The organism is Hungatella sp. SL.1.14, assembly GCF_024460495.1.
GTDB lineage: Bacteria > Bacillota > Clostridia > Lachnospirales > Lachnospiraceae > Hungatella > Hungatella hathewayi.
In genome coordinates this window covers 1-115343 of record NZ_JANFYJ010000016.1, presented here as the reverse complement: position 1 = coordinate 115343, position 115343 = coordinate 1, and the positions used below count along the sequence as shown (strand labels likewise).

Below are 115343 nucleotides of genomic sequence, written 5' to 3'. Positions count from 1 at the left end.
GGCGATTCCGACCAGCATGGTAACTAACATCAGGATTACCGGATTCATTTTCTTCTTATCCATGAGCCACAGCATCAGCAGTGTATACAAAAGCGGAAGAATGCCGGGAACAATGCCATCCAGTGTAGACTGAAGGCTGACCACAGTTTCGCCTGCCTTATACGTCCATGGAACGTTAATCGTTACGAATTTGTACACGAAGCCGCCGATAACAGCGTATGCGGCAATTCCCGCCAGCCTCGTCATCTTGTCGATCAGGCCTGAGCTCTGCATCGCACCGACAAATTCAACGCCCTTTTCGTAGCCTTTGAAGATACCAAAGTAGCGCAGAAGCTGTCCGACGCCAGCCATAACCAGAACAAAGAGCAGCGGTCCCACCATGCTGGTATATCCGCTGGCAATCACCATGGATACCGCCAGGCCCGCGATAATCGGACGCAGTGTTCCGTGATAGAGGGAATCGCCGATTCCCGCCAAAGGTCCCATCAAAGCAGCCTTGATGGCGTTGATGCTGACCGGATCAATGTCGTGTTCATTCGCGTTGCGTTCCTCCATCGCCGCGGTCACGCCGATGACGAAATGGGAGAGTCTGGCCTCTGTCAGGAAAAGCTCTGTATGGCGTCTGTACGCCTCTTTCTTGTCTTCCTCATTTTTGTATACTTTTTCGATTACCGGCATCATGGAAAATGCAAAGCCCGGAACTTCCTGTTTTTCATAGTTGAAGCCGCTTACAAATGCCTGGGAATAGATATACATCTTCATCAGATCTTTTTTACTGAGTTTTGTTAAATCGGTATTCTCCGCCATTATGCCACCTCCCTGTCCATCTCACGATAATAGGCCATTGCCACACATACGACTGCAATCAGCGTAATTCCAATCGGATTGATGTTCAAAAAGCTGGAGAAAAAGAATCCAATCAGGAAATAGTACCAGATATGCTTTACATTAATACACTTCAAAAGAAGCGCAAGTCCTACCGCACCGATCATTCCGCCGCCTACGGCCAGACCGTCGATAATCACCTTCGGAATCGCATTGATAATCGCCTGAACCGGTCCTGCCCCTAAGTAGATTGCAAGGAAAACAGGAACTGAGAAAAGAACGAAATTGAAGACATTGGGCAAAATCAGGCAGTTCATGGTGATGCCCCTTCTGCTTCCCCGTTCAACAGCGGCCTCCAGCCTGTGCTGGGTCCACACGCAGAGCACCATATTCCGGAAATACATTCCCATCTGCCCCAGAATTGCAAGCGGCAGTGCGGTTGCCAGCGCAACCTCCGTACTGCCGGAGATACATGCAAATGCAGTTGCAATGATGGTGCTGAACGTCTCCTCCGGCGGAAGTGCCGTCCCCACAAATACCTGTCCTAAGAACATCAGCTCGATGGTACAGCCTACCATCAGCCCCATCTTTAAATCCCCCATGATCAGTCCGATAATCGGGCCGATTACAATCGGCCTGTATGTAAAGAACTGCGTACAATACTTATCAAAAAATGTCAGCCATGTAACCAGCGCTACAAGGACAGCTTTCACTAACAAACTCATACGTTTCTCCCTTCTCCTATTTGGAAATGAGCGCAAGTCCGTCTATGGACTTATCGTTTGGCACCGCCCTCACATCAAGTCTTATATTCTTTTCCGCAATCGCCTTTAGATTCTCCACATCCTCAGGCTCCACGTAAATATAAGGCAGAAGGCGTTTTCTCCCCACTGTTGAACGGGCGTTGCTGATATTCCCCACATTGACGCTCTCAATAGTAAAGCCCCGTTCAAATAAATCTAATGCCGTTTTTGGATTTCTTACGATCAGAAGTACTTTTGTATCGGACTGGTCTTCCTTTAAAAGTTCGGCCGCTTTTTCAACTGTCACAATCGCCAGTTTAATCTTTGCAGGAACTGCCAGCTTTAACAGCATCTGCTGCGTCGGGTCCTTTGCAGCCATATCGTCAGCCACAAGGATTTCTTCTGCTTTCGAGTCCGATATCCATGCGGTTACAATCTGTCCGTGAATCAGCCGGTCATCAATTCTCATGTGTGTTACAACCATGGTGCTGCTCCTTCCTTTCCCATAACTTCTCGGCGTTCTTGTAAAATACAAGTTCCAGCTCCGATTCGCTAAGCCCTAAATGATACAATTTCTCAACCTCAATATTGGTCGGCTTATATGGCCAGTCGGTTCCGAACAGCATTCGTTCCGGCCCCAGCACCTCCACAGCCTTCCGAAGAATATCAATTTCCATGTTGGCCGACGTCTCCACCCAGAAATTGTCCAGATCACGGATCGCCTCGATGCAGCTGTACCCAAATTCCCTCCCGCAGACATGAGTAAATACAAACCTCATATCCGGTCTCCGCTTCGCATGATCGATCCAGACGAACGGCGTGCACAGAGGACTCGCTCCTCCATGAATCTGAATGTGGACGCCGTATTTTCCAATCTCATCAATAACCGGTCCCAGACTGGGGCAGTTCTCCACCGCGTAACCGTGCTTCCATGCCATGAATTTTACTCCATTCATCCTTAAATCGCCCAGCGTCCTGTGGATCTCATCAAACGCATCCGGCGCCTTGGGATCAATATCCGCATATCCTTCAACGATTCCCGGATACTGGCACATGGCTTCATAGACAAGATCATTCTGCGGCCGCATGCCGTTTCCCGATAAGGAACAGATCCCCACCTTTGTGATTCCAAATTCACCAAGCTCCCGCACCAGCTGATCCGCATTATTCGCGTCTCCGGATCTGGTCTTCCCGAGATGTGAATGGAAATCATACCTTTTCACCTGTATTTCCCTCCCCTCTTACATTGGTAATATGAATATAGTATTTGTAAGAATCTGACAAGTAGGAATTCTCAGAAAATTCTACCGGTCTTCCGTTCATATCATACGTAACCCGCTCTTTGTAGACCAGAGGCTGGCTCTCCTCCAAAAACAGCTCCCTGCGAATCTCCGAAGTCGCCATCTTGGCTTCCAGCGTCTCATCCGCGCTTCCAAGCACAATCCCATGCTGTTCCAGATACTCATACAGGGACGTCGCGGAATCAAAATCTTCACCTCTGATCGCAAAGCCAAGCCGCCCGCTGACATACGTCTCATTCAGGGCAATAATCCGCCCGTTTAACAGCCTGAGCCGTTTCAGAAAATAGACCTTTTCCCCGGTCTCCACCTGAAGCATCTCCGCAATTTTAACGCTCGCCTCCACTTCCTTGCATTGAAGAATAATAGAGCCCGGTTTGTCACCCTTGACCTTCGCATCCCCGCTGAAGCTGTTGAAAACAGACATATCGCGCTCCTTTTTCTGTGGGCATACGATGGTTCCGCGTCCTTTCCGCTTAATTAGATAGCCGTCATGCTCCAGATCTGATATGGCTCTGCGGACCGTGATCCTGCTGACTTCGAACATCTCCTGCATCTCTTTCTCTGACGGAATGGTCTCATTCTCTTTATAAAAGCCTTCTACGATCCTTTCTTTTATATAGGAATACAGCTGTTGATGGATCGGTACCTTAGAATCCTTGCCTAGCCTGATGGGTTGTTCCATATGTTCCTCCTTGTCTGTGATGTTATAATAACATGTTATAACATGTTTGTCAACATCCTTTGTTTATTTTGTATAATTTAATCTGATATTTATTTTATCATATATATAAAGTAATTACAAACGCTTATCTCGTATTTTCTAATATATAACATCTCGCCATCTTGTCATAACATATAGTGGGGCTGCATTGGCCCAGTTTTCCTGATAGAGCACCGGAGAGCTTTTTATGTAACAGGGACACTTTCCTGTCACATAAAAAACACCGGCCATCAAAAATGGCCGGTGCCCCTATGAATAAAAAGTTTCCTTATCTCTCTGCAAGAACTTCATTAATATTAGAAACCAGTGTATCACAGTCAATTCCATGAACCATGCATGCTTCTTCCAAAGACTCGCCCTGAGAAGCCGGGCAGCCAAGACAGTGCATGCCGGCGCGCATTAAAATCGGTGCAATGCAATCATCCATCTGGATCAGAGCGCCAATTAACATATCTTTACTAATCTGCATCGTGTATTCCTCCTTTAAAAATGTACATACTGTTTCTATAATATAATACTTTTCTTCCGAAATAGCAAGGGATTGTCCAGCCATTTTTGTAAAAATTTTATCATTACAGGGACTTGACGTGTATACAGTATTCAACTATAATGTATTCATACAAAAGTTGTATGAATAATAACTTTTGATGGCACTCATTCATTACTTTTACTTATAAATAAGCATTCGACGGAGGTACAACATTATGAGACCAGAGTGGAGAGATTTTAGCGGCGGCGTCTGGGAAAGAGAAATCAATGTCAGAGACTTTATACAGAAGAACTATACCCCTTATGACGGCGATGACTCCTTCCTCGCAGGTCCAACCCAGGCAACGAAAGATTTATGGGCCCAGGTTATGGATCTGTCCGCAAAAGAAAGAGAGGCCGGCGGTGTGCTGGATATGGATACGAAAGTTGTTTCCACCATCACCTCCCATGGACCGGGCTATCTCGATCAGGATAAAGAAAAAATTGTAGGTTTTCAGACAGACAAGCCCTTCAAGCGTTCCTTACAGCCTTACGGCGGCATCCGCATGGCGGAGAAGGCCTGTGCGGACAACGGCTACACCATTGATCCGGAGATTAAGGAATTCTTTACCGTTCACAGAAAGACTCACAACGCAGGTGTATTCGACGCTTACACGCCTGAGATGCGTGCCTGCCGCTCCAATCACATCATCACCGGTCTTCCGGATGCATACGGCCGCGGCCGTATCATCGGCGACTACCGCCGCGTTGCTTTATACGGCATTGACCGTCTGATTGAGAATAAGGAAGAGCAGAAAGCGACCACCCGTACCATCATGTACTCTGACGTTATCCGTGAGCGGGAAGAGCTGTCCGAGCAGCTTCGCGCACTGGGTGAATTAAAGAAGCTGGGCGCTATCTACGGCTTCGATATCTCCAGGCCGGCCACGAACGTCAAGGAGGCCATCCAGTGGACCTATCTGGGTTACCTGGCAGCCGTCAAGGAACAGAACGGTGCCGCAATGTCTCTGGGACGTACTTCCACCTTCATTGATATCTACGCACAGAGAGATTTGGCGGAGGGCACATTTACAGAGGAAGAGATTCAGGAGTTCGTCGATCACTTCATTATGAAACTGCGTCTCGTAAAATTTGCGCGTACCCCGGAATACAACGAGCTGTTCTCCGGCGACCCGACCTGGGTTACCGAGTCCATCGGCGGTGTCGGCATCGACGGACGCCACATGGTCACCAAAATGTCTTACCGTTATTTACACACCTTACAGAATTTAGGAACCGCTCCGGAGCCGAACTTAACGGTTCTCTGGTCCACCAGACTGCCGGAAAACTTTAAGAGATTCTGTGCAAAGACTTCCATCGAGTCCTCCTCCATCCAGTACGAGAACGATGACCTGATGAGAGTCACCCACGGCGACGATTACGCCATTGCCTGCTGTGTGTCTTCCATGCGTGTCGGCAAGGAGATGCAGTTCTTCGGCGCCCGCGCCAACTTAGCAAAATGCTTATTATACGCCATCAACGGCGGTATCGATGAGGTGACAAAGAAGCAGGTAGGTCCGAAGTACCGTCCGATCACCTCCGAATATCTCGATTTTGACGAGGTCATGGAGGCATACAAGGACATGATGAGATGGCTGGCCCGCGTTTATGTCAACACCTTAAACATCATTCACTATATGCATGACAAATACTCCTACGAGCGTGTGCAGATGGCACTTCACGACAAAAAGGTCACCCGCTGGTTTGCGACCGGTATCGCCGGTTTATCCGTAGTGGCCGACTCCTTATCCGCAATCAAATACGCTAAGGTAAAGACCGTGCGTGATGAAAACGGCATCGTCGTGGATTATATCGTAGAAGGGGATTTCCCGAAGTACGGCAACAATGACGACCGCGTCGACCAGCTGGCCAGCGATCTTGTCCACACCTTTATGAACTACGTAAAGGGCAACCACACTTACCGCGGAGGTATCCCGACCACCTCGATCCTGACCATCACCTCCAATGTCGTATACGGCAAGAATACCGGCGCAACACCGGATGGCAGAAAGGCAGGAGAGGCATTTGCTCCGGGCGCCAACCCGATGCACCACCGCGACAGCCACGGAGCCGTTGCTTCTCTGGCTTCCGTTGCAAAGCTTCCATTTAAAGATGCACAGGATGGTATTTCCAATACCTTCTCCATCGTGCCCGGCGCGCTCGGCAAGGAAGATCAGATCTTTACCGGCGATCTGGAAGTGGATTTAGACAACATTTAAATCGAGGAAGGAAGTGCTTTTATGGCAGCCCCTGATGAAAAAAAGATTGACGATATCGTCGCCATGCTGGATGCATTTATGTCCGGCGGCGGCGGTCATATGAATATCCGCTCGGATGAAGACGGAAATGTCAGCGCGGATACCACCACTGCAAAAACCGTTACCACCATGAATTCCCTGGACTGCGCAGCCGGGAATCTGGCCTGCAGCGTGCCCACACTGTTCGAGGGTATGGACAGCGATGAGGAAGACCCGGAAAACAGTGGAACGGATTTCTCAGACAACTATTAATTTTTACCATTACAGGAGGAAAAGAACATGGCAAATACAAACATCAGCGACTCTCAGATCGATAACCTGGTTTCCCTGTTAGACGGCTACGTACAGGAAGGCGGACACCATTTAAATGTCAACGTATTTACCCGCGAGACCTTACTGGACGCCCAGAAGCATCCGGAGAACTATCCGCAGCTGACCGTGCGCGTTTCCGGCTACGCGGTTAACTTCATTAAACTTACAAAGGAACAGCAGGACGAGGTTATCTCCCGTACGTTCCACGACGCGATCTAATCCGCGTCCTTCTTCCCACATACGTTCCATCAGAAAGGCAGGCGTTTTCCTCATGACGACAGGTCAGATACATTCGATTGAAAGCTTCGGCACCGTCGACGGGCCGGGCATCCGCATGGTGGTCTTTACCAAAGGCTGTCCCATGCGCTGCCAGTACTGTCATAACCCCGACACCTGGTCTCTCCATGGAGGAACCGCCATGACGGTTTCTGAAATTCTGGACCAGTACGAGGCTTCCCGCCCCTTCTACCGGGGCGGAGGCATCACGGTGACCGGCGGAGAACCGCTTCTCCAGATGGAATTTGTGACAGAGCTCTTCGAGGAAGCATGCCGGAGGGATATTCATACGTGTCTCGACACCTCCGGCGTCACCTTCCGCGCCTCAGATCAGGCGTATTTAGAGCAGCTGGACCGTTTACTCGCCTCCACCCGCCTTGTCATGCTGGATTTAAAGCAGATTGACGATGAAAAGCATCGCGCGCTGACCGGTCACTCGAACCGGAATATTCTGCAGTTTGCAGAGTATCTCGATCAGAAGCAGGTTCCCATGTGGATACGCCACGTGGTTGTACCGGGGCTTACGGACTCGGAAAAAGACTTATACCATCTGGGCCGTTTTATCGGAACGTTAAAATACGCAAAGGCTCTGGATGTACTTCCTTACCACGATATGGGCAAGGTAAAATATAAGAATCTCGGCATCCTCTATCCTCTGGAGGACGTGCCGCCGATGTCCAGAGAAGAGGCTGTGGGAGCAAAAAAAATAATCCTTCACGGGATTAAAGACAGAAGAGCCGGTACCCCGGATTTATTCTGCTCCTAATTTTGAACAAAAACTACATCATTTTCCACTTGAATAATTTACATTTATAGTATAGAATATAGGCAAATGTATAGAATATAAGGAGGTAATTTATTATGGCATATGTTATTAGTGATGCATGCGTAAGCTGCGGAACATGTGAAGGCGAATGTCCAGTTAGTGCAATTTCCGAGGGCGAAGGACAGTACGTAATCGACGCTGATACCTGTATCAGCTGCGGAACCTGTGCTGGTGCCTGTCCTGTAGGCGCTATTTCTGAGGAATAATCAAATACATAAAGGAGCATGGAACGATACCCGTCGGGTTGTCAGACCATGCTCCTTTTTGTTTTATAAAATTCTCTTAAACAGCCTTATTTACTAAAATGTCCTTGTATCCGGATCAGAGGCGTATCCCACGCATCCCTTCAAGTCGGCTATCAGCTGAACATCCGACGCTTCCAGCTCAAAGTCGAAGACATTGGCATTCTCCTGAATCCGAGCAGGGTTAACCGACTTGGGCAGCGGCAGATACCCTCTTTGCAGGCTCCAGCGGATACAGATCTGGGCGATGGAACGCCCGTATTTCCTGGCCAGCTCCTGCATCTCGGGCACCTGGAAGATCTGGCCGGTTCCGAGGGGGCTGTAGGCCTCCAACAGAATGTTTCTGGAGCGGCAGTAATCCGCCGCTTCCTCCTGGGTCTCCCCGGGGCAAAGCTTCATCTGGTTTACCATCGGGGGAACTGTGGCGGTTTCCATCAGAGCTTCGATGTGATGCTGCCGGAAATTGCTGATGCCGATGGCGCGGACACGGCCGGCTTTGTACAGCTCCTCAAAGGCTTTCCAGGTACCGGCGTTGGCCTCCTTCCAGTGGTCACGGAAGGCGATGGGATTCGGCCAGTGAATCAGAAATAAGTCGAGATACTTAAGTCCCAGCTTTTCCATCGTCCCCTCAAACGCCGCCATGGTCTTTTCGTAGCCGTGTTCGGTGTTGTTTAACTTCGAGGTAACGAAGAGCTCCTCCCGGCTGACACCACATTCCTTTATGGCTTTGCCCACGCTGTCTTCGTTCTCATACATTTCAGCGGTATCGATGTGGCGGTATCCCGCTGCGATAGCAGCTTTCACCGATGATACGCAGACATCCCCGTCAGGTGTCTGCCACGTGCCGAAACCGATGCAGGGAATTTCCACCCCATTGGCGAGCTTGTAGCAGTCAGTTAATGATTTCATTGTTTTTCCTCCTGTTTCGTTTCATGACAGATAATCAAATGATACTGTATGATAATCATAACTCTTAGCGTTAACGCTAAGTCAAGGCTTTTTTTCATTTGACCGTTTCATTGAACGTTTACCAGAGACAGGAGGTCCTTATATGGGATATACAATCAAACTTGCAGCAGAAAAAACACATCTCAGTCCAAACACTCTGCGATATTACGAAAAGGAGGGGCTGCTGCTCAATGTCGCGCGTACAAAAAGCGGCATCCGCAGTTACTCCGACCAGGATCTGGAGCTGCTGGGATTAATTTCGTGCCTGAAAAACACGGATATGTCTATCAGGCAGATCCGCGACTTTGTTAATTTGAGCCACCAGGGACCGGAGACGCTGAAAGAGCGGTGTGAATTGCTGATCGCACACAAGTGTGAGGTAGAAAAACGCATGGAAGAAATGCAGCAGCATCTTGAGAAGGTTGCACATAAAATCGACCACTACACAAAAGAATATGAAGAGTATCAGCTGGAAAATAAGCAATGACGAAAAAGGCCGGTACAGTCCGAAGTTACGGGCTATACCGGCATATGGGAACCTCTAAGAAATAATCGCGGCCATATTTTCAGAACTTGTTAAAACCGCCCCGCCCCGCCGTCTCCCGGAACCACCTTCCCGATTTTTTTATCGAAAGCCGGCAGTGATCCTTTATATCCACCCGGATCATGCCATAGCGGTTCTTATACGCATTCTTCCACGACCAGCAGTCAAAGGGGGCCCACAGATGGTAGCCAAAGCAGCTGCAGCCCTCCTCGATGGCCTTATGAAGCCAGATCAAGTGATCCCGTATAAATTCAATTCTGTAATCATCCTCCACGGTGCCGTCTGCACCAATAAACCGCTCCTCATCCTGCACTCCCATTCCATTCTCCGATATATACCAGGGGATGTTGCCGTAATTGTCGCGCAGATGAATGGCGATTTCATAGATGGCAGGCTCATAGATCTCCCAGCCTCTGGAAAAATTCATCTTCTGTCCCTCGTATGTGTATTCCTCGAAATACTTCTCCGGCATGAGAGGGCCTGTATATGGAGTGCTTCTTCTCGTCACCCGCCTCGGATGATAGTAATTTACGCCAAGAAAATCCACCGTATTGGTGCGGATCACCTCTAAGTCCTCTTCTCTGGCCTCCGGGCAGATTCCTTCTTCTTTCAGCAGCTCCACCAGGGCTTTGGGATACTCCCCTTTTATGGAAGGGTCCAGGAATGATTTGTTAAACAGCAGGTCGGCAGTCTCCGCACTCTTTTTGTCCGCCTCATTCTCCGGCTCTCTGCAGTAGGTAGGCGTTAAATTCAGCACAATGCCGATCTGCCCGTCCCTGCCGCTCTTTTTGAACGCCTTAACCGCCAGACTGCTGGCAAGCTGGAGATGATACGATACCAGCGCCGCCCTTTTCGCATCGCAGACAGCCGGATAATGATTCTGATAGAGATAACCGCCTTCCGTGATGACAATCGGTTCATTGAAGGTAATCCACCGCTTCACCCTGTCTCCGAACAGTGCAAAGCATTGAGCCGCATACGCTGCAAATGCCTCCACCGTTTCCCGGTTTTCGAAGCCGCCCTTCTCCACCCAGTACATGGGCAGATCAAAGTGGTGAAGACACAGGATCGGCTCGATCCCCCGGCTAAGCAGTTCATCGATCACTGCATTATAAAACGCGGCGCCTTCCGGATTTACCGTTCCTTCACAATCCTTGATGAGCCGGCTCCATTGAATGGAGGTGCGGTAGGAATTCATACCGATCTCCTTCATAAGTCCGGCATACTCTTTATATTTGTGATAGAAATCCGAGGCCACGGACGGCCCGACTCCCTCGTAAAACAGCTCCGGGGCCTGTTTAAACCAGTAATCCCATTCCATCTCCGCTTTTTGGTCCCCCGGAAAGCTTCCCTCTGACTGGGGACCGGAGCTGGCCGCCCCCCATAGAAAATCCTTACTGAACTGATAGTCCATTTTGTCCTCCTGCAATCGTGTAATCCGTTTATTTCTGCTGGTTCTTTGACTTGTTTTTGCGATGCATGTGATGCATGTATGAGCGGGCCCCGCCGTTTAACCGTTATGCATATCCGGCTGTCAGATGATGGTACAACGCCCCATACAGGTTTGCCTTATTTCCAAACCGGCAGGGGACGATCTCCGGCATCAGAAAGCCGAACTCCGTATTTTCAGCCAGCCGTTCCATCCGTTGATAGATTTCCGGGATAACGAAGGGAGCTTCACTGATCCCCCCTCCCAGTACGATCAGTTCCGTGTCAAGTGTAAACTGGATCTGGAACAGGCCGACAGCCATAGCCTCATAGAACTCCTCCACCAGACGGACGGCATCGCAGTCTCCGGCCTCCGCCAGGCGGAACAGTTCTCTGCCGTCGGCATGCCTTCCTGTCCGTTCCTCATATCTTACGGCCTGGTTCACCATGGTATAGGAACTCCACGTTCTCTTCCGGCCGCCTTCCCGGTTCACCAGATAATTGCCGAACTCGCCGGCGTTGTTGGTTCTTCCCCGGTATACCCGGCCGTCTACAACGATCGCGCCTCCGATTCCGGTTCCGCACACCACGGAAACCATATTCCGCCTGCCGGCTGCCGCCCCCTTCCACAGTTCGCCGAGAGCCGCGCAATTTCCGTCATTTTCCATGGTGACAGGAATTCCGTTCAGGCGGCGGCTCACCGCCTCTGCAAGCGGAATACCATGGATATACGGGATTGCGCTGATGCCTCCCACCATGCCCGTACGGATGTCCACCGCTCCAGGAGAGCTGATTGCAGCTCCCACAATCCGCGTTCCGCAGGAGTCACCGCCGGAAGGCGCCGCCTCTGTCACTCCCGGTCCCGTCTGCACCGCCTCATATACCCGTTCCATCTCTTCAAGCATTCTCTCCATGCCTTCCCTCGGAGTTGCAAAAGCCCCGGCCGTGTCAAACGCCCCGTCTTTATCCGAAACGGCATATTTCACCGAAGTCCCTCCCAAATCAAATATCAGATAGCGATCCATCTTATCTCTGCTCCCTCAAATAGTCACCATACCACACAACAATCTCCTGAATCCTTCCAAGCTCCGATTCCCGGCTGACACTGCGGTACAGCTCCTTATAGTGGTACAGCCACACCTCCAGCCGCTCCGCCAGCTCCCAGGAATCCGGTTTCTCACCATATTTTAAACCGTAATCCCTCTCTGCGATGATCTTCCCCAGCTCGTTAAACAGACCGATTCCTTCGGCAGCTACGACAAACGCCTTCACCGCCGGCCGGTTACGGCTGTCCATATGGGGCAGAAGTCCGTACAGTTCCCCGGTAACCTCCTCCAGACGGCGGTTCTTATCATCCACGCCCTCCAGGGCTTCCATGTGTCCCTGTATATACTGTCTGTGGTCCTCCTCATATTCCGGTGCAGCTCCTGTCTTAAGTTCCTTAAACCGGACCGCCGTCTCCCAGGTGAAGCCGTTAAGCGCCTGGGTCTTTGCCAGCACACCCACTAACCGCCCGGTGGAATCGCCGTATTCCATTTCCGAAATCTGTCTGTTGATCTCTTCAAAGTCCGGAATCTGCGTATTCCAGGAGAATGCAGCTCCGTAGATCATGCCCGGTATACTGAATTCCGGATGATTGATATGCAGAAAATCGCCCCAGTCTGTATTCAATACCCCGGCAGCCTTGTACTTCCGGGCATAAGTACACATAATTTTTATATTGCTGTAGGCATCTTCAAGCAGAGGAATCAGATAATTCCAGCCGCACACGCCGGGACAGAGATACTGGATGGCTCCGGCCCCATCGAGCGCCCGGGTCTCATCCTCCCTCTGATCTTTCGCATATCCCCAGTTTAAGCAGACGGTACCAGCCGGAAGCTCCTTTAAAAGCTCCGGCGCTCCGGTAATGACGTCGCCCCAGAACATGGGCCGCTTACCGCAGGAAATCACGAACTCACATAACTCCTTTACGTAATCAATATAAAGTCTGTGAACCCCCAGCTCCTTCTCAAGCCCGCTGCTCCTTCCCTTTCCCAGATCGAAGGTCTCATCGGCACAGATGTTGAATTGTCCGGAGGAGAACAGGGCTGCAAATTCCCGGATCTTTCCCTTAATAAAACCGGCGCTCTCCGGAGAAGACACATTGATGGTGTGGTGATGCATACGTCCTCTCAGAGAAAAAGGCATGGCCTCAGAGCCCTCCAGTTCACACAGGTGGCTGTAATGCTTCGAGCCCAGCACCTTATAAAGGTGTCCGAAGGTGGACAGTGATGGAACCAGCTCTATGCCCCGCTCCAGACAGTACCGGTCCAGTTCCAGGATCTCTTCCGCAGTCAGCGGCGTGTCATCTCTCCAGATTTCACTGAAATCACGGAACAGAAATGTGTGCTCAATATAGAGCTGCATCTGGTTCAGCTTATAAAAGGCCATCCGGTCAGCCAGCTTTTTCAGCCAGGTCAGCTTCGGTACTCTTCCTCTTGTGACATCATGGTAAAATCCGCGGTTTTCGATATCCGGCTCATCGCAGATACTCATGGCCGGAAGCACGGCCCCCTGCTGCCCCGCTATCTGCAGAAGCGTCTGCATTCCGTGCCAGAGCCCCTTCTCTCCGCCGGTGAGAACCACCTCTTCCGGCCGGATTTCCAGGGTATATCCCTGGCCCGGCGCATCGTTCTGACGCAGGATCATGTCCCCGGCTCTGCCCTTCCCTTTGGTCAGAGCCGGCCGGTAACCAATCACGCCTTCCAGAGCCTCCAGAAAAAGCCCTGCCTGCCTTGTCAGAAGCGGTCCGCAGGACTCTTCCAGCACAAGAAAGCTCCCATAGCCTATTGTAAACTCTCCCTCTCTTCTTTCAGCCTTTTTCGGCTGCGGTATTAGATTCATCTGTCTTCTCCTCTTCTTTCCGGTGTTTCCATTCGCTGCTGTACTGTTTCTCAAGAAGCGGTATCCCGTATGCCCTTCCGGTCTCCTTAAGCCGCTCCATATAAGACTCCAGACGGCCTCTGCAGTGTTCCGGACCACCTTCCCGCATCACAGTCCATAAGGGATCCTGATCCGAATCTGACTGCTTCATCATCCGGTCCGTCCAGTCTAATATCATCCGCGCCCCGCGGTCACAAAGCTCCGGCCGTTCTTTAACCAGATTATACAGCTGATGGGGATCGCTGTCCAGATCAAACACCATCTCCTCCGGCAGAAGGTGATACCCGCCGTGGATGGTACGGATGTAGAGATAATGGTCAAACCGGACGCTGCGCTGGCAGACGTGGGCACACTGGGTCAGCACCGCATAAGGCTTCCCGCCGTCTCTCCCGCCGAATAGCGCTTCCTTAAAGGAGGCTCCGTCATACCGGTAATCCCCGGACGTCTCTGTACCTAAAAGATCCTTCACCGTAGGAAGTAAATCCGTGTTGTCATACAGCCCCGAAACACGGCGTCCTCCCTCTGCTCCAGGCCATTTGATAATCAGGGGGATATGGCAGACCGGCTCATCTGCCATGCCGTGTTCCCCATAGACCCCGAATTCTCCCAGATCCTCTCCGTGGTCCGCGGTAATGATAATGGCCAGATCTTCTCCGTAAAGTCCGTGTTCCTTAAGCCACGACGTGATCAGACCAATATTGTCATCGGTAAACTTAACGCTGTCATCGTAAAGGTCAATGAAATGCTTTGCCTCGTCTTTCGTCTTTAAGCTGCCCGGGTGCTTTGGCCATCTGGAAAACGTCTCATCATTCCACATATTGATCTCATTGGCGCCGTGGGGGCCGATGTGGCGCAGATGCTCACAAAATATCTGATCTGTGATCCAGTCATCCGGCAGAGGCTCATCCTGAAACCTGCTTTTTTCTCCCTCCGGGGTACGGTACGGCGTATGCGGATCCCAGTAATGGACGTGAAGGAACCAGTCATCCTTCTCCCGGTTCCGCTCCAGCCACTCTATAACCTTCGGTGTAACCATCTCGGCGGATTCCCCTCCCCTAAGCCCCGGATTGTAATATTCATCCAGGCCCGAGAGAAACCACCAGGCCGAGTGGCGTTCCGCAAAACTGGAAAATGAAACCGTGTGAAATCCGGCCCTTTTAAACTGCATAAAGAGCCCGTTCTCCGACACCTGATCCGTAAAGCTCCGCGTCTCCCCCTGAAGGCGTAAATCCGCAGCCGTACCGCCATGACCCACGATCCCGCTATGGATTCCGTAGAGTCCGGTCACCATGGAGGCCCTGGAGGGAAGGCAGGGGGCATTGGGGCAGTAGTACCGCTCAAAGCACACCCCCTCCTTCGCAATCTGATCCATCACGGGCGTGGTATTCCTTCCGTAGCCATAGCAGCCCATATGATCGGCTCTGAGCGTATCGATATCAAACAGAATTACTTTCATCGCTTAAAACACCACCTTAAAAGTCTTAATCTCGTATGGCCTGATGGTAAATGCAAAGCCATTCTGCTCCATTCTGACACCACACGATCCGTCGTCCGGCTCTTCCAGCAGACTGCATTCCATGACCTTCGCCGGTGTACAAAAAAGGTTCACTTTCGCATTCACCCTCTGATTCCTGCTTTCATAGAGGCGCAGGATAACGCCGCTTCCGTCCTCGCTCCTCTTCACGGTCTCCAGGACAACGGAATCTCCCTCCACGCCCGCAAAGCTGTAAGTTTTCCCGGGCACGCCGCCGTTCACTGCGATAAGCGGCTGATTTAAATCCGCAGCCTCCTTCTGGGTGTCCGCTTCCTTCCACGTTCCCTGATGCGGATAGAACGAGTAGGTAAAGACGTGCTCCTCGTTATCCGTGTCAGGATTCGGTTCGATGCCCGACTTGATCAGCGTCAGTTCCAGCCGGCCTCCGCGGACGGAATGGCCGTACTTGCAGTCATTCAGCAGGCTGACGCCATATCCGCCTTCCGACACGTCCATCCATTTATGGCCGCAGCTTTCAAACCGCGCCCTGTCCCAGCTGGTGTTGGTATGAGTTTTTCTCACCACATTGCCGAACTGGATGTCAAACGCCGCCTCATCCGTGTGTACATCTGCCGGGAATCCGGCCTTTAGCAGATACTGGTGCTCCCTCCAGTCCACCCATGTGACGAAATCAATTCTGGGACTGTGGGCGTAGAAGCGAATGTCCTGCGTCATGCGGGAATGCATGAAGCTGCGCTTCACCGTAATCTGAAGGCACAGCGGCCCCACAGAGGTAACTTCAACAGACGCCGGCTCATCGAGATCCCAGTATTTTTCTGTATAGAATACGTCAATATCCCAGTTATCGTAGTAAATGGGCTTATCCTCGTATACCCGCAGGCGGTTCCCCGCTTCGTTCTCTTTCAGCACCTGACGGCCGGCTGTCAGATCGAAAAGGCTTGTAAAGCTTCCATCCGCAGCCATATCCACGTTTGCAAACGGCGTGGTGATACTGAGGCCCTCTGCAGTCTTTAATACGGAGAACGGCTCTGTCTTTCCGCTGTCCGAAACGCCATGTTCCGCCGCGCCGTACACCGCGTATCCCTTGGATGGAATCTCCCCCGTAAGGGAGTACCGCACGCCCCCGATCTCCTGGCTCGGCAGCACGTCACCCTGATTCGTCAACGCCGTCACTCCGGCCGGAAGGATCGTCAGGCTGCTGCGCGGAAATCCCAGAGTATTGAATACGGTCACACCGTCTCCTGCTCCTGCCACGGCTTCCTCCCGTGCTTTCAGCAGCGCACTTCCCTCCTCTGCGATCTGTTCATACTCTCTCTTCGTCACCTCGTAGACTTCCTTAATCGATGATCCCGGGAGAATATCGTGGAACTGGTTTAGCAGGACCATTTTCCACAGCCGTTCCAGTTCCTCCTTCGGGTAGGCCATGCCCTTTTTCTCTGCCAGCACGGACAGCAGCTCCAGATCCATGAGAAGCAGCTCGCTCTTTCTGTTGGACCGCTTGTTCCGGGCCATGGAGGTATACGTTCCCCTGTGGTATTCAAAATAGAACTCTCCGACCCACACGGGAAGCCGTCTGCTGTCCTTCACCCGATCTTCAAGCTCCGTAAAGTAGGTAAGGGAACTTTCCTGACGCACCTTCGGGACGCCGCGGATTCCCTTTTCCATCCGCCTGCCCGTCTCCAGCATCTCCCTGGTAGGGCCGCCGCCTCCGTCGCCGTAGCCGTAGGCGATTAAAATATCGTTGTTCATCTCCTTATTCTGATAGCGCTGCCAGCCGCCCATAATGGCATCCGGATGCAGGATTCCGTTATATGTGGTAAAGAAGCGTTCCACGCTCTGTCCCACACCCAGAGTAGAGATAAAATGAGTCAATACCTTTGTCCCGTCGATCCCTTCCCACAAAAGCGTGTCGTCAGGAACCTTGTTGAACTGGTTCCAGGACAGCTTCGTCGTCATGAAATAATCGATCCCGCATTTCTTCATGATCTGCGGCAGCGCACCGGAATAGCCGAATACGTCAGGCAGCCACAGGACCCGGCTGTCCACGCCGAATTCCTCCATGAAAAACCGTTTGCCGTATAAAAACTGGCGCACCAGACTCTCTCCGCTGGTTAAATTACAGTCGGCCTCCAGCCACATGCCGCCTTCCGGCTCCCACCGTCCTTCCAGAGCCCTCCTCTGAATCTCCTCATAGAGCTCCGGATACCGTTCCTTCACAAACGTGTAGAGAACCGGCTGACTGGACATAAACCGGTACTCCGGATATTCATCCATCAGCTTCAGTACCGTGGCGAAGCTGCGGGCCGCTTTTTCCCGGGACTGGGCCACGGTCCACCACCATGCCACATCGATGTGGGTGTGTCCGATGCAGGTGGCAATCACCGTATCATCGCCTGCCAGGTCCTCGTACAGCGCCTTTCCAATATAGGCCCGCGCCTCCTCCACGGAACGGTAAAAGCCGTCAGAATAGACGTCCCGCAAATCCAGAAGGCTGATGGCATCATTTAATACGGTCAGGATATCAATGGCCGTCTTCCCTTCCTGGTCCATCCGGTCCATGGCCCATAACGGAACCTGTATATCGTAGTAAAGGTCTTTCACCGGTTTCGAGATTTCCTCTATATCCGCAATCAGGCGAAATTCCGGATGGAGCGTCCCCGAATACGCCTGCAGATCAACCGTCACCGTATCTCCCGCTGTCGCCGCCCGGTCAAGGAGGACCTCCCTGTGGTTCATATCGGCTCCCTGAACCGCCTCTCCGTTGATAAATACCAGAAACTGCGGATTCTTGGCGTCGTCCCACTCCTCAATCTGAGTCCTGATCCGAAGCCATAAGCCTTTTCCGCCATACTCCTCCGGAACAGTAAATACGGTCCGAAACCAGTAATGGCGGTCCGGCCCGTACCAGTGCATCAGACGGCTGTCAAACGGTTCCCAGCTTTCCGCCGCCCGGTCGGCCTCCTCCGGCCGCAAAAAAAAGCCTTCCTTTACCTGCCAGCTGTCCAGTTCGAATTTCCGGACAACCATTAATTTCTTCAGCTTGTCGGCGATTACCTCCGCCCTCTCCCTTGCAAAAATCATATGTCAATTCCTTTCTGAGCCCCGTATTCTCATCTCGGACGGGGTGGTATGGTAATATTGATTAAATTGCTGATAAAAATAATTCATATTTGTGTAACCCACGGAGGATGCGATCACTGCTATTTTCTCATCGCTGTTCACGATCTGCTCCCTGGCCATGGAAAGCCGGTAACACATTAAGTATTCTGAAAACTTCATTCCCGTTTCCTTTATAAAGATCTGACCCAGATAGGTGGAATTCATGCGGAACTTATCGGCTATGATCTTTAATGAGATATGGCCGCCGTACTCCGCCGCCACCATCAGGACAATCTTATGGATCAGAGGCGACATGGCCTCGTACTCGATCTTTAAGATAGGGTCGCAGTTTTTCTGCTCCGCTTCCGGCAGCGTCCCGTGGAGCTGTTCCACGATCACCTTGCGGATGCACGCCTCCAGCTCCCCGGCTCCCACCGGCTTCAGCAAATAGTCCAGCGCTCCGCAGCGGAGAGCCTCTCTTACATAATGAAAATCATCGTATCCGCTCATCATGATGTAGTTGGAATGGATACCAAGGCCATTTAAGCACTCGATCAGCTCATATCCCATGTCATTGCCGATTCTGACATCCACCAGACAGATATCCGGATTCCAGTCTATGATGCGCGACATGACTTCCAGAGAGGTTTTCGCAGTCCAAATCCGCCCCACGCCTAATTTCTCCCAGTCCAGAAGACGCTTTACCCCTTCCAGGACATTGGGCTCATCATCTACAATCAGAACTGTAACCATGCGGCCTGCTCCTTTCCCGGCAGCGTTGGAAGGAAAATATCTATTTTCAGTCCGCCTGCCTCCTGATTTTCAATATTCATGGTGAAGGCCTCTCCATAAAAATAATTGAGTCTCATGTAGACATTGCGCAGCCCGATGTCAGCTCCGGGATCATCTCCGCCCTCCACCATATTTTTTCTGATTTCCAGAAGCCGGTCCTTCGGAATCCCCAGGCCGTTGTCCGACATGGTAACGAGGATTCCGCCCTCTTTCTTCACCGCCTCCAGCATCAGAAGATTGAATTCACTCTCCCGGTCCATGCCGTGGTTAAAGAAATTCTCAGCCAGAGGCTGGAGCCAGAACGCGATGGTTTCCACCTCTCCCGCCTCCTCTTCAATATCAACCCGGTATACAAAGGTATCCTTAAACCGGAGGGCCATAAGCTTTAAATACATCTCCAGAAGCCCGGCCTCTTTCTTCAGGGGTATGACCTCCGGGCAGCGGATCAGCGTCCGGTAAAGCCGGCCCAGCCCCTCGATGGCCTCGGCCGTCTCCCTGTCCTTCAAAATAAGCGCCCTGGCCCTGATGCTTTCCAGTGTATTATAGAGAAAATGCGGATTGATCTGATGGCGCAGTGCCCTCATGGCCGTCTCCTGCTGCTTCAGCTTCAGCAAATACTCCTTTCGGATGTATTCATCCAGCTTGACACTCACCTCTGACAATGCGTCGGCAATCATCGTGTACTCATTGTAATGGCCGCCCCGCTTTAAGGCCATGGTTCCCACCTCTATAAAAGAACCGTGCTCCATGGTCTTAAGCATATCCATAATATGGGAGAGGAACCGCGCCTCCCCCTGCAGATTGAAAAAGGTAATGATAACAGCTCCCGCCGCCAGCACCAGGACGGTTACCGCCAGCGTCGCGGCTCCCTCCCCGTTGGCGCGCCACAGCGAAACGATGTCCACAGCCGATATGTATTCACTGTCACCGGAGGAGTTGACGAATTCATAATAGAATACAGGCAGCCTCCCGTTCCACAGAAACCAGCCCTGAAAAGCCTCCTTTCCAGACGCAGTCAGAATCCATTCCCTCTCCCGTTCTCCCTTCACATGCTCATAAACCGTCATGTTCCCTTTCATCAGAGCCCAGTCATACGCCTGGCTGCTGCCTTTATACAGATCTTTGGAGGAGCCGTAAAAAGTCATCGTTCCGAGATTCTTCATAATGGATTCCGGATTTCTCACCTCAAAGGATTCCAGCACCGTGTCACTTTCCGGTCTGTCCAGCACCTGCCATTCTCCCTTGATCCCGTAGCTCACCCGCATATTTCCGGAAATATTGTCCAGCCATATCACCTTTAACCCCTCGGGTGACCGTATCGTGACTGCATTTACCTTTAGCTGGCTGTTTACAAACAGCTTCCGCATGTCGCCGGGCAGCCATGCGATCTGCATGCTGGAACGCGCGCTGTTTTCCTCTCTGCGGTTGGTATAATCCTGGCTGGTGATGCTTTCAAACAGAGTCTTTGTATCCTCCATCAGACTCGCCTTCGCATAGATGCCGTTCACATAATTTTCCAGCTGTTCCGCCCGGTCTCTCTTCTGCTGCTCCAGCGTCATAAAGCCGGACTGCACCTCCTGCCACCGGTTATCCGCCCATATGGTCGTAAAAAAGCAGAGTGCAAAGATCAGGCAAAACAGGGCTATAAATATAACAGAACAGACCGTGCCTGTAAAACGCCTTCTGTATACGCTGATTTTCAAGAATGAACCCGATGTCTTTTTCATAAGCTTTTCCCTCTGTCCGTTCGTACTTGTTTTCTGTCGATCTCATTTATTATACAGTCGTTATCTGCGATTCACAAGCAGATGCCTTTATCCGCATCCGGTCTGTCCTATATTGGTCATTTAGTTATAAAATTCATTAATCTGTTTCTGGGCTTCCTGAACAACCGTGTCGAAGCCTGCGGCCTTTAATTCCTGAATCACGGCCGGAACCGCGGTCTCCGGATCGGAAGCTCCGGTTAATAAGTCGTATTTATACTTCTGCCACACGGTCAGACAGTTGGACATCTCATTCTGGATATTGGTCAAATCAAGAGAGAAGCCCAGGCAGGAGGAGGAAACCGCCTCTTCATTCTGCTTCTTTACCTGATCCCACTGATCCGGGTCCGCATCCTCCGTGATGGACATGTTGAAGAAGGTTCCCTGTGTATACGCCGCCAGCGGCCATGTATCCGTCTGCTTCTTAATCACGCCGTCTCCCACATATACAAACGTCTTATCCGGCACTCCGTATGCCAGCATATCGCGCAGTTTGGAGTCTGTATTTACAAGCTGCAGGAATTTTAAGCACTCATCCTTATACTTGGAATTAATGGAAACAGCGTTCATGGAGCCCTGGATGGTATCAGTGGAATAGAGAGGACCGAATACCTTAAACGCGTCATACTTCTCCACGCCGTTTAATACCTGCCATGTCGCAACCGCGCTGGGCCAGCCCTGTGCGGAAGCAAACGGGAGCTTCTTCTGCGGCTCAGTCAGAACATTGGCATCCGGATTGATGATGCCATCCTGATACCACTGGTGAAGCAGCTTTAAGTTCTCCATAATATCCGGCTGTTCCAGCGTACAGATTACCGTTCTGGTCTGATCATCCACCTTCACTCCGAGAGGCTGCAGACCGGCGGTCAGACCGTCATACTCATTAAAGAAACCATTGAACGGACTGCCCTGTGACATCTGAAGCGGATAAAAGCCTTTACCCTCTCCCTCCTTCATGTCACGGAACGGTTTATCCAGATCCTGCATCGTCCTGATATTATTAATATCAATGTGATATTTCTGCACATACTGGTCGTCAAAATACCAGAACTGTGCCATGGAGGAATCCTTATAGGTCGGTACCGAATAGACCTTGCCTCCGATGGTCACGCCCTTCCAGAGCTGTTCAGGAATCATCTCGTAAAGCTCCGGCGCCGTGGACTGCAGCTTATCGGATATATCTTCAAACGCGCCCATTTTCACAAAACGGCTGTAATTCGTATTGTTTACAAACATCATGTCGAAATACTCGCCCGAGTTGATAATGGTATTCATCTTCTTCTCATAATCGCCCCAGCCGGCCACTTTCAAGTCCAGCTTTACGTGAATCTTTTCTGCCAGATACTCGTTGATCGCGTCCATATCCTGGTCAAAATCGCTGGGTGTGGTTCCTCCCACCGTCCAGTATACCAGAGTCGGAATGTCTCCATCTGCCGTACCGGCCGCCGTGTCCTTTGCGGCTGCCCCGTCTTTTTGTGCAGTGTCTCCCGCAGGAGCTTCCGCTTCTTTGGTATCCGTCTTCGCCGAACAGCCGGTTATTGTGCCGACTGCCAGCAGCCCGGTTAAACCGGCCGCCGCCGCTTTTTTCCATACATCTGTTTTCTTCATAAACAATCCTCTTCTTTCCTGATTATTCTATTATCAACGGGAATCCCGCCTGATAAGCAAGTTGTAAACCTCCGGCTGCAATCACCCTTTGACGGCTCCCACCGTCAGACCGGAGATAAAGTATTTCTGGAAAAACGGATACGCACATGCGATCGGCAGTACGATGATAACCACAATCGCCATGCGGGCCGCTTCCTTCGGCATATTTGCCACCATATCCGCCATACTTGCTCCCATGGTGGCGGCATTCTGCGCCAGCATGTTGATGTTGGTCATAATGGCATTCAAAAGCGCCTGCAGGGAATAGAGACGCTGGTTGTCGATATACAGCATGGACTGGTACCAGTCGTTCCAGTAGGCAAAGCACAGAAACAGTCCAATGGTTGCAATAACCGGCAGGGAGATGGGAAGCACGATCTGAAAGAATATCTTAAACTGCGTCGCCCCATCCATTTTAGCCGATTCGATCAGTTCCTCCGGTATGGTCGTCTTGAAAAACGTCCTGCATATGACCACATTAAAGGAAGATACCGACAGGGGCAGGATCAGCGCCCACAAAGTATTCTTTAAATGCAGAAACTGGGATACGATGAAGTATGTAGAAACCAGGCCTCCGTTAAATACCATAGGAATGAAAACCAGCATGGTCAGAAATCCATTCAGTTTGTAGTCCGGTCTGGATAAAACATAACCCATCAGTGTGGTGAGAAGCGTTCCAAGGACGGTTCCCACAATCGTAACAAACAGGGACACGCCCAGCGCCCTGATGATCAACGCCCCCTGCTTCAGCAGGTAGCCGTATCCATCCAGGGATATAATCTTTGGAATCAGGCGGTAGCCGTAATCGGTAATGGACTGCTCCGCGGAGAAAGAGATCGACACCACCAGCACCGCCGGTATCACGCAGATCAGGGCCAGAATCAGAAACATGATATTCAGCAGAAAATTCGCCCTTCTGGATATCCTGTTGAAATTCTGTACATCGGCTGCTTCTTTCTGTTTTTTTGACATAGTATTCCTCCTTTATCATGGCTGAGTCTTCTTGTTATACAGTCTTCCCTGCTAAATCATGGCGCTTTCCCGGTCAACCTTTCGCACAACCGCATTGGCCGCAAGAATGGTGATGCAGCCGGCAACGGACTGGACGAAGGCGGCTGCCGACGCCATTCCCGTGGTAGACGACATGAGCTGTTTGTATACAAATACATCCAGTGTATACGTCACGTTATACAGGGAATTCGAGTCTCTGGGCACCTGATAGAACAGGCCGAAATCAGAGTAGAAAATACGGCCGACAGCCATAATAAACATCATGATAATGACTGTCCGCATCAGTGGAAGCGTCACCCATTTCATCTGCTGCCACACGCTGGCCCCGTCGATGCAGGCCGCCTCATAATACGTTTTATCGATTCCGGTAATGGTGGCAAGATACACGACCATGCTGTACCCCAGATTCTTCCAGAGATACATGAAAATCAAAAAGCCAGGCCACAGCTTCGGAACCATGTACCACTGTCTGGGGTCCTGACCCAGCCCTTCCATCAGGTTATTTAACATTCCTTTGTCAAAGCTTAAAAACGCCCATACCAGCGCCGTTACGACCACCCAGGACAGAAAATACGGCAGAAACATGGCCGTTTGAAATACCTTCGCCATGCGCTGGTTGTGAAGCTGTCCGATTAACAGCGCCATGGTTACGGGAACCACAATGTTTAAGATAATGAAGGTGATATTATAGAGAATGGTGTTTCTGAGTATCATCCAGATATCCCCGGATGAAAACAGGAATTTGAAGTTGTCCAGCCCGCACCAGGCGCTGGTTAGAATGCTGTGCAGAAATCCCCCGTTAATGGTATACTTTTTAAATGCAATCACAATACCAAACATGGGCAAAAACGAGAACAGTATATACCAGACTGCGGTTGGAAATGCCAGTATGGTTAACTCCGTATCGTCCCTGTTCCACTTCCGCTTTTTCCCCGGCCTCTTTTTCATATCTGCCATAAAATATGCCTCCTTTTTCTTTTTCATTGTTCTTTGTCATATCTAAAAAACATTATAATCTATGCATTTTTACTTTTCTATCTATGATTTCTTATATAGTATCCTGTAAATCTTAGGTATTATTGAAATTTTTGGATCTCACTTTTGTGCATATTGTACATATATTTTTTATTATTTCCATCCCCTCCGTGATTTTTCATCTCATCTTTTTACCGGTATATCTAACGTTTCTGAGATAGACAATCCCCTCTGTATTTTTTATACTGAACACAGAGATAAAACGAACGCAGCACCGAAAGAGAGGAAGAAAGAATAATGGATGAACGAAGACAAATGCAGTCAGACGCACGGGACAATATTCTGCTGATCACCACGGACCAGCAGCGTTTCGATACCATAAACGCCTGGGGGAACCAGAGTATTTTTACGCCGCATATAAATTATATGGCTGCCATGGGAACCAGCTTTACCAGCTGTTACGCCTCCTGCCCCATCTGCGTGCCCTCCAGGACCACCATCATGACAGGAATTGACGGATACGAAAGCGGCGTCGTATCCAACGCGGATCACCGGGCTTTTATGGAAGCGCAGACAGCAGGACGGCTGACGCTCCCGGCTGTGCTGACCGATGCCGGATATCAGACGTGTGCAAAAGGAAAGATGCACTTTGAACCGGCCAGGGCCTGCTACGGCTTCGAGCAGATGTCCCTGCCCTTAGACTACATGCGCTCCTGCGACAAAAGGGGCGACCGCATACGTCCCAAAGTCCACGGTGTCGGCGAATGTCTCATGGAGCCCGTGATTTCCACCGTCGATGTCAGGGACAGCATGACCACCTGGATTGGGGATGAGGCTATCGATTTCATCGAGACCAGAGATCCCCTGCGCCCGTTCTTCCTGTGGACCAGCTTTACAAAGCCCCATCCGCCTTTCGATCCCTGCCGGGATTTCTGGGAACTGTACCGGCAGATTCCCATGCCGGAACCGGTATACGGTGACTGGTCCCGGACTCTGGAAGGCACTCCCCAGGGATTCCTGGCCGGTTCTTATGAAAATACGGATATGCATCTCTTCGGCCCCGAACAGATCGCCGCCAGCCGCAGGGCATACTACGCTTGCATCACACAGGTGGATTACCAGCTGGGCCGCCTGTTCGGCGCGTTAAGGGAAAACGGCCTTTTGGAAAATACCTGGATTTTATTTACCTCGGATCACGGAGAAATGCTGGGAGACCATTACATGTCCCAAAAGAATCTGTTTTTCGAGGGCTCCGCCCACGTGCCGTTCATCATCGTCCCTCCGGCCGGACGCGGGATTCCCCATAACAACCGGATCGACCGTGTGATCACACTGGCAGACGTATTTCCCACTGTACTGGCCATGGCGGGACTCCCATCTCCAGAGGAGAAACGCGGAGAAAACCTGTTGAATTGGATCGGTGGAAAAAGACAGGATGAAAGAATTTTCTACGGGGACAGCCTTCATACAAATTTCTGTGTGATGGAAAACCGGAAAAAACTGATTTACACGAGAATCGGCAGCAGCCTGCTGCTGTTTGATCTGGAGACGGATCCCATGGAACGCCATAATCTGGCGGATGATCCGGAATACGCAAAATGCAGGGAACGGCTGTGGACCTTATTAATCAGCCACGTAAAGAAAACCGCTCCCCAGGTGTTAAGGCCTGACAGCGGCACGGACACTTCCGATGCTTTTATCTCCATCCCCGCTCCCCGTTTTCCCGGAGACATGCCCGGACGATGGCTGGGATTTCATTACCATGATTATACGGTAGATACGTTTCATTAAGCAAGCGATGTGACCGTATCTTATCGATATTTTAGCACCACTCTCTGTTTGACATTTTCGCATGCAGATACTAAAATCTAAGGAGTACCAATAGAATAAGTAAGAAGAACGCGGTTCCGTCAAAGAACCGCGGGCAGATAAGAATATTGATAAAAACAAAATCAGATGAATCGAGGTATCTCCATGAAAAAACCACTGATCGGGCTTACTCCCTCACACAACACGGATAATCATGACATTCAGATGCGCCCCACCTACATCAAGGCGGTCACAGCCGCCGGCGCCATTCCCGTGGTACTTCCGCTGACCTCGTCTGAGGAAGATTTAAAGCAGCTTGTGGACACGTTAGACGGGTTTCTCTTTACCGGAGGCCCGGATGTCCACCCCTTCCTCTTCGGGGAAGAGACGCTGGATCACTGCGGCAGTGTTTCCGCGGAAAGGGATCAGATGGAGCTTGCGCTCCTTCCCCTGGTTATGGAGACAGGCAAGCCCATCCTCGGTATCTGCCGCGGCGTACAGCTGCTAAATATCGGTCTGGGCGGTACCATCTGGCAGGATATTCCCAGCCAGGTAACCAGCGACTTCCCGCTGGCGCATACACAGCCGTTCGCCTACACGCTTCCGTCCCACACCGTGACAGTCAAACCGGGCAGCCGGCTGGCAGAGATCACGGGGGCGGAGACGCTTTCGGTCAACAGTATGCATCACCAGGCCGTAAAGGACGTGGCTCCCAGCCTCACCGCCTCGGCCTTCTCCTCCGACCGCCTGGTCGAGGCGGTGGAAATGCCGGATTATCCGTTTTTCATCGGCGTCCAGTGGCATCCGGAATACTTATGGGAGAAGAATGAAGCCGCTTCCAGGCTCTTCGCCGCGTTTGCAAAGGCCGCCGGCGCACGCTAGCGCTTCTTTCCCGCTGCCGCAATCAGCACCACGCTGAACAGAATGCAGACACAGCCTGCGATCTTTCTCGTGGTAAACAGCTCTCCTAAAACCAGGACGCCCAGAATCACACTTGTGATCGGCTCCAGGGTAGAGAGGATCGCTGCCGCCACGGCACCCGTATACCGGATTCCCAGCTGGAATAAGCTGATCGCGCCCACAGAGGTACAGAGGGACACCAGAAAGGCGAAGAACCAGGCCTGGCCGGTCAGATGGAGCGTCAGCTGTCCTGTCACTCCTCCATAGATTCCCGACAGGACAGCGCCGAACAGGCAGAGATAGAAGGACAGCTTAAAGTAGTACATGTTCTTGATCCCGGATTTATCCATGACAATCATATGAACACTGTAGAACAGGCCGGACAGAAGTGCCAGAAAGATTCCTGCGCCGCTTCCCGAGCCCGCAGAAAAATTTTCCAGAAACAACAGGGTGCCGGCGGCTCCGCAGAGCAGAGCCAGCACCTTTTTTACCGTGATCCCTTCCTTAAAAATCAGGACGCAGCCCACAGTCACCAGCACAGGATACACGAAATGGAGCGTAGTCGCCATTCCCACAGGTATGTATGAATAGGACATATAAAGCGTCACCGTAGTTGCAAAAGCCCCGAACACGCCGCATACGGACACAGGCATTCTCCACGCCTTTTCCACCCTGAGCGGAATCCCTTTTATCTTCAGGATCAGGAACAGTACGGGCAGGGACAGGAAACAGCGCAGGAATGTCATCGTGATCCCGTTCGCTCCGCCGTCGTAGGAAATCCTTGCCAGAACAGGGGTAAATCCAAATATGACGGCTGATACGGCCGTGAATATGATTCCTTTATAAGTCTGATTTGCTTGTGTTAATTCCTTCATAACAATCACTCTTTTCATAGATATTATATGTTGCAGCTGCATCCGTCCCCGTATCTGCACCACACGGATCCGCAGCCCGGCTTCATCAGATGATGGAATGGAAGCATATGTTCAGGCATTCCGACTTAATATCCCCGCAGAACACATCATAGCTCTGCGATTTCAGAAAATGTTCCACCTTTTCCGGCGATGAAGCCCAATTGGAGACGATGCGGCAGAGCAGGGACAAATTCTTGTCTCCATCCCGCTTTGTCTTGATCATCACCAGTACTTTTATGATATCCTGCTCCCACAGGATAGGTGTTTTTAAGATGCAGACGTAACAGCCGGCATTCTTAAGAATCCTTCCCAGGTCCTGAATATGGGCGATCCCATTGCCCACCTCATTGGCCCGGAATGCATTTTTCCAGTCCAGCTCCGTGGCAATCAGGCCGCGGGCGGCCAGACAGCGGTATAAGTTCTCCATGACCTCTTCCCGGCTTTTCCCCTCCAGACCGAATATGCCGAATTCCGGCTTTAAATACTGTTCTATCTGTACCTGCTCCAGCTTATATTCCGCAATTGCACTGCAGACCTCACTGGTGGAATCCCCGTCCTGTATCTCATAATACGGCAGCTCTGACGGAAGACGGTAGTCACTGACGTAGATCAGATACTGGAGCTGGTTTAAATAACCGGTATTGTGGTATCTGTCCAGCCACACCAGTTCATAGCCATCCCTGGGAAGACTCTCCGAAAGCTCATTATAGTAGATCAGAGCCTCCGAGAGCCCCAAGTCACCGCAGAATCCGATCTTAAACTTCTTCCGCTTCTCATGGGTACTGATGATCATGTTGAATGCAGGCACCAGATAGGCAAACTCATTATTGTCCATCTGAACGCCAAACAGCTTTTCTATGATTCCGCTGGCCGAGTGGGCCACCTTGGTGGCAAATAAATAACGGCGCAGATTCTCAAACAGAAGCGGATTTCTGACGATCAGATGCGTTCTGAGCCTTAAGACCATAGGTTCAATGCTGGAATATAAAAAATCGAGAAACACGGGATCATTGGTAAAATCCAGTTCAAAGTTATCCTTTACCTCCCGCATGATTTCCGTCACACACTGCTTTAACGTGGCGTGCTCTCCGGAGCCCACAGGCCCGCTGTCCGGCATTTTCTTACTCAGTATATGGAGGGCAAAATACTCCCGCTCTTTCTCAGAAATCGATACGGAATAGAGTTTTTCCAGCTGATCCGCGACCTCCCCTGCCGCGTACCGCTCCCTCACATATTCCACTGTCATGGTATGGCCCGGCAGCTCCCCGATGCCGCAGCCTGCCTTCATGCGCAGCACACTGACATACATGTGACTGGCCAGATCCACGGCCAGAAACGGCGACAGCCGGATTTTATTGGCACGGCATGCCTCCCAGACGATACGGACAAGAGTGTCCCTCTGGGCATCCCAGTCATACTTCCCGCCGTCAGCCCGCCTCTGCACCATAACCTGCAGCTTATCATCGTACCGGAAGAAGTATTCTGCTATACAGAGGCGCTTATCCAGCTCATCACCGGTGACGCCGATTCCCCGGCGCAGGTTCACGTCAATTTCCAGGCGGAACTTTGCAAGAAGGGTCCGGGCGCGGTTTAAGTCCTGGGTGAGCGTCGAACGGCTGATGTAAAACGTATCCATCAGCTCCTCCGCCTTATAGTACGGCTTTCCGATCAGCAGCTTGTTGATGATATAGATCACCCTCTGAAAATTATAGCGGAACACCTCTCCCTTATGTTTCCGCAGATTGGCCCGAAGCGCCTTCGACAGCCCCTCCATGTCGGAGCCGTCTCCCACCAGCAGGCGGTAGCCGTAAGATCGTTTTGATTCGATCTCCACGCCATACTCCTTTAAGAAGCTCTGAAGCTCCTTTAAGTCATACTTTACCGTGCGCACAGAAACCCCGGCTGCTTCTGCGAGAGCAGCCGAGGTCACGTACGTTTTCCTGCCTAACATTGTTTTTATCATGATAACATATCTGGTTCTTGCCTCAACCATGAATTTCTGACCTTTCCAAACCTGCCAGGATTAAAGGATGTGAAGAAGAGAACCGATCACACCTACTGCAATAGTAATTAATAAGATTGTAGTTGATTTGCAGCCTTTTTTCAAGAGGCCAAACATCGCCAGGGTGTACAAAAGCGGAAGCAGGAGCGGGAAAATCTGATCTAAGTATCCCTGCAGTTCAAATGCCGTCTCCCCGATGGTAAAGGTAAGCGGAGTCTTCATCGCAACCATGGAGGCACTCATGGCGCCGATTACCATAAGACCGACGATTGACGCGCCCTTGGAAATCATCTTTAAGATGCCTGCGCTCTTCGTGTTGCTCATTAAGCCCGCGCCGAACTGATAGCCCAGCACGGTACCGTAGTAACGGATCAGCAGATGCGGAACGTTGAAAATAATTAAGAACAGAATCGCACCCAGAACGCTTCCCTGCTGTGCAAGGGATAAGCCGATGCCCGCGGCGATGATTCTCAGTGTGCCCCAGAAAAAGGAATCACCGATTCCGGCTAACGGTCCCATGAGGCCGACCTTTACGTTATTGATGATATCCTTGTCAAAGTCCTTGTTCTCACTGGCTTCCTTTTCCATGGCTGCTGTAACGCCGCTGATGACGGATACCATATGAGGTGTGGTGTTGAAGATCGCCATATGGCGTTTTAAGGCTTCCGCCTGTCCTTCTTTTGTTTTATAGAAACGCTTGATGGCCGGCCACATCCCCACGGAGAAGCCCAGGGCCTGCTGTCTTTCGTAGTTATAGGAGGCCTCCAGCAGGAATGAATTCCAGAACAGGCCATTGACCATTTTTTTGTCTTCAGCAGACATTTTTTGCTTACTCATCAAACAAATCCTCCTCTTCCTCTGAACTTACGGCTGCCGCCGCTGTCACATTTCCTCCCGCGCCTCTTTCATAGCAGATGACAAACGCCAGCACGACACCGATGATGGTAACCGCCATGATCGGCAGATTCAAATAGGAAATCAGAATAAATCCAAATACGAAGTAAATCGCATTGCGTTTCTCCATCATCGGAAGCAGAAGCAGTGCAAAACCGACTGCCGGAAGGAGTCCGCCCGCTACAGAGAGACCGTTTAAGATCACCTGCGGAATATTGTTTACAAATGCCTCAACCGCCGGTGAACCGAAGAGCAGAGCCACAAAGCCTACTACGAAATACATAAAGCACTGAAGCAGAAGTCCGCCGATATTTAAGGCGTGCATCTTTTTGATGTCCCCTGCCTCTGCCAGTTTCATGGCAAGATCCATAAACCAGCTTCGAATAATAAACACGATAACCTTCAATGACTGAGCCAGAATAGCGATTGGAAGCGCCAGTGCCAGAGCAATATCGGCGCCCTGTCCGGACTGGATTGCAAACGCCGTACCGAGTCCTGCGCCGACCAGTACGTCCGGCGGAACCGCGGCTCCGATCTGAATCGCGCCCATAAATACCAGTTCCAGAGTGGCCCCGACCATGACACCGGTCTGTAAATCTCCCAGCAGTGCGCCGATCACCGGCGACACCACGATCGGCCGGATCACCATAGGTGTACCGCCTAATTTTTCCAGGAACCACAATACTGCCATTGCGAGTCCAACTAAGATTGCTGCCTGCATAATTTCATTTCCCCCTTTTTAGAATTTCTTACGTAAGTCCGCATACTTTGCCATTGCCGTGGATGGCACTTCCTGAACCTCGATGGTATAGCCCGCGGCCGCGATCTCATCTAAGTTCCTTAAGTCCTCTTCATCCACATAGACGGCCTTGGAAAACAGCTTCTTACCGTCCGCCATCTGAATGCCTCCCAGATTAACTACCGGCTTCTCCTCCAGTTTCTTTAAAAGGCCGTTGGCATCGGCCGGACTACCACAGATTGCAAATACCTTCATATCTTTCAGTTTCGGGTTATTGATCAGTTTCGCCGCCTCTTCCACGCTTCTGGTGGCCAGCTTCACGCCTTCCGGGCAGCACATCTTGATCACGCCCTTCCGAAACTCATCTGCCGCAGCCGCGTCGCTGGCGATTACGATGGCGTTATAGCTGAGCGCCGATTTCCAGCTGTAAGCTACCTGGCCGTGCAGAAGTCTGTCATCAATTCTTAATTTTACTATCATATCGATATCTCCCTTATCTTAGAAATCAAAGTCATCTGAGGAATCGACGGCGTCTTCCATTTCCACAACCATAAGCTGTTCTCTGGCCAGAGCCACTGTGTTCTTCAGCTGATCCGCTGTGATCGGGGCGTCCCCATCCAGCAAAGTGACGAGTTCCAGCACCAGAGGCAGATTGGCCCCGGTGACGATCAGGCTGTTTTTCAGCCGTTTTCCCATGATTTTCTGGTTCACACTACCGAAAAATGCATCCGTGATCACCAGAACCTGGTCTTCCTCTCCAAGAGATGCCGCATAGTCGTCTATCTGTGTTTCCAGAGGTGTTTCCGTGACAAATGCGTTAATACAGGTGATGTCTTCCCGCTTTCCCATAATCAGGGACAGCGCGCTTTCCAGGCCATCCGCAAATCTTGCGTGGGCCGCGATGAGCATTCGTTTCATTTTATTTCCTCCTTTACTGCTCTGCCGTTATGTTTTTACCATTTTTCACTCTGTTTTACAATGTTTTTGTGATGTACTTGCTGACTACCGCGTTGACGCCTCTGTGTAAATCTCTTCCGCGGTCATCCGCCATTCGGTATGCCAGAACCTGGAACACGGTCACGTATTCCAGTCCGAAGAAGTAACGGCTGGCCGGACTGATGAACAGATCCCGCTCCTCCAGCGGTTCCTCGCCTACCAGGGCACAGAAGCCGATCTGTTCCTTGATGAAGCGGGCAATCGCCTTCGCCTTCTCATCATCCTCTCCCTTGTGATGTAAAATAAGGAAGAGTGTAGCATCGTCAAAAGAGTTCTGAGGGCCGTGAATAAATTCTTCCAGCTCAAAGCTCCTGGTCATCATGGGAACCATCTCCATAATCTTAATATCCCCTTCATTTACGATTGGATACAGATCTCCGGTTCCGGCCATCATCATTTTGCTTCTTCTTAACAGTGAAAATTTGTGAGCCTGATACCAGCTCTCCGTTGCCGCTTCCACGGCGGGAAGATTCTGAATCATGGCGTCAAAATCTCTTTGATATTCTGCCTCCTCTTTGGCTGTAACCGTTCCGTTATAGACACCTGCGGCAAGTCCCAGCATCATACAGACGGCCGCCGATGTGGAAAACCCGATGGTACGGTACATGAATTCTTCCTGCCCGCATCCCATGTCCAGGTGGATATCCGCCATCTTTGCAATGGAAGCCTCCTCATCTGCAGTGATCGCCATACAGGGTCTGCCTGCATTCCGGATCTTCTCCAGAGCCTGATAAACAAGCCTGGTCTCTCCTCCCTGGGAAATCACCACATATACCGTCGAATCCAGATCCTTTGCCTCACGGCTCAGTTCCGTATCGGCTTCATAATGAACGAAAATATTGGGATACTTAAATTCCGTCTCGATCCCGCACTGATTTTTAATAAACAGCTTCGCCGTATGGGCGCTGTTGTAAGAAGAACCGCTGGCAATAAAAACAAGCCGTCCAACTTTCTTTATTCCTCTCCCTGACAGATAATCCGCAATATTCTTCGTGCGCTCCGGATAACTGTCTCTGATTCCTTTCAGACTTTTAGGAATCCTTTCAATACAATCTAATACGGTTGTCATATTCTGCACCTCCCTGACAAATCACAGTATAGTCTTTTAGATAAAAGTATTCAAATTGTATTTTTGCACTATACAAAGTGCAAAAACAGGTATTGATAAAATTTAATGACAGACCGGGAAATGATCCGAGAATAAAATTACAGGAATAAATACTGCCGGACTGAACGTCCGGCAGCTAAAAATCATCTGTGTTTTTCTATCTCTTTCCCGTTGTACTCAAGCATATTATGCTCTTTTTCCTGCTTTTTCAGAAGCGTCTGGCGGATTTCGTAAATACTTCTGCTGTAATTCATAAAGTCGATATTCTGCTGCAGATTCGCCTGCTGCGGATCTGGAGGCTGCTGATCCGGCTGCGGCGGCATTCCGTTTACCTCTATTACTATATGAAGCAAATTCCCCCTCCTTATCTGACGTATTTCTCGTCCATCGTGTTACATAATCGATATTATGTGATAAGGAATCTGGCCGCCTGCAGATGGACCGGACTGATATATGGCTCATAACCCAATCATAATATAAAAAAGCACACCAAAACAGAGAGAGTCTGGGTCGTCAAACAATTCCATTGGATCCGGATTCATTTTTGTGTTTTAATATGGAAGCTTCCATACAACTTGTTATTGCAAAACGCGTTCTTTTGGTTCATAATGGATTATGTAGCAGCCTGTCAGGTATGCCTGTTATCACATAATATCGATTATGTGATATTTTTTTGCGCGTTACAGGAGCAGCTTCATCCGGGACAGGGAACGGAGACATTCTTCTTCTGTCGTGGAGGTATAAATCCTGGTTGTCTCAATATTGGCATGCCCCAGAATATCCGCAAGCCTGACGATATCTTTTTCAAGCCTGTAATACGTCAGCGCAAACAGATGGCGCAGATTATGGGGAAACACTTTCTGCGGTTCAATTCCGGCATTTTTGCACAGCGCCTTCATCTCAGCCCAGATATTGCATCGGTTCAGCGGCTTTCCGCTCTTTGTGATAAAAACGGGGCCTGTCGTTATTTTTCTCTCCTTACAGTAATGTTTCAGCTGCTTCTGCAGTTTTTTCGGCAGAAAGACCGCCCGTTCTTTTCCCTTACCGTCAATACAGATACTTCCGCTGCGAAGTGCCTCTACGGTAATACAGCGGTGTTCGCTGACCCGAATTCCGGTACTGCAAAGAGTCTGAATCAACAGGCTGAGCCTCTCGTCCTTCTTCTCTCTGGCCGCCCGGACCAGCCGCTTATATTCCTCCACACTCATCTCCCTGCTTCGTTCCCGAAATGAGACACGCTGGACCTTTAACAGCCTGACCTGGAGATCGCGCCTTCCGCAGAAGCCGAAAAAACGGTTTAATGCCACCAGCATGCTGTTCGCACTGGTTGATTTATACTGTGCCGCCAGTTTTCTCTTATATTCAAGAACCATCTCCTTTGATACCTCGGTTTTCTCCGGCAGCCAGGTGAAAAACGCCTGTACATCTCTCCTGTATTTTTCAATGGTAGCCGCTGCACGTTCCTCATCGATCAGGAACTGTTTAAATTTTTCCAATTGGATTTCCGTATCCGTCATCATGTCTGCATAGACCGTCCTTTCTCTTTTTTAATATTATAACCAGCATTGGGGGGATTCATTTTCAAAAGCATGGTTATTGATCGGAGAACGGAAGTTTTTTGATGTCATTTGCAAGGCCGCAAAAAAGCGGCCTGACCATTGAAGTCACACCGCTTTCATACGCTTATTGCAGTTATTTTATTTTTCATCTCTGTATCTTCCTTATCACAAGCTTTATCATTCTGTTCGTTACGGTTCTTTACGGTTTTATCCTGGGATTTCTGCTGCTTTAAAGCTTCTTTCCGTTTCTCCCGAATTTCTTCTTACGGTTAAAAAACGGGATCTTCGAGGCTGCAGCCTCGGCACGCCCTTTGTTATCTTTCTGATACGACCGGAGAAGCTCGTCCAGCTGTTTGAACCGCTCTTCTTCCTTTTCATCCTTCACCCGCATCAAATATTCCAGTTCTTTTACGACCTTGTCATTAACAATACTGCTGACGTCCTGGCTCAGCTGTTCATTGTTGACCTCCAGGGCTCGTCCAATGATATGGTTCATAATTTCCTGGAACTGCTCCATTTTCTCCTGTGCGATCATTACCTGCGCCGTGTTCTGTACTTCAGCAAGTCCCGTCTCTCCGTCTCCGCTGTCCGTGACCACCGCACTCTCTTTTAAGGCCCGTGTCACTGATTCCTCCAGAAGCTCGTCCGGTATCACCGGATCTTTTCCGTCTTCCATGATTTTATCAAGCGCTGTTTTGATGGCTTTTAACTGGTATCCTTTTTCCTTCAGTTCCTTGATCTGCTGGAATAAACGGATGTGTGCTTCGGTGTAATACCGGTGTCCCATCTCATTTCTTGGAATCGCAAGCTCAAGCTCGTCCTCCCAGTAGCGAAGTACGTGGGACTCTACATCCACCTTTTTAGATGCGTCCGATATTAAGTAATGTATCTCAGCCATAGCTATATCCTCTCCTTTGGTTCGTATAGTTTCATAACTTACTATTTATATCTTATGCGGAGAGGAGAAGGATTATGATTCATTCTGAAAAATATTTTTGAAGAGCTTCATAATCTTTCTCTGCTGCATACTACATTTCTTCCCGGAGAAGCTGCAGGGCAATGGCTTCATTTGACTGGTCTTCATCTGCTGCAATCATATTCATAACCTTTCTTACATAGTCAATTTCCAGTTCCAGCGCTTCGGCGGCCTGCTCCGGAGTGTTTTGCTTTTGATATTTCCTGCGGATTAGTGCAATTACTTCGGCTTTGCCTTCCGCTTTTCCTTCCGCCCTCTCCCGGTCAATAATATCACACATAATATTGATTCCCTCCTTCTTTTCTTTGAAAAGTTTTACTCGCTTTACCAGATTGGGAAATGTATCTGTTTTGTAGTTGCTGTCTGAATTCACCATATAGGACAGCAGTTCTTGCTGCTCCGCGCTGTCGGTCTTTCCGGAAAAATTCACATACAATTCGTGAACTCCGTTGTCGATTCTTTTTCCGCTTCTTTTTACGATGCGTTCTACTTCATTAATACCTCTGTTTTCCCCGATAAAATCCCGTTCTGTGATATAGATTAAATAGACTTCAGGTATGGTGTCATAACTCGTCCCTTTTTCTAAGAAACTCATATCAATGCTGCTTAAATGATAACGGACACGGCGGACGTGATCTTCATCTTCCTTAGGGTGCATTTCAATATTGACAATTCGCCCGGACTCATCTTCTGCCAGCACATCAAGGATGACGGAACGATTCTCCATGTTTCGTATGGAATATTGGGTTTTAACTTTTTTTACTGTTAACTTTTGTTCTGTCAGAATTTGTGTTACCTCCTGACAGGATTGAAGATCTTCCATTACTTTACTGAAAAATATATCACTGGTCAGATGAAAGAAACTAACCTTTTTTCGCTTTTCTTCGTAGTTGTCCAGTTTACTTTCTTTGTATATTTTGTTCTCCTGCATAAGTTTCCTCTCTTTCGTTTTCATTATGCAGGAACAGTGGTGCTCATATCCTGCATGGTTTTTAAATGGGATATTTGTAGCAAGATACGAGTGGGTGGGTGGTTAGATTGATGAATTAGAAATTACTGGGTGAGGTGGTATGATTTGATATGATTCTATTGTAGCATGGGGTGGGGGGAATTGCAATGGGGGAGAGAAGGAGATTAAGGGAGGTGGGATAAGAATGGACGGGCTGGACGGGGCGGGGCGCCCGTCGGCGCGTGGGTGGGATGGAGGGGATTCTAGCCCGCAGGAGCCAGGAATACGAAGCAGGAAGGTTCTACGAAAGCTGTATCTGATCCGATCATGTTGGAGAACCTTCCTGCTTCGTATTCCTGGGGGGCGTTCGCCCCATAGAAAAAGAGGTATGGCCCGCGCGGAAAACAAACTCATGGTGCGAGCTTGTTTTCCGCGCGGGCCATACCTCTTTTTCTATCCTGCTCATTGCTTGGCCATGTTTGCGAACTTCGTAAACTCTGGTCTCCATACCAGATTGACGGTTCCTATGGGACCGTTTCTCTGCTTGGCAATAATGACCTCAGCTATATTCGGCATATCTGTATCTTTATTATAATAATCGTCTCGATACAGGAACATAACAACGTCCGCATCCTGCTCAATCGCTCCTGACTCTCGTAAGTCTGACAACATCGGACGATGATCCTGCCTCGTCTCACACGCTCGGCTTAACTGCGATAACGCGATTACCGGCGCACTTAACTCCCTCGCCAGCGCTTTTAAGGATCTCGAGATCTCTGAGATCTCCTGCTGACGGTTGTCTCCGCCGCCTTTTCCGCTTCCGCTCATTAACTGTAAGTAGTCAATGATTACTACACTTAATCCATACTCTAATTTCATCTTACGGCACTTTGACCGCAGCTCCATAATCGAGATACCCGGCGTGTCATCTATGATCAGCTTTGAATTGCCTATGACTCCGATTCCTTCTACAACCGCATCCCAGTCGGAGTCGGACAGCGTTCCGGTTCGCAGCTTTTGTGAGTCTACGTTGGACTCCATCGCCAGCATACGGTTTACTAACTGCTCCTTCGACATCTCCAGACTGAATACCATACACGGCAGCCCTTTTTTTACTGCAATATGATCGACCAGATTCAATACGAACGCCGTCTTTCCCATGGAAGGACGGGCGGCGATCAGAACAAAGTCGGAGGGCTGTAAACCCGACGTCTTGTAATCCAGATCGATAAAGCCGGTCGGGATTCCCGTTACCGTTCCCTGGTTTTTGGAGGCCTCTTCGATCTTTTCCAGAACGTTCATCGCTACCTGCCGGATGGGGACGAAATCGCCGGAATTCCGGCTCTGCAGTAAGTCGAATACCGTCTTCTCTGTCGTGGCCAGGATCGTTTCCAGCGGCTCTTTTCCTACGTAACACGTGTTGGCTATGTCCTCGTTGATCTTGATCAGTCTCCGTAAAACGGCTTTCTCCCGCACAATGTTTGCATATGATTTTACATTGGCCGATGTGGGAACTGTCGTGATGATGTCCCGCACGAAGTCGAGACTGCTGACCTCGGGCGGGACATCCTTTTCCTTTAACCGGTTCTGGAGCGTAATTAAATCCACCGGCCTGTTCTCATTGAAAAGCTCTACCATGGATTCAAACATCACACCATACTGGTGCTGGTAGAAATCATCTGCCGTTATGATCTCGGAAGCCGATATAATTGCTTCCCTGTCCATCAGCATGGAACCGATTACCGACTGCTCCGCCTCCACACTGTGAGGAAGTACCCGTTTGATCAGGGCATCATCCATGTCTTAAGCCTCCTAGCTCTCTACTACCTTGACTGCAAGCTTCCCGGTTACTTCCTTGTGAAGCTTGATCGGGACCTCATGTACTCCAAACGTCTTAAGCGGCTCCGGAAGAACCAGCTTCTTCTTGTCGATATCCAGGGAAAGCTGGCTCGCGATCGCTGATGCAATCTCCTTTGAAGAGACGGAACCAAACGCCTTTCCGCCCTCTCCCGCTTTGATGGAAACCGTGATGGAAGACTTTTCAAGCTGAGCTGCAAGCTCCTTTGCCGCAGCCAGCTGCTCTGCTGCCAGCCTGGCCTCATTTGCCTTCTGAAGCTTTAAATCATTTAAGTTCTTCGGAGTTGCTTCGATTCCCAGTTTTTTCGGGAGAATAAAATTTCTCGCGTATCCGTCATTCACCTTGACAATCTGACCTTTTTTTCCAAGTGTTTTTACATCCTCTAATAATACTACTTCCATTATGATATATCTCCCTTCTCTAACATGTCTTTGATAACTTCCTTCACACGGTCTCTCGCTTCCTCAAGACTCATGTCCTTCAGCTGCGCTCCCGCAATGGTCCGATGGCCTCCGCCTCCCAGCTTCTCCATCATGACCTGAACATTCACCTCGTCAATGGAACGGGCGCTTAAGTAAATCGTGTTGTTGTAAAACGTCATAACAACGGATGCCTTAATTCCGGCTATATCAAGCAGCTCATTCGCCGCCTGGGCCCCAACGACCGTAGGACTTTCAATGCCCTCGGACGGACATGTGCTGATTGCAAAACAGCCCTCAAAGATCTCCGCCTCCCTGACCGCCTCCGCCTTGGCCTTGTAATCGTCAAGATCGTCGCGGAACAGCTTGCGGACACGCACGACATCGGCGCCGTTTCTCCGCAGGAATGCGGCGGCCTCGAAGGTGCGGACACCCGTCTGGTTTGTAAAATTGTTGGTGTCTATGACGATACCGGCATACATCGCGTCGGCCTCCGCCGATTTGATACGGATTCCGTCGGCAATGTACTGCAGTACCTCTGCAACCATCTCACACGCCGAAGACGCATACGGCTCTACATAGGAAAGCACCGCATTGTCAATGATCTCACTGCTCTGACGGTGATGATCGAGCACCACGATGGTCTTCACAAGTCTCAGAAGCTCCGGTGCATCGGTGATGCTGGGGCGGTTTACATCCACCACCACCAGGATGGTGTTATTGTCCACTAATTCGGCAGCCCTGGCCCCGGTCATGAAAATGTCGTCCGGATAATCACTGTTGCCGGTAAAGCGGTCCATCATCGGCTTCACCGAGGAAGTCACTTCATTAATAATAATATTAGCCTTCTTATTCATGGCTGTGGCGATCCGGTAGATACCGACCGCTGCGCCAAAGGAGTCCACATCCGTCAGACGGTGCCCCATGATCAGAAGACGGTCCTTCGTCTCCATCAGTTCCCGGAGAGCATGAGCCTTCACACGGGCCTTCACACGGGTAGTCTTCTCCACCTGCTGCGCCTTGCCGCCAAAATACTGAATCCGCTCCCCATCCTTCACCACGGCCTGGTCGCCGCCGCGGCCCAGAGCCATATCGATGGCGATACGGGCATAGTCATAGCTCTGGCTGTAGCTCTCCCCGTTCATGCCGAGACCGATACTTAAGGTTACCGCCATCTCATTGCCGATATTCACCGTCTTCACATCTTCCAGGATCGAAAAACGGTTATCCTTTAACTCCTGAATATAACACTGCTTAATCGCAATAAAATACTTATCCTTTTCCAGTTTCTTCACAATACCGTTCATCGCGGTGATGTACTTGGTGATCTTCCGGTCGATCAATGCGGTCAAAAGAGAACGGCGTACCTCCTCCACGCTCTCCAGCGCCTCGTCGTAGTTATCGAGATAGATGAGGCCGGCCACCATCTTCTGGTCGTTGACCATCTGCTTATAAGTAAGAATCTCCGTCTCATCAAACAGATAGACCGCGATCAGCTTCTGACCCGCGTCCTCCGTACCGATGGCATCTGCTATGTCCTCGATGGAATCCTTCATATAAACGGCCTTCAACTGGACCTGGTACTTGCGGTCGTCACATGTGCAGTGGAGTATCACGGAGTCTTCTTCCAAATCCAGGATTTCCCTTGTGATCTCAGGAAAAATCGATGACAGGTTTTTCCTGGTGTTTTTAAATGGTTTTTCCTCACCCAGCACTTCTGCCAGCGCAGTATTCCCCCATAACACCCGTCCGCTCTCATCTGCAATCCCGTAAGGGAGCTCCAGGTCGGTAAGCAGCTGCTTCTGCATCCAGGAATATTCCGCAGAAAACTCCACCAGGCCGTTTAAAAGCCGTTTTTTTCTGTAGGTATAGATCCACAGAGCGATCCCGATATACAGCAGCGTAAACACAGCCATAATAATCCCGGCTGTCACGCTGACCGCTCCGATTATCGCATTTGTGATAATCAGCATCGCCGACAAATACAGCGGCCACTGCATATAAGCCCTCAGCTGCCCCTTTACTTTTATTTTTTCTTTCATATCTGTCTCCTTAGAATATAGGTTCCGCAGGAAAAAGGGTTCTTTTTTCGCTATTTTAATATTATAACATAGCCACTCTGGTTCGTCTATGAGAAAGGGGCAAAAAATCAGGGACTGTCCCGCCTGACTCCTGCCTGCAATCAGTAAGAATCCGGTGCGTCAGCCCCATATTTTCTGCTGTATCCATTAATAATTACTCAAAATTGAGGCGACCTCATCCGGCTTTACACAGCCGTAAGAATCACTGTCCACCATCAGATTCGGAGCGGTCTTGCACTGCTTTAAGCATTCCTTCATCACGATTTTAAAAGCACCGGACTCTCTCGCCTCCACAGCTTTCAGAACCGCCTCAAAAACTTCCGCGGAACCCTTGTCACCACAGCGCGCCCCCGTGCAGACCGTAATACAGTGACCGTAAGGCGCCTTCTTAAAACTGGGATACAGCTTGATCAGCTGAAGGAGAAGCGTCTGTTTTACGCCTGTTGCCTCAGCCATGGCTCCGGTCTTCTCCGACGGGATATAGCCGTACAGTTCCTGTACCTCCCGCAGCATTTCCACGATATTTTCCTGGCTCCCGGCATCCCTCTGGCTGCTATAGTAGTCCACGATTTCCCGCCACTGACGCTCCTTCTTTTCTTCTTCCTCCATCTGAATTCTGAATTTATTACTGTCCATTTCATTCACCAGCCCTTTCCCGCCTGTCCGGCATTACGCTCTTATCATACCAGATTTCGTTCTATCTTTCTATCCTTTCCTGTTTCCGCCTGTCTATTCCCGGCAGACAGGTTACAGTTCACATCCTGTCCGGTGTCCCGCAGAAAGAAAGCCCAAAAACAAAACCGCCTGTAAAGAGTCCGGTAAACGCAAAAAAACGGCTGCAGAGGCTTTTTATCTCCTCTGCAGCCGCGTATCCTATTGATTGCAATTCCATTCACAAAGCCGCGAATCACTCACCACGGTCAAACTTCCGTCAGTTCCATCTGTACAGCCGGATAATCGCCCATCACCATCGGAATGGAAATCCCCGCGTTCATCAGGGCGCTGCCGCTGTAAATACGGCCATTTTCCTCCAGACGGTAGCATTTCTCCGGGGCGAGGCCGCGAAGCTTAAACCAGAGATCAGGAGCGTTGGCCCTCACATGGGTGATCACTACATGAACCAGGGTCTTCGCCTTATCACCGGATACAAACTGCCACGCGGTGAAATCAGAATCTCCCTGCGGACTGACGAGCCGGTAGTAATCTCCATTGTGAATGAGGTCATAATACTTCTTATAATCTTCCACCTGCTCCTTCACCACCTCTTTTTCATCCGGTGATAAAAGATTTAAATCCATCTCATAACCGAAGCTGCCGGCCATGGCCACCACCCCACGCGTCTTAAGGGGAGTTTTCCGCCCCGTCTGATGGTTGGGTATGGCTGAAACGTGGGATCCGACAGCCGAAATCGGATAGAAGAAGGAGGTTCCGTACTGAATCTCCAGGCGCTCAATGCCATCCGTGTCATCGCTGCACCAGATCTGCGGCGAGTAGTACAGGATCGCCGGATCAAAACGGCCCCCGCCTCCGCTGCAGCCCTCGAACAGAATATCCGGAAATGTCGATGTGAAGCGCTCCATCAGATCATAGACTCCCAGCACATAGCGGTGGTAAACTTCTCCCTGGCGCTCCTTCGGAAGAGCGGCGCTGTAGATATCACAGATACTGCGGTTCATATCCCATTTTACATACTCTACATTGGCGCTCTTTAAGACCGCGGAAATCGAATCAAAAATATAGTCTCTCACATCACTTCTGGACATATCGAGTACCAGCTGGTTCCTGCTTCTGCACGGCTTTCTGCCCGGAATCGTCAGGGCCCAGTCCGGATGCTCCCGGTAGAGACAGCTGTCCTCATTGACCATCTCCGGCTCGATCCAAATGCCGAATTTCATGCCAAGGCCGTTGATTCCGCGAACCAGGTCAGCCAGTCCTCCCTTCAGCTTATCTGTATTGACAAACCAGTCGCCCAGCCCCGCGTCATCGCTGTCGCGGCTGCCAAACCAGCCGTCATCCAGTACCAGCATCTCAATCCCCAGCTCCGAGGCCTGTCTGGCAATCGAAAGGATCTTTTCTTCATTAAAATCAAAATAGGTGGCCTCCCAGTTGTTGATGAGGATAGGCCTCCTGGCAAACCGGTATTTTCCTCTGCATAAATTGTGACGGATAATGGAATGGAAATTCGCCGACATGCGGCCCAGTCCGCTTCCACTGTAGGTCATCATGAGCTGGGGCGTATCAAAAGCTTCTCCCGGCTCCAGCAGATACTCAAAAGATTCCGGATTGATTCCGCAGACGAACCGGACCGAATTCATCTGATCCTGCTCGATCTCCGCCGTAAAATTGCCGCTGTAAATCAGGGACATGCCGTAGCAGTCTCCGTACTCCTCTGTCGTATCAGGGGAACATATAATCACACCCGGATTATGCTGATGACTGGAGGTTCCTCTCCGGCTTCCCACCTCCATCGTTCCATGCATGAGCGGAAGGCGTTCCAGCCTGCGTTCCATCGCGTGGCGCCCGTGGAAATGAATCACCTCCCATGCTCCGTTCGGCAGCTCCAGACAGGCCGACATCATCTTCTCCAGCCTGACCGCACCGTTTCCTCCGTTGGTAATTCTGGCGGAACGGGCAATGATGTCGCGTTCTGCAAACACAACGTAGTGCAGCTCCAGTTTCAGGGAAGACGCTGCATCCTCCAGGAAAACCACCAGAGTTTCTCCCTTCTCGTCCTCGTCAAACAGACAGGGCAGCCCCGGGATTTTGTGTGCTCCGTCCCGAATCTCACAGGAGACATACCGGAAATCGGCAGCCCGTGTCCCATCCGCCTGGCACACACCCACGCAAGTGTTCCGGTAATCCCCTACTCCATAAGAAGGAAACTCCTGCGGCAGCGTATCCAGCGAAAAGGTTCTGTCTTCCCCCGCATCGTAGGGATTTCCGGAAAATCCGACATCTTTTTTGTGAAGCAGGTAATCCATCGTACAGTCTTCCACCCTGGCGCCGTAATAGAGATGAAGCAGAACACCGTAATCCCCCACTTTCATCTGATAAGTGGACCGTTTCGTCTGCAGTGTAATTACCTGCTCCGCCTGATTCATAATGATAGCCATAATCTGATCTCCTTGAATTATATTATTGTTGTCCTTTACTGTCCACTCTCCGGCTGAAGAGTGTCTGAAGCGCTTGAGCCTGCTTCAGCCGTCTTAAGGTGCGGCTGAAACAGCCTCAAATAAAACCATGCATTGCCGTAAGCCGTCAGTGAAAACCCGCACATGAGCCAGATCAGAAGATAGACTGGGAAAAGCTTCGCATCCATCATGGTAAAGTACATGGGAAGGCATGTAATGGCCGCCGTGGCGATTAAGTATCCCGGCTTATGAAAAGCAAAATAAAACGCATGGCCGGCCAGCTTTCCCAGGGTATTGGAAAATGCAGCGATGACCGGAAATATATAAAGCAGCAGCACTCCCGCGATCAGCCCGATACCAATCAGGCCGTAGGAAAGGAACATGGAGGAACTGCTGCCCGACAGGAGAAGCCATCTTCCTTCTATGAAAAGAAGGGCTCCCACTGCGGCCAGCACAGCCCAGATGGCTGTCGCCTGAATGAAGTTCTGCTTAAAGCTGTGAAGAAATGATTTCCAGACCGTGACATCCTCATCCTTATGCAGCTTAAGCGCCGTGTAATACATGGCCGTGGTCGAGGCCCCGATTGTCACTATGGGAAGACTCGTCACGATCCAGAGGATATTTAACGCGATCATCTTTCCCAGGAATCCGAATACCTGACCGAAAATACTGTCTTCACTCAATCCATTCATCGTTTCACACATTCCTTTCTCTCAGCCGTTATCCTGCAGTTTTCTATCCTACAGCTTTCCGCCGGAAGTTGCAATTCCCTCAATAAACTGTTTCTGGAATATCAAATAGATCACAATCATCGGCACACAGGCCAGCAGGGAGGCCGCCATCAGCTGCGGATAATTGTTTGTATACTGCCCCTGCATCTTCGCCAGCGCGGCGGACAGCGGCATCACCGTCTTGTTGCAGATCATGGGCCACATTAAGTCCTTATAGGCAAATACCGCGGTAAAGATACCGAGTGCCACCATACCGGATCGTGTCAGGGGTGCCATAATGTACAAAAAGGTCTGGCCGATATTACAGCCGTCCAGGCGCGCCGCCTCTTCCAAATCCTTGGGAAGCCCCAGATACGCCTGCCTCAGCAAAAACGTTCCGAACGCCGTCACAAGTCCCGGGAAAATCAGCGCAAATACGGTATCCAGAAGCCCCATCTTACTCACCATCAGGTACTGCGGAATGATGAAAATCTGTCCCGGCACCATCATCTGGAACAATACCAGGGAGAACATGACGTTCTTTCCCTTAAATTCCAGCCTTGCAAACGCATACGCCGCCATCGTCGCCGTGAGAACCGCGGCCGCGACACGGCCAACGATCAGCAGGATGGTGTTGACATACAGCTGCAGGAAATTCATATTATCAATAACCGTCTTAAAATTATCCGTCTGCCACACGGCCGGGAAGATGACGAACGGATTGACAGAAGTTGCTTCTGTTGATGTCTTAAATGCGGTGAGCGCCATCCAGATAAACGGCACAAGCATTGTAATGCTTACCAGGATCAAAACAACGTGAATCGATATGGCTGCCGCTTTTTTCTTTTTTTCCATGTTTCGTCTCCCCCTCTCTAATTATAATAAACCCATTTTTTCTGTGCCTTCATCTGGAATACTGTGATCACCATTATGATTGCCAGCAGTACTACAACGATGGTGGAACCGAGGCCCTTGTTATTCTGAACAAAGGAATACTGATAGAATAAGTAGACCAGGGACTGCGTCTTGGAGAGCGCCGGATTGTTTCTGTCCATTACCATGAAGATTAAGTCAAACACCTGCAGCGCGCCGATCACTCTGGTCACTGTCACGAAGAAAATGGTGGGTGACAGAAGCGGAACGGTGATATGGAAAAACTGGTAGATACCGCTTGCGCCGTCGATATTGGACGCCTCATAGTAATCCTTCGGAATCTCCTGAAGTCCCGATAAAAACAGCACCATGTTGTAGCCGATGATGGACCACACACCGATGACGCCGATCGAATAGACGGCGATATTCGGGTTGGAGATCCAGTTTATACTGGTACCGAACACATTATTTAAAAGGCCGAACTCCGAGTTAAAGAGCCATCTCCACACCATGGCGATCGCCGCGGGGGCCGCAACCATTGGGAGGAAGAAGATCGTACGGTAAGCGGCCCGCCCCTTCATCTTCCGGTTCAGCAGCACGGCCAGAACCAGTGCGATGATGATGGAAAACGGTACTTCCACGATGGCGTATTTGAAGGTATTAAGCAGCGACTGCCATACCTCCGGGTCTGTTAAGACCCTTTGGTAATTGGCCAGGCCGATGAAAATGTTGCCTTTTCCAAAATCGCCTGTCTTGAAGAAGCTCTCATAGATCGTCTTGATAATCGGATAGATGTTCAGTACAATCAGCCCGATCATCGTCGGCAGGATAAACGCCCACCCCCATAAAAACTCGTTCTTTTCCCGGCTCGTAATCTTTCTTTTTATTTTTAAATCTGTTTCCTTCGCCACAGAAATCCCTCCTTCTCGTATGGGGCTTTACTCGTCTGCCAGCATCTGATCCATTTTTTCCGCAATCGTATTACATACCGTATCCATCTCCTGATTGCCTGACCATGCCTCTTTTAACTCGGTTGTCATCATGTTCCACCATACCAGAGTGCTTCTGGAATGCGGACGGAATACGATATCGCTGTTCATCATATCCAGATACGGCTGTAAATTGAATTTATCCGTGTTTTTTACCCAGTCATCTGAAACACCTTCGTAGGCCGCCATGGTAACGCCGAGCTGTGCCTGCTTTAACTGCATATCCTTCGTTCCCAGGAATTCGATCAGCTTCCACGCCGCTTCCGGATTTTTCGTGTTGGCGCTTGCCGCCCATCCCAGACCGTTGTATAAAGAAACACGTTTTCCCGTCTGGGCATCCTTAGGGAGAACTGCCACATCACAGTGCTGGGATATGTATTCGTTGTCCTTAAATGCAGCCACCATCCAGGAGCCCTGGGACAGCATGGCAATCTTGCCGGACCCCAGCAGTACATCGGTGCCCGTCTCTGACATAACGGCGGCCGGCGGCATTGCATTTTTTACCAGCTTATCGACGTATTCCATCGCCTTGATAGTGTTCGGGTCATCGAAACCGGATTTCTTCATATCTTCAGAGATAACATTTCCGCCCATGGAGTAGATCACGTTCATCCAGCCATCCTGCTCGTTGGAAGGGTTCATGGCGATTCCGTACTGGCTTCCGTCGTCCTTTGTCAGCTTCACCGCCGCGTCGTATAAATCATCCCAGGTCCAGGTATCATCAGGGTAGGCGATTCCGGCCTCATCAAACATATCCTTGTTGTACCATAAGGCAATGGTGTCGATATCCTTCGGTACCGCATAGGTCTTTCCGTCGTACTGGTACATTTCCTTAATGTCAGACGGGAACTTATCCATCTCCAGCTTTTCGCTGGCCGCCACCTTATCCGTGAGATCCAGAAGAATATCGTTGGACATATACTTGGTCGCCTCGTTGGAATGCATCCAGAATACGTCAGGCATGTCGCCGCCTGAGGCTCCCGCCTCTAACAGGGTCCAGTAGCTGTCCCACGTAATAACCTGTAAATCGGCCTCTATTCCGGTCTCCTTCGTGAAATCGGCAAGAATCTGATCCAGCCCCGGTTTCTGTCCATTATCCCAAATTGCTACATTTAATTTTCCGCCTGCATCGGCAGCCTGGGTTTCTCCTGCTTCCTTATTTCCGCCTGATGAAGAATTTCCGCCGCCGCACGCCGTTAAAGATACTGCCATCGTCGCTGCCATGGTAACTGCTATACCTTTTTTCCACAATCTGCTCACTTTAATTTCCTCCTTGCAATCCTGAATCATTCTGAGTTTTCGTTATTATTACCATCTTATCTTCTTCATCGGCCAATGAATTTTTCTTTTATTTGTGCACATTATGTAGTTATGTCTTCGTTTCTGTAACTATATATTAGCACATTGCCATTCTTACCGTAAATGGAAATACCCTGATACAAATATACCAAAATGCCTCCTTGTGCGAAATATCTTGAAGTCACCTCGCATTTTGGTATATAATGTTTATAATTAATTCCCAGAATTTTCTGGAGAGGAGGTGCTTTTTTGTCTAATTTTTCGTTTGCTCTGTTTACCGATAAAAATTTCGTCGATTGTACCCTGTTTCAGTACGGTTGGGAGAAATGCGATCCGCACCACTCCTTCGGACCGGCGGCGCGCAACCACTATCTGTTTCACTATATCATTTCCGGAAAGGGGCTCTTAATTTCCACCGACAGCAGCAAAAAAGATACCGAATACCATCTTCACGCCGGCCAGGGCTTCTTAATTTCGCCCGGCCAGACCAATACGTACATCGCGGATTCCCTGGATCCATGGGAGTACGCGTGGGTGGAATTCGACGGCTTAAAGGCGCCGGAGATCATCGCTCTGTCCGGCCTGTCCTTTGATCTTCCGGTCTACAACAGCAATAATCCGGCCATGGAGCAGGTCTTAAAAGACGAGATGATCTATATCGCCGGCCATACGACGGAGTCATCCTTCCATTTGATCGGCCACCTCTATCTGGCTCTCGATGCGCTGATTAAGTCCTCCAACCGCCGTATGACAGCGGTCGGCGGTCAGTTAAAAGATTTTTATGCCAGAGAAGCCGTTTCATTTGTGGAACACAACTACCAGAATGACATCACCGTAGAGGACATCGCCGCCTTCTGCAACTTAAACCGAAGCTATTTCGGCAAAATCTTCAAGGATGTTCTTTCCGTAACGCCTCAGGAATTCCTGATCCGTTTCCGGATGGCTAAAGCATGCGAATACATGGAGACGACCAATCTTCCCATCGGGGAAATCAGTGCACGTGTGGGTTATCCCAGCCAGCTGCATTTTTCCAGGGCCTTTAAAAAAACGTATGGCCAGTCTCCACGGGAATGGAGATTGGCCAATCAACATAAGTAATGCCTGTTCTATTATAATTTCGTTTTACCTGCTTCTTTTGTTAAAATTTCTCCGGTTCTGGCCCCGGCCTCTTCTCCTACCAGATTATACGCCTCCTGCTTATAATGGAAGGAGTCCTTCATCAGCCCCCGATCGCGGAATGTTCGGAACAGCCTGGAAGTCATAATCACGTCTTCCATCTCCTCCGCGATCTCTTCCTGGGCCTCCTGCATGGGAACATAACGGTCAGGGAATTCTCTGTGGTTTCCAATCTGAATCAGGAAGATCTTATCGACTCCCAGTGACTTGACCGCCTGAAAAAATGCCATTGTCTTTTCTTTATACTCAGCCTTTGCCATTCCATCGTCCGCATTCGTACAGCCCTGGCACCAGACCATTCCGGTCGAATGAACAGCGATCTGCCTGGACTGTACAAAGCTTAAGCATGCCTGGTACCTTGCGGCTGCATCTTTAAAGTAGGGAGTCTCCGGCTGCCATTCCTGGATTCTCGATCCCCCTTTGGAACACGATACCGCGATAATCGGACGCCCTGTTTTCCGGTAACACGCATTTACAAACGCGGCTGCCATGGAGCCGGTCTTCATCCCGGGTTCAAAGACTCCGCCCTCCCGGTTCTCATTCACACCAAAGGGTTCTGTAAGCGGCACCAGCGTATCCGGTTCCGTCACCGCCCTGTATTCGTAAGCCGCTCCCGGCAGTACCTCCGGTGCCAGTCTGTAATCACCGCGTCCGGCCATGTTGCTCTGCCCCATAAATAACAGAATATCTGCTTCCATTGCAAGTCTTCTCCTCTCGTCGTTTATGAAAGAACCTTTTCCGCGGCTTTCTCGCAGCGGTACCGGTTCAGCATATCCACAATCTGCCCTCTCGTATACGGCTTAATAATAAATCCGAATGCGCGGATCTTCCATGCCTCCAGGGAAAATCCCGGTATTCCTGACAGCAGCACGACCTCCGGCGGATCCGGAAGCTGATAGATCTTGGCTGCCAGCGTAATGCCGCTGATATCCGGCATCACCACATCGGAAAATACAATGTCCACCGGATTCTCTTTCACATATTGAATCGCCGCAATTGCTTCGCCAAAGCTGCCGCAAAACTCGACGTCATCCATCTCCTTTAAGATTCTGGTAATTTTCTCCAGAAGTTCCTCTGAATTGTCCACTGCTATCACCCTGATGCTCATAACCCCTCCTGCTTTTCATCTAAAAAGAAGCCCCGAAATATCGCTATTTCAACAGCCTCCGGTAATCAAATGTATTCGCTCGTTCAAAAATACGATACCACAAAACGGCAAAGAAGTCTATCTGTATCATAAATTATCTGTTCAGTACCAATAATAAGAGGAAAATAGTTTTTATAAATGGTAAAATAAAAAGACAACCAGAAAGACGGGGAGCTCTCAAAATGGAATGGAATGAGAAATTAAGAGAAATCATCGATTATGTGGAAGATCATTTACAGCGGCGGGAAGAACCCATAGACGAAAACGTGGTGGCGGAAATCGCGGGCTGTTCCTTTGGATTCTTCCAGAAGGTATTTTCCTATATGAATGGGATCAGTTTTTCCGAGTATATCCGTTCAAGAAAACTGACCCTGGCCGGGTATGACTTAAAGAGCACGGATTTGAAGGTGGTTGATATCAGCTATAAGTATGGCTACGCCTCGCCTACCTCATTTACAAAAGCCTTTCAGCACTTCCATGGCGTCACACCCAAGGAGGCGCGGGACAAAGAAACAGAATTAAAAATTGCGCCGAAAATGCAGACGTCAAACAGACAGCAGTATTCCTGGCATATCGAACAGAGAGAGGCCTTCCGGCTTGTCGGAAAAAGCAGGACTTTTTCCTGCAGAAACGGCGAACATTACGCACAGATACCGGCCTTTTGGAATGAATGTCAAAGAGCCGGTGATCTGGCGGCACTGTCTTCGCTGGATCGCGGAAAAAATAAAGGAATCTTCGGGCTGTTTACTCATTTTGACGAACAATTAAACGAGACCACCTATTCTATTATGGTGGAATGCGATCAGGAGGTACCTCCGGGCTTTGAAGAAACCGCGATCCGGAAAGCTTCATGGGCTGTCTTTGACTGCCGGGGAAGCATACCGCAGTCCATCCACAATGGCTGGAACTATCTTAACGAAGAATGGCTGATAAAATATCCCTTTAAGCACGCGCCCTGTCCTGAATTAGAATGGTACAGTGACGGTGATCAGACCAGCGATACTTATAAAGCACAGATATGGATACCGATTATAGAGGAACGATAAGAGCACAGAAAGGAACTGGATCATGGGTGAAACCTGTACGTATGATGATTTTTTAGTCACTGTCGAGAAAGACAATCAGGAATTAGTGAGAGAACTGCATGAGGAATTGACAAAGCTCGGCTGCAGGGCTGAGATCAGACAGGCCAAAAGCGGCTTTGTCGTTTCCTATCTTCAGAACAAAAAGACCATACTCAATTACGTATTCCGTAAAAAAGGGCTGATGGCCCGCATCTATCCCAACCACATGGCGGACTATATGGAGGTTTTCGACGATATCCCGGAGGGAGTGGCAAAGGCCATTCAGGATGCGCCTGTATGCAAGCGGATGCTGGATCCTGCCGCCTGCAATTCCCGGTGTCCCATGGGCTACGACTTTGTCTTAAAAGGGCAGCGCCTGCAAAAATGCCGCAGCAGCGCCTTCCTGTTTTTACTCAGCGAAGAAAACAGGGCATTCGTAAAAACGCTTCTGCTGAATGAGGCAAATATAACTGCTTAAATTTCAACCACATCCCAGAAGGAAAGGATCTGCAATTATGAAAAATATAGAACCGCCGTTTCGAATCGAGAAAAAAGGCAGCTTCCGCGTTGTCGGCTATGGAGTGCGGACGTCCAATCAAAGGGGCCAGGGGAGAACAATGATCCCCCGGCACTGGTCCAGCTTCAAAGCAGACGGGTATGAAAAAGCCTTATGGCCGCGCGCCAATAAAGAGCCCCATGGACTGTTTGGCATTAATATTTACAATACCGATACCACTGATCCGAGGATATTTGATTATCTGATAGCGGTCTCAAGCGATACTGAGGCGGATGGTGAATTTACGTCCTATGAAGTGCCGGCCAGGACCTGGGCGGTCTTCCCCTGCACGCTCGAAACAATTGGAAAAACGGAAGCTCAGGCAATCACAAAGTGGCTGCCGAAATTTCAATACAAACCGCTGAACAGGGGATATATCACAGGCCGAATGAAATCAAACGCTCCGGATATTGAATATTATGGAGAAAATGGCCTTGTAGAAGTCTGGATCGCCGTAGAGAAGAAATAGCTGCGTTTTCCGTTATCAGGCAACTACATTTCCGGCCGTCTTCTTTGACCCTGAAGCCTCTTCGTTCTCTGCTGTCTCATCCTTTCCGATCAGCTTCTTAATCCCTTCAAAAGCTACAATCACGCCCAGAATCAGGAGAAGCACCGCAAATACCAGCTGCAGCGCATTGCCGAAGACAAACTGACCGGAGAGCGCGGTTACCAGTTCCGTGATCTTTAAAGCCAGGGCTGTAAATGTAACGCCAAGCATGATCACCATCGGCCCCCAGAGCATGGCACCCTGGCGTTTCGTCTTCTTTAAGAATACGGCGCATGCGATCAGGGCCAGCGCGGAAAGAAGCTGGTTCGCGGAACCGAACAGCGGCCAGATACTGGCGTAACCGGCACGGGAAAGTGCATAGCAGAGCACCAGCGTCAGGATCGTGGCAAAGTATTTATTGGTCAGGATCTTATTGAGCATGGTCTGATTTTCCGGTGCAACACTGTCATCCGTAAAGAATTCCTGGAACGCGATGCGTCCCACACGGGCCACAGAATCGAGGCTTGTCAGCGCAAATGCGGAAATAGCCAGGGTAATCAGCGTATAGCAAACGGATTCCGGAAGTCCAATGCTTGTCAAAAAGATGGAAATGGCCTGTGCAAACAGCTGCGGCGGCGTTCCCGCCGGAAGCCCTTCCTGTGTGGCCACAAACCCGGCCGCAATCAGTGCCGTAATAGCCAGAAGACTCTCTAGCAGCATCGCCCCAAAGGATACCGGAAGCATATTTTTTTCATTCTTAATCTGTTTGGAAGCCGTTCCCGAGGCTACCAGGGAATGAAAGCCGGATACAGCGCCGCAGGCAATGGTAACGAACAGTGCCGGGAATAAATATGAGACGCTTCCGTTTGCCGCAGTCAGCTTGAAGGCTGTAAAGGACGGCAGATTCATGGATGGATTATACACGCAGATGCCCAGAACCGATCCCACAATCATGGCAATCAGCAGATAACTGTTTAAGTAATCCCGCGGCTGCAGGAGGGCCCAGACCGGAGTCACACAGGCAATAATCACATAGATAAATACGAAAATCAGCCAGGCGCTCTGCGGAACATAGACAGGAAATGCCAGACCCAGGCCAACGGCCAGAAAGAGAAGCGCAATCGCAAACAGCGTATTAAGCATCTTGGGAAATTTCGTATACTTTAAGTAGAAGCCCAGTCCCACTGCAAATGCAATGAACAGAAGCGAGGTCGTTGCGACCGCTCCGTTGGCTGATACAGTGGCGCCATTGGCGTCAAAGCCGTTGAAGGTGCCCGCTACAATGTCAGCAAACGCCGCTACAACCAGAATGGAAAACAGCCAGGTAAACAGCAGAAACAGCCGCTTGCCGAGTTTTCCAATATAGAGTTCGATAATATAGCCGATGGAACGGCCCTTATTTTTCACAGATGCATACATGGACGCAAAATCCTGTACCGCGCCAAAGAACACGCCGCCCAGCAAAATCCAGAGCATGACCGGAAGCCAGCCGAACATCGCCGCCTGAATCGGTCCGTTGATGGGTCCCGCGCCGGCAATCGACGCAAACTGGTGACCGAATACCACGTTGGTATCAGCCGGAACGTAATCCACACCGTCCTCCATCTCATAAGCGGGCGTCCTGGAATCCGGATTGATGCCCCATTTCTTTGCAAGATATCTCCCGTAGATCAGGTACGCACCGCCCAGCACTGCAACGGCAAGTATCATCATTGTTAAACCATTCATACTCTGTCTCTCCTTTTTCATCAACCAGACAGATTCTTCTGTGTCTGGCCAGAAGCTCCGGAGAAAAATCTTTACTTTTTCATCCAAACTTCCGATGAAATGGAGTTTATCACTTTACCGTATGGAAATCAATAAAAAGTTTATACTTTGTTTATATTTAATTTATATATCTTTTATAACTTCCGGTTATACAAAATAAGAGGGAGGCCATTGACCAGCCTCCCTTCACAATACACGGCAGTTTCTCAGTTAATTTAAAAACTGATCGCCATATCCATAATGTTCAACCACATAGTCGATATCCTTATCGCCTCTGCCGCTTAAACATACGAGAATCGATCCCTGTCTCATCTCCTTCGCCCGGCGCATCGCATAGGCAACCGCATGAGAGCTCTCGATTGCCGGAATAATCCCCTCATACCGGGACAGCTTAAAGAATGCCTCCATAGCCTGCTCGTCGCTGACGGTTTCGTATTTCACGCGTCCCAGGTCATGTAAAAATGCATGCTCCGGCCCTACCGACGGGTAATCCAGACCGCTGGCAATGGAATAAACCGGAGCCGGTTCCCCGTTTTCATCCTTCAGCATAATACTCTCAAATCCATGCATGACGCCCTTTTCCCCAAACTTCATGGAAGCCGCATGATCGCCTAACTTTTCCCCTCTGCCTAACGGCTCCACGCCAGTGATATCCACCGGGTCATCCAGGAACGGAATAAACATGCCGATGGAGTTGCTTCCTCCTCCGACGCAGGCGCAGACCTCGTCGGGGAACATGCCCGTCATCTCATAAAACTGGTCTCTCGCCTCGTATCCCACGACAGACTGGAAATCACGCACCATCAGCGGGAAGGGATGAGGCCCCAGAGCAGAACCGATACAGTAGATGGAGTCCTTATAATTCTTCGCATACGACTCGAAGGCGGAATCCACCGCTTCCTTTAAGGTCTTAAGACCGTGTGTCACAGGCACCACCTTAGCGCCCAGAATCTTCATTCTCGTTACATTGGGAGCCTGCTTCGCAATATCGACCTCGCCCATATGAATCTCACATTCCAGTCCAAAGAAGGCCGCCGCCGTAGCCAGAGCCACTCCGTGCTGTCCCGCTCCGGTCTCTGCAATCAGACGTTTCTTTCCCATGAACTTTGCCAGAAGCCCTTCCCCCATACAGTGGTTTAACTTGTGGGCCCCCGTGTGATTTAAATCCTCTCTCTTTAAATAAATCTGGCAGTTGCCAATACTCTTGGAGAGACGTTCACAGTGATAGACCGGCGTCGGTCTTCCCTGAAACTCCTTCCTGATTCTGCGCAGTTCGTTGATAAACTGGGAAGAATGGCAGATCGTCTGGTACGCGTCCGCAATCTCCTCAAAAGCCGGAATCAGTTCATCCGTTAAATAAGCGCCGCCATAAGGGCCAAACCGGCCGTCTTTGTCCGGGTAGTTCTTCAAATATGTCCTGTAATCCATATCCTTCTCCTTTTTCACTGTTTTTTATTAGCCGCTAAGTGTTTATAGTATATCATAAATAAGCACCGCTTAAAAGACTTGATGCATTACTATTTAAAATCCCCGTTTTTCGTTCTTAAGTTTTTTCTGTGACTTTCCCTATGATACTTCAATCATATATGAACTTGCAAACGTTTTATTTACAAACTTGTTAGACATTATGCACAATTTTATTTCATAATTTTCAAACTATTATACAAATTATGGAAATAAGGTTGAAATATCGCCCTAATCGTGCTACTATGATTTTGCAAACGTTTGCGTTATTGTAACCCACAAAAAAATATACAGAAAGTAGGTAGGTTTTATGAGGTTTGCCAAAAAAACATTGCTGGCTGCAGCACTGCTTGTCATGGCGGCGTCTGTAAATGTGCTTCCCGCTCTGGCGAGCAAGCAGGGCAGTGCACCGGAAATGGGAGAGACGGTGCCTGTCGAAGATCTGGTAATCAAATTCCTTGCTCTTCCGGAATTTGAACCAACAAGATACACGAAACAAAATGGAGGTAAGTTTGCTCCTGAAGAAATTGAAAAGGGATTATTAATCGGTGTTGATATGAAATACGGACCCGGTAATCCTGACGGCATGATGGCTCCCCTTAAGCATTCCTTTGCCGATATCACCGCAGATCTGGAATTTGATACAGCAACTGGTGAGATTGTCATTCAGTACAATGATCTCGTACTGGAAATGGAGGAGGGAAGCCAGGATGCGGTACTGACAAAGAATGGGAGCCAGGAACATCTGACCATTCCCGAAGATCTGGAACCTTATTTTCTGGAAATAGAGGGAGAGACTGATGCAGACGGTTCACCGTACACTGTGTGCTATCTTCCCGTTAAATTTACTGCCGAAGCACTGGGAGCCAATGTCACCTGGGACGAGAGTATGCACCGCCTTGTAATGGCCTTTGCTTTTTATTACTCTGATGCGGCAATACAGCCGATTATCAACAGTAAATCGCCGTACACCACCAAAATGCTCGAAACCAGTCCTACTTCCTGGTCCACCATTGCATCCATCGCCTCCAGTTCCAATGCGGCCAAAAAGAAAGAACTGATTACCGCTGCACTCAACGTGGTTAATCCGGCATATCAGAATGAAGACGGCGGCTGGGGAAAGACAAATACCGATTACGATCTGTTAGAGGACAGCTTCCCCAGATTATATGGACATGCATACTCCACCTTTGATAATGGCGCTACTCACGGCCAGATTAAATTCTTATCCAGAATTTTAAGAGCGGCCAAGGAAGATCCCAATTCATTCAAGGGCTATGAAGATGATCTTGAAACCATCGAAGCCGGATTCTGGAAATCCATGGACTATATGATTAATTCCCAGAACGAAGCCGGCGGCTGGCCTCAGTACTATCCTTACGGCGTCGGTTATTTTAAACTGATTACATTTAACGACAATGCCATGACCAGCGTCATGCAGTTAGTGTATGCATTGACTCACGAAGATGGATTGATTGACTCATCGCTGTGCGAAGATTTTTCCTGGGTACGAAAGGCCCTCACCGATGATACTCCGGATAAACATAATATCACCATTGAAAAATTGAACAACATGTGGGAGAAAGCGCTTGACTGTACGTTAAAATTTCAGATTACAGTGGACGGAGAATTAACTGCCTGGGCACAGCAGTATGACCCGGAAACCGGTGAGCCTACAATTGGACGCGCCTTTGAACTTCCTTCCATTTGTACTGCGGAAAGCCAGGCTATCATGAACCTTCTGACCAATATTGCAGAACCTTCTGAAGCGGTAAAGACGGCTATCACCTCATATGCGCACTGGACAGAAGAAATTGGCGTCGAAGGCTATGAGTCTGTTAATATCAGCGACCGCACCAGAGAACTTGGAAAAGACAGAAGATACGTCTATACAGGCACAACCAAAAAGACCTATGGCCGCTTTTACGGCCTCGATAAGGATGGAAGCAGTTACGATTCCATTGATGATGTAGACGGTTTTTATCCAATCTATTCCGGACGTGACAGTATTGCGAAGCTGGATCACAACGTAGGAGGACATGAACGCCGAAGCGGTTACTCCTTCGTACAGACCGATATTGAGAAAAAAGCCAACGATCAGTTAAAGAAATGGGAAAAAGCGCTGGAATCTTATGAGAAAAAACATTTGGAGCTGGAAAACGAAATAAAAGCAGTGAAGCCCGCAACCAGTTCCAATGCAGATAAGAACGAAGAGACAGCACCTGTCGCTACAGACTCAAATGCGGACGGAGGTAAAAACTAATGAAGAAAATGCATAAATTAGTAATGGCCGGTACAATGATTGCCGCGGTGTCTCTTACCGTAGTCGGCTACACCGCGGCTGCGGCAAAAGGAACTGCCAGTGTGGTCAGAGGGCAGTATGATTTTTCTGACATGACAGTACGCCGTGTCTGGTTCAATACCCTTGATCCCGTTTTCATGATAGACGATTATGACCGGGTATGGCTGGATTCCAGCAGTAACGTACTGGCGGAAGGCAATTACGAAGAAACCGGAAGCGATGGATCCCTTATGGCTCCCATGGCGGAAATGTTTCGGCAGCTCGGTGTTGATTACAGGGAAGACGGCAGCAAAATAACCATCATCATGAACGGTGATACACTGGTTATGGAAATTGGTAAAAAAGACGTTACCTTAAATGGTATAAAAATCAGTAATGCACTTTCCGACTCCCAGGTTCCCAAAAGAGTCAATGCAAAGGACAATGGATTAAATCCTTATTTGACGGAAGACTATTATGTCACCTATCTTCCCGTAGCTTATGTGCTTCATACATTTCAGGCAGATATCTACACTGACGGCAATGTGAAAAGTTTTTATGCCGCTGTACCGATTTTTAAAACAGAACTGACTCCGGACCTGGCCACTGTTCCAGATGATTATGGCGTCAACTACCGTTCAATTCTGAAAGGAGATGCTGAAGTCAGTGATGAAATAGCAGAAAATATTACTTCCACACAAAATGCAGACGGTGGCTTTGGACTTCTTCCAGAAGCTGCAGACATGGCACAGGAAAATCTTCAGGGAAGAAGAGGCAGTCTGATTTCGGAATCTACACTGGAAAAAGGAGCTACAATTGCTGAACTGAATTATCTTGCTGATTGCCTTGAAGAAACCCAGGATGCAGCTTGGGAATCAGCTCTGATAAAAGGGATCCGTTTCCTGTTAGAGAATCAGAGCGCCGCCGGCGGCTGGCAGATGAATCCGTCCAATCCCAAAGGATTTCGTGCAAATCTGGTCTTTACCGACCAAATCACCACGGATGTGCTCCGTCTGTTAAGAAGAGTTGACAGCAGCAGCACGTTAACAACCGTAAAAAGCACAATAGGAGCTGATAAAATCACCCAGGCGATAAAAGCCGGAGATGACTTTATTATCAACAGCCAGCTGGTATATGACGGAAAGAAAACAGGCTGGGCATCACAATACAGCGAAGATGGCAAACCCGCTATGGGACGTACCTATGAGAGAGAATCCGTGAGCGCTTTTGCCACCGCTGATATTGCTGAATATCTGATGTACTCCTGCGATCCGGAAGACACAATAAAAGAAGCGGTTAGCAGTGCAGTAGAATGGCTGGAAGAGGTAAAGATTGAAGATAAGGAAGCGGTATATATCTCCGATCTGTCCATGCAGAATGGATTCGACGTCTTTCTGCTCGACGGGACAGAACCGGGAATCCTGGACACCAGCTTTGCTGATGACGGTTTAGGCACCTGGGCCTCCAACTACATTTATAAATCCGGAACGTTTAAACCGCTGTACTCTGATGTCGATCCGAAACGGCCGGAACAGCCAAAGGTAAATGACTGGAATGCGTCATCATCAGACAACCTGATCTGGTATGCAACCCGCAGCACGATTACGTATTACGATAACGATCTGGCTGATGTACTGATTGAAGAAGAGTATCCAACATGGATTGAGACAGGAAAAGCACTCGGTACTGTTGATAAACCCGATCCTGACCCCGACAGTAAGCCGGATCCCGACCATGGCTCCTCTGATACCGGCTCCAGTTCCAGTTCATCGTATACCACAGCTGCAGATCCCAACAGCGGAACCTGGACTCAGGATGAAACCGGCTGGCGTTTTACTCTGAAGAACGGAACCCAGCCTAAGGCCCAGTGGATTTATCTGGACTGGAACGGAACAAAATCATGGTATTACTTCTCAGAAGAAGGATATATGATCACAGGCTGGTTAGAACATGAAGGAAACCGTTACTACCTGCATCCAATCTCAGACGGGACCATGGGACATATGTATGTCGGCTGGCATTTCATTGACGGTAAATGGTATTACTTCAATGAACAGTCGGATGGAACTATGGGAAGACTTCTCATAAATACCACAACACCGGACGGATATGCAGTCGGAGCAGATGGAACCTGGATACAGTAACACTTAAAATGAAAGAGAAACTCCTCTGATCATTGATACAGAGGAGTTTCTCTTTGTTATCATTTCTTATCCAGTTTCAATTTGGCAAACGCATCCGCAAATGCCGAGTTAATCGGCGCTTCCGCCTCTTTCTTCTGCTGGTTCAAATATCTCGTCACGTCCTTTTTCGACACGCCTGCGCCCTCTTTGGCCCGGCGCTCCTTGAAAGACGACAGTTTTTCCTTATAACCGCATTTGCATACAAATATCTGGCTGTCCCCTTTTCCCCTCAGTTCCATCTTCTTATGGCAGACGGGGCAGCGCGCATTGCTGGTCCTGGCTATGGTTTCCCTGTGGCCGCACTCCCTGTCCTGACACACCAGCATCTCACTGTTCTTGCCCTTAACGAGAAGCATCCGCTTACCGCAGACGGGGCATTTGGTGTTCGTTAAATTGTCGTGGCGGAACTGGCCATCTCCGCTTTTAATCTGGGAGATCAATTCATTGGAATAGGAACGGATATCCTTCATGAAGGCGGCACGTTTCAGCTTTCCATCCGCAATTTTCGACAGCCGCATCTCCCAGTCGGCAGTCAGCTCCGGTTTTCTCAAATCCTCCGGCACCAGGGTGAGAAGCTGTTTCGCCTTGGAAGTCAGGAAGATGTCTTTCCCCCGTTTTTCCAGTAAAAAGCTGGAGAATAATTTCTCGATAATATCCGCTCTGGTGGCGACGGTTCCCAGGCCGCCGGTCTCCCCCAGCGTCTTCGCCATGGCTTTATCCTTTGATTCCATATAGGCAGTGGGATTTTCCATGGCGGAAAGCAGCGTCGCCTCATTAAACGGAGCCGGCGGCTTCGTTTTTCCCTCCGTCATCGTGACGGAAAGCTTTGGAATCCTGTCACCCCGTTTTAAATCCGGGAGCTTCTGAGCACGTATATCCAGCCGCTCAGCCTCCTCCTCGTCATCCTCGTCATCGTCCTGTCCGTCATAGACCTCCCGCCATCCGGCGTTCTTAACGATCTTGCCTTTCGCAGCAAAATTTTCACCTGCCAGCTCTACCGTGAGTTCCGTCTGCTCATACTCGAAAGGCGGATAGAGTACGGCAATGAATCTCCGGACTACAAGGTCATAGATTTTGCGTTCCTCCACTGTCATGTGATCCAGCTGCACAAACTGCTCCGTCGGTATAATGGCATGATGGTCTGAGACCTTCTTATCATCCACAAAAGACGGCTTTGCCGCAATCTTCTGATTCATCAGACGTCCCGCCAGCTTCCGGTACGGACCCACGCCGCAGGCCTCCAGACGTTCCTTGATTGACGGCACAATATCCGAGCTTAAATACCTGGAATCTGTTCTCGGATACGTCAGAACCTTATGGTTCTCATAAAGCCTCTGCATGATATTCAGCGTTTCCTTCGCCGAGTAATTAAACTTGCGGTTTGCTTCCCGCTGTAGTTCTGTCAGATCATAGAGCTGCGGCGCGTACGTCTTCTTGGGAATGCGCTTCACCTCGGTGACAAGCCCCTGTCCACTGCCGGCCTCGATCTTCTTTATAATCCCTTCCACCCGTTCTTTATCAAAGGAACGGAAGCTCTTTGATTTTTCGTCGCGCCACGTCAGGGTGAGCGGCGGTGTCTGGCTCTTAGCCGCGATTCCGTAATAGGGCTTCGGCACAAAATTCCTGATCTCTTCCTCCCGGCTGGCTATGATTGCCAGAGTCGGAGTCTGGACACGGCCGCAGGACAGCTGGGCATTGTACTTGCATGTCAGCGCTCTGGTGGCGTTGATTCCCACCAGCCAGTCCGCCTCGGCCCGGCACATGGCGGCGTCATAGAGATTGTCGTATTCATGCCCGTTTTTCAGCTTCGCAAATCCATCCTTTATCGCCTTGTCAGTGACAGAGGAAATCCAGAGACGCTTGATCGGTTTCCTGCAGCCGGCCTTCTCCAAAATCAACCGGGCCACCAGTTCTCCCTCCCGGCCTGCATCTGTGGCAATAATGATTTCGCCTGTATCTTTTCTTTGAAGCTGTGCTTTTACCGCACTGAACTGCTTTCCGGTCTGTTTAATCACTTCCAGCTTAAACTGATCCGGCATCATGGGAAGGTCTTCCATCCTCCACGTCTTATACTTCGGATCGTAATCCTCCGGATCCGCCAGTGTCACAAGATGTCCCAGCCCCCAGGTCACAATATATTGATCGCCCTCCAGCGCGCCGTTTAAATTTTTTCCGCAGTGAAGGACCCTGGCAATATCGCGGGCCACCGACGGTTTTTCTGCTATTACTAAAGATTTCATTCTTATTTATTCCTCCTGACTGATTCCGGTGAACCTCTGTCCTCCTATTATAAGGAAATACGGCAAAAATTGCAATGTGAGGATGAAAAGTAACATTTCAGCCTTCATCTGACCACAATATAGTTTGATTTTTCTTTTTATAGCGCAATATCGGATAACATAAAATCTTTTATCCATGCTACAATGTGATCGTGATAAAAAGTGCGTAAACTCAAGGTTTCAAGACCTGTACACGAGCACTGCGCCTGTGCGGCATATTAAAATACGAAGGAGAAGTCTGTTATGAAAAGCATTAAAAAAACGCTCGGAATTGTCCTTACCGCTGCGGCAGTGGTAACAGCCGGAAGTATCTTTGTTTCCGTAGCCGGTAACCATTACAGCGATAAGATCCGAATCAAGATGGCTCATAACCAGTCCAAGGATTCAGAGATCGCGGACTGTATCGCCAAAGTGGCGGAATTTGCAGCGGAGGATCCTTCCATGAATATGGAAATTGACATCTACCCCAGCGGCGTACTGGGAACCGAACAGTCTGCCGTCGAGATGGTCAAGGCAGGAGTTTTGGACATGGCCAAGGTCAGCTCCAGCATGCTGGGACAGTTTAACGACTGTTACTCCATCTTTTCCCTTCCCTACCTCTTCACAAGCGAGGGGCATTATTACAACGCCATGGAGAAGAGTGAAAAGGTACGGGAGCTTTTCCGTATGAATGAGGACGAAGGGTTTTTGGTCATTGGATACTATGCCAATGGCTCCAGAAACATTTATTTAAAAGAAGATATTAAGGCCGACAGCCCCGCCGTTTTAAAGGGGAAAAAGATCCGCTCCATGACCAGCAGCACATCCATGCGAATGCTGGAGCTGATGGGCGCCTCCCCCACTCCCATGGCTGCCAGCGAGACTTATACAGCGCTTCAGCAGGGTGTGGTGGATGGCGCGGAGAATACCGAGCTGGCTCTCACCGTAGACAAACACGGTGAGGTGGCAAAGTCTTATACCTACACGGAACACCAGTACACGCCTGATGTCTATATTATCAGCACAAAAACCTGGAACAGGCTGACTGAAGAGCAGCAGAATTATCTGGTGGAATGCTTAAACAAAAGCAACGAAAACTTCAAGAACAAATACCGTCAGATGATGGAAGAAGCCATCGAAGAGGCAAAAGGGATGGGGATGACCATCTATTATGATATTGACAAGACCGCCTTTATCGAAGCCGTACAGCCCCTTCATGAGGAATATAAGGCTAAAGGCGCTTTCTATCAGGAACTTTACGACGATATTGAGCAGTATGCAGGGGAGGAGTAATCATGAAAACGTTAAATAAAATATTAGGTTATCTGATCGCCTTCCTGGTGGGTCTCATGGTCCTGGGATGCTGCTGGCAGGTCATCACCCGTTTTCTCTTAAATAACCCCAGTAAATACACAGAAGAATTCCTGCGGTATGCCCTGATCTGGATGACCATGCTGGGAGTTCCGTATGCTTACGGTCAGGAACGCCACATATCCATCAATATCATCACAAAAACATTTTCCCTGAAAGGATCTCTCTTCACGAAAATGGTAATCGAAATCATCGTTATGATTCTCTGTGTGACTGTATTCATCGCCGGCGGCATCATGGTAACCATGAACTCAGCAGGGCAGATTTCACCGGCGCTTCAGCTCCCTATGCCGCTCTACTACGTGGGGCTTCCCATCTGCGGCGTACTCACCTTAATCTACAGCGCAGACCGTTTAATCCGGTTTGCCAGACAATTAAAGGAGGCAGCATAAATGGAACTTTCTGCAGCTTTAATGCTGGTCATCGTATTCTTTCTGATGCTGGCATATTCCGTACCCGTATCCTATAGCATCATCGCATCCGCGCTGATCACCATTATTGCATTCCTGACCCCCACCTTCGGAATGTTCGTATCCGCCCAGAAAATCGTAGGCGGCATGGACAGCTTTACACTGCTGGCCGTTCCGTTCTTCATTCTGGCAGGTCTCCTGATGAGCAGCGGCGGCATCGCCAGAAGGCTTATCAACCTGGCCATGCTGGTCTTGGGCAAGGTTCCGGGATCTCTGGCGCTTACCAACATCGCAGGCAACGCCATGTTCGGTTCCATCTCCGGCTCCGGTGTGGCTGCTGCTACGGCTATGGGCGGCGTGTTAAATCCTCTGGAAAAGGAAGAAGGCTATGACCCTGGATTTGCAGCAGCGGTTAACGTCGCCACCGCACCGGTGGGACAGCTGATTCCGCCCACCACCGCGTTCATTGTCTATTCGGCGGCCAGCGGCGGTACCAGCGTGGCAGTCCTCTTCATGGCAGGATGGATTCCCGGACTCTTATGGGCCGGCCTCTGTATGCTTGTTGCCTTCCTCTACGGCAAAAAACATCATTACGTGTATCAGACAGAAAAGCTCACCGGCAAAGTCGTATTAAAGACGGTCTGGGACGCGATCCCAAGCCTGTTCTTAATTGTCATCATCATCGGCGGCATTCTGTCCGGTTACTTCACTCCTACCGAGGCATCCGGCGTAGCAGTTGCTTACGCGTTTTTCTTATCGGTGGTACTGTATAAATCCATCAAACTGAAGGACATTCCGGGAATCCTCATGGAGACAGGCCTCATGACCACGATCGTCATGCTGATTATCGGAGCTTCCTCCGTGCTCTCCTTTGTCATGTCCTTCACCGGACTTCCGGAGGCCATCAGCCACATGGTGCTCGGCATCTCCAACAATAAGTATGTCATCCTTCTTATATTAAATATTTTCCTGCTGATCGTAGGAACCTTCATGGACATGGCTCCGGCCCTGCTCATTTTTACCCCGATCTTCCTTCCGATCGTAACGGCTCTGGGCATGACTCCGGTTCAGTTTGGCGTCATGATCGTTATGAACTTATCCGTAGGAACCATCACACCGCCGGTAGGCAACGTGCTGTTCATCGGGTGCAGTGTGGCAAAGCTGGAGGTGGAAGACGTGTTAAAACGACTGCTGCCGTTCTTCGCAGCAATCTTTGCAGCACTGCTGTTTATCACCTATGTGCCGGCATTCAGCCTTTGGCTGCCCAGCATACTGGGCCTGCTGGATTAATCCGTCCGTATCGGTTCATCGCCTGCATAAACAGCTCAACGGACCGGCATTTACGTTTCTTCCGCCGGTCCGTTGGTATATGTTACCGTATTCAATGTTTTTCGATACTTTAAGGGAGACATGGTCATATATGTTTTGAATACCTTCTCAAAATACGTGATGCTCTCATATCCAAGCTTATGAGCAATCTGCAGTACGCTCATATCGGTCTCCTCCAGCAGCCGCTTTGCCGCCCTGATGCGGTGAATATTCATATACTCACTGATGCCGTAACCTGTAATCTCCTTAAAGGTGCGGCTTAAATAATATTTACTGATAAAAAACCGGTCGGCCAGCTGATCCAGCGTAATCGCTTCATCAAAATGTACCGAGATATAATCGGCCACCGCGTAGATATTCCGGTATTTGGCGGGAGCATTTACATCGGTATCTTCCATGGCCGGCGTATGATTTTCACGCATAAAACGTATGAAATACTGGATAATATCCGTTTCAATCATTGCCCGGTAATTCCGCTTCCTGCTGTCAAATTCATCCTGAAGCCGGATATAGAGATCGATAAAATCCTTCTGCTGCTTTTCATTTAACGGAAATACCCCATAGTGCTGGTGAAAAAATCTGACAAGATTCAGGTTCGGAAACAGCTGGTCGAATTCCTTCATCTTGTCCCGCTCTATATAAAGGATAATGCGGTCATGGCCAAACTCCTGTTCACTGCCAGCCATGGTCATATGAATCGAGTTTTCATCCACCAGAATCAGAGACCCGCTCTTCACCAGATAAGAACGGTTGTCAAAGAAAAAACGCCGTTCCCCTTCCAGCAGATAGAAGATCTCATACTGGTTATGAAAATGCTTTACGTGCATATTGAAACGGCCCTTGCGTATCATGCGTTCCAGTTCGATACCATCAGTCCTGGCGTAATAGATAACGGCTTCCATGCCTTGCACCTCCTGTCTGGCTGCTGTTTACGCTTCGCCTGTATCATCTGGAAACATTATATAATAAAACCCATTATTTTTCTATAAGAAAGGAGTCTCCTACTCATGCAGGAACTGAAAAAAGAAGAAATCACCCGAAAGCTGGACCTGGTCGTTAACAAACTCTTGACTCTCGGCGGCCCTGAAAATGAAAAAGAACTGGAGGATGGCGGCGAAAGCATCGGCTTCTTCCGCCGCGACTTCGGAATCAGCGAATGGGACTGGCCGCAGGGCGTCGGCCTCTACGGTCTCTACAAGATTATGATGGTTGAAAAAAAGGACGAATACCGCGAGTTCCTATGCAGCTGGTTTAAGGGCAATATGGCCGACGGACTTCCCTCACGCAACATCAACACCACCACACCGCTGTTAACACTGGTACAGTTAACCGAGCTCTGCCCCGATCCGGAATTCGAATCTCTCTGCTTAAGCTGGGCCGACTGGCTGATGAGAAACCTTCCCCGCACCGAGGAAGGCGGCTTCCAGCACGTCACCAGCGCCAACGGCGACCGCCTGGGCGTCCGTTTAAATGAAAATGAAATGTGGATCGACACCCTGTTTATGACCGTTCTCTTCTTAAACCGAATGGGCCAGAAATACAACCGCCAGGACTGGATCAGTGAATCCATCCACCAGGTTCTCTTACATATCAAATACTTATACGACAAAAAAACCGGTCTTTTCTACCATGGCTGGACCTTCAATACGCGGGATAATTTCGGAGGCGTCTTCTGGTGCCGCGGAAACAGCTGGTTTACGGTGGGAATCCTCGAGTATTTGGAAATGTTTAAGGGCAGTCTGGATGCAGGTGTCCGGGAATTTATTGTGAACACCTATAAGAGCCAGGTTCATACGTTAAAGAAGCTGCAGAGCAGCTCAGGATTGTGGCATACCGTTCTCGATGATCCGACCAGTTACGAGGAGGTGTCCGGCTCCGCTGCCATCACCGCAGGAATCTTAAAGGGAATCAAGCTTGGGATCCTCGATGATTCCTGTCTGGACTGTGCCTGGAAGGGCGTACGGGCTGTTATGAATCAGATTGACAAGGACGGGACCGTGCTGAATGTGTCAGGCGGAACCGGAATGGGGGCTGACAGAGAACATTATAAAAATATATTGATCGCGCCGATGGCTTATGGGCAGTCCCTTACGATTCTGGCGTTGATTCAGGCGTTGGATAATTTGAATTAAATCGCTTAAAGGAAGGCCTCGCCAACGCGAGGCCTTCACGCCTGTTAAAAACCGTATTTTCCTTTTAAAACCGAATCTAAAAAACCAAAAGATCCAATTGGAACACTCCATTATTTCATATGCCCCATCGCACGCTTATACTCACTCGGCGTACACCCGCAGCAAGAGCGAAAAACCTGACTGAAATAGTGTGGATTATCGCCAAAGCCAGTGGCTTCGCACAGTTCATAGACTTTGATGTCCGGCCGCTTGGCAATTAACTTTTTGGCACGGTCCATGCGTAAATCCATCACATATCTTGTGAATGCAATCCCTGTTTCTTTTTTGAAGAGTTTACCAAAATAATCCGGATGAATAAAGAGTACGGTTCCGGCTACTGCAGCGATAGAGAGTTCTTCGTCATCCAGATGGTCATGTACATACAGCATGGCTTTTCTCACGATACTGCTGAAGCTGGCCAGATTCTGTTCTGATTTACCAGTCTCCCACCGGGTTAAAAGCTGGCGAAGCATGGCCGCAAGCCCGTTAAAGTCAGTGTAGGCACTCGTCATCAGTAATTTAACAATTCCGGTTTCACGAACATGCTCGTTGGTATATTTCGCCAGGATAAGGTAGAGTCTGACGCAGTAGGTTCTTGTCTCTTCCGGAGACTTGTTTAAGAGACGCAGATCATCGATTACTTTCTCCATTTCTGTTAAAGCGGACTCTGCATTTCCCTTTTTTACAGCCTCTTCCAGCGCCTCAAAGCACGGTTCTCCTTCCGCAGATTTCATCTCTTTCTCGGATAAAATACAAAATTCATCATAGTAGAAGCGGTATGAGGATATTCTGGTCAGAAGGCTGTAGCGGTCAGACAGAATATCTCCGGGGCCAGCCAAAACCCAGGATACCGAAAATGGAAATTCGTTTTTTTCACTCCAGTCCCTGAACTCTGACAGGAGCCTGTTAAAATCCATGGTTTCCTCATTTACCGCGAATACAACGTGACCCATAAACAGTGTAACGACTGCCCCGGTATCCCTGCGGGGCCCCAGTACAATCTGCTTTATATTTTCTAACAGCAGATTAAGACCTCCCAGATTTTCTTCCTCCATGTCACAGGGAATACATTCCGCCAGAATATAACGGGATCCCAGCAAACGGTCAATCCGGTCATTTTCCCGTCCTCCCAGCAAGCCGTTTTCCAACTGCTGGGCATCGGCGTCCCGGATCGTCTGTTTTACCGTTCCCCGAAGCATCTCTTCCTGCTGCCGCGCTTCCTTCTTTTCTTCTATCCCATGAAAAATTCTGGTGATTGTGTCACTTAAGTCTAACTGTGAAATCGGTTTTAACAGATAATCCACAACTCCATAATGGATCGCTTCCTTCGCATAGGCGAAAGAGTCATAGCCCGATAAGACTACCGTCGGGATGTCCGGATACACTTTTCTCATTTGGGAGATGAATTCCAGTCCGTCCATTTCCGGCATACGGATATCAGTGATAATCAGATCAAACCGGGATTGTTCCATTAATTCCAGTGCCTGCAGGCCGGTCATGGCCGGGACAGGCTCTATATCCAGAGTAAGCCAGATCGGCAGTCTCATGATTCCATTTACTATGATGCGCTCATCGTCTACAATCAATGCCCGGTATTTCAACTGCATTCACCTCCTGGTTGACAGATACACAGTGTAATCCATGTTCCCCGTCCTTTTGCCGAATATATTTTTAACCCGCTCCCTGGTTCCCCCAGCATCTGAATCCGCTCTTCAATATTCAGAAGGCCGATTCCCGTATTGCCTGGTACCCTTCGTTCCCTGATCTGTGTCAATATTGGTTCCGGAATTCCGGGACCGTTATCCCAAACGCAAAGAATCAGACGGTTTCCCTTTTTTCTCGCCCGGATTTCAATCAGACACGGCTTCATCGTAACTTCTGCCGCATATTTCACCGAATTTTCCAGAATTGGCTGAAGCGAAAGTTTAGGTATCTTTAGATTCATACACTCCTCCGGAATGGAAAATGCCACTTCCAGCCGTTCCTCCAGCCGTATCTTCTGAATCGTTACATAACATGATAAAAGCGCCAGTTCCTCGCTCAGAGGGATTAAATACTGCTGCTGTTTCGTCGCTTCGCGGAAGAGCGTCGCCAGAGACTGTACCATGCTTGATATCTCAGGCCGTCCGCTGTCCATGGCCAGCCAGTTAATGGCATCCAGCGTATTATAAAGAAAATGAGGATTGATCTGCGCCTGAAGAACCTTAATCTGGTATTCCTTCTCCTTAATGGTTCTTAAATAATTATCTTCCACCAGACGCCCGATCTCCCCTGTCATAAGATTAAAATTAGCCGCCAGCTCCTCAAATTCCCTGATGTCCGTATCCAGCAGCTTCCTGTCAATCTGTACCGAAAAATCCCCCTGTTCCACCGCTTTCATCTTCCTGCTCAAAAATGCTATAGGCGCAGTTATATGGTGAACCACACGGGCAGTCGCCAGAAACGATACAATCAGGATAAACAAAATAGCGGTTGTAAAAAATATCATCAGTGTGTTTGTCGATGTCATCATCTCATTGTATCTTTCATATCCCAGATAAGTAATACCGGAAAATTCAGACTCTGCCTCTGCCTTAAAATACCTTCCCGAGCGCCCGCGTTTCTCTTTTCTTACAGTATCCAGCAGTTCCGGACTGCCAAAGATTCGCTTATCCCCCGCGTAAATGGGGGTCCCCTTATAAAAAATAACAATATTCCCCTTTGCAAGGCTGCCCTGACGGCTCTCCGCCATCATCTTATCCAGATTCACGCGAATCAGGATCATCCCCAGCGGATTGTGCCCTCCAAACGGAGTATCATAGATCTCCCTCCCGTAGAGCAGCTCCTGTCCATTTCCCCGTTCTATCCACACAGGCTCGGTTCGTGAGGAGCGTTCCTCCATCAGAAAACGTATTTTCTCCTGTTCTTCATCCGTCAGATTATCGTCCAGACTGCCTGTCGCATACTGGCGCCCCTCCTGATCCGTTACAATAATGGAAACAGCGTCATTGGCCACCAGGGATCCGGTAATGAGACGATAATACAAATCATCTACCAGCGGGTAACGGTCTTCCCGATCCTGGTTCACCGCCCGCAGCGCCTCCTTCACTGTTTTATCATTCATAATATTGAATGCTATATTTTCGACAAAATGCAGCGTATTCTCTATATTCGAAAAGGAGGCTTCAAATACATTAGAAGTCTCCGTTTCCATATCCTGACGGTAAATACGTTGTGACAGAATCACACCAGCCCCCGCAATCAGAAAAAATATAATGATGTCAATCCACACGAGCTGCATCATCTTATGATGCAGCCCTCTTTCCTTCTCCTTTATGACTTCCTCCTTCTGGTGTCCGCCCCGACCAGCGGTTTACACCGGCCGGGATCCATGCCGCTGTACAGCATTGCAGCCCATCTGTGCAATCTGAACCGAATGAACCGCTGAGGACCCATCAAACAAATCTTTTTTATCTTCTGGTATATCTCCTCCGTTCAACACATGAAGAAACAATTCCAGTTCCTTTCGCAGGGAGACCAGTATATACTCCGGAGGCCTTTCCTCCGGAGATCCGTATGAGATCCCTCCGTCGGTACGCGCAAAGAGCTCACAGATCGCCGCTGCACTCTTCTCATCTTCAAACAGCGGGAATACCGTTTCTCCCGCATCGCTGACCACACGTACTTCCGCATGCTTAAAATCAATCACCGCCCCCGCTTTCGTACCGTTGATACGGATAAAATGATTTCCCACCCGGAAGCCGGAACCATACTGTAGTGTTGCAAAGGCATTCCCTCCGAAGCTGGCGGTAAGAAGGAGCACATCGTCCTCATCTCCAAACTCTGCACTGCGGTGTCCCAGATTACCGCCTGCCCCGTACATTTCCGTGGGTACTCCCATAATCCACTGCATAATATCGATCTCGTGAATATGGTGAAACAGATGGCCGCCTGATTTCTCCTGCATCTTTTTCCAGCTCACATCCGGCTTTTTCTGTTCCCAGCCGGTACGCTCGATATGCATGGTAAGAATATCACCAAAAAAGCCCTCCTGAATCATAGCCTGAACCCTGGCAATTCCATGGTAGAAATGCATAATATGCCCCACCATCAGAGTAACCTTTGCTTTCCGGCATGCTTCCACCATCTCTGCGGCCTCCCCTGCGTCAAGTGCAAACGGCTTCTCACAGAAAATATGCTTTCCCGCTTCTGCCGCCGCCAGCACATGCTGATGATGGAGATAATTAGGCGTGGCAATGATTACCGCGTCAATATCTGCATTTTCCATTATTTCGTTGACAGAAGAAGACCGCGGACACCCCAGTTCACTGCTTAACCGCTCCGAACTCTTTCCTGGACTGTAAACTGCCGCCAGCTGAATCCCCTTCATTTCCTTTACTGCTCTGGCAAATTCCGCTCCAAAATAGCCACAGCCCAAAACACCAATTCGAATCATCCGCTCCATCTCTCCTTTTATAATACTACTTCCCGTCCTGTGGTGAGACTTTCACCTGCCGCCTCCAAAAAACGAACTACCTCCATCATCTCCTGATTCGTAACAGGACTCTGTCCGGTATCAAACATCTTAATAATCTGTTCCACCAGGCACTCGTAATACCCTCTCGTATCCCGTGAAACATCGACAAATACACTGCCTGATTCGTGATAAACCGTACCTCCAAAGTTACCGTTACCGCATCGGTTTCCCCGAATGTTTCCGATTCTCCCATCCTTCCAGACCCCAGTGATTATATCGTGCTGGCTGGTATGAATGACTGAAACCTTGCTGCAGCCGGTTCCCATGGTTCTGTACAGCATATCAGCCATGTGAACCCCATACCAGAAATATCCCGGCTGCGTAGGAGTAAACGGCATTGGGCCAAAAAAATCAGCTCCGACTACAGAATGCCACTCACACTGTTTCAATGCGGCTGTAAGGCTGTCTGCGAACCGCAGAGAGGAAGTGGATAAAACCGGAACCCTGTACTCTTCCGCCAGCTTAAGCATCGCTTTGCAGTCCTCTGTACTTAATGCAAACGGTTTATCCACATAGATTGGCTTTCCAAATCCGACCATCTCCCGAAACTGCGTGAGCCGCCTTCTCGCATCCACCTGCTCCAGAAAAACCGCATCGGAATTGTTCATCACTTCCTCAATGGATGAATATAATTTTACTCCCCAATCGTCTGTAACTTCTCTGGTAAAGTTCTCCATCCGGTCCCGGCTCATATCGAAATCCGACGATACTGGCCCCGGATATGCCGCGGTCACCGGATGACCGCCGATATGAAACGGTTCTTTCCTCCCATTCAGGATTCTTGAAAACTGGACCGCATGGGAAGAATCCAGTCCTATGATACCCAGATTCATTCTATCATTCCTCCAGTCTGACCGGCAGTCCTAATGCCATGGATTCTCTGGCCCCATCCAGTACCTTCACACAGTTTAATGCTGCGCTCCCGTCCAGCAGCGGCTCATATTCAGGCGCCGTATTACCAGTTCTAATGATATCATTAAAACACTTCAATTCCTTATAAAATATGGTGCTCATCCAGGACGACGTCTTCATCCCCGGCTTTCCAAACCCTTTTCCTGCATCCGCTTTATGTTTCCGGTATCCGTTCCTGCGTTCCTCGTCCTCTTCCTCATTTTCCTGCATGGAATACAGCTTCTCCCCCCGGTCATTTTCCAGTCGTACAACAGAGTTTTTAAAATCCAGCAGGATTCCCCCAGTCTTTCCCTGAAGCTTTACAAAATGATCTCCCAAATGGAATGCAGATCCTATCGTCAAAGATGCAAATCCGCCTCCGGAAAGCTCCATATTCAAAAATACCGCATCCTCCTCATCACCACATCCCGCTCCGTGATGAACGAGATTCTTCCCATTTGCATATACGGATACCGGAAGGCCTGCCAGCTGGCAGATTAAATCTGCCTCATGCATGTGGTGATACAGATGGCCTCCGGAAATATCCTTCCTCTGTTTCCAGCCTGTGAATTTCTGAGGCCCTGCCCAGTCCGTATGAACAGCTTCGATCATAAGCAGCTCTCCGACAGCTCCGGAAGCCAGCAGCGACTTCGCCGTCTGAACACCCCGAATAAAGTTTGTCGTATGGGCAGCGAAAAAATATACCCCCGCCTTCTCTGCCGTATCAATCATTTCTTTCGTATCTTCAAAACTCAGCGCCACAGGTTTTTCGCAGAACACATGCTTTCCCGCCTTTGCCGCACAGATGGCAGGTATTCTATGGCTGTTATTGGGAGTCGTGATGATTACGGCCTCCACTTCCCTGTTGCTGCACAGTTCTTCTATGGTGGAGGCAGTGTAAGCTCCCCTCTCCTGCGCAAATGCTTTCGCGCGCTCATAATCCGTATCAAACGCAGCCGCCAGCCGTGTCCCTGGCATCTTTGCCAGATTGTCGGCATGAATTCCACCTGCGTAACCGCAGCCTATGATTCCATACCCAGTCATTCTCCCATCTCCTTTCTTTTCTGTGTCCTCTATTTATCCGCCCCCGCGGTAAGTCCACCTACAATACTCTTTTGAATAATAGAGAAAAATACAATCGATGGAATAACAACCAGCACTGACGCCGCCATCATATCTCCCCACTGCAGCGTCTCCATGCCACCCTTTAAGGAGTACAGACCAACGGAAACCGTCTGCTTATCCCCACTGCTTATAATCAGAAGAGAATATAAAAATTCATTCCACGCATTAATAAATGCAAAAATAGCTGTCGCTACCAGTCCGGGCGCCACCAGAGGAAGCGCAATATGAAGAAATACTCCCGGCCTTCGCAGTCCGTCTATCATTGCCGCTTCCTCGATATCCTTTGGCACAGTCCGAAAATAACTGACCAGCAGATAGGTACAGAAGGGAACGGTAAATGACATATATGCCATTAATAATCCCGGCAGCGTATTGGCAAGCCCCAGATTCGATACCAGTATAAAATATGGGATTGCAAGCAGGATCGGCGGAAACATATAGGTCATCACAATCACTCTTGTCAGAATCTTCTGTTTTTTTCCTCCGAACCTTGTAATCGCATAGGCAGCCAGAGACGAGATCGTCATGCCAAGCACCGTAGACAGCGACGAGTAGAGAAGGCTGTTCTTCACGTAAATCAGGAAATCCGTTTTATGGAGCAGATCCTTAAACCAGTACAGTGAAAACTGTTCCGGCAGAAGGGCCGCCGTATTGCTGACAATCTCAAACTGGCCTTTAAAGGATGCAAAGATGACAATAACGAGAGGTCCTCCCGCCAGCAATACCGCGACGGTAAGAATTACATAGGCCAGTATGGTCCAGCTATTTTTATGCAGCCTGGTTCTCATCACGCCACCTCCTCTTCCCAGTGATCCAATATCTTAAAATAGATCAGACACGCTGCCGTCAGGAACAGCAGAAGCAGAATTGTAACGGCGGAAGACCTTCCCAGGGAATACAGCGTCCAGCCCATACGGTAGGCAAAGATGGGTACCGTCTCTGTCGACGTTCCCGGTCCGCCTCCTGTCAGAAGGAAAATCAGGTCAAAGCTGTTAAAGATCCAGATTGTCCGCAAAATGATGAGCAGCCCCACAACGACTCTCACAAACGGGAGCGTAATAAAACGAAATCTCTGAAACGGACTGGCTCCGTCAATCTGGGCCGCTTCGTACAAATCCCTGGAAATCGTCTGCAGGCTGGCCAGAATATTAATGGCAAACAACGGAACTCCAAACCATACGTTGATCAGGCTTACCGTCAGCATGGCAATCTTCGGATTGGCAAGGAACTGAATCGGCTGTGCAATCAGATTCCACTGAAGCAGCTTGGCATTGACGATTCCATATAAATCATTTAAAAGATAGGACCATGTAAAAGTAACGATGATCATGGGAAATGCCCAGGGAATCAGCACCAGCGTCCGGAACAGGCCTTTGAACCGGTTGATTTTGTGGAGTGATAATGCCACAATAAACCCGAAGAACAACTGTAATGACAGCGAGATTATGGTATACACAAGGGTATTCCACAGCGCATGGTAAAAATCCGGATTCTGCAGAACCGAAACGTAATTGTTAAATCCAACGAATTTAACCGCTTTTCCCAGCAGACTTTTATTGGTAAAACTGTAATATACACTGATACATATCGGATAAGCCAGCAGCAGTATGGTCACGAGAAACGCCGGAGTAATAAACACCCCACACATATGGCGGTCCACAAAATCCGCGATCCGGTCCCCGACACTCTTTCCGGCAATTTGCCGATTCCGGTGTTGCCTCATAGAAAACCTCCTGCTCTTATTCCATTAAAATCGCTATAGCCGCATTCAGCTTGTCATTGGCTTTCTGCGCGGCTTCCTCCGCGGCAGTTCCATTCAGCACAATATCCTGCAGACACTCCTCAATAATCCCCTGGCTGGTCAGTGCTGCAGCGGCAGGTGTAAGGCCATAGTCCATACCGATAAAGGTTCCCTTTTCAATGCCCTCCTGGATATACTCAATCTCTGGCTTAAACTTCTGGATTGTCTCATCGTCATAGAATTCTGCCGAGTTTGCTGCTTCCGTCGTAGCCGGCAGCTGTCCTCCGGGAATCAGATGCAGGAAGTCAATATAGCGCTCCTTTTCAAAATGGAACTTAATGAAGTCATATACCGTTTCGGGATATTTCGTCTGGTTCCAGCCCATAAGACCAATTACAAAAGTAGTCGCTCCAAGATTCTCCCCGTCCGGTCCCATAAACGGAACCGCCGCAATCTTATCCAGAAGCTCCGGAGAATTCTGTTTTACTCCATTGATATGAAATCCCGAGCCAAAGGCAAACGTCGACTTTCCCTGGAAGAATACATCATTCTGTTCGGAAAGGCCATAGTTTACAGAGCCTTCCGGAGAGCCCGCCTTATAGAGATCCGCCATCAGTTTAATTGCCTTCACTACCTTCGGATCGGTTAGATTCCCCTTGTTATCTTCTGTAATCAACGGAGCCCCCTCCGCCTTTGCGAAGCAGCTGAGAAGCTGTGCGCACATCTGATCATTTTTAGACATGGCAATGGTAAATCCATATCTGTTTGGCGGATCTGCCACCGCAGTCACTGTATTTAGCAGTTCATCCCAGTTTTTCGGAACAGACAGATTTTTTTCCTCCAGCACATCCTTGCGGTACCACATGACATAAGAATGAAGGTAATAGGGTATTCCCAGAATTGTATCCCCATCCGTAAAGTTATCCAGCGGTTTTTCAAGGAAATAATCTTCTCCCAGTGCATCGATCAGAGGATTCATGGGCAGTACTGCGCCCGCCTGATTAATTGCAAATAAGTTGTCCGGATTTACGCTGCTGACATCAGGCAGCGCCCCGGCAGCCAGCCCGGCTGTCCATTTCTGAGTGAATACATTCCAGGGATATACCTCTACATTGATCGTCACATTGGGATGTTCTTTCATATATTCGGCTACCATCTCATCAATATAATCCTTGCGGGCCCCCTCCGTAAATGTATGCCAGTATGTAATCGTCTTTTTCGTTCCATCATCGGTAATGGCCGCCATGGGATCCACAGTCTCGCTCTCCTGGCCTGCGGCCGCGGCAGTACTTTCCGCTGCCGGAGCCCCCGTCTCCTTCTGCCCGTTTCCTCCGCTGCATCCCGCCAAAGCTGACGCTGCAAGTGCAGCCGCCACAATCAGAGCTGTTCTTTTCTTCATAATCGCCTTCATCCTTTCTTTTCATTTGGGAAGCTTCCTCATCTGCTTCTATTTTAGCAGACGTACTTTCTCAAGTTAATTCAAAAATCAGACATAAATGGTAAAATTTCCGAAATATAAATCCGAAGCTTTCTTAATGAAACAAAAAAGCGGAACTCCCGTTATCTTCCGGAAATTCCACTTTTACCACATTATTCACACCATACTCAGTTATCCATTGGCGAAAGCACAGACAAAAAGCCCTGAATTGACTGGTCATACAGGCAGAACTGGTTTCTGCCATTCTTTTTTGCCGAATAGAGCGCCTGATCGGCACAGTGGAACAACACTTCGTAGTTCTCCCCGTTCTCCGGACAGCATGCCACGCCCATGCTGACGGATATCTGAAATCCCTGGAAGGAATCTGTCAGAGAACTGAAAATCCGCTCGATCTGCGGCATTACACTGCCACGGTATTCCACAAAAATCAGGAACTCATCTCCTCCAACTCTGGCCGCGATATCGTCTCTTCGGATATTCTGCCTCATCTTCTGAGAAATATATTTTAATACCTCATCCCCGAAAATGTGGCCATGCTGGTCATTGGCAGACTTGAAGTAATCCACATCGATCAGAATCACGGCATACTCTTTATTCTCGCGCTGGACGATCATATTCTCAATCATTTCCTTGGCCGCCTTATGGTTATAAAGGCCGGTGAGAGAATCCTGGGAAGCCAGGCGTTTTAAATTAGTAAGCTCCATCTGTTCCTCGTGGATATCAATGAATTTTCCGATCGTTCCCGAATATAAGGTATCCTCGTCGGAATCCCAGATCGTGCGTGCCACGACCTTGAACCACCTCGCTTTTCCATCGATGATAACCTGATAGCTTCCACTGAACACCGGCTCTCCCGGAGTTGTCGCACGAAGCTTCTTCTTTAAATCTGCGAAATCTCTCCGGTCAAATACCCGTGCAAGTTCGTCATTTTGTTCCGGATGGGCAATCAGCTCCGGTATCCTTAAGTATTTCGCTCCCCACTCAGATATTTCCAGAAGGTCTGAATGGATATTGTATTCAAACTGGACTTCCTGTGACATGGAAGCGAAGAAACGGTATTTAATCCGTTCCTGCTCTAAAAGCATAAGCGTACGATTGGATGCACGCAGTTCATTATGAGACTTCAGCTCCGAGGCGATGCCCTCCATCTCAATGTCCGACATTCCATCGAGGGAATGTAAATCAAGCTCCTTCAGAATACGGTCTCCCACTTCCACCAGACAATCCAGCAGGAGCGGATTAAACGCCCCGCATTCCCCATTTAAGATCATCTCCATAGCCTTTTCGTGGCTGTAGGCCGACTTATAGACACGCTCGCTGGTAAGCGCATCATAGACATCCGCCACCGAAACCACCTGGGCGGCAATCGGAATTTCGTCTCCCTTAAGCCCATCCGGATATCCCTTTCCATCGTACCTCTCGTGGTGCCATCGGCAGATATCATGCGCTACCTGAATCAGCTTTTCCGTCTGACGGTTCGGTGCATTTTTCAGGATCTGTGCACCTATGGCCGCATGGGTCTTCATGATCTCAAACTCCTCCGGAGTCAGGCGGCCGGGTTTATTAAGAATTTCCTCCGGGATCGATATCTTTCCGATATCGTGCAGAGCCGATGCATTGACGATCAGAGCAATATCTGACAGTGACAGCTGAATCCGATCCGTCTTCTCCACCAGCTTTTTAAGAAGCATCTCCGTAATGACACGGATGTGCAGCACATGAAGCCCGCTCTCACCGTTACGGAACTCGACGATATTGCTCAGGATTTCAACCATCAGGAAATTATTCTTTTCCTTATCTATAATCTGCTCCGTCACCATACCTTCCAGAATCTTCTGCTTCGTATAGAGCATAAGCATATTACTCACGCGGCGCAGTACCGTCTTTTCATCAAACGGGCGGCTGATATAATCGGCCGCTCCCAGATCATAAGCATGCTCAATATAGCTGGAAGACGTCTCCGCTGAAATCGTAATCACCGGTATGCTCTGAATCCACCCGTTCCTGTTCATAATCGCCAGAACTTCAAATCCGTCCATTTCCGGCATTACGATGTCCAAAAGAATCAGCGAAAGATCGGCGTGGTACTGGTTCAACAGGGAAACTGCCTCCATACCATTGGATGCTTCCATAATATCATACTCGACAGACAGGATGTCCGCCAAAAGGGAGCGGTTTATCTCCGCATCATCCACTATTAAAATTTTATTCTTCATATATCATTTTTCCTCGCGTATCTGGCGCAATTAATCGTTTTCCAGCTTTTTAATCTCCTGGACAGTCTGAGCATACTCCTCTTTCACCTGTTCGAAGAGCCGCCCTGCCTCTTCGCTCCATCTGCCGCCCCGCAGTGATTCGGTCAGCGCACTGCTGGACGCTGCAAGCCTGGTAATCGACAGGTTTAAGCAGATTCCCTTCAACGTATGGACTGCACGGAAAGCAGTCTCATAATCCCCTTCTTCCACCGCCTTAACCAGTCCGGAGAAACTGTCATCCCCCGGAAACTTCAGCAGAAAACGTTTTACTCTTTCTTCATTCGCCAGACGGCGAAGAACTTCCTGATAATCGGCACCTATCGCCTCGTAACAATCCTTTACCGTCATCCAGATAACCTCCTGATCCTCTATCCTTAAGTCTTTCTAACTGTTATGATAAAGCGCAACTCCTCATTTGTCAATGAAGGAACCTTTATTCGTGATTTATTTACTGATTTCACAAAAAACTCCCGGTAAGCATCCGCCTCCCGGGAGTTCATCCTCTTATCTGTTAATTGGAACGCCAGACACCGTCTTCGTCGATCCGGTATCCGACCGTAATCACAGTGTCTCTGGCCATGCTGCCGTCACTGTTTAAATAATACCAGTTTCCGTTCCACAGAACCCACTGGTCTGCGGCCATGACACCGCCGCTTTGCAGGAAATACCACGTTCCCCGATCCAGGATCCAGGTATAGTCCGCCATGGCTCCATCCTCGCCCAGATAATACCAGTGATTCTGATCCAATACCCAGCCGGCTGCCATGTATCCCTGTTCGTTGAAATAGTACCATTTCTCATTGATACGGGCCCAATCTGATGCCACGTATCCACCGTCTGTGGTCTCAAACCACCAGCCATTCTCATTCTGTCTCCACTTTCCCTTTACCGTATCGGGCAGCACAGTTCTGACTGCCGAACTTCCGCCGCTGCTCCCATGACTTCCATGATCACTGTTGTAATCGTCATCCTTGTCGTGATCGTCATCCTTGATATCATCGTCATCCTTGTCATCATCGTCAGGTCCGTCCTCATCCTCTTTTACCGTAAGGGTAAATTCTGCTGTTTTCCCCTGATAGAATACCGTAATTGTCTTAGTCCCGGCTGCTGTCGAATCAAACCCGGCCATCTCATACCCTGTGACCACAGTCCTTGTTCCGTCCTCGTAAACGGCGGTTACTACCAATCCTGCAGCGTCAAATGATTCATTTATCCGGTACTCCGTTTTCTTCGGCTTAGCTGTTATTTCGATTTCTGTTAAATCGTTCTCTTTCGGATTGGCAATTACAAACGTGCCGGCGCTTCTTACAAAAAAGTGAAGAAATTCGCCGCTGATTTCCGGATTTACTGCCTTAATACTGCCATCATCCAATTCGCAGTAAACGATGAGATCTTTCCTGTCGAGCCCCTCCGGAATCTTTAAGGTCAGATAAAGCGGGATATCCGGCTGGAGCTCTTCTCCATTTGCCAGAAGCTTTATTTCCATAGCCGTTGCTGCTTTTGTCTGTGGGCTGTCTTCAGGAAGCTTTGTTTTTGTAATTTGGGGAACCATCCTGACATTTCCCTGACCAAAGGGAGCATTCAGCAGTGTTCCTGTCACCTTCGCGCCTTCCGTCAGACTGGAATCGCCCTCAATCCGTACCGTAATATCAGGATACGCATTTTTAAGCAGTGCTTCAAGTTCAGCCATACGATCCGCCATGTCCTTTGTCAGGACCGTATCTTCCGCTCCCATGACATCGAGGAACACATTCTTAGCCGCATTAGCTGCAGCGTCCTTCTCCTCATCCGTCATATAAGCCACATATTCTTTATTTAATTTCTCTCCGGCCTCGGCTACAGACTGCTTTAGAACCGCGTTATTTAATACATCTTCACGATTTGTCACCGTAACCGTAACTACGGCCTTAAACGTCTGTTCGTCACCATTTTCACCTGTTCCCTCATGACGGATGGATATCTTTCTGGACCCGGTACCGGTCAGTTCAGCCGTCTCATAATCGTAATCTGTGATGGTTTCCTGATAATAATCGGCATTGCTTCCGCTGGCCTTCATGATCCTCTTTACTTCCATACCATCCGGGTCAAAGATACTTCCTGTCTCATAGACCGTCTTTTTGGGCTGTTTTGTCACTTTAATCCCCGTCTGATAGTATTCCAGTTCCTCATCATAGACGGTTACTGCCACCTGATCCTCCAAATACCGCTCCTCACCATTGCTGTCGGTCCAGCTATAGCGTATTGTTACCATCGTGTCTCCCGGCTCTGTAAAATCATCCATGACGTCGTATTCCCCGTCATCCAGGATTCTGACCTCTGCCGGTGCGGCATTGCTGGCCGTAGCCTTCATGAGAAGGCGCACTTCCATACCGTCCGGATTAAATGCTTCTCCGGTTCCATATACAGTCTGTTCCGGCTGTTTCACCACCTTAATGCTCTGAGGCTGCATGGTATCCCGGTCATACACCGTAATATCAAAGGAGGCTTCCAGCGTCTTTCCGTCTTCCGTTTCATAAGTAACCGTTACCGAAACGGTTCCCGCTTCTGATGTATCCGGCATACTTACCGTAAACTCGGCCGCTTCGAGACTCCGCACCCGGTCTCCCTCACAATAGGCACCAACTGTCAGTCCTTCGAAATCAGGTTCTTCCCCTCTCTCATAGACAGTCTTTACAGGCAGCGTATCGATCTGAATCTCGTCAATCACGCAGTCTCTCGTAACCGTAACGGTGTAATCCGCAAAGCTGGTTCCGTCCGCCGATGCGACTCCGATCTCTATAACGTTAACGCCCGGCTTTAACGGAATCACCCGATCTGTCACTTCCTGATTATTGACCTTGACAGTGACCTCATTGCTCGCCTGAACTGTCTCATACTGCAGCGTCACACTGTGCACGTCTGACGCCACGTTTCCTTCGTATTCCATGGTATTAAAATCAAATTCAGGAGTTAAAGTGATCCCCTCAATGGTGAGATTCGTTAAATAGGCCAGTCCTGAGACATCCTCTTTCACCAGATTCAGCTGATAGCGTTCCTCTGTCTCCCCATCTTCCGCCAAAACAGTTATGAGGAGCGGCTCACCAGCCTCGGGTACCGGCACAGATACCGCTTCTTTTGTGGCATCCTTACCTCCCACCATAACCTTTTTAACAAAAATACTGTTGGCAGACGGCTGTACCTTTACTTCACTGCTGCCGGAGGGAATTTGCATTTCATAGATATTTTCCCCCTTCCACTCCGCCTCTTTTCCATCTACGCTGATTCCTGAGAGACCCGCGTCATTATAATCCATGGCAGGTCCGGTACAAACCTTGAAATAGTCGATCAACAGGTCTCCACCATTTGTACTGCTGGAGAAAAACTCGAACCGGTCAATATTTTTTCCCTGTGTCCGAAGCGGCTGATCTGCCAGTTTTGGAACATTCATATCATTCACATAAAAGTCAAAGGTGTTGGTATCCAGATTGATAACATTCCTGATAATATCCCATCGGCCCTTCTCATAAGGCTGAACGTTTACTGTGCTCGAAGAGCCCTTTTTATTATGCGTAATAATGTTTCCCTTAGAAAGTGCAAAGGTACCGATTGCATTAGAACTGGACGTTGGATCCCCTGTTTTAAAATCTGCTTTGTTAAACGAATACATACCAAACTGATTGGGAGACGCCGTTTCCTTTGTCCGTTTCACCCTTGCTTCAACCGTAATGATTCCATTTAAATCATATTCCTTCTTTGTGTAGGCATAGAGGTTATAGGATCCGTTTTTCGCCATCTCCAGATACTTGTTTCCATTCTCCTCCGCCTTAATCTGCAAAGATGCTTTAGCCGAATCCGCAGCGGAGATATCAGAAACCTTCCATAACTCGTTACCTCTGCTGTTATTCGTAAATGCTCCTGTATCATACTGGTCAAACAAGTCTGCAATGAGATACGTCGTTTTTCCAACTTCCCTGGAAAGAATCAGATTCACTTCCGAAACAGCTGCCGGCATTATCCTGACATCTTTCTCGGTGGCTGTCTTATATCCCTCCTTCGAAGCCGTCACCTCATATCCGGTTCCGATCTTTACGTCCGGAATTTCATAACAGCCGTCATTTCCGGTTTTGGCGGTATATACTTGGTCTTCCAGCGAGACCGTCACCGTCACTCCCTGAAGAGGACCAGACGAATTAGACACGCAGCCTTTCACACTGCCCACATCAGACAGACTCTCTCCCAGCTTCAGCTGTACTCTCGTCACAGCCTTCTCTTCCACTGTAATATCCGGGGTCTCTCCGTCCAGATAAATCTCTTTGGAAATCACCGCCGTATACGATCCCGGCTTCACACCTGCTATGGCGAAAAATCCCTGTTCATTCGTCACTGCAGCATAATCCGTATCCTTTAACTTTACCGAGGCCCCCTTCATGATATTTCCATAAGGATCTTCCACATATCCGTTTAAGATTCCGCTGCCTGCTTCTCCCTGATACTCGAAGATTCCCATATCAGGTTCCCCGTTAAACAGGGGATCACCGGCAAAATCATTTCCCGGATTTGCCGAAACAGACAGCAGGGGATCATCTTCCACCTCTATTCCGGCATTCAGAAGAGGTGATTCCGTTTTTAGACGCAGCTTTAAAAGTTCCGCCGCCCCCTCCTCTCCGGCTCCTGTCAGTTCCCCTTCAAACATCGGATCCCCGCATACCGCATGGGTCTCCTGCTCCGGTGCCTGCACTCCCTTTCCATAATAACAGTTGCTGTCATAGGAGGTAGACGTCCCTTCACCGATTCCGACACTGGTTGTGGTCTTTGCGGTATTGTAGAAAATATTATTGTTGAAATAGTGCATATTTCCCGATTTATTTAAATAAACACTGTTGCCCCCTGATGACTCGATAAACGGCAGATTAGACTTCTCAATCGTATTATAGAGGATGTTGTTGTACACGTAATTGACGCCCTTATCCCCATGTGGATTAATATACCGTTTCTGCGCATCCTTAATTACATTATAGCGGACCACGGAGGTTCCGAAAATAAAACCACAGAGGAGGATTCCATCTCCTGTATCGTGGATGTAGTTATACTGGATCAGGATATTGGTGGACGCCTTATCCGGATCTATGGCATTGGAATCGGCTCCTCCGGCTTTCACCCTGGTCTTGTAGACTTCATTCCGCTGTACGGTCACATCGTCCGCATAATACATCTCTATGCCGCACGTACCGGCTTCCTTGGAGATATTTCCCTCCACGACAGCGCCCTGTACACTGGTCAAATAAATGGTATTGCAGGCATAGTCAGAATTTTCCTGGCTTAAATAGTTGTCGCGTATGGTAACATCTGTATGCGGCTTCCAGTTTTCACAGAAATAATTATTTGCCGCATTGCCCTTTCCCTCTTCTCTGGACGCCCAGTGTTCCCCGCCGGTATCTGCGCCCTTCCACTGCTTGATAATAATACCGCCAAAGGAGTTGTTGTTGACCACGTTCCGCTCGACCGTTATATCATGAAAAACCGTCGGCTGGTCTGTGGCCGGTTCCATCACCTCGAACACGATTCCGCCCGTGCGCTTCGACTTATCCCAGCCCTGCTTCCCCAGAATTCCCGGTTTTCCATTGCTGTCACCGCTGATCCAGGCGCATACACCGGTCACATCATGCACATATAAATCGTGCAAATAGAAATTGTTTAAATCTCCTCCGTCCTGTCCGGCAATGCGAATGCCTCTGACATCCTTTAACTTATTTCCATTCTGATCGTTCATGGCGCCGGTAAATCCGGCCGCAGTATTGGTAATCTCCAGATCTGAAATCTCCCAATACTGCTGATTATAGAGCGACACCACTTCAGGAACTGCTGCGTTTCCCTCCAATTTGGGTTTATCCCCATCCCCGTAGGCGCCGATGACGATGGGATTACCCTCTTCACCGGATCCCTTCGGGGACAGCGTCTCCTCTTTCCATACGCTTCCGGCCTTAAGCAATATCCGGTCTCCCGGCTGAAAGGTTCTGTTATTCACCATTTTGAGGCTCTTCCACGGTTTGTCTTCCGAAGTCCCCTCATTTTCATCATTCCCGGATTCAGAATCGAGATAATAGGAAATACCCGCTCCCGCTTCTCCCCCATAATCTCTGGATACAGAAGCCTTCCCTCCTGTGACAAGGCGTTCACCATAAGCCTTCATCTCACTGTTCCCCGCCAGATCCACGATCTCCCTGCCATCGTATACGGCTGTTTTTCCTGCCGCCTCTGCCGGAACCGGGAACAGTGTGCCAAATGCCACGACCCCCGATAAGATACATGCTGTCATTCTGGTTTTCCATCGTGATAAGCTGTACAATTTGTTATCCCCCTTTATTTTTATTTATCCCTTAATTCCATCCATGGCAATTCCGTCCACCAGATACCTCTGGAAAATGATAAAGAACACCACGATTGGAATCAGTGAAATCACTGACATTGCAAACAATCCACCGTAATTATTGTAAGAGTTTGGGTCTAAATACATATTCAGTGCAAGTGGAATCGTATATTTCGTCGATGAACTCATAAAGATCAGCGGTTGAAAGAAATCCTGCCAAATCCAGTAAAAAGCAAAAATAGAGGAAGTGATAATGGCTGGTCTCACAATGGGGATCAGCACCCTGACGAGTGTCTGAATCTTACCGCACCCATCGATTTCCGCCGCTTCATCCAGTTCTTTCGGAATTCCCTGAAAAAACTGAACCATCAGAAAGATAAAAAACGCACCTCCGAAACACCACGGCAGCACAAGTGCCACACGTGTATCGATTAAATGGATTTTCTTCAAAATAATATACTGCGGAACCACCATAACCTGTGCCGGAATCATCATCGTCATCATCACACAGCCAAACCAGAAATTGGAAAACCGAAATTTAAGTCTGGAAAATGTATAAGCGGCCAGCAGAGAGGATAACACGCATGTGACAGTTCCCACCACCGTTACCACCATGGAGTTCATGAAGAACGTGCTGAAAGCCACGCCGCCGATTCCTGCAAATCCGCTGGCATAGTTCTTTGCCGCATCCCATACCTCGGGGAGCAGGGAATACGTATTGGTAAACATTGTTTCATTACTTTTAAAGGAGCTGGCCAGCAGCCACAGGAGCGGATAGATCATAAAGAATCCCAGAATGCACGCCCCGGCGTGGAAAATCACTGAACTCAACTGTCTTTTTCTCTTCATTCCCATGATTTATTCCCTCCCGGCTTCATAGTAAACCCAGTTTTTCTGAGTCTTAAACAGTATTATGGTAAATACGGAGACAATTGCCACCAGCACCCACGCCAGCGCACAGCTGTATCCCATGTCAAAATACGTAAATGCACGACGGTACAGGTACAGGACGTACGATAAGGTGCTGTCCAGCGGTCCGCCATCCGTAATTACATAACTCTCTGTAAACACGCGGAAACCGTTGATGATCTGAAGAATCAGATTGAAGAAAATGGTCGGTGTCAGCATCGGAATCGTTATCTTCCAGAAAGTTACAAAGCCATTTGCTCCGTCCACCTTTGCCGATTCATAGAGTGAACCCGGAATCTGCTTCAGCGCAGATAAAAAGATCAGCATGGAAGAACCAAACTGCCAGACGCCCATAAGGATAATGACATACAGCGCCGTCTTGGGATTTCCTATGAGCGACGTCTTCTGCGTGATTCCAAAGACCCCCAGCAGCGTCATGATAACGCCCTTGTTTCCAAAAATCTGTTTCCATACCACGGACACTGCGATACTTCCTCCGATAATGGAAGGAATATAGTAAAGCGTCCGGTAGAGTCCCAGTCCCCTGTGCTTCTTGTTTAACAGCATTGCCACAAACAGTGCAAACGCCAGACGCAGCGGAACTAAGAGCAGCACATATAAAAAAGTCACCTTCAGCGCCTTATAAAAGGTCTTATCCTGTGTAAACGCCCGGACATAATTGGCTGCCCCGATAAACTGCGGATCGTTCAGTAAATTGAAGTCAGTAAAAGAATAGTAGATGGAGATACACATGGGGATCAGCCACATCCCGATAAAGCCCACCAGCCAGGGGGCAAGCAGCAGATACGCCACTTTATTGTCTTTATATCTTTTCTTTATCAAAATAGTCACCTCGGTCTTTTAAAAAGGGACTGTCACAATGTCTTGTGCAATCCCTTTGTCTTTGTTTCCTAAACGTGTCTGCAAATACGTTTTCCCACGTTCTAGTTATTTCTCACCAGAATAGCATTGGCCTCTTCACGGAAAGCCTTTGCGGCCTCTTCTGCCGAAACCTGGCCGTAGAATGCGCTGTAAGCCGCGTTCTTAAAAGCCTCATTGATTTCGGACATACCGATCGGGTCCGGAGCAGGCGTCTCGCCGCAGATATCTGCCGTGATGTCTAAATAATTAAACATTTCTTCCTGCTGCGGAGATAATTTACCAGTCGATTTCATGTGTTCCCTGACAGCAGACGATGCCGGGGTTCCTCTTTCCCCCATCATAATGTCATTGGCTTCCTCGGAATTTACAAACCAGTTGATAAACTCAGCCGCCTCTTTTTTGTGCGGTGACGTTTCGGAAATCGTCAAAAACATGCCCGGTTTATTCCAGAGGCCTTTATATTCGGTGTTATCAGATAATGGCAGAGAAGTAATCTTCAGCTTATCATTTACGGATGCCACCTTGTTCGCATAGTTGTTCCACTCAATCATGGTAGCGCCTTCACCTGTTACAACCGGTCCTGCTTCCTGCCCCAGTGTCTGGATTGCCGCATATTCGTCCGGATTCGGAACCGCACCTGCTGCCATCAGCTCCGACCACATATTTAAGTAATCGATACAAACCTGGTCATCGTCGTAACCGAGGGATTTCTGATCATCACTGAACAAAGAAGCGCCATGCTGTCTCACCCAGTAATTAAACAGGTTGGTATCATCCACAGGTCCGGTCGCTGAGCCCAGCTTTCCCGTCTTATCTTTCACAGTCTTACATAATTCAATAAAGTCACTCCAGGTCCAGTCCATGGAAGGAACTTCCACACCGGCTTCCTCCAGGACTTCAGGATTATACCCCATTGCGAGAAGGGAACTGGAATACACGAGTCCGACTGTCTTTCCCCCAATCTCACCCGACTTCATCAGATTTTCATCGATACTGGCAGTATCGATGGTGCCATCTTCTATATACGGAGTCAGATCTGCGATGGAATTGTTCTTTGCATAGGTACTGATATAGAGATAGTCCATCTGAACGATATCCGGCATGGCTCCTGCGGCCGCCTGAGTCGCCAGCTTGTCAAAATATCCATCCCAGCCGGATGGTACCGCTTCGAATGTTACATTTGGGTGAAGTTCCGTATACTTATCCAGAAGCTGCTGGGTCAGTTCATGTCTCGTCTGTCCGCCCCACCAGGTAAACTTCAGTGTCACATCTTCTCCATCGGAGGAAGCTGCTGCCGCGGTTGTGCCGCCTGCAGATGTGCCTTCTGTGGCTGCCGCCTGTGTTGTGTCGGCTGCACTGCCTTTCGTCTTATCCGAACTTCCGCATCCCGTTGCCGACAGTACCATCATTCCAGCGAGCCCCAGCGCCAGTAAACGTTTCATTTTTCTCATAACCAACTCTCCTTGATCTCTTTATTTTTAACTCTCAAAGGTTCGGTGCACACCTTGTTTATGGTGTTATTCTACATGATTTTAAACAAATTAAAAATGGAAAAAGCCGTCATCCCAATTGAAAAAAGCCGACTTTTTCCAAAGCGAAAAAGCCGGTTTTTTTCAAATTACGCCTGTTTTTGTATATAATCTTTATACTCGGAAGGGGACATTCCCACCGATTTTCGGAAGGTCTTGGAAAAATACTGGCCATCCGCCGGGTACCCCACTTCCTCCGCGATCTGGGAAAGCTTAATCTCCGGAAAATACCAGATCAGCCGTTTCGCCAGTTCAATTCTAACATTCAGCAGATAAGAGGAATACTTCTGTTTCATACACTTGGAAAAGACCCGCCCGAAATAATCCTGATTCATGTACAGAACTTCCTTCGTCAGCCATTGGATGCTCAGTTCCTGTCTGCTGATATTCTGATAGATTCCCAGCAGAATATCGCGCATGCGCCGCTCTTCCTTATCTCCGCCCGGATAAAATCCCTGCTTCTCACTGATATAGTCGGCCAAAAGCTTCAAAAGCTCCCTGTCGTCCCCGGCGTTTTGGCTCCCTTCCCCGCTGCGGCCCTCTCCATTCCAAAGTTTCTCCTTCATCCACCGTTCATTGTCCTCATCCTCATAGAGCATGTCAAGCACATATAAAATTACCGCTTCCTTTCTTCCGGCCAGATCGCCTCTGAGCCGCATCTTTACGAACCCCAGATACAGTTCAAACAGGATGGTATCATAGGATTTTGCAGCCTTAAGAGCCCGGTAATTAATCAGCATCAATTCCTCCCGGTTGATATCCTTATAAAATCCATGCCACAAAGCGTCCGTGTCCGCCTCGATCTTTCCCATCTTTAAAAGTCCCGAGACCTCCTCATAGAGGCTGTGTATCTGCCCCCAGCTTCCGCGGCCGGAAACCGCGGTCTGTAGCGGGCTGGAATCAAACTTCTCATACTCCTTTTTCACCTTCACAATGACGGGCTGAATCTCATCAAATACACGCCCATCCAACAGAAGCAGCACATCGTTGCGGATGGATGTCACCAGAAGCACGTGACCGCTTCCCAGAAGCTCTGTTATTATGTTCGACACCACAAACTGTTCCAGATAGTCAAACCACGTTTCCTTATGAAATGCCAGAAGAAAGACCTCTTTTGAAAAGATACCGCAGCCGCCCAGATACGCCTCGAAATCCTTATGGATATCTTCCCGGTTCAGCAGCACATTGCGGAACATCTGCTCTCTGGCTCTCGGGGCAAGCCGCTTGACCTGGGTCCGCATATCAACCTCTTTCCTCTTCTTCTCTTCCCGGACCTTAAGCTCCTCCGTCACCTTACCGATCACTTCCACAATCTTCGCCTCATCACAGGGCTTCAGTATATAATGGCGCACACCCAGCTCCATGGCTCTGCTGGTATATTCATACTCCCCATAGCCGGAAAGCACAATGAATACAATATCCGGAAAGTCCTCCCTCGTCTTCCGGATCAGCTCAATACCATTCATGACAGGCATCTTAATATCTGTAATCACGATATCCGGCATCTGATTCTGGATCTCCTCATATCCCTCGACACCGTTCCATGCGGTTCCCGCCAGACTTATCCCGTACTTTTCCCACTGGATAAAATCTGCCATCCCCTCTCTCTCCACATCCTCATCGTCCACGATCAGAAGCTTATACACGTTTATTTCCCTCCATATTTCGGAATTTCAATCCTCACAACGGTTCCCTTTCCGGGCTGGCTGCTTATCTCAAATACCGCGTCGGAAAAGATCAGGTTCAGCCGTTCGCTGATATTTTTAAGCCCAATTCCGTTTCCCTTCGGCACCATGGTGAAATTCCTGACAGCCGCCAGTTCTTCCTCCGTCATACCGGGTCCGTCATCCGCCACTTCCAGAGTCATGGTCTGCGCCTCTTCATTTTCCTTAACCCGCACCAGAATCCTGCATTTATTTAAGGAGTTGTCCACACCATGGTTGATCGAGTTCTCCACCAGCGGCTGCAGAATCATCCGCGGCACGTGGTACGCCTCCAAATCGCCCTCTGCCTCCACAAGAAACTCAGCCCTTCTCCGGTACCGTACCTTCTGAATATCAATATAATGCCTTGCCAGTTCCAGTTCCTCCAAAACCGTAGCCAGCTGTTCCTTTTTAAATGCCGCCCGCAGCAAATCCCCCAGCGAGATCAGCATCTCAGACGCCTCCTCATTTTTGCCCGACCGTATCATCCAGTTAATGGAATTCAGCGTATTATATAGAAAATGAGGATTTATCTGAGCCTGAAGTGCCCGGTACTGCGTATCCTTCAGCAATATCTGCTTTTCATAATTTTCGTGGATCAGAACCATGATCTTATCCAGCATGATCTGGAACTCCTGGGTCAGGATTCCCGCCTCGTCACCGCGCTTCTCTCCCTCCAGATACTCCTTCGCCTTCTGAAACTCCCCCGCTTCCACGATCTGAATTGAATCCGTCAGTCTGTTAAGCGGTCTGGTGATGGCCGTGGAAAGCCGCTTCAGAATCAGCATCGCCGCCACAAACAGCACGAGAAATCCGCCGATCAGACAGTAGCGGACCATGGTGTTCATAAAGTAAATCGAGCTGTACGGAAACATATTCACATACGTCCAGCCCGTCTCTGCCGATGTAAGCTGACAGAGAAAATATTTTCTCCCCTGCAGATTTATGATCTCATAATCGCTCTCCGGCAGCACCTGCCTGATTTTCTCATACAAACCCTCCTCGCTCTGGTAGATCAGGCCGGAGTCGCTGGTCACGCACAGGCTGGATACATCGGTTTTCAGCTGATTTAAATGCTTCTCGATCAGCACCCGGATATCTGATACAAAAATCAGACTCCCCAGGTATTCAAGGCTGGCATCGATGTGTTTGCGTATATCCCTGCCGGAGACGAGGTAGGGAAATTCCTCCGTAGGATTCTCATAAACATAAGCCCCTTTCGCCTTGTCAAATTTCTCCAGCAGGCTGTCGTAAATCCCCACCGGCAGTTCCACATACCGTTTCCCAACCTCATATCTGGTCAGAAACTTATCCGTATAGATAAATTCCGACACCAGCTCCGCCGACAGCGCCTCCGTGGTCAGCCTGCTTCGCAGCTTCGACATCTGAAAAGAGTATTCCGCCTTGTTCTTCGCGCTTTTTATAATCGAAAGCTGATTTTGAATCTCGTAATCCATCGCCAGATCGAAAGACAGCTCCTCCACCTTTTTCAGCTCTCCGTCCACCCGCTCCGTGAAGAAATTCAGTTCCTCCAGGGACTTATGGTAAAGCTGGCCGTCATAGATACTTAAGGTAACCTGCATGGCAAGCAGCGTGATACTGCACAGAATTCCGAATATGGCCACATAGACCACCATCATCTTTCTGGCAAGGCTCGTATTCCTAAACCGTTCCACCCACTGATCCCAACGCTTTCTCATCACTTTCCCGCTCCTTCATCGCCTGGTAAAGTTCCTGATCCGTCATATGATTCTCCATATTGGTAATGAGAACCACCCTCTTATCTTCCTCCGAATAGGTAACCTCCCTCTGCCACTCATAGAAATGAGGGCCGTCCCCTAAATTCCTGATATATCCCATCAGCCGTCTCAGACAGCAGGCGGTCTCCTTCACATCGCAGAGACAGTCATTTTCGTAAAATCCCTTCCACTTTCCGTGTTCCCGCTCTCTCATAGACCGGTCTGCCGCTTCATACCAGTCCGCCGCCCTGCCGAATAAATAAAACGCCTTCAGATACTGTTTACCTGCATACGCCTCATAACCGTCACAGAAGGACACAGCACCTCTCAGACAGTAAGTATGTATTTTCACCTGCAGGAGAAGGGAGTCTTCCATTAGCGGTCCCACCTGCTCTGCCATCTGGCTGCACGCTTCCAGAAGCGGTTCAAATGCATTTCTCCCACCTGCAACCGTCTTTCGGTAGTGTTTCATCTGTTCTTCCAGACTCTCTCCCGGGGCAAACCAGTTAAGCTCCGGTTCCGGTCTCCGTCCCCCATCCTTCATGATACGGCAGACAAAATCCCTGGTCACGTAATTATAAAACTGGTCCCCCGCCCGCTCGTCCTCCTCATTTCCATATGGAACCGTACAATCAAAATACGCTTCAAACAGATCCTGAAGAGGCTCCAAAAGATCGTTTCCGTCAATCCGCTGTCCATAAGCATAGTAAGACTCCATATACCGCCTTCTGTGTTCCTCTGCGGTAAGCGAATTTCCTCTCCACAGATTCCCGATAAAGTCCAGCGGATATACATGGGGTTTTACATTAGAACAGTTGACAACCCACAGACTCTTTATTCCACAATCATACGCTATTTTCAATTCTTTTTCCACAAATTCCATAGAATTTGGCAGCATGGTAATGTGATTTGCCGCCTGCAGATCGTAAAAAGAGACGTGATAATACGTTCCATGGTTCCCTTCCCTCAATTCTGCGGGAGGCAGCGCCGGCACTCTGGGATTGTGGTTTCCCTGTCTTCTCGATACCATTTTCCCGTAACCGTTGTCGGCCCAGATGGTAATCACATCCTCCGGCAGAGTCAGGAATCCCTGCTGATACAGTTCCATCGTCTCCCCGTAGAGATTTGTGCAGAATACAGGATTTTCCACATACTTCTTTACCAGCTCGTACTGGCGCACCATCAGGCTGCTGATTAAATCCCCGCGCTTCTTCGGGGTGTCATACTGCGGATCATCATCCCAGAAAGGCCGGTCTCCCTGCCCACGGAATCCGATATTCCAGATAACGCGGTAATTCTTCTGCCTCTGGATTCCCTCCTCCCACAGGCCGTAGAAGAGCTCCGGATACTCCGCAAAGGAAGGCGTCTTATCCGGGTAGACCCGTGCAAACATCTCGGCTCCCAGCGGTTCCGCGTGATGATGAGTGATCCAGAGTCCCATCTCTGCGGCCAGTTCCGCATAAATCTTGGAATTTGCATCGGTCCCCGGTATCACTAAATTTCCTCCCAGCCGCAGAAGTGCCTCAAATGCCATCTCCCACGGATACTCCTTACTTACGCCGCCATCCCAGCGGCTGATCAGCACCTCATCGTTTAAGAACCAGCCTCTGTATCTCACCGGATATGGCGACGAGGCGATCGTTCCCACCGGGATCTCCACAACCTCCCGCTTCTCGAATTTCTGATCATTCCAGAACCAAAACGGCAGTATCCCCATATACGCCTCGCTCAAATGCAGCAGTGCGTACACAAATCCCAGTTCATCCCCCGCACAGATGACCATCCGTTTCTCCTCAACCAGTATCCTGTACTGTTCCGGTTCCATGGATTCCTCGCAGAGCTCTATCCCGCCCCCAAAAGCCAAATCCCCGTCAACCACCATATCCAGATCCCGGTAAAACCGCTCCACCGCTCGTCTCACCGCACCTCTGTCCTTCATCGTTCCCATGTCTACCGTAACGCTTTTATCCAATAAAAATGTTCCCATCATAGTCTCCTTTACCGTGAAAAATTCTATCGTATCCCCACTCCATTATAGGGAAATACGCGATAGGCGTAAATGGAAAAAAACTGGAAACACACTTGGAAATTTCCGACTTTTCTGCAAAAAAATGAGACTCCATAATTTCTTACGGAATCTCATTCGCAAAACCCTTATAAAATAAAAGTTTATTCCATTGTGTAAGGCATAAGAGCGATGTGTCTTGCTCTCTTGATTGCAACGGTAAGTGCTCTCTGATGCTTTGCACAGTTGCCTGTAATACGTCTCGGAAGGATTTTTCCTCTTTCAGAGACATATCTTTTTAACTTATTTACATCTTTATAATCGATGGTGCCGTTCTTCTCACCACAGAATACACATACTTTTTTTCTTCTGCGCATGCCGCCTCTTCTGAACTTGGCGCCATCAGCTTTATCATTCTTATTATATGCCATTGGTACTACCTCCTGTTAGATTTTGTTGTTTCTATCCCTGTAAATTTAGTTGAATGGAAGTCCTTCGTCTTCGACTCCATCCGGGATATTCATAAATCCATCACCGATTGCGGAAGACGGTGCCGGTCTGGATGTCGGCTGATAGCCGCCGCCCTCACCGGAAGCCGCGCCCTTGCTGTCGGCGAATTCCTGATCGTCTACAATGATATCAGTCGTGTAAACTTTGATACCGTCCTTATTCGTGTAACTGCCAGTCTGGATCCTTCCGGAAATCAACACTCTCATGCCCTGGCGGAAATACTTCTCGGCAAACTCACCTGCTCTGTCAAAAGCGACACAGTTGATAAAATCTGCGGTCTGCTCGTTGCCGTCCTGGTTTCTGCGGCCTCTTCTGTCAACAGCAAGCGTATATCTTGCGATGGCCATGGCGCGCTCGCCCTGGGAATATCTTACTTCTGGATCACGGGTCAATCTACCCATCAGGATTACTCTGTTCATACGATCACACTTTCTTTATCGATTATGCCTCTTGTCTTACGCATAAATATCTGATAACTGGTTCCATAATACGAATGCGTGATTCTAACTCGTTCGGTGTTGTGGAATCGCCATCAAACTGGATGAAGTAGTAGAATCCCTCTTTCATCTTCTGAATTTCGTAAGCTAATCTCTTCTTACCCCATTCGTCGATGTTGGTTACAGTACCGCCAAAACGAGTGATATAATTTGTAATCTTCTCGATGGCTGCTGCTCTCTCCTCATCTTCGAGCTTAACGTTAAGAACAACGGCTAACTCATACTTGTTCATGCTTCTTTACCTCCTTGTGGTCTCTGGCCCCTGCTTTCAGTTTCAGGAGCAAGGAATTTAATGTGTCACGGATTAATATTTTATCAGAAATTGGCAGGAAAAGCAAGTACTTTTTCCTGCTTTTCTACGATTTTACGACATTTCCAGGGCATTCTATCTCTTTTCCACCCCATCTGCTCCCTTCAGCCCTCTGGCGTTCTTCTCCACCAGCTTTCTGGGAACCATGATCATGTGTCCGCAGCCCATACATTTCAAACGAAAATCAGCGCCGACCCGCATAATTTCCCATTCGCTGCTGCCGCAGGGATGTTGTTTTTTCAGTTTTACAATATCTCCAACCTCAAAATTCATCTCATTCTCCCGTATTCAGCGTCCTTATTTTAAAATCTCGTCAATCGTTTTCAGCTCCTCTGCGGAAAACTCCAAATTATCCAGACAGTGTACGCTGTTCTCCAGCTGTTTTACACTGCTGGCTCCGATCAGCACGGAGGTCACCGCCTTCTCCCGAAGCACCCACGCCAGCGCCATCTGTGCCAGAGACTGGTTCCTGCCCGACGCGATCTCACTCAGCCTGCGGATCTGGTCCAGCTTCTCCTCCGATAAGTATCGGTCATTAATCGTAGATCCCACCCGGGAAGCTCTCGACCCCTGGGGAATCCCATTTAAATACTTATCCGTCAGTGCGCCCTGAGCCAGCGGACTGTAACAGATACAGCCGACACCGTGCTCCCACATGGCCTTAAACAATCCGTCCTCCGGCGTTCTCTCAAACATATTATAACGGGGCTGTTCGATCAGACAGTGTATCCCCATATCCTTCAGCAGAAGAACTGCCTTCTCCGCTTCCTGCCTTGAGTAATTGGAAAGACCGACGTAAAGCGCCTTGCCCTGTCTCACAATATCCGCCAGCGTTCCCATCGTCTCTTCTAACGGAGTCTCCGGGTCCGGCCTGTGATGATAGAAAATATCCACATACTCCAGCCCCATCCGTTTTAAGCTCTGGTCAAGGCTGGCCATTAAATACTTTCTCGATCCCCAGTTCCCGTAAGGTCCCGGCCACATATCGTATCCGGCCTTCGTGGAAATAATCATCTCGTCTCGGTAAGCTCCCAGACCGTGTCTTAAAATCTCTCCAAAATTCTCCTCCGCCTTTCCCGGCGCCGGAAATCCGTAGTTATTCGCCAGGTCAAAATGCGTCACACCCAAATCAAAGGCCCGGCAGAGAATCGCCTCCTGGTCTTCCAACGGCTTTTCCAGGCCGAAATTCTGCCATAACCCCAGTGAAACCCTGGGAAGCCGTACCCCGCTTCTTCCACAACGCTTGTATTCCATCTTCTCATATCTGTCTTCTGCTGCCTGATACATCGTTTTACGCTCCTTTACACTGTCATTTTTTCATTCTTTCTCTGCTTCCGGGCTGCCCGCAGTCCGCACTTCGCACCACGCTCACACGCCCGCTGCTTCCCCCAGTACCTCTCCCAGCTGCCCGCTGATCACCAGATCCGCCCGGCTGTCCATGGGGGTAACCGTCTTATTAATCAGAACCATCCGGTTTCCTCTATAGTAATCAATCAGTCCCGCGGCCGGATAAACCGTAAGGGATGTACCGCCGACGATCAGCATGTCCGCCCTGGTAATATATTCCACCGAGCGGCTTAGCACCTCCTGATCCAGACTCTCCTCATAGAGCACCACGTCCGGTTTAATTGTCCCGCCGCAGCTGCACCGCGGGATTCCATCCGGTTCATCCATATTTAAAATATCCTCCAGACTGTAAAACTTCCCGCACCGGGTACAGTAATTCCTGTGTACCGATCCGTGAAGCTCGAGGACTTCCTTACTGCCCGCTGCCTGATGAAGACCGTCAATATTCTGAGTGATAACAGCCTTTAACTTTCCTTCCGCCTCCAGCTTTGCCAAAGCCAGGTGTGCCCGGTTCGGCTCTGCTTCCGGAAACAGCATTCTGTTTTTATAAAACCGGTAAAATTCCTGGGGATTCTGCCTGTAAAAGCTGTGGCTGATAATCGTCTCCGGCGGATACTGATACTGCTGGTGATACAGCCCGTCCACGCCTCTGAAATCCGGAATCCCGCTCTCCGTAGACATACCGGCTCCGCCAAAAAATACGATCCGGCTGCTCTCAGAGATCCACTGCTTCAACTGTTCCTGCGCTTCCATCTCTTCCGTTCTCCCTCCTGCACTGTAAAATTGCGGCTGACACAGCACTGCACAACGCAATACCGGTCCAAAACTCAAGCGGGGTGCCGCAGACCGGATTCTTCCAAATCCGCCTGCGGCACCCCGGATCGTTTCAGAGCATGTCTGAAAATGCTTTAAAGCTTCGAATATCCGTAGCCGTTTACAAGGGCATCCAGCTTGATTCCCTGCTTGCAGTATGGACACTCCCGGAAATCATACGTCTGGTAATCAGGGATATCACGTTCCCGGAACACAGAGTTCACAGGCATTCCATCCAGTTCCCCGATCGCACTGAAGATCGCCGAGATTCCCTGGAGCTTCCCTCCATAATACTGAATGCACTCGACTCCCTTGTTGATCGTCTTTCCCGTCGTAACGGAAGCCATCAGAAGAATCACATTCTTACCGGTTATCATGGGCTGAATATTATCGCGGAAAATCATCTGGCTGTTACTGTTGTATTCCGGAGTCACAACGTAAATGGTCTGATGCGCGTTCCTTGACATAACTCCTGCCTTCGTCAGTTCCTCCGCCAGATAGGCGCCTACCACATCCATACCGTCCAGGCATACGATGGTATCTACAAACGTGTTATACAGGTAAAGCCCCACCAAATCGCGGGCGACCTCCTGTGCCTCACTGACACGCGTCTTCAGCGTCGTCATATCAATGTAGTAATTGATATGGGAATGGTTCGTTGCAAAATGTCCCGGCACAACCTTGAGCGGTACGTTACATCCTGGAGCCTGAAGCTTAATATATCTGTTTTCCATAGAAACCTCCCCTGCTGCTGTTTTCTTTATTATACTACAGAAACACGATCGGTTACAAGGAAAATCTTCTATACTACCTCATCGAAATACACACCGTTTAACGGCCTGATTCTTTCCGCCATACTCCTCCGGTTTTCCGGTATCTGGGGCATTTTGTATCCAAAGAGCCAGGCTGTCATCTCCGCAATGCCCAGCGAGAGATGGGGTTTTACAATAGCCCCTTCCGTTATACGCGTCACCTTCGATCCATTTTTATCCAGCCTCCAGCGGAAAATACCGTCATTCTGGCGGATCTGTCCATCCGAAACCTCGATCATAAGCTCCATCTCGCTGACCTCTGAGTCCTCCTTCAGCCGGATCACAGAGACAAACTGCTCCAGATTGACGATTCGCCCCATCATGAGAGGCTTTGGCGGGGCAATCTCCTTCACAAAATCCGGATGCACGAGAAGCTCCCTCTGCTCCGTCTCTTCCCCTCCGTAATATGCAGAAATACCGGTCAGGCGTTCCTTCTCATCCCTTGTCCTCAAGAGAACCAGGTCACCGTCCGCGCTTCTTACCTCCCTGCACAGAGACCGGTAATACTCCTCGTCACGCATGGTATAGACCTCGTAATGCTTCTCAAGGTACTTTCCGGCAAATCTGGCAGCCTCCTCGCATTCCTCCGTCCGCTGTTCCATCAGGGCGCGTCCGCTCAGCCGCATCATCCCTTTTTCGCTTATGGTAAGCTGCGGCTGATCAAATATATAGGTAAATTCAAAGGGCAGATAAATAGCCGGGTTCACCGGATGCAGAAAGCAAAATCCCATCTTCTCCATATACATATCGGCAAACATTCTGGACAGCAAACGGCTCATATACCCCTGATGCCGCCACGCCGCAGCGGTTGCCACACCGGCAACATAATCGATCTTCCAGATCCGGTCCTTAACCACCACGTCGAACGGATTCCGATGGAGCATGGCTACGATCTCATTCTCCTCCTCCGCCACGAGAATCCTGTTCCGGCGGCACTTCTCCGCATAGTAAAAATCCACGAACGACTGGGAATCTTCCGTGAAGATCTCTTCCCACAGCTTCCGGCTCCTGTTCTTCTCTTCCTGTCTTAAATAGTGTATCATCCTTTAAAGTCCTTCTGTTCTATGCTGTATTTTCTGGCAAAGTCAATCGGATTATAAGACATCTTCGCTCTGCGCAGGCCTTCCATTCCCACATCGTCCTCCCGGTTGACAAGAATCATCTCCTCTGGAAATGATCTGACCAGAAACTCTCTGTTAATAAACTGGTAAAGCCCATTGATCTCCGGATTGGCCTTCTCAATGTGAATTACCGCCATCTTTTCAAATTCATTGTAGCTGCCTATCGTAAATGCCTCCAGCTTGCCATCGATATAGACTCCTGCCATCCGGACGCACAGCTGGGAACAGTTCTTCAAAATATCGTGAATTCCATTCACCTCATAATCCAGCTGGGTACCGAACTCCGCGGCCTCCACCTTGTTTTCCCACCATCGGTCCAGGAATTCCCACACATCGTCGCGGTCGGAACAGCATAAGGTCCGATACTCATACCGTCCCTCATATTCCCTCAAAAATGCATTCAAATGATTCTTTTTCTTATGCAGCTTCTTACCGGACAGAGAACGCATGGCCCCGGCATCATACAGATAATCCTTTAAATCCTCCTGTTCCTTCACCTCAAACTTCTCAGGATCCAGCTTTAAATCATTCACGGCCTCTTCGTCCGCCAGATAAATCCGCAGCGGCTTCTTCAGCACCGTATTAAAATACTCCACCATCTCATAAAAATAGTGGGACAAGTCCTCTTCCTTACACATCGGCATGGCACTGAACGTAACGCCATCCTTTTCCATCAAAAACTGAACTGCTTTTCCATCGCTGACAGCACATTGGATATGGTAGAAATCCCTCCAGATAAAGCTGTCCAGAAACACACTGTCACACGTCTTATTGGGACGCAGCGCGAAAAACGGCGTCAGTCTCTCAATATCCTTTGCCACTACCGGCTTAAACTGTAGATCCATAATAATTCCCTTCTGTATTCATATTGTCTTTCGTCCTGTCTCCTGACTCAGCTCTTCTTAACAAAATCGGTATTGCACTTCGGACAGTGGATACTGATTTTCCCTTTTCCCCGTGGAATCCTGATCTTCTGTCCGCAGTTCGGACACTTATAGATATGGTATTCCTTCTTTTCCCGGATTCTAAACTTATATTTCCGAAACTTTTCCGTCACGGAATACCGGAGTCCTTCAAACACCTGCTCCTCCTTGTACCGTTTTCCAATATTTTTTGAAAACATCCGAAAATAGCAGAGAATCAGGCAGGCAAACGCCAGAATATCCACCCATGGTCTCCTGACAAAGATTCCAATCAGAAGAAAGAAAAGCGAAACACCGATCAGAAACTGACCCAGGCGGTCCGCCCCGTAGCGGCCCACCATAAATCCTGCGAACTTTTCCCTCCATTTATTCATCATAAAGTTAAACGCCTCTTTTCCTCATAATGACTTAACTATAATGAAGTCACTGCAAAAAGTCAATCTCGTCATCTGATGTTTCACAATCTTTTTAGATTTTTTTCGTTCCAATACGGAAACATCCAGGAAAAAGGCAGTGGAAAAATGAAGCTGAATTAACTCCATTTTTCCACTGCCCTATCTGTATACTTCTTTCCCTCAGGCGTGAGCCGCAAATCCCATCCGCTGCCATGCGCCGGTGTGCCAGCGCCACATAAGGACAAAGGCCCGGATGCACTCATCGGCCGCCATTGCAAGCCACACGCCGATCAGTCCCCAGCCAAATCCGAAGGCAAACAGGCAGCTTAAGCCAAAAGCCACGCTCCACTGGCAGGTGATCGCTAAAAAGGTGGGAAATCTTACATCTCCCGACACCTGAAGGCTGCGGATCATCACATTGTTGACCGCCCTTCCAAACTCCAGCACAATCTCTACCAGCATAATCTGCTTTCCCAGTGCCAGAATCTCCGGGTAATCCGTAAAGATCGAAAAGATCGGACCACTCAATGCATAAAGCAGCACTGACATGACAAACGAAGCTGCCGTGGCATAACCGAGGCAGCTTCTCACTCTCTGCCTTGCATAGTCGTAATCCTGCGCTCCCGCAGCGTGACCCACAATGACCTGGACCGCCTGGGAGATGGACACGGCGAAGAGACAGGAAATATTTGCCAGGATACCCACATAGATCTTGGTGTTGACCGCATACGTGCCAAGAGAGTTCACGATGATTAAAATTCCCATCTGGGAGAGGTTGTAGGAAAGCCCCTCGCCGCCGGTCGGAAGGCCGATGGAAAGCAGCTGCCTCAGCTCCTTAAGCCCCACAGTCTTTAGGATGGAAAGCCCCACCGGAGTATGAAGCCGTTTCACGAAAAAGAAGATGAGGAAGCCCAGCCCTGCCATACGGCTTGCCGTGCTGGATAAGGCCACACCGGCCACTCCCATGGAGGGAATGAGCAGCCAGTTGCCTAAAATGTTCAGCAGATTCATGACCACAGAGACTGCCATGGATTCCTTCATAAACGCATGGGCTTTCAAAATCGCGGAGAAGGTGACGAACAGTGCCTGCACAAAAAAGGATACTGCGATAATTCGGAAATACAGGATGCAGTCGGACAGCGCCTCCCCCGGCACCCGCATCGCTGTAAACAGCGGGCGGGCAGCCAGGATAAACAGCACGCTTAAGAGAAAGCTGGCGCTGCCGTTTAAAAACAGAGACAGGGAATAAAACTGCACCGCCTTTTTTTCCTTCCCGGCCCCCAGGTACTGGGAAATCAGAATGAGGGCCGCCGAGCTTACAATGTTGAACAGAAGCAGCACAAAGGTGATAATCTGGTTGGCATTTCCTATGGCCGTGACACCAACCTGTGAGAACTGGCTCATCATAAGCTGATCCACGCTTCCCACCATGATTTGCAGTACCATCTCCAGAAATACCGGCCACGTTAAATGAAACAGGGAGTAATGATACCTGGAAGTTTGATTTTTCATATGCCCGCCCCGGGATTCCCCGCCTATTGATTTTCTTCTATAACTGCTTTACGGGCCTGGTAAAAACCTTCCACGTTGGCCTTATCTACCGCGATCACGTCGTTGTAGCCCAGGCCGTCCAGTTTGGTCTTCATATCCTGCCATACAGCGTCAAATTCCTCTTTGTCCCTGGCAAATACCATCTTCCAGGAGGCTTCCTTCACAGCGGTGCCGCACTGGGAACGCTTAATATTGATATCCGAGGAGTCCACCGGACAGATATAGGGACTGCCTGGAATGATCTCCATTAAATCATTGTCCACAAGATACTGGGTTGGAAGCTCGGTTCCGAAGGTCTCGGTCCACTCGTCCATCACACGGTTTCTCTCATTTTTCACGGTAGAGGTCCACAGAGCCTTGTTAAAGATCTCTCCTGTTGCCGGGTCCTTATCCAGCCAGAACGGGATACACCAGTTAAACTGGCATTTTCCATCCTTGAAATTGCCGCCGCCATACTCCTCTGGCACAGGAGCGTTTATCGTCTCCGCTGTACGTCCGTACTCCGTACGTACCGGCTTTCCATCTACCTTTTCCCAGGCCAGGCCTTCCGGTCCGCCGTAGTTTATCATCATGCTCTCCGGCGAGGAGAACCAGTCCAGAAATTCAAAGACTCTCTCCGGATTTTTGCATTTGCTTCCCATACAGATAACCAGATCATCGGTGCCGTAAGGATTATAGCCTTCCACTACAAATCGCTGATCCTCGATGGGAAGATAGGCAAATCCCACGCCCTGTTCCACACGCTCCGGCGTGTTGTAGTTGTCGATGGTGAGCCACGGCCAGAAATGGCAGAGCACCTCTCCCTCTCCTACCTTGGCCTGCATGGCGTCAAAGGTCTGCGCGCTGGAGTCAGGATCTACAAGTCCCATCTGGTTGGCCTTGAAAAAGGTCTCTAACATCTTATAATAAATGCCGTTCTCATCATCCAGCTGTGTGTAATCGCTGGCATCCCCGTTGGTAAACAAAAATCCGGTGTTGCTCTCAGAGTAACCGTTAAACCAGGTACAGATGGAGGCACAGCGCATCCACTTGCTGTCCCAGTCCTTAAACAGGGAGAATCCATATACCTTTTTGCCGTTCTCAGCCGTGGGGTGGGCGTCCTGCATCTGTTTCAGCAGATCCAGAAGATCGTCCATATCTTTCAGCTGCGGCTTACCAAGCTCTTTATAGTAATCCCATCTGGAAAAGATCGCCATGGATGGATTCACCGCCGTCCAGGCCGGTTCCATGGGGGACAGCAGAGAAGAGCTGTTTGCAAACGCATAGATTCTGTCTGTTCCAAGAAGCTTTGAAAGATTTTCCGAGGATTTGCTGTAGTTTTTCAGGTTCTTGCTGTTCGCCACAAAATCAGTCATGTCGTAAAGCAGTCCTGCCTTGTAACAATCCTCCAGCTGATCCTTCCGGATAACGATCAGATCGCCTAAGTTGCCTGCTGCTGATCTTGTCTGGTACAGAGAATCTCCGCCCCCCGCCACGTTGGGCGCTATGATGTTGACCTCCACGTTGCAGGCGTCCTTGATCGCCTTTCCGAACCAGCCGGTCTGTACCCCCTGATAGTTGGCCGGTGCGCAGAACATGTCGATTGTCAGAAGCTCCTCTTCCTTCCCCGCTCCTCCATGGGACGGGTCTGAAGCACTCTCCGCCTTTTCACTGCTTCCGCAGCCTGCAAGAGATGCAGTTAACATCAGTGCTGCCATAAACGCTGCTGCCATTTTTCTTTTTTTCATAAGATACCTTCCTTTCTCCTAACCATTATCATATTTTATTTTGAAAGAGTAAAGCCTGTAAAAACTGTTTTCTAAATTGCTGCTATCCCTTTACGGATCCGATCATCACACCCTTTACGATATATTTCTGGAAAAACGGGTAGACGCAGAGGATCGGGATCACCACGATGACCGAGACGGTCATACGCACCGATGTTGCAGTCTGTGCAGTGGCAAGGGACTGCAACATCTGAGTGCTGGAGGTGTTTTTTATCAGGGCCGATAAGGAACTGGCCTGGTTAATATAGCGGTACAGGATAAACTGCAGGGTAAACAGCTTCTCGTTGGTCATGAGGAGCAGGGTATCCTGGAAGGAATTCCACTGTCCGACTGCAGCAAAGATGGTGATGGTGGCCAGGATCGGCTTTGTAATCGGAAGCATTACCTGCCAGAAAACCCGCAGAATTCCCGCTCCGTCAATCTCAGCCGCCTCCTGAAGCTCTTTTGGAATATTTTCTATGTAGGTCTTGACCAGTATGATGTTAAAGGGCTGTACAATGGTTGGAACCACATAGGCCAGAAAATTATTGGTAAGCCCCAGGTTATTCATGGTCAGAAACCACGGAATCAGACCGGCGTTAAAATACATGGTTACCATCACGAACCGGTACCAGAACTTGCGGGCCCACATCTTTTCCTGGGTGAACATAAACCCTAAGAATGCGGATCCCATGAGAGTACCCAGAGTTCCCAAAACGGTTCTCGCCAGTGTGACAAATGCAGCGTTTAAAAGGCCCGGAAGCTGAATGACGTCAATGTAGTTCTGAAAATGAATCTGCTTCGGTAAAAACAGGATATCTCCATTAGCACTTAAATTATTTGCACTGATCGTGTTAATAATCAGATAGTAAAACGGATAGATGCAGATCAGGGTAAATGCCCCGAAAAACACCATAAGCAGCAGATCAAATATACGGTCTCCCAAATTCTTTTTCTTTTTTTCTTTCATTCTCGGTTCATCTCCTTATATAATTGACTCCCCGCGCATTACCCTGGAAAGTCCGTTGATCGCTGCTAACAGAGTGACGCTGACCAGACTTTTCAGCATGCTGATTGCGGTGGCAAGTGAATAGCTTCCCGATCCCATTCCAAGGTTATAAACGTAGAGATCCAGCACCTGGATGTGTTCCATATTAAATGCATTGGAAAATACAAAGTACTGGTCGAGGCCATTGTTTAAGAAGTTTGCAGCGTTTAACATCAGCAGGACAAAAAAGGTGGGAATCAACTGCGGAATCGTAATATTCCATATAAGACGGAATCGTCCCGCTCCATCCACTCTGGCAGCCTCATAGAGATCATCGCTGATCCCGGCAATTGCCGCCAGATACATGATGGCTGACCAGCCGAGAGATTTCCAGGTACTCCACAGCCACATGGATAACCATGTATGGGAGTCCGACTGTAAAAACTGAATTGGCTGGCTCACGAGCCCCAGCTTCGTAAGAAGCGTATTCATCATGCCCGAACTGGAAAACAGGGCAAAGGCCATGGAATAGACCAGCACCCAGCTGACGAAATTGGGCAGGGTGGTCAGGGTCTGTACCGATTTCTTAAACCATTTACTGCGGATCTCCGTCAGGAAAATGGCAAAGGCCATCGGCAACCAGGATGTCAGGATTGTCAGTCCGCTCATGGCAAAGGTATTGCGAAGCACCCCTAAAAGCTGTCTGCGTTTAACGTCCGTCTCCACCAGTGAGGCAAACCATTTGAGTCCGACAAACTCCGAGTCCGACAGCTTGATGGGCGGCCGGTAATTAAAAAAAGAATAAACCCATCCGTACAGCGGATAGTAGGAAAAGATTGCGACCAGTACCAGGAATGGAAGGATTAAGAGAAAATACCGAATCCCGGTCTGCCGCCGTTTATTTACCGTGCGGCCATTTCCGGCGGGTGGTCGCTTCACAGCAGCCAGTGCCATAATAAAACCCCCTATTCTTTGCTCCCCGGCTGTGTACCGCAGCGGGGAATTTGTTTTATATGTTTTATTATAGCGTTTTGCCATAAATAGAAAACCGGGCAAACCGAAGATGATTCTTGTAAAAATTAGAATTATAAAATACAATGTATAAAATTCTCAACTCCAATCTCCAATTTTTATAAGTTTCATCTTAAAAACTCCATTTTTCCCAATTTTCATTCGTTAATTGCTACATTTTTTTCTTTACATTTTCCTCTCTCATGTGTTAAATTTCCAACTGAAAGAGTAAGGCGGCAACAAATCATTGAACAGTAAAAAGGAGAGACGACCATGTTTCAACAATTTAAAACGGCATCCTATGCCCACGCAGAGTATTTATGCAAAACAGATTTACCAATGCTGAAAGAAAAGATTGAGGAGTTCTTAACCTGGCTTCCCCTCGACAAGGTGTATTTGGAAACCCACAGGGGAATCTACGATGTCCCCCGGGAAAAGATGGAAGCCATCAAAGAGTTGTTTGCTTCCTATGGGATAAAGACCTCCGGCGGAATTACCTCCACGCTCTCCATCGAGGGGCATGAGAAACACACGATCTTCGACGTGCTCTGTTATACAGATTCTGTCTACAGGAAGCGCTATCTGGAGATTGTAAGAGATACGGCAAAGATGTTTGATGAGATCATCCTGGATGATTTCTTCTTCACCAGCTGCCGCTGCAGTGAGTGCATCGAAGCAAAAAAGGACCGGAGCTGGCCGGAGTACCGTCTGGATCTTATGGCCGGACTGGCAGAGGAGATCGTGGCGGCCGCCAGGGAAGAGAACCCGGACTGTTTCTTTATCATCAAGTATCCCAACTGGTACGAGTCCTACCAGGACTGCGGCTATAACCCACAGGTTCAAAGAGATATCTTCGACGGAATCTATACCGGCGTAGAGGCCAGAAATCCTCAGTACGACGCCCAGCACATCCAGCGCTATTTAAGCTACAGCCTGATCCGTTTTATGGAGCAGATCGCTCCCGGAAGAAACGGCGGCGGCTGGTTTGATGAAGGCGGAAGCAGCGACAACATGAACGCATTTGTAGAACAGGCCTCCCTGGCCCTCTTTGCGGGCGCCAGAGAGCTGACACTCTTCAATTTTGAATCCATGGCCTCCTCCCCTCTGACTGCGGTGCTGGGGCAGCAGCTGGAGCGTATGGATCAGGTTCTGGGACATTTGGGAACGCCGATGGGCGTCAGCGTCTATGAGCCATTTGACACGGAAGGCGAAGATCAGCTGATGAACTACTTAGGCATGTGTGGAGTTCCGCTGGAGCCAACCCCGGTATTCTGTGAGGAGGCGCCTTCCATGCTCCTTACTGCCAGCTCGGCCAAGGATCCGGATGTCGTGAAGAAATTAAAGGAATATGTGCGAAAAGGCGGCCATGCCGTCATAACCTCCGGTTTTCTAAGCAGCACCATGGATAGAGGAATCCGGGATATGACCACTGCAGTCCCCACCGGCAGACGGGCCTCCGGCAATGTGTACTTCGTAGACAATTATAACCGCAATCACCGTTTCTACTGCGAGGGAAGACGCCCTGTAGATCTTCAGGTGCTGGATTACAAGACCAACGCCACCTGGTGCCAGATCGGCCTGATTACGGATGAGTGCAATTTCCCGCTCATGCTGGAGGATTTCTACGGGGAAGGAAATTTATATACCCTCAATATACCGGATGATTTCAGCCAGCTCTACCGCCTTCCGAAGGATGTGCTGACCGATATCAGCCGAGTCATGACGAGAAATCTCCCTGTATTCTTAAGTGCAGATGCAAAGTACGGCCTGTTCGAGTACGACAACAGTACCTTTGCCGTCTACTCCTTCAGACCCGTGGACGAAAATCTGGAGATCATTCTCAGAGGAGATGAGTATAAAGGCATCGTAGATCTGGAGACCGGCCGGGAGTACTATCCGCTTTTAACGGGAGTGGAGCCGCAGAAGCGATTCGATGCCGCCAAGGCAAAATCAGAGGTAAGGGAGCAGATTCTGGAAGTTCCCTTCACCGCCGGTTTCTGTCGGTTTTACCGCCTGATCGGAAAGGAGGAATAGAAGAATGTACAGAAATTTTCACATTGCAACCTACCCGCATGCAGAGTATTTATATTATGCGGATTTAGATACTGTGGAGGAGGCTATCCGCTATTTTCAAAAGCGGCTGCCTCTGACCAAGGTGTATCTGGAGACTCACAGGGGCATGTACGACATTGAGGAGAGTAAAATGAGAGCGGTGAAGGAACTGTTTCACCGGTACGGAATCGAGACCGGGGGCGCCATCGCCCCCACCCTCTCCATCCCGGGCCATGAAAAGAACACGCTCTACGATGTGATCTGCTACCAGGATCCGGTGTACCGCGAAGCATTTCTCGATATTGTGCGTTACACCGCCAGCCTGTTCGACGAGATCATACTGGATGATTTCTTCTTTACCAGCTGTAAATGCCCCCTGTGCATTGACGCCAGGGGAGACCGAACCTGGGCTGAATACCGGACGGATCTGATGCTCCAGGTTTCCAGGGATATGAAAGCGGCCGCGGCCGATGTCAATCCCGGCTGCCGGCTCATCATCAAATATCCCAACTGGTATGAGAGCTACAGACAGTGCGGCTATGCGCCGGATCTGCAGAAAGACGTGTTCGACTTTGTCTACACCGGCACGGAGGCCCGCAATCCCAAATACGATCCTCAGCACGTACAGCGCTACTTAAGCTACAGCAGCTTCAGGCGGATTACCGGCATCGTCCCCGGCCGCAACCTGGGGGCCTGGATCGATGAGGGGGGCTCCAACAACCACATTAACACCTGGGTAGAACAGGCGGCGCTCTCACTCTTTGCCGGTGCAAAGGAACTGATCGCCTGCCGCGACTGGATGTCGTTCCGCTATCCGACTCTGACGGAATGCCCGCTGCAGCCGGTTTTGGGCCAGCAGCTAAAACGCATCGACAGCCTCTTAGACAAAACCGGAACCCCCATCGGCGTCTCGGTCTATGAACCTCTGGAAGGCAGCGGAGAAGGCCAGTTAATCAACTACTTAGGCATGCTCGGCATCCCGTTTGAGCCCTCCGCCGTATTCCGGGAAGACGCTCCTGTGATCTTTTTAACGGCCAGCGCCGCAGGAGACCCGCAGATTCTAACAAAGCTCAAAAGCTATGTCAGAAACGGCGGCCATGCCGTGGCAACTCCTGCCTTCGTGGAGGCCATGTCAGACCGGGGCATCGATGAGATTACAAATGCCCAGATCACAAACCGTCGGGCCAGCGCAGAACTTTTTATCGCAGACGGCTATCACCGCAACCAGCGTATCTACTGCGAGAGCAGAGAACCTGTCACATTTCCGGTCTACACCTGCAGCGGCGGAGCCTGGCAGGCGGTGTCCATGGTCACGGAGGAAGCCGGCTTCTCCATACTCACAGAGGAATTCTATGGAGACGGAAGCTTCCTGATACTCAATATTCCCGACGATTACAGCCAGCTCTACCGGCTGCCTGAAGCGGTAGTGGCTGAGATCGCAGCCGTTCTCACCAGAGGGTTATTCGTCTCCCTGAGCGCAGCCCCCAAATACAGTCTCTTCGTGTATGACAACCAGACCTTCGGCCTGCTTTCCTACCGCCCCCATGCCGGGGAAGTGGATATCTCAATACGCCTTGAAGATGCGTCGGGAATCCGGGATCTGGAAACAGGGGAGGTATTTGCACCGCTTACCGTGGATATGCATCCAGAAAAACGGTTTGACAGCGCCAAAATTCCGGAGGCGCTGACGGAGCAGCACTATAAGGTATCTATAGAAAATGGAGAATTCCGATTCTTTGAAGTCTTGAGAAAGGAACACGCATAGAAACGTCACGCATTTCCTGTTAATCCAGAAAGCCGGCCAGGCATTGAGAGCAGTCCTCCCAATGTCCGGCCGGCTTTACGTTTCACTGTCTTCCGCCTCCCTGTTCTTCCGCCCTGGCTTTCCTGTAAGCCTGCGGGCTTACTCCCACATACTTTTTAAATTTATTAGAAAAATATTCATTGCTCTGAAACCCGCATTCACTGGCTACGGAATAGATCCTGGCATCCGTCTCCAAAAGCTTCTTTGCCTTTTCGATACGCACCCGGTCGAGATAGGAGTGAAAGGACTCCCCGGTCTCCTGCTTGAACAGCTTTCCCAGATAACTGCCATTGTAGCCGAACACTTCCGCCAGAGTCTCAATCTTTAAAGGCTGCCGATAATTTTTCCCGATATAGCCGCACAGCTTTTCGATGATGTTATCGCTTCTCACCTCATGCACCATCCGGATGATGCCTGTGATATGTTCTGTCAGGAAGTTCACAATCTCCCGGAGCGTCCTGCACTTGCAGATGGCATAGATAACGAGATTGGCTCCCGTGACACGGTTTGCCGCCTCAGGATAATGCTCCTTTATCAGCATATCAATCTGCATATAGGAATTGATAAAGAGACGGATTACTGTGTCATAATTAAGCCTCTGTCTCTGGATACTGAGTTCTAAGTGCTTTAAGAACTCTGCCGCCTTGGCCGTCTGATCAGAAGAAATAAAATTATAAAGCTTATCGGCAATGACCAGGGGATCACCAAAGCCTTCCCCCGCTTTGGCCGACGGCTCCGGAATCAGACGGCACTGGATGGAGAGACCGTCCGTGCTGAAGAGGAACCGGTGTTCATAGCCTTCTCTGGCCTGGGCGGTAAGCTGGGGAATCTCAGCAGCATCAAATCCCATTCTGCTGTAGGATAAAAAAATGCCGGAATCCGAAAGCAGGGGATGGGCGGCCTGGCTGACCGCCTCTCTTCCAAGCAGCAGATAGTACTCACAGCCTCCCTCAGAGACAGAAACACTGTTTAGGGTCTGCAGCCATTTACACAGCATATCTCCCGGACCATCCGGTTTTCTGTCCTTGATAACCACCAGGAGCACCTGATAGGCATCGGCTGTTAAATCCATGGAACAGGCCAGCAGTTCCTCCCTCTTATGCTCCGCTCCGCCGTTTAAGATGTCTAAAAGCAGTTCCCGGCGCACCTGCTCCGGTGATTTTAATGCCTGATCGGATTCCCGCTTTTCCTTCTCCAGAGTTTCCTTCGCCTGTTTCACGGCATGAAGAAGTTCCTCCTCATCAATCGGCTTTAACAAATAAGAGCAGACGCCAAGACGTATAGCCGTTTTCGCATAATCAAAATCGGCATAGCCGCTCAATATAATGATCTGTCCGCCAAATCCCTCTTCCCTGGCGGTCTTTAACACCTCCAGACCGTCAAGCTTTGGCAGCCTGATGTCCAACAGAACCAGATCCGGATTCAGGCTACGGATCAGGCTCACCCCTTCCTCCCCGTTTTTTGCCTCACCGCAGACGGTAAAACCGTACTCGGCCCAGGGAAAAATCGTCTTCAGCCCTTCCCTTACAATCTGTTCATCATCTATGATCAAAAGGTTCATTGCCTTTCATCCTCCTTTTCCTTCTCCATCTCCAGGGGGCCGTCTGTCCGGGGAAGCGGCAGACGCAGCGTGACAGCCGTCCCTTCCATCGGTCTGCTCTCAATATCCACCCCATATTCTCTGCCATAGAACAGGCGGATGCGGGAGCTGACATTTCTAAGACCGATATGACGTTCAGTTGGTACCGGATCCTCTGTATATTCCGGCTCCGGAGCTTCCACCGACTCTCTCAGAGCCTGCAGCGCCCCCTCATCCATGCCAACCCCGTTATCATGGATAACGATTGACAAATAGTCTTTTACCGGTTCAATATGTATCAGCAGAAACCCTGGTCCGTCCATGGGACTGATGCCATGAGAGATGGCGTTCTCCACCAAAGGCTGGATCAAAAGCGGCATCAGATAATAAGTATCCTGTGTGATCTCATCGCTTACCAGGATCTCGTAGCTGATTTTCTCCCGGTACCGGAAATGCTGAATCGCCAGATAACTTCTCGTATAAGCCAGTTCCTGAGCAAGGCTCACCAGCTGATCCTTAGTCTGCAGGCTGTAACGCATCATTTTCCCCAGCTGCGTGATAATATAAGCGGTGTCCGGGTCCTTATGGGTACTGGCATTCATGCGTATGGTCTCCAGCGTGTTAAACAGAAAGTGAGGATTAATCTGATTGGCCAGCATCTGAAATTCTATCATTCTCTGCTGGTTCATCAGCCTCTGACGGTCCAGCCGGTTCTCATACAACTGCCGGTTTAAATTCTGAATATTATTGATTGTCTGCTGCATGTCCCGGAACAGAAGCCCCAGTTCATCGGTACCGTCAAACAGAGGAATGATGTCTAAATTGCCCTCCGAGATCTTATGCATCTCCCCGCGGATCACGGCAATACGGCGGCCAAAAGAGCCGGTAAATAAAAAGATCAGAACAAACGGAATAAGGATACAAAACAAAATAATGGCCATCATAAGCACCATAGTCCGGTTAACCGCCCCAAGGGCACGGGAATCCACGGTGAGTACCTGGATAATCTGGTGGGAACGAACCGGCTGCAATGCAGAGCATCCGACCAGAAGTCCATTGTCCCGAAGTGTCCGCACCCGGGTCTCCGACAGCGCTGTCTGTGAAACCGGAAGCGGCTTCCCAAAGTAGGACGCGTTTCCCGCATAAAAAACCTCCCCCTCGTCCAGGCTGAGCAAGGTGTCTGTCTGTTCATCATTAATCATCAGTTTTAAAAAATTGCTGCTGATCCCAATGGAGATCACTGCAAAATCCCGGTTATAAAGCGGAACCTTCCGCACCAGAAAGAGATTGTCCTGTGAGTTTTCCTGCTTCTCACAGATCCAGATCGGCTCACCGGAGCTCTCTTTTGCGAGCCGGTACCACTCCGACGCCTGCACCTCTTCACCGGCATATTGAAAACGGCCGCTGCTCACCATGGTCGGATTGTTAAAATAGATACGGATAGAAGATAACTCCGTATAATTTTCCGCGAAGGAATCCAGAAGAGGATAAGCCCGGTATGCCTCGTAAACCTGTCCGTCACTTTCATAGCTGGTACTCAAAAGCGTATTCAGGGCCGAATCGTATCCCAGAACATTGGAGATATTGGACACCAGATAGGTAACCTCAAATACAATATTATGAACCCGCTTATTCTCCGACTCCAGCTGCCCGCGGTACTGTCCGTAAAGCATACGGTGGGTATTATAGAGCATCAGGCTGCCGATCACCCCCATCGGCACCAGGCCCGCCGCACAGTAGATTAACAGTAGCTTTTTTCGTATCCCGGTGTTCATCACAGCCCGCCGGATTCTGTCAATTAACGCCCCCATTTACACAGCCCCCTTTTTCATCATTATGCCAGAATTTATCTGCTTTGTAAACAATGTAAAAAGCCCCAGGACTCTTGATTTCTCAAGGTTCCTGAGGCTCTTCTAAGAGAGGCGACAACCAGATTTGAACTGGTGATCAGGGTGTTGCAGACCCACGCCTTACCACTTGGCTATGTCGCCGTAAATATTGTAAAAAGTTGAAGTTCTAATGAATTTCAACTTTAGTGACCCCAACGAGATTCGAACTCGTGTTACCGCCGTGAAAGGGCGATGTCTTAACCGCTTGACCATGGGGCCTAAGCTTTGCATTTCGTTCTCCTCATTTATCGTTTGAGTATCACGAACTCCCCGAGTAGGACTTGAACCTACGACAGCGCGGTTAACAGCCGCGTGCTCTACCGACTGAGCTATCGAGGATTATTATACCATGAAGATAATCCTTTTGGCAAGGCATATACCCTCAAAACCA

At 49.4% G+C, this 115343-nt stretch carries 97 protein-coding genes and 3 tRNA genes (1 of these 100 running past the window's edge); 21 read left to right on the top strand and 79 right to left on the bottom strand.

Annotation, left to right across the window (positions count from 1 at the left end):
• The 6 genes from NE473_RS17610 to NE473_RS17585 form a co-directional block, all read right to left on the bottom strand.
• Positions 1-807, bottom strand: partial view of a PTS system mannose/fructose/sorbose family transporter subunit IID gene (locus tag NE473_RS17610; RefSeq protein ID WP_256265350.1) — the 5' portion only. The gene continues 27 nt to the left of window position 1, outside the view; the window shows 807 of its 834 coding nt (coding positions 1-807); the start codon lies at positions 805-807; its stop codon lies off the left edge, out of view.
• The gene (locus NE473_RS17605; protein ID WP_006771147.1) at positions 807-1550 is read right to left on the bottom strand and encodes a PTS mannose/fructose/sorbose/N-acetylgalactosamine transporter subunit IIC; all 744 of its coding nucleotides are present in this window, start codon (positions 1548-1550) and stop codon (positions 807-809) included. Before NE473_RS17605 ends, NE473_RS17610 begins: the two co-directional genes overlap by 1 nt.
• Before the next feature lie 16 nt (positions 1551-1566).
• The gene (locus NE473_RS17600) at positions 1567-2052 is read right to left on the bottom strand and encodes a PTS sugar transporter subunit IIB (RefSeq protein ID WP_022030406.1); all 486 of its coding nucleotides are present in this window, start codon (positions 2050-2052) and stop codon (positions 1567-1569) included.
• Positions 2027-2791: an amidohydrolase family protein gene (locus tag NE473_RS17595; protein ID WP_055651568.1), complete on the bottom strand. Its 765-nt coding sequence runs from the start codon at positions 2789-2791 to the stop codon at positions 2027-2029. The genes NE473_RS17600 and NE473_RS17595 overlap by 26 nt, the downstream gene beginning before the upstream one ends.
• The gene (locus NE473_RS17590) at positions 2778-3551 is read right to left on the bottom strand and encodes a GntR family transcriptional regulator (protein ID WP_256265349.1); all 774 of its coding nucleotides are present in this window, start codon (positions 3549-3551) and stop codon (positions 2778-2780) included. Before NE473_RS17590 ends, NE473_RS17595 begins: the two co-directional genes overlap by 14 nt.
• 307 nt (positions 3552-3858) lie before the next feature.
• Positions 3859-4059, bottom strand: coding sequence for a DUF1858 domain-containing protein (locus NE473_RS17585; RefSeq protein WP_022030404.1), 201 nt, complete (start codon positions 4057-4059; stop codon positions 3859-3861).
• 235 nt (positions 4060-4294) lie between these two features.
• Between NE473_RS17585 and pflB the strand changes: the two genes are divergently transcribed.
• From pflB to fdxA, 5 genes are all read left to right on the top strand, one after another.
• Positions 4295-6337, top strand: coding sequence for a formate C-acetyltransferase (pflB, locus tag NE473_RS17580; protein ID WP_022030403.1), 2043 nt, complete (start codon positions 4295-4297; stop codon positions 6335-6337).
• A gap of 21 nt (positions 6338-6358) precedes the next feature.
• Positions 6359-6628, top strand: a complete 270-nt coding sequence (locus NE473_RS17575; RefSeq protein WP_022030402.1) for a hypothetical protein — start codon at positions 6359-6361, stop codon at positions 6626-6628.
• Between the two features lie 27 nt (positions 6629-6655).
• Positions 6656-6907 (top strand): autonomous glycyl radical cofactor GrcA3, encoded by a 252-nt coding sequence (gene grcA3, locus NE473_RS17570; RefSeq protein ID WP_002601986.1) that lies wholly within the window; start codon positions 6656-6658, stop codon positions 6905-6907.
• Between the two features lie 52 nt (positions 6908-6959).
• Positions 6960-7730 carry a pyruvate formate-lyase-activating protein gene (gene pflA / locus NE473_RS17565; RefSeq protein ID WP_006771157.1) on the top strand — a complete coding sequence of 257 codons (771 nt, stop codon included), beginning with the start codon at positions 6960-6962 and terminating at the stop codon, positions 7728-7730.
• 95 nt (positions 7731-7825) lie between these two features.
• Positions 7826-7996: a 4Fe-4S ferredoxin gene (gene fdxA / locus NE473_RS17560; protein ID WP_006771158.1), complete on the top strand. Its 171-nt coding sequence runs from the start codon at positions 7826-7828 to the stop codon at positions 7994-7996.
• 93 nt (positions 7997-8089) lie between these two features.
• On the opposite strand, the gene NE473_RS17555 is transcribed toward fdxA, so the two are convergent.
• Entirely contained in the window at positions 8090-8941 is an 852-nt protein-coding gene (locus tag NE473_RS17555) for an aldo/keto reductase (protein ID WP_022030400.1), read from the bottom strand.
• 142 nt (positions 8942-9083) lie between these two features.
• On the opposite strand from NE473_RS17555, the gene NE473_RS17550 reads away from it, so the two are divergent.
• The gene (locus NE473_RS17550; protein WP_006771160.1) at positions 9084-9467 is read left to right on the top strand and encodes a MerR family transcriptional regulator; all 384 of its coding nucleotides are present in this window, start codon (positions 9084-9086) and stop codon (positions 9465-9467) included.
• A 79-nt stretch (positions 9468-9546) separates the two neighbouring features.
• Here NE473_RS17550 and NE473_RS17545 read toward each other — a convergent pair whose 3' ends face one another.
• From NE473_RS17545 to NE473_RS17500, 10 genes are all read right to left on the bottom strand, one after another.
• Positions 9547-10938: a glycoside hydrolase family 1 protein gene (locus NE473_RS17545; protein WP_055651570.1), complete on the bottom strand. Its 1392-nt coding sequence runs from the start codon at positions 10936-10938 to the stop codon at positions 9547-9549.
• Positions 10939-11041: 103 nt separating this feature from the next.
• The gene (locus NE473_RS17540; RefSeq protein WP_022030397.1) at positions 11042-11977 is read right to left on the bottom strand and encodes an ROK family protein; all 936 of its coding nucleotides are present in this window, start codon (positions 11975-11977) and stop codon (positions 11042-11044) included.
• A 1-nt stretch (position 11978) separates the two neighbouring features.
• Positions 11979-13835, bottom strand: coding sequence for a glycoside hydrolase family 20 zincin-like fold domain-containing protein (locus NE473_RS17535; RefSeq protein WP_055651571.1), 1857 nt, complete (start codon positions 13833-13835; stop codon positions 11979-11981).
• Positions 13804-15330 carry a sulfatase gene (locus tag NE473_RS17530; RefSeq protein WP_055651572.1) on the bottom strand — a complete coding sequence of 509 codons (1527 nt, stop codon included), beginning with the start codon at positions 15328-15330 and terminating at the stop codon, positions 13804-13806. Before NE473_RS17530 ends, NE473_RS17535 begins: the two co-directional genes overlap by 32 nt.
• A 3-nt stretch (positions 15331-15333) precedes the next feature.
• Positions 15334-18450, bottom strand: coding sequence for an alpha-mannosidase (locus tag NE473_RS17525; protein WP_256265348.1), 3117 nt, complete (start codon positions 18448-18450; stop codon positions 15334-15336).
• Positions 18451-18453: 3 nt separating this feature from the next.
• Positions 18454-19221, bottom strand: a complete 768-nt coding sequence (locus NE473_RS17520; RefSeq protein WP_006771166.1) for a response regulator transcription factor — start codon at positions 19219-19221, stop codon at positions 18454-18456.
• Positions 19206-20987, bottom strand: a complete 1782-nt coding sequence (locus NE473_RS17515; RefSeq protein ID WP_055651574.1) for a sensor histidine kinase — start codon at positions 20985-20987, stop codon at positions 19206-19208. The genes NE473_RS17520 and NE473_RS17515 overlap by 16 nt, the downstream gene beginning before the upstream one ends.
• 120 nt (positions 20988-21107) lie before the next feature.
• Positions 21108-22631: an ABC transporter substrate-binding protein gene (locus NE473_RS17510; protein ID WP_055651575.1), complete on the bottom strand. Its 1524-nt coding sequence runs from the start codon at positions 22629-22631 to the stop codon at positions 21108-21110.
• An 81-nt stretch (positions 22632-22712) separates the two neighbouring features.
• Positions 22713-23642 carry a carbohydrate ABC transporter permease gene (locus NE473_RS17505; protein ID WP_055651576.1) on the bottom strand — a complete coding sequence of 310 codons (930 nt, stop codon included), beginning with the start codon at positions 23640-23642 and terminating at the stop codon, positions 22713-22715.
• A 51-nt stretch (positions 23643-23693) separates the two neighbouring features.
• Positions 23694-24638, bottom strand: coding sequence for an ABC transporter permease (locus tag NE473_RS17500; protein WP_022031618.1), 945 nt, complete (start codon positions 24636-24638; stop codon positions 23694-23696).
• 315 nt (positions 24639-24953) lie between these two features.
• On the opposite strand from NE473_RS17500, the gene NE473_RS17495 reads away from it, so the two are divergent.
• Positions 24954-26447 carry a sulfatase-like hydrolase/transferase gene (locus NE473_RS17495; RefSeq protein ID WP_055651577.1) on the top strand — a complete coding sequence of 498 codons (1494 nt, stop codon included), beginning with the start codon at positions 24954-24956 and terminating at the stop codon, positions 26445-26447.
• 183 nt (positions 26448-26630) lie between these two features.
• On the top strand, positions 26631-27347 hold the full coding sequence (locus NE473_RS17490) for a gamma-glutamyl-gamma-aminobutyrate hydrolase family protein (protein ID WP_055651578.1): 717 nt from the start codon (positions 26631-26633) through the stop codon (positions 27345-27347).
• Here the strand turns inward: NE473_RS17490 and NE473_RS17485 are convergent.
• The 9 genes from NE473_RS17485 to NE473_RS17445 form a co-directional block, all read right to left on the bottom strand.
• Complete coding sequence (locus NE473_RS17485; RefSeq protein WP_022031615.1) at positions 27344-28240, bottom strand: DMT family transporter; 897 nt, start codon at positions 28238-28240, stop codon at positions 27344-27346. The genes NE473_RS17490 and NE473_RS17485 overlap by 4 nt on opposite strands.
• A gap of 85 nt (positions 28241-28325) precedes the next feature.
• Positions 28326-30242 (bottom strand): BglG family transcription antiterminator, encoded by a 1917-nt coding sequence (locus NE473_RS17480; RefSeq protein ID WP_242663925.1) that lies wholly within the window; start codon positions 30240-30242, stop codon positions 28326-28328.
• 60 nt (positions 30243-30302) lie between these two features.
• The gene (locus tag NE473_RS17475; RefSeq protein ID WP_006771176.1) at positions 30303-31118 is read right to left on the bottom strand and encodes a PTS system mannose/fructose/sorbose family transporter subunit IID; all 816 of its coding nucleotides are present in this window, start codon (positions 31116-31118) and stop codon (positions 30303-30305) included.
• Positions 31111-31896, bottom strand: coding sequence for a PTS mannose/fructose/sorbose/N-acetylgalactosamine transporter subunit IIC (locus NE473_RS17470; RefSeq protein ID WP_006771177.1), 786 nt, complete (start codon positions 31894-31896; stop codon positions 31111-31113). The genes NE473_RS17475 and NE473_RS17470 overlap by 8 nt, the downstream gene beginning before the upstream one ends.
• Before the next feature lie 18 nt (positions 31897-31914).
• Positions 31915-32394 (bottom strand): PTS sugar transporter subunit IIB, encoded by a 480-nt coding sequence (locus NE473_RS17465; RefSeq protein WP_006771178.1) that lies wholly within the window; start codon positions 32392-32394, stop codon positions 31915-31917.
• 18 nt (positions 32395-32412) lie between these two features.
• Positions 32413-32832: a PTS sugar transporter subunit IIA gene (locus NE473_RS17460; protein WP_006771179.1), complete on the bottom strand. Its 420-nt coding sequence runs from the start codon at positions 32830-32832 to the stop codon at positions 32413-32415.
• 55 nt (positions 32833-32887) lie between these two features.
• Entirely contained in the window at positions 32888-33979 is a 1092-nt protein-coding gene (locus NE473_RS17455; protein WP_055651579.1) for an SIS domain-containing protein, read from the bottom strand.
• Positions 33980-34161: 182 nt separating this feature from the next.
• On the bottom strand, positions 34162-34371 hold the full coding sequence (locus NE473_RS17450; protein ID WP_055651580.1) for a hypothetical protein: 210 nt from the start codon (positions 34369-34371) through the stop codon (positions 34162-34164).
• Positions 34372-34698: 327 nt separating this feature from the next.
• Positions 34699-35538 (bottom strand): tyrosine-type recombinase/integrase, encoded by an 840-nt coding sequence (locus tag NE473_RS17445; protein WP_081034990.1) that lies wholly within the window; start codon positions 35536-35538, stop codon positions 34699-34701.
• A gap of 101 nt (positions 35539-35639) precedes the next feature.
• Here NE473_RS17445 and NE473_RS17440 point away from each other — a divergent pair, with 101 nt between their 5' ends.
• Positions 35640-35810 (top strand): hypothetical protein, encoded by a 171-nt coding sequence (locus NE473_RS17440; protein ID WP_006771185.1) that lies wholly within the window; start codon positions 35640-35642, stop codon positions 35808-35810.
• Here NE473_RS17440 and NE473_RS17435 read toward each other — a convergent pair.
• The 11 genes from NE473_RS17435 to NE473_RS17385 form a co-directional block, all read right to left on the bottom strand.
• The gene (locus tag NE473_RS17435) at positions 35807-36475 is read right to left on the bottom strand and encodes a helix-turn-helix domain-containing protein (protein ID WP_006771186.1); all 669 of its coding nucleotides are present in this window, start codon (positions 36473-36475) and stop codon (positions 35807-35809) included. The two genes, NE473_RS17440 and NE473_RS17435, sit on opposite strands and share 4 nt — an antisense overlap.
• A 130-nt stretch (positions 36476-36605) precedes the next feature.
• Complete coding sequence (locus NE473_RS17430; RefSeq protein WP_242866223.1) at positions 36606-37484, bottom strand: PD-(D/E)XK nuclease family transposase; 879 nt, start codon at positions 37482-37484, stop codon at positions 36606-36608.
• Positions 37485-37964: 480 nt separating this feature from the next.
• Positions 37965-39302, bottom strand: a complete 1338-nt coding sequence (gene dnaB / locus NE473_RS17425; RefSeq protein ID WP_006771188.1) for a replicative DNA helicase — start codon at positions 39300-39302, stop codon at positions 37965-37967.
• A gap of 12 nt (positions 39303-39314) precedes the next feature.
• On the bottom strand, positions 39315-39761 hold the full coding sequence (gene rplI, locus NE473_RS17420; RefSeq protein WP_022030204.1) for a 50S ribosomal protein L9: 447 nt from the start codon (positions 39759-39761) through the stop codon (positions 39315-39317).
• Positions 39761-41821 carry a DHH family phosphoesterase gene (locus tag NE473_RS17415; protein ID WP_006771190.1) on the bottom strand — a complete coding sequence of 687 codons (2061 nt, stop codon included), beginning with the start codon at positions 41819-41821 and terminating at the stop codon, positions 39761-39763. The genes rplI and NE473_RS17415 overlap by 1 nt, the downstream gene beginning before the upstream one ends.
• 186 nt (positions 41822-42007) lie before the next feature.
• A complete protein-coding gene (locus NE473_RS17410; RefSeq protein WP_147418928.1) occupies positions 42008-42496 on the bottom strand; it encodes an NADH-quinone oxidoreductase subunit NuoE family protein in 489 nt (162 codons plus the stop codon).
• 284 nt (positions 42497-42780) lie between these two features.
• Entirely contained in the window at positions 42781-44973 is a 2193-nt protein-coding gene (locus NE473_RS17405) for an alpha-galactosidase (protein ID WP_055651698.1), read from the bottom strand.
• A 35-nt stretch (positions 44974-45008) separates the two neighbouring features.
• Positions 45009-45683 carry a YesL family protein gene (locus NE473_RS17400; protein WP_022030207.1) on the bottom strand — a complete coding sequence of 225 codons (675 nt, stop codon included), beginning with the start codon at positions 45681-45683 and terminating at the stop codon, positions 45009-45011.
• Positions 45684-45731: 48 nt separating this feature from the next.
• Positions 45732-46556, bottom strand: a complete 825-nt coding sequence (locus tag NE473_RS17395; protein ID WP_006771195.1) for a carbohydrate ABC transporter permease — start codon at positions 46554-46556, stop codon at positions 45732-45734.
• A gap of 17 nt (positions 46557-46573) precedes the next feature.
• Positions 46574-47485, bottom strand: a complete 912-nt coding sequence (locus NE473_RS17390; RefSeq protein ID WP_022030208.1) for a carbohydrate ABC transporter permease — start codon at positions 47483-47485, stop codon at positions 46574-46576.
• A 27-nt stretch (positions 47486-47512) separates the two neighbouring features.
• Positions 47513-48853, bottom strand: coding sequence for an ABC transporter substrate-binding protein (locus NE473_RS17385; RefSeq protein WP_055651696.1), 1341 nt, complete (start codon positions 48851-48853; stop codon positions 47513-47515).
• Positions 48854-49111: 258 nt separating this feature from the next.
• Between NE473_RS17385 and NE473_RS17380 the strand changes: the two genes are divergently transcribed.
• Positions 49112-49960 carry an AraC family transcriptional regulator gene (locus NE473_RS17380; protein ID WP_022030210.1) on the top strand — a complete coding sequence of 283 codons (849 nt, stop codon included), beginning with the start codon at positions 49112-49114 and terminating at the stop codon, positions 49958-49960.
• 11 nt (positions 49961-49971) lie between these two features.
• Here the strand turns inward: NE473_RS17380 and NE473_RS17375 are convergent, their stop codons facing one another.
• Positions 49972-50736, bottom strand: a complete 765-nt coding sequence (locus NE473_RS17375; protein ID WP_022030211.1) for a sialate O-acetylesterase — start codon at positions 50734-50736, stop codon at positions 49972-49974.
• Positions 50737-50759: 23 nt separating this feature from the next.
• Positions 50760-51146: a LytR/AlgR family response regulator transcription factor gene (locus tag NE473_RS17370; protein ID WP_006771618.1), complete on the bottom strand. Its 387-nt coding sequence runs from the start codon at positions 51144-51146 to the stop codon at positions 50760-50762.
• 221 nt (positions 51147-51367) lie between these two features.
• On the opposite strand from NE473_RS17370, the gene NE473_RS17365 reads away from it, so the two are divergent.
• Genes NE473_RS17365 through NE473_RS17355 form a run of 3 tightly spaced genes read left to right on the top strand, consistent with a single transcriptional unit; the run spans position 51368 to position 53274 of the window.
• Positions 51368-52231, top strand: coding sequence for an AraC family transcriptional regulator (locus NE473_RS17365; RefSeq protein WP_055651695.1), 864 nt, complete (start codon positions 51368-51370; stop codon positions 52229-52231).
• 22 nt (positions 52232-52253) lie between these two features.
• Entirely contained in the window at positions 52254-52727 is a 474-nt protein-coding gene (locus NE473_RS17360; RefSeq protein WP_055651694.1) for a hypothetical protein, read from the top strand.
• Between the two features lie 37 nt (positions 52728-52764).
• Positions 52765-53274: a GyrI-like domain-containing protein gene (locus NE473_RS17355; protein ID WP_055651693.1), complete on the top strand. Its 510-nt coding sequence runs from the start codon at positions 52765-52767 to the stop codon at positions 53272-53274.
• Between the two features lie 15 nt (positions 53275-53289).
• Here the strand turns inward: NE473_RS17355 and NE473_RS17350 are convergent, their stop codons facing one another.
• Both NE473_RS17350 and trpB read right to left on the bottom strand, forming a co-directional pair.
• A complete protein-coding gene (locus tag NE473_RS17350) occupies positions 53290-55020 on the bottom strand; it encodes a carbon starvation CstA family protein (protein ID WP_055651692.1) in 1731 nt (576 codons plus the stop codon).
• Between the two features lie 249 nt (positions 55021-55269).
• On the bottom strand, positions 55270-56487 hold the full coding sequence (gene trpB, locus NE473_RS17345) for a tryptophan synthase subunit beta (RefSeq protein WP_055651691.1): 1218 nt from the start codon (positions 56485-56487) through the stop codon (positions 55270-55272).
• 346 nt (positions 56488-56833) lie between these two features.
• Between trpB and NE473_RS17340 the strand changes: the two genes are divergently transcribed.
• The gene (locus NE473_RS17340) at positions 56834-58786 is read left to right on the top strand and encodes a pectate lyase (RefSeq protein WP_055651690.1); all 1953 of its coding nucleotides are present in this window, start codon (positions 56834-56836) and stop codon (positions 58784-58786) included.
• Positions 58786-60948 carry a pectate lyase gene (locus NE473_RS17335; protein ID WP_055651689.1) on the top strand — a complete coding sequence of 721 codons (2163 nt, stop codon included), beginning with the start codon at positions 58786-58788 and terminating at the stop codon, positions 60946-60948. Before NE473_RS17340 ends, NE473_RS17335 begins: the two co-directional genes overlap by 1 nt.
• Positions 60949-61007: 59 nt before the next feature.
• Here NE473_RS17335 and NE473_RS17330 read toward each other — a convergent pair whose 3' ends face one another.
• Entirely contained in the window at positions 61008-63227 is a 2220-nt protein-coding gene (locus NE473_RS17330; RefSeq protein ID WP_055651688.1) for a DNA topoisomerase III, read from the bottom strand.
• A 282-nt stretch (positions 63228-63509) separates the two neighbouring features.
• Between NE473_RS17330 and dctP the strand changes: the two genes are divergently transcribed.
• Genes dctP through NE473_RS17315 form a run of 3 tightly spaced genes read left to right on the top strand, consistent with a single transcriptional unit; the run spans position 63510 to position 66316 of the window.
• The gene (gene dctP, locus NE473_RS17325; protein WP_055651687.1) at positions 63510-64538 is read left to right on the top strand and encodes a TRAP transporter substrate-binding protein DctP; all 1029 of its coding nucleotides are present in this window, start codon (positions 63510-63512) and stop codon (positions 64536-64538) included.
• Positions 64539-64540: 2 nt separating this feature from the next.
• Positions 64541-65008, top strand: coding sequence for a TRAP transporter small permease (locus NE473_RS17320; protein WP_006771628.1), 468 nt, complete (start codon positions 64541-64543; stop codon positions 65006-65008).
• Positions 65009-66316 (top strand): TRAP transporter large permease, encoded by a 1308-nt coding sequence (locus NE473_RS17315; RefSeq protein ID WP_022030220.1) that lies wholly within the window; start codon positions 65009-65011, stop codon positions 66314-66316.
• Positions 66317-66366: 50 nt separating this feature from the next.
• On the opposite strand, the gene NE473_RS17310 is transcribed toward NE473_RS17315, so the two are convergent.
• A complete protein-coding gene (locus NE473_RS17310; protein WP_006771630.1) occupies positions 66367-67257 on the bottom strand; it encodes a helix-turn-helix transcriptional regulator in 891 nt (296 codons plus the stop codon).
• A gap of 105 nt (positions 67258-67362) precedes the next feature.
• Here NE473_RS17310 and NE473_RS17305 point away from each other — a divergent pair, with 105 nt between their 5' ends.
• Positions 67363-68487, top strand: a complete 1125-nt coding sequence (locus tag NE473_RS17305) for a glycoside hydrolase family 88/105 protein (protein WP_006771631.1) — start codon at positions 67363-67365, stop codon at positions 68485-68487.
• 110 nt (positions 68488-68597) lie between these two features.
• Here NE473_RS17305 and NE473_RS17300 read toward each other — a convergent pair whose 3' ends face one another.
• The 31 genes from NE473_RS17300 to NE473_RS17150 form a co-directional block, all read right to left on the bottom strand.
• Positions 68598-70133: a response regulator gene (locus NE473_RS17300; RefSeq protein WP_155560896.1), complete on the bottom strand. Its 1536-nt coding sequence runs from the start codon at positions 70131-70133 to the stop codon at positions 68598-68600.
• Positions 70124-71809, bottom strand: a complete 1686-nt coding sequence (locus NE473_RS17295) for a sensor histidine kinase (RefSeq protein ID WP_055651685.1) — start codon at positions 71807-71809, stop codon at positions 70124-70126. Before NE473_RS17295 ends, NE473_RS17300 begins: the two co-directional genes overlap by 10 nt.
• Positions 71810-71878: 69 nt before the next feature.
• Positions 71879-72961 carry a Gfo/Idh/MocA family protein gene (locus NE473_RS17290; RefSeq protein ID WP_242866228.1) on the bottom strand — a complete coding sequence of 361 codons (1083 nt, stop codon included), beginning with the start codon at positions 72959-72961 and terminating at the stop codon, positions 71879-71881.
• Between the two features lie 17 nt (positions 72962-72978).
• Positions 72979-73875, bottom strand: coding sequence for a Gfo/Idh/MocA family protein (locus NE473_RS17285; protein ID WP_006771635.1), 897 nt, complete (start codon positions 73873-73875; stop codon positions 72979-72981).
• Between the two features lie 4 nt (positions 73876-73879).
• On the bottom strand, positions 73880-74977 hold the full coding sequence (locus NE473_RS17280) for a Gfo/Idh/MocA family protein (RefSeq protein WP_055651683.1): 1098 nt from the start codon (positions 74975-74977) through the stop codon (positions 73880-73882).
• Positions 74978-75006: 29 nt separating this feature from the next.
• Positions 75007-75846, bottom strand: a complete 840-nt coding sequence (locus tag NE473_RS17275; RefSeq protein ID WP_055651682.1) for a carbohydrate ABC transporter permease — start codon at positions 75844-75846, stop codon at positions 75007-75009.
• The gene (locus tag NE473_RS17270) at positions 75846-76781 is read right to left on the bottom strand and encodes a carbohydrate ABC transporter permease (RefSeq protein ID WP_006771638.1); all 936 of its coding nucleotides are present in this window, start codon (positions 76779-76781) and stop codon (positions 75846-75848) included. The genes NE473_RS17275 and NE473_RS17270 overlap by 1 nt, the downstream gene beginning before the upstream one ends.
• A gap of 16 nt (positions 76782-76797) precedes the next feature.
• Positions 76798-78198, bottom strand: coding sequence for an ABC transporter substrate-binding protein (locus NE473_RS17265; RefSeq protein ID WP_022030227.1), 1401 nt, complete (start codon positions 78196-78198; stop codon positions 76798-76800).
• Positions 78199-78404: 206 nt separating this feature from the next.
• The gene (locus NE473_RS17260) at positions 78405-80453 is read right to left on the bottom strand and encodes a bifunctional diguanylate cyclase/phosphohydrolase (RefSeq protein ID WP_006771640.1); all 2049 of its coding nucleotides are present in this window, start codon (positions 80451-80453) and stop codon (positions 78405-78407) included.
• Positions 80454-80483: 30 nt separating this feature from the next.
• Complete coding sequence (locus NE473_RS17255; protein ID WP_155560897.1) at positions 80484-80840, bottom strand: Hpt domain-containing protein; 357 nt, start codon at positions 80838-80840, stop codon at positions 80484-80486.
• Between the two features lie 163 nt (positions 80841-81003).
• Positions 81004-86787, bottom strand: a complete 5784-nt coding sequence (locus NE473_RS17250; RefSeq protein ID WP_155560898.1) for a carboxypeptidase regulatory-like domain-containing protein — start codon at positions 86785-86787, stop codon at positions 81004-81006.
• Between the two features lie 54 nt (positions 86788-86841).
• A complete protein-coding gene (locus NE473_RS17245; RefSeq protein WP_006771644.1) occupies positions 86842-87693 on the bottom strand; it encodes a carbohydrate ABC transporter permease in 852 nt (283 codons plus the stop codon).
• 3 nt (positions 87694-87696) lie between these two features.
• A complete protein-coding gene (locus NE473_RS17240) occupies positions 87697-88590 on the bottom strand; it encodes a carbohydrate ABC transporter permease (RefSeq protein WP_022030003.1) in 894 nt (297 codons plus the stop codon).
• A gap of 101 nt (positions 88591-88691) precedes the next feature.
• On the bottom strand, positions 88692-90080 hold the full coding sequence (locus NE473_RS17235; RefSeq protein ID WP_155560899.1) for an ABC transporter substrate-binding protein: 1389 nt from the start codon (positions 90078-90080) through the stop codon (positions 88692-88694).
• Positions 90081-90247: 167 nt separating this feature from the next.
• Entirely contained in the window at positions 90248-91804 is a 1557-nt protein-coding gene (locus NE473_RS17230; RefSeq protein ID WP_155560900.1) for a response regulator transcription factor, read from the bottom strand.
• Between the two features lie 2 nt (positions 91805-91806).
• Positions 91807-93561 (bottom strand): sensor histidine kinase, encoded by a 1755-nt coding sequence (locus tag NE473_RS17225; protein ID WP_155560901.1) that lies wholly within the window; start codon positions 93559-93561, stop codon positions 91807-91809.
• Entirely contained in the window at positions 93524-95587 is a 2064-nt protein-coding gene (locus NE473_RS17220) for a glycosyl hydrolase 115 family protein (RefSeq protein ID WP_196411676.1), read from the bottom strand. Before NE473_RS17220 ends, NE473_RS17225 begins: the two co-directional genes overlap by 38 nt.
• 182 nt (positions 95588-95769) lie before the next feature.
• Complete coding sequence (rpsR, locus tag NE473_RS17215; RefSeq protein WP_002602079.1) at positions 95770-96036, bottom strand: 30S ribosomal protein S18; 267 nt, start codon at positions 96034-96036, stop codon at positions 95770-95772.
• Between the two features lie 45 nt (positions 96037-96081).
• Complete coding sequence (locus tag NE473_RS17210) at positions 96082-96534, bottom strand: single-stranded DNA-binding protein (RefSeq protein WP_006771650.1); 453 nt, start codon at positions 96532-96534, stop codon at positions 96082-96084.
• A 22-nt stretch (positions 96535-96556) separates the two neighbouring features.
• Positions 96557-96844 (bottom strand): 30S ribosomal protein S6, encoded by a 288-nt coding sequence (rpsF, locus tag NE473_RS17205; RefSeq protein ID WP_002602081.1) that lies wholly within the window; start codon positions 96842-96844, stop codon positions 96557-96559.
• A 153-nt stretch (positions 96845-96997) separates the two neighbouring features.
• Complete coding sequence (locus tag NE473_RS17200) at positions 96998-97195, bottom strand: DUF951 domain-containing protein (RefSeq protein ID WP_006771654.1); 198 nt, start codon at positions 97193-97195, stop codon at positions 96998-97000.
• Between the two features lie 24 nt (positions 97196-97219).
• On the bottom strand, positions 97220-98209 hold the full coding sequence (mgrA, locus tag NE473_RS17195) for an L-glyceraldehyde 3-phosphate reductase (protein WP_155560903.1): 990 nt from the start codon (positions 98207-98209) through the stop codon (positions 97220-97222).
• Positions 98210-98290: 81 nt separating this feature from the next.
• Positions 98291-99022: an NAD-dependent protein deacylase gene (locus tag NE473_RS17190; protein ID WP_055651679.1), complete on the bottom strand. Its 732-nt coding sequence runs from the start codon at positions 99020-99022 to the stop codon at positions 98291-98293.
• A gap of 155 nt (positions 99023-99177) precedes the next feature.
• Positions 99178-99816 (bottom strand): type I phosphoribosyltransferase, encoded by a 639-nt coding sequence (locus NE473_RS17185; protein ID WP_006771657.1) that lies wholly within the window; start codon positions 99814-99816, stop codon positions 99178-99180.
• Between the two features lie 68 nt (positions 99817-99884).
• The gene (locus tag NE473_RS17180) at positions 99885-100937 is read right to left on the bottom strand and encodes a GNAT family N-acetyltransferase (protein WP_055651678.1); all 1053 of its coding nucleotides are present in this window, start codon (positions 100935-100937) and stop codon (positions 99885-99887) included.
• The gene (locus NE473_RS17175) at positions 100934-101860 is read right to left on the bottom strand and encodes a DUF2156 domain-containing protein (protein WP_055651677.1); all 927 of its coding nucleotides are present in this window, start codon (positions 101858-101860) and stop codon (positions 100934-100936) included. Before NE473_RS17175 ends, NE473_RS17180 begins: the two co-directional genes overlap by 4 nt.
• A gap of 47 nt (positions 101861-101907) precedes the next feature.
• On the bottom strand, positions 101908-102312 hold the full coding sequence (locus tag NE473_RS17170) for a TFIIB-type zinc ribbon-containing protein (RefSeq protein WP_171038824.1): 405 nt from the start codon (positions 102310-102312) through the stop codon (positions 101908-101910).
• Positions 102313-102513: 201 nt separating this feature from the next.
• Positions 102514-103845, bottom strand: a complete 1332-nt coding sequence (locus NE473_RS17165; RefSeq protein ID WP_055651676.1) for an MATE family efflux transporter — start codon at positions 103843-103845, stop codon at positions 102514-102516.
• 23 nt (positions 103846-103868) lie between these two features.
• Positions 103869-105611, bottom strand: a complete 1743-nt coding sequence (locus tag NE473_RS17160) for an extracellular solute-binding protein (RefSeq protein ID WP_055651675.1) — start codon at positions 105609-105611, stop codon at positions 103869-103871.
• 82 nt (positions 105612-105693) lie between these two features.
• Complete coding sequence (locus NE473_RS17155; RefSeq protein ID WP_006771665.1) at positions 105694-106599, bottom strand: carbohydrate ABC transporter permease; 906 nt, start codon at positions 106597-106599, stop codon at positions 105694-105696.
• Between the two features lie 15 nt (positions 106600-106614).
• Entirely contained in the window at positions 106615-107571 is a 957-nt protein-coding gene (locus NE473_RS17150; RefSeq protein WP_055651674.1) for an ABC transporter permease, read from the bottom strand.
• Positions 107572-107901: 330 nt separating this feature from the next.
• On the opposite strand from NE473_RS17150, the gene NE473_RS17145 reads away from it, so the two are divergent.
• Together NE473_RS17145 and NE473_RS17140 are read left to right on the top strand one after the other, a co-directional pair.
• Entirely contained in the window at positions 107902-109662 is a 1761-nt protein-coding gene (locus NE473_RS17145; protein ID WP_055651673.1) for a hypothetical protein, read from the top strand.
• A gap of 4 nt (positions 109663-109666) precedes the next feature.
• Positions 109667-111445 carry a putative glycosyl hydrolase gene (locus NE473_RS17140; protein ID WP_055651672.1) on the top strand — a complete coding sequence of 593 codons (1779 nt, stop codon included), beginning with the start codon at positions 109667-109669 and terminating at the stop codon, positions 111443-111445.
• An 82-nt stretch (positions 111446-111527) separates the two neighbouring features.
• On the opposite strand, the gene NE473_RS17135 is transcribed toward NE473_RS17140, so the two are convergent.
• The 5 genes from NE473_RS17135 to NE473_RS17115 form a co-directional block, all read right to left on the bottom strand.
• A complete protein-coding gene (locus NE473_RS17135) occupies positions 111528-113045 on the bottom strand; it encodes a response regulator transcription factor (protein ID WP_055651671.1) in 1518 nt (505 codons plus the stop codon).
• The gene (locus tag NE473_RS17130; protein ID WP_055651670.1) at positions 113042-114874 is read right to left on the bottom strand and encodes a sensor histidine kinase; all 1833 of its coding nucleotides are present in this window, start codon (positions 114872-114874) and stop codon (positions 113042-113044) included. Before NE473_RS17130 ends, NE473_RS17135 begins: the two co-directional genes overlap by 4 nt.
• A 109-nt stretch (positions 114875-114983) precedes the next feature.
• Positions 114984-115054: transfer RNA gene (locus NE473_RS17125), tRNA-Cys, on the bottom strand.
• Positions 115055-115099: 45 nt separating this feature from the next.
• A tRNA-Glu gene (locus NE473_RS17120) sits at positions 115100-115171 on the bottom strand.
• A 47-nt stretch (positions 115172-115218) separates the two neighbouring features.
• Positions 115219-115291 (bottom strand) — tRNA-Asn (locus tag NE473_RS17115).
• Positions 115292-115343 lie beyond the last annotated feature (52 nt).

Bases quoted from the DNA above. Each gene is read 5' to 3' on its own strand.
- NE473_RS17505 (WP_055651576.1), bottom strand. From the start codon at position 23,642: ATGTCAAAAAAACAGAAAGAAGCAGCCGATGTACAGAATTTCAACAGG.
- NE473_RS17130 (WP_055651670.1), bottom strand. From the start codon at position 114,874: ATGGGGGCGTTAATTGACAGAATCCGGCGGGCTGTGATGAACACCGGG.
- NE473_RS17465 (WP_006771178.1), bottom strand. From the start codon at position 32,394: ATGATAGTAAAATTAAGAATTGATGACAGACTTCTGCACGGCCAGGTA.
- NE473_RS17135 (WP_055651671.1), bottom strand. From the start codon at position 113,045: ATGAACCTTTTGATCATAGATGATGAACAGATTGTAAGGGAAGGGCTG.
- NE473_RS17495 (WP_055651577.1), top strand. From the start codon at position 24,954: ATGGATGAACGAAGACAAATGCAGTCAGACGCACGGGACAATATTCTG.
- NE473_RS17555 (WP_022030400.1), bottom strand. From the start codon at position 8,941: ATGAAATCATTAACTGACTGCTACAAGCTCGCCAATGGGGTGGAAATT.
- NE473_RS17460 (WP_006771179.1), bottom strand. From the start codon at position 32,832: ATGAAACGAATGCTCATCGCGGCCCACGCAAGATTTGCGGATGGCCTG.
- NE473_RS17210 (WP_006771650.1), bottom strand. From the start codon at position 96,534: ATGAACAGAGTAATCCTGATGGGTAGATTGACCCGTGATCCAGAAGTA.
- NE473_RS17225 (WP_155560901.1), bottom strand. From the start codon at position 93,561: ATGAGAAAGCGTTGGGATCAGTGGGTGGAACGGTTTAGGAATACGAGC.
- NE473_RS17175 (WP_055651677.1), bottom strand. From the start codon at position 101,860: ATGGATCTACAGTTTAAGCCGGTAGTGGCAAAGGATATTGAGAGACTG.
- NE473_RS17440 (WP_006771185.1), top strand. From the start codon at position 35,640: ATGTCATTTGCAAGGCCGCAAAAAAGCGGCCTGACCATTGAAGTCACA.
- NE473_RS17305 (WP_006771631.1), top strand. From the start codon at position 67,363: ATGCAGGAACTGAAAAAAGAAGAAATCACCCGAAAGCTGGACCTGGTC.
- NE473_RS17290 (WP_242866228.1), bottom strand. From the start codon at position 72,961: ATGATTCGAATTGGTGTTTTGGGCTGTGGCTATTTTGGAGCGGAATTT.
- NE473_RS17370 (WP_006771618.1), bottom strand. From the start codon at position 51,146: ATGAGCATCAGGGTGATAGCAGTGGACAATTCAGAGGAACTTCTGGAG.
- rpsR (WP_002602079.1), bottom strand. From the start codon at position 96,036: ATGGCATATAATAAGAATGATAAAGCTGATGGCGCCAAGTTCAGAAGA.
- NE473_RS17585 (WP_022030404.1), bottom strand. From the start codon at position 4,059: ATGCAGATTAGTAAAGATATGTTAATTGGCGCTCTGATCCAGATGGAT.
- grcA3 (WP_002601986.1), top strand. From the start codon at position 6,656: ATGGCAAATACAAACATCAGCGACTCTCAGATCGATAACCTGGTTTCC.
- NE473_RS17590 (WP_256265349.1), bottom strand. From the start codon at position 3,551: ATGGAACAACCCATCAGGCTAGGCAAGGATTCTAAGGTACCGATCCAT.
- NE473_RS17265 (WP_022030227.1), bottom strand. From the start codon at position 78,198: ATGAAGAAAAGAACAGCTCTGATTGTGGCGGCTGCACTTGCAGCGTCA.
- NE473_RS17145 (WP_055651673.1), top strand. From the start codon at position 107,902: ATGTTTCAACAATTTAAAACGGCATCCTATGCCCACGCAGAGTATTTA.
- NE473_RS17365 (WP_055651695.1), top strand. From the start codon at position 51,368: ATGGAATGGAATGAGAAATTAAGAGAAATCATCGATTATGTGGAAGAT.
- NE473_RS17435 (WP_006771186.1), bottom strand. From the start codon at position 36,475: ATGGCTGAGATACATTACTTAATATCGGACGCATCTAAAAAGGTGGAT.
- NE473_RS17310 (WP_006771630.1), bottom strand. From the start codon at position 67,257: ATGGAAGCCGTTATCTATTACGCCAGGACTGATGGTATCGAACTGGAA.
- NE473_RS17520 (WP_006771166.1), bottom strand. From the start codon at position 19,221: ATGGTTACAGTTCTGATTGTAGATGATGAGCCCAATGTCCTGGAAGGG.
- NE473_RS17405 (WP_055651698.1), bottom strand. From the start codon at position 44,973: ATGGCTATCATTATGAATCAGGCGGAGCAGGTAATTACACTGCAGACG.
- NE473_RS17200 (WP_006771654.1), bottom strand. From the start codon at position 97,195: ATGAATTTTGAGGTTGGAGATATTGTAAAACTGAAAAAACAACATCCC.
- NE473_RS17190 (WP_055651679.1), bottom strand. From the start codon at position 99,022: ATGGAAGCGCAGGAACAGTTGAAGCAGTGGATCTCTGAGAGCAGCCGG.
- NE473_RS17475 (WP_006771176.1), bottom strand. From the start codon at position 31,118: ATGAGTAAGCAAAAAATGTCTGCTGAAGACAAAAAAATGGTCAATGGC.
- dctP (WP_055651687.1), top strand. From the start codon at position 63,510: ATGAAAAGCATTAAAAAAACGCTCGGAATTGTCCTTACCGCTGCGGCA.
- NE473_RS17485 (WP_022031615.1), bottom strand. From the start codon at position 28,240: ATGAAGGAATTAACACAAGCAAATCAGACTTATAAAGGAATCATATTC.
- NE473_RS17480 (WP_242663925.1), bottom strand. From the start codon at position 30,242: ATGATAAAAACAATGTTAGGCAGGAAAACGTACGTGACCTCGGCTGCT.
- NE473_RS17470 (WP_006771177.1), bottom strand. From the start codon at position 31,896: ATGCAGGCAGCAATCTTAGTTGGACTCGCAATGGCAGTATTGTGGTTC.
- dnaB (WP_006771188.1), bottom strand. From the start codon at position 39,302: ATGGATGATGCCCTGATCAAACGGGTACTTCCTCACAGTGTGGAGGCG.
- NE473_RS17275 (WP_055651682.1), bottom strand. From the start codon at position 75,846: ATGAGAACCAGGCTGCATAAAAATAGCTGGACCATACTGGCCTATGTA.
- NE473_RS17315 (WP_022030220.1), top strand. From the start codon at position 65,009: ATGGAACTTTCTGCAGCTTTAATGCTGGTCATCGTATTCTTTCTGATG.
- NE473_RS17395 (WP_006771195.1), bottom strand. From the start codon at position 46,556: ATGGAAAAAAAGAAAAAAGCGGCAGCCATATCGATTCACGTTGTTTTG.
- NE473_RS17430 (WP_242866223.1), bottom strand. From the start codon at position 37,484: ATGCAGGAGAACAAAATATACAAAGAAAGTAAACTGGACAACTACGAA.
- NE473_RS17510 (WP_055651575.1), bottom strand. From the start codon at position 22,631: ATGAAGAAAACAGATGTATGGAAAAAAGCGGCGGCGGCCGGTTTAACC.
- NE473_RS17220 (WP_196411676.1), bottom strand. From the start codon at position 95,587: ATGGGAACATTTTTATTGGATAAAAGCGTTACGGTAGACATGGGAACG.
- NE473_RS17550 (WP_006771160.1), top strand. From the start codon at position 9,084: ATGGGATATACAATCAAACTTGCAGCAGAAAAAACACATCTCAGTCCA.
- NE473_RS17245 (WP_006771644.1), bottom strand. From the start codon at position 87,693: ATGGGAATGAAGAGAAAAAGACAGTTGAGTTCAGTGATTTTCCACGCC.
- NE473_RS17375 (WP_022030211.1), bottom strand. From the start codon at position 50,736: ATGGAAGCAGATATTCTGTTATTTATGGGGCAGAGCAACATGGCCGGA.
- NE473_RS17490 (WP_055651578.1), top strand. From the start codon at position 26,631: ATGAAAAAACCACTGATCGGGCTTACTCCCTCACACAACACGGATAAT.
- NE473_RS17500 (WP_022031618.1), bottom strand. From the start codon at position 24,638: ATGGCAGATATGAAAAAGAGGCCGGGGAAAAAGCGGAAGTGGAACAGG.
- NE473_RS17320 (WP_006771628.1), top strand. From the start codon at position 64,541: ATGAAAACGTTAAATAAAATATTAGGTTATCTGATCGCCTTCCTGGTG.
- NE473_RS17540 (WP_022030397.1), bottom strand. From the start codon at position 11,977: ATGGATCGCTATCTGATATTTGATTTGGGAGGGACTTCGGTGAAATAT.
- NE473_RS17415 (WP_006771190.1), bottom strand. From the start codon at position 41,821: ATGAAAGAAAAAATAAAAGTAAAGGGGCAGCTGAGGGCTTATATGCAG.
- NE473_RS17250 (WP_155560898.1), bottom strand. From the start codon at position 86,787: ATGACAGCATGTATCTTATCGGGGGTCGTGGCATTTGGCACACTGTTC.
- NE473_RS17400 (WP_022030207.1), bottom strand. From the start codon at position 45,683: ATGAATGGATTGAGTGAAGACAGTATTTTCGGTCAGGTATTCGGATTC.
- NE473_RS17165 (WP_055651676.1), bottom strand. From the start codon at position 103,845: ATGAAAAATCAAACTTCCAGGTATCATTACTCCCTGTTTCATTTAACG.
- NE473_RS17285 (WP_006771635.1), bottom strand. From the start codon at position 73,875: ATGAATCTGGGTATCATAGGACTGGATTCTTCCCATGCGGTCCAGTTT.
- pflB (WP_022030403.1), top strand. From the start codon at position 4,295: ATGAGACCAGAGTGGAGAGATTTTAGCGGCGGCGTCTGGGAAAGAGAA.
- NE473_RS17260 (WP_006771640.1), bottom strand. From the start codon at position 80,453: ATGAAGAATAAAATTTTAATAGTGGATGATGCGGAGATAAACCGCTCC.
- NE473_RS17335 (WP_055651689.1), top strand. From the start codon at position 58,786: ATGAAGAAAATGCATAAATTAGTAATGGCCGGTACAATGATTGCCGCG.
- NE473_RS17575 (WP_022030402.1), top strand. From the start codon at position 6,359: ATGGCAGCCCCTGATGAAAAAAAGATTGACGATATCGTCGCCATGCTG.
- NE473_RS17525 (WP_256265348.1), bottom strand. From the start codon at position 18,450: ATGATTTTTGCAAGGGAGAGGGCGGAGGTAATCGCCGACAAGCTGAAG.
- NE473_RS17295 (WP_055651685.1), bottom strand. From the start codon at position 71,809: ATGATGCAGCTCGTGTGGATTGACATCATTATATTTTTTCTGATTGCG.
- NE473_RS17140 (WP_055651672.1), top strand. From the start codon at position 109,667: ATGTACAGAAATTTTCACATTGCAACCTACCCGCATGCAGAGTATTTA.
- NE473_RS17545 (WP_055651570.1), bottom strand. From the start codon at position 10,938: ATGGACTATCAGTTCAGTAAGGATTTTCTATGGGGGGCGGCCAGCTCC.
- NE473_RS17270 (WP_006771638.1), bottom strand. From the start codon at position 76,781: ATGAGGCAACACCGGAATCGGCAAATTGCCGGAAAGAGTGTCGGGGAC.
- rpsF (WP_002602081.1), bottom strand. From the start codon at position 96,844: ATGAACAAGTATGAGTTAGCCGTTGTTCTTAACGTTAAGCTCGAAGAT.
- NE473_RS17600 (WP_022030406.1), bottom strand. From the start codon at position 2,052: ATGGTTGTAACACACATGAGAATTGATGACCGGCTGATTCACGGACAG.
- NE473_RS17170 (WP_171038824.1), bottom strand. From the start codon at position 102,312: ATGAATAAATGGAGGGAAAAGTTCGCAGGATTTATGGTGGGCCGCTAC.
- NE473_RS17185 (WP_006771657.1), bottom strand. From the start codon at position 99,816: ATGGAAAACAGATATATTAAGCTTCAGGCTCCAGGATGTAACGTACCG.
- rplI (WP_022030204.1), bottom strand. From the start codon at position 39,761: ATGGAAGTAGTATTATTAGAGGATGTAAAAACACTTGGAAAAAAAGGT.
- NE473_RS17150 (WP_055651674.1), bottom strand. From the start codon at position 107,571: ATGGCACTGGCTGCTGTGAAGCGACCACCCGCCGGAAATGGCCGCACG.
- NE473_RS17235 (WP_155560899.1), bottom strand. From the start codon at position 90,080: ATGAGAAAAATGAAACGTTTACTGGCGCTGGGGCTCGCTGGAATGATG.
- fdxA (WP_006771158.1), top strand. From the start codon at position 7,826: ATGGCATATGTTATTAGTGATGCATGCGTAAGCTGCGGAACATGTGAA.
- NE473_RS17445 (WP_081034990.1), bottom strand. From the start codon at position 35,538: ATGATGACGGATACGGAAATCCAATTGGAAAAATTTAAACAGTTCCTG.
- NE473_RS17355 (WP_055651693.1), top strand. From the start codon at position 52,765: ATGAAAAATATAGAACCGCCGTTTCGAATCGAGAAAAAAGGCAGCTTC.
- NE473_RS17410 (WP_147418928.1), bottom strand. From the start codon at position 42,496: ATGGACAGTAATAAATTCAGAATTCAGATGGAGGAAGAAGAAAAGAAG.
- pflA (WP_006771157.1), top strand. From the start codon at position 6,960: ATGACGACAGGTCAGATACATTCGATTGAAAGCTTCGGCACCGTCGAC.
- NE473_RS17530 (WP_055651572.1), bottom strand. From the start codon at position 15,330: ATGAAAGTAATTCTGTTTGATATCGATACGCTCAGAGCCGATCATATG.
- NE473_RS17340 (WP_055651690.1), top strand. From the start codon at position 56,834: ATGAGGTTTGCCAAAAAAACATTGCTGGCTGCAGCACTGCTTGTCATG.
- NE473_RS17515 (WP_055651574.1), bottom strand. From the start codon at position 20,987: ATGAAAAAGACATCGGGTTCATTCTTGAAAATCAGCGTATACAGAAGG.
- NE473_RS17280 (WP_055651683.1), bottom strand. From the start codon at position 74,977: ATGACTGGGTATGGAATCATAGGCTGCGGTTACGCAGGTGGAATTCAT.
- trpB (WP_055651691.1), bottom strand. From the start codon at position 56,487: ATGGATTACAGGACATATTTGAAGAACTACCCGGACAAAGACGGCCGG.
- NE473_RS17180 (WP_055651678.1), bottom strand. From the start codon at position 100,937: ATGATACACTATTTAAGACAGGAAGAGAAGAACAGGAGCCGGAAGCTG.
- NE473_RS17255 (WP_155560897.1), bottom strand. From the start codon at position 80,840: ATGACGGTAAAGGATTGTTACGAGGCGATAGGTGCCGATTATCAGGAA.
- NE473_RS17155 (WP_006771665.1), bottom strand. From the start codon at position 106,599: ATGAAAGAAAAAAAGAAAAAGAATTTGGGAGACCGTATATTTGATCTG.
- NE473_RS17330 (WP_055651688.1), bottom strand. From the start codon at position 63,227: ATGAAATCTTTAGTAATAGCAGAAAAACCGTCGGTGGCCCGCGATATT.
- NE473_RS17160 (WP_055651675.1), bottom strand. From the start codon at position 105,611: ATGAAAAAAAGAAAAATGGCAGCAGCGTTTATGGCAGCACTGATGTTA.
- NE473_RS17385 (WP_055651696.1), bottom strand. From the start codon at position 48,853: ATGATTCAGGATTGCAAGGAGGAAATTAAAGTGAGCAGATTGTGGAAA.
- NE473_RS17535 (WP_055651571.1), bottom strand. From the start codon at position 13,835: ATGAATCTAATACCGCAGCCGAAAAAGGCTGAAAGAAGAGAGGGAGAG.
- NE473_RS17455 (WP_055651579.1), bottom strand. From the start codon at position 33,979: ATGACAACCGTATTAGATTGTATTGAAAGGATTCCTAAAAGTCTGAAA.
- NE473_RS17360 (WP_055651694.1), top strand. From the start codon at position 52,254: ATGGGTGAAACCTGTACGTATGATGATTTTTTAGTCACTGTCGAGAAA.
- NE473_RS17300 (WP_155560896.1), bottom strand. From the start codon at position 70,133: ATGCAGTTGAAATACCGGGCATTGATTGTAGACGATGAGCGCATCATA.
- mgrA (WP_155560903.1), bottom strand. From the start codon at position 98,209: ATGTATCAGGCAGCAGAAGACAGATATGAGAAGATGGAATACAAGCGT.
- NE473_RS17605 (WP_006771147.1), bottom strand. From the start codon at position 1,550: ATGAGTTTGTTAGTGAAAGCTGTCCTTGTAGCGCTGGTTACATGGCTG.
- NE473_RS17350 (WP_055651692.1), bottom strand. From the start codon at position 55,020: ATGAATGGTTTAACAATGATGATACTTGCCGTTGCAGTGCTGGGCGGT.